The following is a 112,212-nucleotide window of genomic DNA, read 5'->3' as shown; positions in this document are numbered from 1 at the left end:
AAGGCGGCGCCCAGCAGGTCGCGCGCCCGGTTCCTGCGGCCCTCTCCGCGCCCGAGCAGGGCGAAGAGGAAGGCGCCGGCGGCGCCGACCGCCGCCGCCTCGGTCGGCGAGAACAGGCCGAAGTAGATGCCGCCAATGACCAGCGCGAACAGCAGCGCGACCTCCCAGATCCGGGCGACCGCGCGGCCGCGCCGGCGCCAGGACTGGCGCTCGCCGGCCGGTCCCAGCTCGGGATGGCGGCGGGTCTGCACGACCACGGCGGCCATGTAGAGCAGGGTCGAGACCAGGCCCGGGATCAGCGCGCCGACGAAGAGCGCGCCGATCGAGGTCTCGGTCAGCAGGCCGTAGAGCACCAGCAGGATCGAGGGCGGGATCAGCACGCCGAGCGTGCCGCCGGCGGCGATCGCGGCGCTGGCCAGGCGGTCGTCGTAGCCGTGACGGCGCATCTCGGGCAGCGCGACCTGGCCCATGGTCGCCGCAGTCGCCAGGCTGGAGCCGCAGATCGCGCCGAACAGGGCGCAGGCGCCGATCGTCGCCATGGCGAGGCCGCCGCGCCGGTGGCCGACGAAGGCGTTGACCGCGCCGTAGAGCGACTGGCTCAGGCCCGCGCGTGCCGCGAAGACGCCCATCGCGACGAACAGCGGCACGACCGACAGGCTGTAGGGGAAGACGCTCTCGAAGGGCGCCGAGCCGAGCGTGAAGGCGGCGCCCGGCCAGCCGTTGAGCAGCGCGAAGCCGGCGACCCCGGTCAGGCCCATGGCGACGGCGACCGGCACGCGCAGCAGGATCAGCAGGAGGGTGACGCCGAAGCCGGCGAGACCGAGCAGCGGCGGGCTCATCGCGGCGCTCCTTTCAGGGCAGCCGCGAGGTCGGCGAGCGCGACAAGCAGGGCCGCCAGGATCGAGAGCGCGGCGCCGGCCAGCAGCGGCGCCCAGTACCAGATGATCGGGATGCCGATTTCCTGGCTGACGTCGCCGAACGTCAGCTGCTGCTGCGCGGTGTCCCAGCCGTAGCGCAGCACCAGGGCCATCAGCGCGACCGAGAGCAGCTCGCCGAAGCCCTTGAGCGCGAGCCCGGCCCGGTGCGGCAGGCGGCCGCTCAGCAGGTCGACCGAGACGTGGGCATCGTCCAGGAAGGCCAGCGGCATGGCCAGCCAGGCGCCGGCCATGACGCAGAGCTGCACGATGTCGACCTCGCCGGCGATGCCGCTCTCGCCTAGCGACAGCGCGATGTCGAGCAGCGTCACCCCGACCGCGACGCCGAGCGCGGCGAGGCCGACGAGGGCGACGCCGCGGGCGACGAGGCGGGCGAGGGGCAGGGGGGAGGGGACCGCCTGCACCGTCCCTACTTCTTCTCGAACTCCGCCGTGTAGGCCTGGGCCTTGGCGTAGATCTCCCGCGCGTTCTCGACGCCCTGGTCCTCGAGCTGCTTGAGGTAGGCGTCGATCATCGGCTGCAGGGCCTCGCGCCAGCGCGCGCGCTCGGCGTCCGACAGCTTGGTGATGACGTTGCCGCGCTCCTCGGCGGCGGCCTTGCCCGGCGCGTCCCACTTGTCCCACCAGGGGCCGAACTTCGGGATCAGGTTGTCGCCGGACAGCTTGTCGACGCAGGCCCTGACGTCGTCGGGCAGCGAGTCGTAGCGCTTCTGGTTCATCACGAAGAAGAACGAGACGGTGTAGACCCGGGCGTCGAGGTGGTACTTCAGCACCTCGGCGAGACGGAACGACTTGACCGGGTCCCAGGGGAAGACCGTGCCGTCGATGACGCCCTTCTGCAGCGCCTCGTAGACCTGGCCCGGCGGCATGCCCTGGGGCACCGCGCCGAGCGCCTCCAGCATCATCGAGATGGCCGGCGAGGGCGTGCGGATGCGCAGGCCCTTGAGGTCGTCCATCGTCTTGACCTGCTTGTCGCGCGTGTGGATCAGGCCGCCGTTGTGGGCGTGCAGCGCCAGCACGTGCAGGCCCTTGTATTCGGGCTTCAGGTACTCGGGATAGAGCTTCCAGAGCGTGCGGGTCGCGGCGTCCGCGCTCTCAGTCAGGAAGGGCAGGTCGATCACCGAGGTGCGCGGGAAGCGGCCGCGCGGGATGCCGGTCAGGCCGTGGGCGATGTCGACGACGCCGGCCAGCACCTGCTCCTGCTGCTTGGCGACGTTGCCGAGCTGCGTGCCGCCCGGATAGATGTCGACGTGCACCTTGCCGTTGCTGCAGGCCTCCAGGTCGTGCGCCCAGGGCTCGATGAAGTCGGTGTGGATGCCGTGGACCGGCGGCAGGAAGTGGCTGAGCTTGAGGTTGATCTCGGCCGCCTGGGCCGCCGCCGCGGCGCCCAGCGTCAGCCCGGCGGCCGCCGCCAGGGCCAGGGTTCTGCGCAACATCGGGTGTCCTCCCTGCTTGGTTGGTTCGTTGTTCTTCGTCGTGCCCGTCGCTTCCTCGTCGCTCGCGCCTCTTCCCGTGTCATCGCCTCCTTGATTCGTCATCCCCGCGAAGGCGGGGATCCAGAAGACGACGAAGCCGGGGAACGGCCCGCCCGGTTTGCGCGGGCGGCGCTTTCCTCTGGATCCCCGCTTTCGCGGGGATGACGAATGAGGGGGAGTGGAAGAAATTTATATATAACAGCATTATGTGTTACATTCCTCACGTTTCCCCGAAAGTCACGGGATAGGACAGGAAGCCCCGGAACCGGGCCCGGCCGCCGCGGGTGAAGGGGCCGGCCGGGCGGAAGGAGGGGACGCGGGCGAGCAGGCGGCCGATGGCGATCCTGCCCTCCAGGCGCGCCAGGGTCATGCCGGCGCAGGCGTGGATGCCGCCGCCGAAGGCGAGGTGCCGGTTCGGCCGGCGCGCGACGTCCAGGCGGTCCGGCTCGGCGAACTGCGCCGGGTCGCGGTTGGCGGCGCCGATGCAGAGCGTCACCAGGGTGCCGGCGGGCACCGCCACGCCGCCGACCTCGGCGTCCGTCACCGCCCGGCGGTTGCCGAGCTGGTTCGAGCTCTCGAAGCGCAGGAACTCCTCGACGGCGCTCTCGATCAGCGACGGCTCGGCGCGCAGCCGGGCCAGTTCGCCGGGATGCCCGAGCAGGGCGGCGACGCCGTTGCCGATCAGGTTGGTCGTGGTCTCGTGGCCGGCGTTGAGCAGGAAGATGCAGTTCTGCACCAGCTCCTCGTCGCTCAATCTCTCGCCTTCCACCTCGCCGTCGACCAGCAGCCCCAGCACCTCGCCGCCCTCGGCGAGGCCGCCCCGGCGGTAGCGCGCGACGTGGCCGGCCAGGTAGTCGGAGAACTCCGTGACCGAGCGGTTGCCCCAGTCGAGCGCCGCCTGGCTCGGCAGCGGCTCCAGGGCGCCGAGGATCGCCAGCGACCAGTCGCGCAGGGGGCCGCGCTCGGCCTCCGGCACGCCCAGCATATCGCCGATGATCTGCACCGGCAGGCTGGCCGCGTAGTCGGTCACCACGTCCATGCCGCCGCGCGCCTCGGCCTTGTCGAGCAGGCCGTCGACCAGCGCGACGAAGCGCGCCTCCAGCAGCCTGAGGGCGCGCGGCGTGAAGGCCGGTGCCAGCAGCCGGCGCACCCGGCTGTGCTTCGGCGGGTCGTTGAACACCAGGCTGGTGGTGTGGTGGCGGTAGAGCGGGCTGTCGCCGTACTTCGGCCGGAACTCGACGGTCTTGTCCGAGGAGAAGCCCTCGTGGTCCCGGTAGACCCGGTTGAGGTCGTCCCAGCGGGTCAGGAACAGGCTGCCGTCCGGGCAGCGGTGCACCGGCGAGAGCCGGCGCAGCGCGTGGTAGGTCGGATAGGGATTCTCCAGGAAATCCGGCCCGACCTTCCTGAGGTCGAAGCCGCGGACCAGCGCCTCGTCCCGGCCGCCTGCCTCGCCGGCTCGCCCAGCCGCCACGGCCGACATCGCCTTCTCCCCGTCTCGCGTCGTTTCCTCGCCCCGCGCGCCTCTGCGGGCGCGTCATGGCTGTCCGGCGGCATCATCCCGGCCCCCGGCCTTGCGGTCAATCGCCGCGGCCGACTAATCTCCAGGGCCATGGAAAACCTCATCCACCAGGCCAAGGTCGACCTTGCCGCCTCGCTCCGCCTCGCCGCGCGCTTCGGCTTCAACGAGGGGGTCTGCAACCACTTCTCCTTCGCCGTGCCGGGGATGAGCGACCGCTACCTGCTGAACCCGCACGGGGTGCACTGGTCGCAGATGACGCCGGACGACATCCTGTTGATCGACGGCGAGGGGCGCACCGTCGAGGGCAGGAGCCAGGCCGAGCTGACCGCCTTCACGATCCACGGCGCGATCCACCGCGCCAACCCGCGCGCCCACGCCGTGCTGCACACCCATATGCCCTACGCGACGGCGCTCTGCTGCGTCGAGGAGACGGAGCTGGAGCCGATCAGCCAGAACGCGCTGCGCTTCTGGAACGACGTCGCCTACGACTGGGACTACAACGGCCTCGCCGAGGACGCCGCCGAGGGTGCGCGCATGGCCGCCTGCCTGGGCGACAAGAAGGTGCTGTTCCTCGGCAACCACGGCGTCATCGTGGTCGGCGAGTCGATCGCCAGGGCCTTCGACGACCTCTACTACCTGGAGCGCGCCTGCGAGCTGCAGGTGCTGGCGCTCTCGACCGGCAAGCCGCTGCGCCGGATCGGCGACAACGTCGCCGGCAAGGCCAAGGCCGACATCGACGGCGGTCCCACCGCCACCTACGCGGCCAAGCATTTCGACGGCCTGAAGGCCGTGCTCGACGCCGAGGCGCCCGGCTGGCGGGGGTAGGTCGCCAAGAATCTCCCTCTCCGCCCTTCAGGGGGGAGAGGGCCGGGGAGAGGTGGGGACCGACCCTGAAGCCTGTGCCGGCCTCTCCGTTCCGGCCGACCCCACCTCTCCCTGACCCTCTCCCCCCGAAGGGGGCGGAGAGGGGATTCGATAGGAGGCCTTTGGTGGAGCACCTGACCGTCCGCGCCAACGGCGCCGCCTTCCACGTCGCCAGGACCGGGCGGGGCGCGCCGCTGCTGCTGCTCCACGGCTGGCCGGAGTTCTGGCTGACCTGGGAGCCGGTGATGCAGCGGCTCGCGGAGCGCCACACGCTGATCGCGCCGGACCTGCGCGGCTTCGGCGACAGCGACAAGCCGGACGGGCCGTTCGGGCCGGCCGACCATGCCGCGGACCTGGCGGCGCTGCTCGAGGCCCTGGGGCTGGAGAAGGTCGGGGTCGTCGGCCACGACGTCGGCGGCGGTGTCATGCTGCCGCTGGCGCGCCAGGTCCCGGAGCGGCTCGCCGGCCTGTTCTTCTTCGGCTTCGTCCATCCCGGCATCGGTGGCCGCATGGCGGAGCCCGAGCGGCTCAACGAGATCTGGTACCAGTCCTTCAACCAGATGCCCTTCGCGCCGGCCCTGGTCGGCGCCAGCCGCGAGACCTGCCGGGCCTACATCGGCCACTTCCTGAGCCACTGGGCCCACCGCAAGGCGGCCTTCGAGCCGGTGCTCGAGGCCTGGGTCGACAACTTCCTCAAGCCCGGCAACCTCGCCGGTGGCTTCGCCCACTACCGGGCCAGCCACGCGCCGCGCATCGCCATGATGAAGGGCGAGGCGCCGGCGCTGCCGCCGATCGACCTGCCGACCTGCGTGCGCTGGGCCGAGCACGATCCGATCTTCCCCTACGCCTGGACCGACCGCCTGGGCGAGAGCTTCAGCGACCTCGACCTGGCGCCCTTCCCGGGCGTCGGGCACTTCGCCCACCGCGAGGACCCGGACCGGGCGGCGGCGGAGATCGGCGGCTTCTTCGCGCGGATCGGCTGGGCCTGAGGCGGTGGAGAGCCTGTTCTTCGACCTCGACGGGACGCTGACCGACCCGAAGCCCGGCATCGTCGGCTGCATCCGGCACGCGCTCGGCTGCCTGGCGCTGCCGGTGCCGGAGGCCGAGGATCTCACCTGGTGCATCGGGCCGCCGCTGCACGACAGCCTGGCCAGCCTCTGCGGCAGCCCGGAGCTGGGCGCGCGGGCGCTGGCGCACTTCCGCGAGCGCTTCGGCACGGTCGGGCTCTACGAGAACGCGGTCTATCCGGGCATCGCCGAGCTGCTGGCCGAGCTCGGGGCACAGGGGCGGCGCCTGTTCCTCGCGACCAGCAAGCCGCGGCCCTATGCCGAACGCATCCTGGCGCATTTCGAGCTGGACGGCTTCTTCGAGCGGGCCTTCGGCAGCGAGCTCGACGGGCGCCTCGCGAACAAGGCGGCGCTGCTGGCCCATGCCCTGGCCGAGACCGGCGCTGCCTCGGCCGGCGCGGTCATGATCGGCGACCGCTCCCACGACGTGGCGGGGGCCAAGGCCAACGGCCTGGCCTCGATCGGCGTGCTCTACGGCTACGGCTCGGAGGCCGAGCTGCGCGCCGCAGGGGCCGACGCGCTTGCGGCCACGGTACCGGCGCTGGCAGGGCTCCTGGCACCATCGGAAAAATCCGGCTGGATCTAGGGCGGCGGCGGCGGCGGCCTTAGCAAGGGTGCGATCGCACGTCGCAGCCAGGAGCCCGCCGATGGACCAGCCTCTCCAGTCGACCCTGCCGGTGATGGACCATCACTGGCTGCCCTTCACCAACAACCGGCTGTTCCGCCAGGAGCCGCAGGTCTTCGCCAAGGCCGAGGGCGTGCGCTACTGGACCCACGACGGCCGCGAGGTGCTGGACGGCTCGTCGGGGCTGTTCTGCTGCGCCGCCGGCCACGGCCGGCCGGAGATCGCCGACGCGGTGCACCGCCAGCTCATGACCCTGGACTACACGCCGCACTTCCAGCGCGCGGCGCCGATCTCCTTCGAGTTCGCGACGGCGCTGGCCGGGCTGCTGCCGGCGGGGCTCGACCGGGTGTTCTTCGGCGGCTCCGGCTCCGAGGCGGTCGACACGGCGCTCAAGCTCTGCCTCGCCTACCACCGGTCGCGCGGCGAGGGCCAGCGCAGCCGCTTCGTGTCGCGCCAGTGGGCCTACCACGGCGTCAACCTGGGCGGCACCTCGCTGGCCGGCATGGTCGCCAACCGCCGCGACTTCTCCGGCGTCACCTGCGCCGTCTCGCACATGCGCCACACCTGGAGCGAGGAGCAGCGCTACAGCCGCGGCCAGCCCGAGACCGGCCTGGACAAGGCCGAGGACCTGGAGGAGATCTGCAGGACCTACGGCGGCGACACCATCGCCGCGGTCTTCGTCGAGCCGGTCGCCGGCTCGATCGGCACCATCGTGCCGCCCAAGGGCTACCTGGAGCGGCTGCGCGCGATCTGCGACGCCCACGGCATCCTGCTGGTCTTCGACGAGGTGATCACCGGCTTCGGCCGGCTCGGCGCGCCCTTCGCCGGCCAGGAGTTCGGCGTCACCCCCGACGTCATGACCATGGCCAAGGCGCTGACCAACGGCACCATCCCGATGAGCGCCGTCGCCTGCAAGACCGGGATCCAGCAGACCATCATCGAGGCCGCCAGGGGCGACCGGCCGGAGTTCTTCCACGGCTACACCTACTCGGCCCACCCGGTCGCCTGCGCTGCCGGCCTGGCGGCGCTCTCGATCTATCGCGACGAGGGCCTGTTCGAGCGCGGCCAGGCGATGAGCGACCGCTTCCTCGACGGCGTCTTCGGCCTGCGCAACCTGGCCCAGGTCGCCGACCTGCGCGGCTACGGCATGATGGCCGGCATCCAGCTGCGTCCGGGCGCCGTGCCGGGCGAGAAGGGCAGCCGGGCGCAGCGTGCGCTGTTCGACGCCGGCCTGCACGTCAAGGCGACCGGCGATGCCCTGATCTTCGCCCCGGCCCTGGTCGTCGAGGAGGCCGACCTCGACCGCATGCTCGAGGTCCTGCAGAAGGTGTTGGGCCGGGCGGATCTCTAGCAGGCCGCCGACGCCAACCTGCGGCCGCCTCTAGGGGGCCGGCGGCGGGGCAGCGAGGGCGCCCAGCGCCCAGTCCCGGAAGGCCACGGCCGGATCCGACGGCCGTGACGAGAGCTGGCACTGGTAGACGAGGACCTGGTGCCGCGGCGGCGAGGCCAGCTCGACGAGGGCGCCTGTCGCCAGGGAGGCGGCAGCGAGCAGGCGCGGCGCGATGGTCGCGCCGATGCCGGCCTCGGCGAGCGTCAGTGCGGCGTGGAAACTGTCGGATACGAGCGGCTCACCGGCGGCGCCGCGCGGCGAGGCGCCTGCCTTGGCCCAGGCCTCGAACAGCGGGTCGAAGCCACTGACGGCCAGGGTGCGGACGCCGCCGGCGCCCCGGCCCAGCCGCTCGGCGACAGCGGGCGCCGCGACGGCGGTCATCTCGCCGCCGGGGATCGGGATGGCGCCGGTCGCTCCGCTCCTGTCCGGTCCGAGGAACAGCTCGACGTCGGGATCGATCCCGAGCGCGTCGGTGCGCCACAGCGCCGTGCGAACCTGCAGCGCGACCTCGGGGTGCGCCGCGCAGAAGGCGGGCAGCCTGGGCAGCAGGCAGCGGACGGCGAGGCTCGTGTTGCACAGGACGCGCAGCTCGCGCGCGTCACGCCGGACGAAACGCGCAAGGCTGCCGTCGATCCGCTCGAGGCCCTCCGCCACGGCACGATAAAGCTCCGCGCCGGCACCGGTCAGCGACACGCCGCGCGGCTCGCGCTGCAGCAGCTGAACGCCCAGTCGCGTCTCGAGCGCCTTCATCTGCTGGCTGACCGCCGCCTGGGTCAGTCCGACCTCCTGCGCCGCCAGGGTCAGGCTGCCGAGACGGGCGGCCGCCTCGAAGCTCCGCAACCAGGTCAGGGGGGTCGACATTCATAAATTTCCTTATGCTACGATCATATTTTTATTTGTTTGTTGGCCGGGGCGGCAAGGCTCAGCGTTCGCCTGTGCAGTTCCGGAGGATCCAGGTGACCCACGTCGACGCCCGCATCGAGCTTGCCGCCGCGCTGCGCTGGACGGCTCGGCTCGGCATGAGCGAAGGCATCGCCAACCACTACAGCCTGGCCGTCTCGGCGGACGGTCGGCAGTTCCTGATGAACCCCTACGGCCGCCATTGGTCGCGGATGCGCGCGAGCGACCTGCTGCTGCTCCGGTCGGATGCGGCGCCGGAGGGGCTCGGCGAGACGGTGGATCCCACGGCCTGGGCGATCCACGGTGCCCTGCACCGCGCCGTGCCCCAGGCGCGCTGCATCATGCACCTGCATTCCCGCTTCGCCACGGCGCTCGCCTGCCTGAAGGACCCGCGACTGCCGCCGGTCGACCAGAACTGCATGCGCTTCTTCAACCGGATGGCGGTCGACCTCGGGTTCGACGGCATGGGGCTCGGCGAAGAGGCGGAGCGTCTGGCCGGGGCGCTCGGCAACCGCTCGCTGCTGCTGATGGGGCAGCACGGCATCCTCGTCGTCGGCCCGACCGTCGCCCGCTGCCTCGACGACATCTACTACTTCGAGCGGGCGGCCGAGACCTACCTGACCGCGCTGGCGACCGGACAGCCGCTCAACGTCGCCTCGGACGCCGTCGCCGAGAAGACGGCACGGCAGTGGGAGGACTATCCCGGCTTCGCCGACAAGCACCTCGCCGCGGTCATCGCGGTGCTGCGCGAGGACGAGCCGGAGTTCGCCGGGTGACCGGCAAGCCGCGGAACCTCCTCGTGGTGATGTCGGACGAGCACCGGCGCGACGCGCTGGGCTGCATGGGCCATCCGCTCGTCCGGACGCCGGCGCTCGACCGGCTCGCGACCCGCGGCAGCCTCTTCACCAACGCCTATACGCCGTCGCCGATCTGCGTACCGGCGCGGGCGGCGCTGGCGACCGGCCGCCACATACACGACACCGGGCATTGGGACAGCGCCGCGCCCTATGCCGGCAGCCCGCGCAGCTGGATGCACGCCCTGCGAGACCGCGGCGTCGAGACCGTCTCCTTCGGCAAGCTCCACTTTCGCTCGTCCGGCGACGACAACGGCTTCTCGCGCGAGATCCTGCCGATGCACGTGGCCGGCGGGATCGGCTGGACTGTCGGGCTGCTGCGCGACGAACCGCCGCCCTTCGAGGCCGCCGCCGAGCTGGCCGCCGACGTCGGTCCCGGCGAGAGCAGCTACACGCGCTACGACCGGGCCGTCGCCGACGAGGCGGAACGCTGGCTGCGCGGCAGGATCCGCGGCCGCGAGCCCTGGGCGGCCTTCGTCTCCTTCGTGGCACCGCACTATCCCTTTCGGGCTCCCGGGCCGTTCCTGCGGCTCTACAGCCCAGAGGCCGTCGACCGCCCGGTCGCCGAGGGCGAGCGGCCGAGCCATCCCGAGCTCGCGCGCCTCGCGGCCTTCTGGGACTACGGCCGGCACTTCGATGCGCGGCGAGCCCGCGAGGCACGGGCCGCCTACTACGGGCTGGTCAGCTTCATGGACGACTGCGTGGGGCGCGTCCTGGCCGCGCTCGCGGCGAGCGGAGCGGACGAGGACACGCTCGTGCTCTATCTGTCCGACCACGGCGAGATGCTCGGCGACCATGGCTTCTGGACAAAGTCGGTGATGTACGAGGCCTCGGCCGGCGTGCCCCTGATCGCCGCCGGGCCGGGCGTGCCGAGCGGCCGCCGGGTCGCCACGGCTGCGAGCCTCCTCGATGTTGCGGCGACCGCCGCGCGGCTGTGCGGCGCCGACGACTTCGCGGCGGGGCTGCCCGGCGCGTCGCTGCTCGACCTGGCGCAGGCACCCGACGATCCCGAGCGGACGGCCTTCAGCGAGTACCACGACGGCGGCTCCTCGACCGGCGCCTTCCTGCTGCGCTGGGACCGCTGGAAGTACGTCCACTACGCCGGCCTGGCGCCGCAGCTCTTCGACCTCTCCGCCGATCCCGGCGAGCGCCTCGACCTCGCCGAAAGCACCCGCGGACGTCATCCGGCGCTGCGCGAGGGCGCGCGGCGGCTGCAGCGGATCTGCGATCCGGAGGCGGTCAGCGCGCGCGCCTTCGCCGACCAGCGGCGGCGCATCGGCGTCTTCGGCGGGCCGCTCGCCTGCCGGGCCAACGCCTTCAACCACACACCGGCGCCGGACGTCGCCGCCGCCGAGGTGCAAGCAACCGACCGACAGGGAGAAGCGACATGCTGAGAGCCAACCGACGCGGTTTCCTGCAGGGATCCGCCGCTCTCGCGCTCGGCGCCCTGGCCCCGTTCGGGGCCAGGGCCGAAGCGCGCCGCGGCGGCACGCTGCGCATCGGCACCAGCTTCGGCAGTACCTCGACGACGCTCGATCCGGTGAGCTTCACCGACGTCTACGCCTACACGCTCGGCTTCACGATGGGCAACTGCCTGGTCGAGCTGGACCACAACAAGAAGCCGGTCCCGGAGCTGGCCGAGAGCTGGGACAGCGCCGACGGCGCCAAGCGCTGGGTGTTCCGGATCCGCAAGGGCGTCGAGTTCCACAACGGCAAGACCTTGACCGCGGCGGACGTCGCCTGGTCGCTGAACCGGCACATCGCGCCGGGCTCCAAGTCCGCGGCCAGGGGCTTCCTGAAGGGCATCTCCGCGATCCGTGCCGACGGCGACACGCTGGTCGTCGAGCACGAGTCCGGCGATGCCGACATCCCGGTCGCGATGGCGCAGTTCCACCTGGTCATCGTCCCGGAAGGCTACGAGTTCGGCCGGGGCTTCGTCGGCACGGGCCCCTACGTGCTGGAGCGCTTCGACCCGGGTGTCGCCTTCTCGGCGACGCGAAACGCGAACTACTGGAAACCGGACCGTGCCTGGCTCGAGCGGGTCGAGATCCTCAATGTCCTCGACGCCACGGCACGAACGACGGCGCTGATGACCGGTGAGGTCCACGGCATCGACCGAGTCGAGCCGAAGGTCATCGACCTGCTGAAGGGCAGGGGCAGCTTCGAGATCCTGCAGAGCGTCGGGACGCGCTACCTGACCACGGTCATGGACGTGCGCAGCGCGCCGTTCGACGATCCCCATGTCCGGGCGGCGCTCAAGGCGGCGATCGACCGCGAGCGCATCCGCAAGACCGCGTTCCGGGGCTCCGGCCTCGTCGGCAACGACCATCCCGTGCCGCCCTCCGATCCCTTCTTCAACAGCGACCTGCCGCAGCGGAGCTACGACCCGGAAAAGGTGCGCTGGCACCTGCGGCAGGCCGGCCACGACAGGCTGCGCGTCGACCTGCACGCGGCCGACGCGGCCTATGCCGGCTCCGTCGACGCCGCCGTGCTGATGCAGGCGGCGGCGGAGGGCACGGGACTCGAGATCAACGTCGTGCGCGAGCCGAACGACGGCTACTGGTCGAGCGTCTGGATGAAGAAGCCCTACGTGATGTCGAACTGGGCCGTGCGGCCGACGCCGACCATGATGTTCTCGATCGCCTTCGCCTGCGGCGCGCCCTGGGCTGAGGCCTTCTGGTGCAACGAGCGCTTCACCAAGCTGCTCGCCGAAAGCCGCACCACGACGGACTTCGAGCGCCGCAAGGCGATGCTCTGGGAGCTGCAGGCGATCGTGCGCGACGACGGCGGCAACGGCATCTATCACTTCCCGGCGGAGACGGAGGCCTACGCGCCGGCGGTCAAGGGCCTCGAGCCCGATACCGTCGCGCCGCTGCAAGGCGCGAGGATCGCCGAGCGCGCGTGGATGGCGGACTGAGGCCGGCGCAGCGTGCCCCGCTGGAGGCCGGCCTGGAGCGCATGCTCGAGGTGCTGCAGCGGGTGCTGGGAAGGGCGAATCTCTGAGCCGTTCGCCACTCAATGGCTTCGTCCTGAGCCTGTCGAAGGGCGGAGCCATTCCGGCACGGTCCGGGCTCGTTTCGCCCGCGCTGCGCGCCGCACTTCGTGCCCTTCGACAGGCTCAGGGTGAAGCGAATTGGGAGATGGTGGTGAACTCCCGCTACCCCAGCACCTCGTCGAGCGCCTCGCGGAGCAGGGCCAGGCCCGGGGCGATCCTCTCCTCGGCGATCGCGGCGAAGCCCAGGCGGACGTAGTCGGAGGGCGGCGGGTCCTCGGCGAAGTGGATGTCGCCGGGCTCGATGAGCACGCCGCGCCGGGCCGCCGCGCGCTGCAGGTCCCAGGCGTCGGGCGCGCTGCCGTCCCTGCGCTTCGGCAGGCGCAGCCAGAGCGCCGAGCCGCCGGTCGTCTGGGCCAGGCGGCAGTCGGGCAGCAGGCGGTCGAGCTCGCGCAGCATCACCGACCACTTGCGCGACAGCCGGTCGCGGAGGCGCCGGATGTGCGCGTCGAAGTGGCCGCCGGCCAGGAACAGCGCCATGGCGCGCTGGTCGAGCGCCGAGGGGTGCCGGTACATCAGGCGGCGCAGCGCCCTCAGCTCGCGGACCAGCGCCGGCGGCGCCACGACGAAGCCGAGCCGCAGGCCCGGGAACAGCGACTTCGAGAGGCTGCCCAGGTAGGCGATGCGGCCCGAGGTGTCGAAGGACTTCACCGCGGCGTGCTGCGGGCCGACGAAGTTCAGCTCGTGCTCGTAGTCGTCCTCGATCAGCAGGGCGTCGCGGCCGCGCAGCCACTCGACGAGGCCGAGCCGGCGCTGCAGCGAAAGGGTGACGCTGGTCGGCGACTGGTGGCTGGCGGTCAGGTAGATCAGGTCGCAGCCCTCCAGGGCCTGGGAGAGCAGCAGGCCGTTGGCGTCGACCGGCAGGGGCCGCAGGGTCGCGCCGGTCGCCTCGGCGATGTTGCGCGCGTCGACGTAGCCCGGGTTCTCGACGCCGAACACCGTGCCGGGCCCGGACAGCAGCGTCGCCAGCAGGTAGAGCGCGTTCTGGGTGCCGACCGTGACCAGCAGCTGGTCGGGCTCGGCCCGCAGGCCCCGCTGGGGCAGGATGCGACTGACGATCTGGGCCAGCAGCAGCGGGTCGTCGGCGTCGATCAGGTCGCTGGCCCAGGCCGCGGCGTGCTGCGAGCTGCCGGCGAGGCGCACGCAGTCGCGCCAGCGGGCGATCGAGACGCGGTCCAGGCTGACCTGGCCGTAGATGAAGGGGTAGGGGTACTCGGCCCAGTTCGTCGGCTTGGCGATGTTGCGCTGCAGCGAAGGGCGCACGCGCAGCCGGGCGCTCCAGGGGTCGGCCTCGGCCGGCCCGCCGAACAGCGCGTCGGGACGGAAGCCGAGGCGCACGTTGAGCTGCTGGCGGACGTACTGCTCGTTGATGAAGTGGCCGCGCCGCGGCACCGGGGTCAGGTAGCCGTCGGCGGTCAGCCGCTCGTAGACCAGCGACACGGTATTGCGGGACATTCCGAGGATCCGCGCCAGTTCGCGCGTCGCCGGCAGCGGCTGGTGCGGCGGGTGGGCGCCGTCGAGCACGGCCTCGACCAGGCGCTCGTGGAGCTGCTCCTGCAGGGTGCGTCCGGCCACGAAGGGGCGGCCGAGGTATCGGTCCAGCACCGGGCCGGTCTCCCTGTCCCTGGCACCAAAGATTTCGCCCTCTGGATCTAAGCCAGTTTCGCGTGCGGCCCTAGGCTTTTTGCACTGCGTCATAAAGAGCGCTTCGGGAGAGCTTCATCATGTTCGAGAAGAAGGGGACCGTCGGGGCCGCCGTGAGCCCGGCGAATCGCAAGGATCGCGGCGTCACGCGCCGCCGGCTGCTGAAGGGCGCCGCCGCGGCGGGTGCCGTGCTGGCCGCACCGGCCATCGTGCGCCGCAGCGCGCTCGCCTCGTCGGGCGAGATCAACATCATCATGTGGTCGGACTACCTGCCGGAGTCCTTCGTCACGGCCTTCACCAAGAAGACCGGGATCAAGATGAACTTCACCGGCATCGGCTCCAACGAGGAGCTGCTGAACAAGCTGAAGGCGACCAAGGGCGCCGGCTTCGACATCTGCTCGCCGACCAACAACCGCTCGCTGCAGTGGCAGCCGCTCGACCTGCTGCAGCCCTACGACATGAAGCGGATCCCCATCGACAAGGTCAATCCCGCGATGGCCAAGATCGGCGAGACGGCCTGGAACTTCGGCGGCGTCTCCTGGATCCCGCACATCTGGGGCACCGAGGGCATGGCCTGGCGCACCGACCTCTTCACCCCGGCCGGCGAGTTCCCGAGCTACGGCGACGTCTGGGACGAGGCCAACGCCGGCAAGACCATGGGCCGCGGGCATTCGATGATGCTCGGCGCCGGCCTGTCGCTGGAGCGCAAGGGCGAGCTCGAGCCCGGCTCGATGTGGGCCGCCTATAGCGGCGAGGACAAGATGAAGGAGGTCTGGGGCAAGGTCACGGACTACTGCGTCAAGCGCAAGCCGAACATCAAGCTGCTGTGGAACGACGCCGACACCCAGAAGAACGGCCTGATGAACGAGGGCGTGATCGTCGGCCAGACCTGGGACGGCCCGCCGCTGGCCCTCAAGACCCAGGGCGAGCCGGTCATGTACCGCGCCCCGGTCGAGGGCGCGATGGCCTGGGTCGACGGCATGGCGCTGCCCAAGGGCGCGGCGAACATCGATCAGGTCTACGCCTTCATCGAGTGCTGCTACGATCCGGAGCTGGCCGGCACGGCGATCAAGACCCACGGCTACAACTCGCCGGTGCTCGGCGCCGACAAGTACGCCGGCGAGGTCTACGCCAAGAACTTCGCCGACGCCTATCCAGGCAACGCGCTGTCGAACCTCAACCCCTGGCCGGCCGAGCCGCAGTGCTACGCCGACCTGCGCACGGAGTTCGTCAACAAGTTCCTGAACGCCTAGAGCGCGATCCGATCAGGTCCCCGACCTGGTCTGTGAATCGCCCTCTAGGACGAGATGCCTGGAGGCTGATCCACCGATCACATCGATCGATGTGATCGGATCAGGCTCCAGGCGCTTCTTCCTCCTCCGGACTTGGGCCGGAGCCTCACCCGGCCGGCCGCGGCACAGCGGCCGGCCGGGGCTTTCTCCACCGGCACGGAAGAGCGCATGAGCAGGGACGTCACCCTTGAGCACGTGACGATCCGTTTCGGATCCCATACCGCGGTGGACGATGCCCACCTGACCATCCGCTCGGGCGAGTTCTTCTCGTTTCTCGGGCCCTCGGGCTGCGGCAAGACCACCCTGCTGCGCTGCGTCTCCGGCTTCCTGGAGCCGACCGAGGGCCGGGTGCTGATCGGCGGCGAGGACATGCGCGGCGTCGGCCCGAACCGGCGGCCGACCGCGCTGATCTTCCAGAACCTGGCGCTCTTCCCGCTGATGAGCGTCGCCGAGAACATCGCCTTCGCGCTGGAGGTGCGCGGCGTTGGGCGCCAGGCCCGGCGCAAGCGGGCCGTCGAGCTGCTGGAGCTGATCGCCCTGCCGCACGTCGGCGACAAGAAGGTCTACGAGCTCAGCGGCGGCCAGCGGCAGCGCGTCGCCATCGCCCGCGCGCTCGCCGCCGAGCCGCAGATCCTGCTGCTCGACGAGCCGCTCTCGGCGCTCGACCTCAAGCTGCGCCAGCACATGCGCAGCGAGCTGCGCGCGATCCAGCGGCGGGTCGGCCTGACCTTCATCTACATCACCCACGACCAGGGCGAGGCCCTGACCATGTCGGACCGGGTCGCGGTGATGAGCGAGGGCCGGATCGAGCAGGTCGACGAGCCGCTCGCCGTCTACGACCACCCGAAGACCAGCTTCGTCGCCTCCTTCGTCGGCGAGACCAACGTGCTGCCGGCGACCGTGACCGGGCGCGACGGCACCGACGTCACGCTCCAGACCGACGGCGGCCTGATCGTCCAGGGCTTCGCGGTCGGCCGGCGCCAGTACCGCGCCGGCGAGCGCTGCCAGGTCTTCGTGCGGCCCGAGCAGATCAAGGTGGCGCCGCCGGAGCCCGGCCCGAACCGCCTGGCCGCGCGCGTCCTCGCCGAGGAGTTCGAGGGCAACCTGCGTCACGTCTCCCTCGCCGTCGGGGGAAGCGTCGGCGGCAGCGGCGGCGCGCCGGCTGTCGGGGCGCTGGCTGTCGGGGGGCAGCCGCTGCGCATGTCCGTCGTCAACGACGGCAGCCTGCCGCCGCTGCAGCCCGACGCGGCGCTGACCGTGACCTTCGACCCGTCGGTCGCATCGGTGCTGCCCGAGGGGCCGCTGGCGCGGGCCTGAGCGGCATGAGCCCCAACGGCATCAGAGTGGCCTTCTCGCGCTTCTTCCATCGCTGGGGGCCGGGCGTCGGGATCTTCGTCACCGGCTCCGTCGCGCTGTGGATCGTGCTGCTGATCGTGCTGCCGCAGCTGGCGATGTTCGACGCCTCGTTCCGCTTCAACCTGCCGCCGGCCGAGATCGGCGGGCCGCGGGACCTGCACACCCTGTCGAACTACGCGGCGCTGCTGCTCGACGGGCGGGGCGGCATCAACTGGCTCGACCTGGGCGTGCTCGGCCGCACGATCCTGGCCGCGGTCTTCGTGACGATCCTCGACCTCCTGCTCTGCTATCCGATCGCCTTCGTGCTGGCCCACGGCACCAGCGGCGGCAGGGCGCGGCTGATGGTGCTCGGGCTGATCGTGCCCTTCTGGGTCAACGAGATCCTGCGTGCCTTCGCCTTCCGGATCATCTTCGGCTCCTCGGGCGTGCTCAACGCCGTCGGCCTGGGCCTCGGCCTCTGGGCGGCGCCGGTCGACTTCATCCGCCAGGACGTCGCGCTCTACGCCGGCCTGACCTACACCTACCTGCTGCTGATGATCTTCCCGATCTACAACGCCGTCGAGGCGCTGGACCGCAACCAGATCGAGGCGGCGCGCGACCTGGGCTCGCCCTGGTGGCGGGTGCACTGGCGCATCGTCATCCCCGTGGCCAAGCCGGGCATCGCCTCGGGCGCGACCATGGTCTTCATGCTGACCGCCGGCGCCCTGGCGGCGCCGCAGATCCTCGGCGGCCCCTCGAGCCTCTGGTTCACCCAGCTGATCTACCAGTGGTTCAACGAGGGCGGCAACTGGCCGCGCGGCTCGGCCTATGCCGTGGTCCTGCTGCTCGCCTGCATCCTGGTGACCCTGCTGGCGATGCGCGTCTTCAAGGTCCGCATCGGCGAGATCGGCCGATGAGCGCGCGCGGCAACGTCCTGGCGGCCCGCGGCTCGGTCTGGCGGCCGGTGGTCGCCCGCATCTCCTGGCAGCGCCTGCTGCTGCTGCTCTTCGTGGCGGCCTTCTTCGCCTATCTCTTCGGGCCGCTGATCATCATGACGGTGACGGCCTTCAACTCGGCCGACTACCCGCGGGTCACGCCCTGGGACTGCTTCACGACCCAGTGGTTCGGCCGCTTCGGCCGCGATTCCCTGCTGCTCGCCGGGCTCGCCAACTCCTTCTTCATCGGCCTCGGCGTGGTGCTGTTGTCGCTGCCGATCGGCCTCGCCGCGGCGATCGCGCTGAGCGAGGTCGGCGAGCGGGCGCGCTCGCTGCTCTACACCGTCTTCATCGTGCCGATCCTGCTGCCCGGCATCGTCATCGGCATCGCCACGCTGCTGTTCTGGGGCCGCATCGCCGGCAGCTTCGGGCTCGGCCACGACACGCTGCTCTACAACGGCATCTTCCTGACCATCCTCGGCCAGGTCTGCTTCATCTCCTCCTACTCGATGCTGATCTTCCTGGCGCGCATCCAGCGCTTCGACCCGACCCAGACCGAGGCCGCGCTCGACCTCGGCGCGACGCCGGGCCAGGCCTTCCGCAAGGTGCTGCTGCCCTTCCTGAAGCCGGCGATCGGCTCCGCCGCGGTGCTGGCCTTCCTGGCCTCGGTCGAGAACTACAACACGACGGTCTTCACCATCGTCTCGGAGAGCACCTTCACCACGGTGCTCGCCTCCAAGGTGCGCTTCGGCATCGACCCGACGATCTCGGCGATCGCCGTCATCATCATCACCACGACCCTGGTCGCCGCGATCATCCAGGAGGCGCGCCAGCGCCGGCTCGCCGCCAGGCGCCGCGAGGCCCTGGCGGGGGTGGCGGCCGGGGCGGGAGCGGCGGCGGTGATGGCCGGCCCGACCGGCCGGCTGCTGAGCCATCCGGCGAGCGTCGCGGTGCTGCTGCTGGCCGTCGTCGGCGGCCTAGTCTGGGCCGGCAGCCGCTACGATTCCAGCGCCTGCCAGGACGCCCTGCTGCAGCAGAAGCTGCAGCGCCAGCAGGAGCTGCTCGAGCAGCAGCGCCAGCGCATGCAGCAGCAGGCCCCGGCCCAGCCGGCGCCGGTCCCGTCGGGCGCCGCGCCGAAGCCGGCCTCGCCCTTCGGCGGTGTCTTCGCCCCGAACAACCTCGGGCTCTCGGCGCCGGGCGGGGCGGTGCCCGCGCCGGCCCCGCCGGGCGCCGCGCCGAAGCCGGCCTCGCCCTTCGGCAACGCCTTCGCCCCGGACAACCTCGGCCTCTCGGCGCCGGGCGGGGCCACGGCCCCGAAGATCGAGCCGGGCGCGCCCGCCGCGCCGGCCGATCCGGCACCGGCGACGCAGTAGGCGAGGGGGACCGCGCCGCTCGGCTCCGTTGACACCTGCTCCGCCGCCCGCCTATGTCGGGGGCACCGCGCAGGCCGCCCGACCGGGCGTCGCCGCGCCGCCACCCCGCGGGCCGGACGACGGAATGACCCCCCAAGGATGACTCCCGAAGGATGACCATCGACTGGATCGGCGTCGACTGGGGCACCAGCAACCTCAGGGCCTGGGCCTTCGACGGGACCGGCCGGCCGCTCGGCCCGGCGCGCGGCGGTCCCGGCATGGGCGGCCTGGCCGGACAGGGGGCCGAGGCCTTCGAGACGGCGCTGGTCGCGGCGCTCGGCGACTGGCTGGACGGCGTCGCCGAGGGGGTCCGGCTGCCGGTGCTGGTCTGCGGCATGGCGGGGGCCCGCCAGGGCTGGCAGGAGGCGCCCTACCTCGACCTGCCGCTGCCGCTCGACTGGCTCGGCGCCGGCGCCCTCGAGGTCGGCACCCGCGATCCGCGGATCGCCGTCGCCATCGTGCCGGGCCTGGCCCAGCGCGATCCCGCCGCGCCCGACGTGCTGCGCGGCGAGGAGACCCAGATCCTCGGCTTCCTGGCCGGCCGCGGCGCGGGTGCGGGCCAGGGCGCGGGAATGGGCGCGGGAATGGGCGACTGGGCGCTCTGCCTGCCCGGCACCCACTCGAAGTGGGTCAGCGTGTCGCGCGGCATCCTGCGGTCCTTCCGCACCTACATGACCGGGGAGCTGTTCGGCCTGCTGGCCGGCCAGTCGATCCTGCGCCACAGCGTCGGCGGGGCCGGGGCTACGGACCCGGAGGCCTTCGCGGTGGGGGTGCGCGAGGCCCTGGCGGCGCCCGCCGAGGTGCCGGCCCGGCTGTTCGGCCTGCGCGCCCGGCACCTGCTGTTCGGCGAGGCCGGCGCCGCCGCGCGCTCGCGCCTCTCCGGCCTGCTGATCGGCCAGGAGCTGGCCTCGGCGGCGACCTGGCCCGGCGGCCCGGCGCCGAGCGCCGGCGTCGCAGTGATCGGCGACGACAGCCTCGCCGCACTCTATGTCGAGGCGCTGGGGATCGCGGGCTGCACGCCCGAGACGGTGAGCGGCGGGACGGCGGTGATCGCCGGCCTGGCGGCGCTTCGCCGCGGCAGAACGGAAGAGGGACCGAAATGCGCGAACTGATGGCGATCCTGCGCGGGCTGACGCCCGAGGAGGCGCCGGCGGTCGGCGAGGCCCTGGTCGAGGCCGGGATCCAGCGGCTCGAGGTGCCGCTCAACTCGCCGCGGCCCTTCGAGTCGATCGCCCTGCTGGCCGAGCGCCTGGGCGGGCGCGCGGAGGTCGGCGCCGGCACGGTGCTGACCCCCGGCGAGGTGCGCAAGGTCAGGGCGGCACGCGGCCGCTTCGTGGTCTCGCCGAACACCGACCGGGTGATCATCGAGGCGACGCGCGACGCCGGCCTCGACTCCTATCCCGGCGCCTTCACGGCGACCGAGTGCCTGGTCGCGGCTGCGGCCGGGGCGACGGCGCTCAAGCTGTTCCCGGCCTTCCTGCTCGGCCCTGCCGGCGTCGCCGCCCTGAAAGCAGTCATGCCGCCCGCGCTGGCGCTCTATGCTGTCGGCGGCATCGACGCGCCCGACCTGTCGGCCTACCGTCGGGCCGGGTGCATCGGCTTCGGCCTCGGCTCGAACCTCTACAAGCTGGGCCGGGCGGCCGGCGAGGTCGGCGCGGCCGCGCGCCGGCTGGTCGAAGCCTACGACGCCCTGAACGAGAAGAAGCCCGAGGGAAGAGACCGATGACGGAAGCAAGCAAGAAGCGGCTGCGTTCCCAGGAGTGGTTCGACAATCCGGACAACCCGGGCATGACGGCGCTCTACCTGGAGCGCTACCTGAACTACGGCCTGACCCGCGAGGAGCTGCAGTCGGGCAAGCCGATCATCGGCATCGCCCAGACCGGCTCGGATCTCGCGCCCTGCAACCGCCACCACCTGGAGCTGGCCAAGCGGGTGCGCGACGGCATCGCCGCGGCCGGCGGCATCGCGATGGAGTTCCCGGTCCATCCGATCCAGGAGACCGGCAAGCGGCCGACCGCCGCGCTCGACCGCAACCTCGCCTACCTGGGCCTGGTCGAGGTGCTCTACGGCTATCCGATCGACGGCGTCGTGCTGACCACCGGCTGCGACAAGACCACGCCGGCCCAGCTGATGGGCGCGGCGACCGTCGACCTGCCGGCCATCGTGCTGTCCGGCGGCCCGATGCTCGACGGCCACCACAAGGGTGAGCTGGCCGGCTCGGGGACCGTCGTCTGGGATTCCCGCAAGCTGCTGGCGGCCGGCGAGATCGACTACGAGGAGTTCATCAAGCGGGTCGCCGCCTCGGCGCCCTCGGTCGGCCACTGCAACACCATGGGCACGGCGCTCTCGATGAACTCGCTGGCCGAGGGCCTGGGCATGTCGCTGCCCGGCTGCGCGGCGATCCCGGGGCCCTACCGCGAGCGCGCGCAGATGGCCTGGGCGACCGGCAAGCGCATCGTCGAGATGGTGCGCGAGGACCTCAGGCCCTCGCAGGTCATGACCAAGGCCGCCTTCGAGAACGCCATCGTGCTCTGCTCGGCGCTCGGCGCCTCGACCAACGCGCCGCCGCACCTGATCGCCATCGCCCGCCACATGGGCGTCGAGCTGACCATGGAGGACTGGCAGAGGGTCGGCTTCGACGTGCCGCTGATCGTCGACTGCCAGCCGACCGGCCGCTTCCTCGGCGAGCGCTTCCACCGGGCCGGCGGCGTGCCGGCGGTGATGGCCGAGCTGATCGAGGCCGGCCTGATCCGCGAGCAGGCGATGACCGTCAGCGGCCGCACGATCGGCGAGGAGATGCGCGGCCAGTTCACCTTCGACCGCGAGGTCATCCGCACGGTCAAGGAGCCGCTGAAGCAGAGCGCCGGCCTGCTGGTCATGGGCGGCAACCTCTTCGACGCCGCGGTCATGAAGACCTCGGCGATCGGCCCCGACTTCCGCCGCCGCTACCTGGAGAACCCGGAGCATCCCGGCATGTTCGAGGGCACGGCGATCGTCTTCGAGGGGCCCGAGGACTACCACCACCGGATCGACGACCCGGACCTGCCGATCGACGAGAACGCGATCCTGTTCATCCGCAACTGCGGGCCAGTCGGCTATCCGGGCTCGGCGGAGGTCGTGAACATGCAGCCGCCGGCGCGGCTCATCAAGCGGGGCATCACCGAGCTGCCGACGATCGGCGACGGCCGCCAGTCCGGGACCTCGGCCAGCCCCTCGATCCTCAACGCCGCGCCCGAGGCGGCGGTCGGCGGCGGCCTGGCGCTGCTCGCGACCGGCGACCGGGTGCGCGTCGACCTCAAGAACCGGCGCGTCGACATGCTGGTCGAGGAGGCGGAGATCGAGCGCCGGCGGGCGGCCTGGACGCCCTCCTACCCGGAGCACCAGACGCCCTGGCAGGAGATCTACCGCTCGATGGTCGGCCAGCTCGACGGCGGCGGCTGCCTGGAGCCGGCGACGCTCTACCTGCGCATCGCCGAGACCAAGGGCCTGCCGCGCGACAACCACTGAGCGGCGCGGCCGCCGTCCGGTCCGGCCGGGCCGCTCAGCCCGCCGCCGTCGCGGCGTAGGCCGAGGCGGCCTGGGCGAAGGCCATCGGCGGCTGCAGGGCCGCGGCGAGGTCCTGCGTCGACAGGCTGTCGCTGCCGCCGGAGAGCGCGCTCCACAGGTCCTGGGCCTGCTGGTCCGTCACCGCCTCGGGCTTGCCGGCCAGGAACTCCGCCTCGCTGACCACCCCGTCGCCGTTGGTGTCGAGCGGCGAGACCGACGTGCTGGTGTCGTCGCTGTCGTCGGACGGCGGCGGGCCGCCGGCGCCGCCCGGTCCCCCCGGGCCGCCGGCCGCCGGCCCGGACGGCGCAGCGGAGGCGAAGTCCGCCTCGTCGATGCTGTCGCTGCCGCCCGAGAGGTCGTTCCACAAGGCTTCGGCCTGGGTGTCGCTGACGTCGTCGGGCTTGCCGGCCAGGAACTCCTCCCTGGTCAGGCTGCCGTCGCCGTCGCTGTCGAGCGTCGCGAAGAGGTCGCTCGCGGCGCCGCCCTGCTGCGCACTCTCCTGGGCCTGCAGCATCGTGGTCTGCATGGCGCCGGACAGCTGCTGGAAGGCGGAGGCGAGGTCCGAGGCGGAAAGCTCGCCCGAGCCCTCGCTGTCCAGGGCGCTGTAGAGCGCCGAAGCCTGGTCCGAGCTGACGCCGTCCGGCCGGCCGGCGACGAACTCCTCCTGGCTGATCGTGCCGCTGGAATCGCTGTCCAGCCGGCTGAACTGCTGGGTCATCAGGGCCGAAGCCGCGGACCCGTAGCTGCCGATGCCGCCTAGCATCTCCTGTCTCCTCGGCAAGTTGATGCGAGCCCGCGAAAAGGGGCTTCAGGAGACATTCACGCGCCAGGCCGGAAAAGCTGGCGCGCGCCGGCGACGATTCGGAGAAGTCCGGGGGCCCGCGGTCGCGGCCGGGCGCTATCCGGCCGTCTCGTCGGAGCCCGTGCCGGCCGCCTCGGCCTTGCCGAGATAGATCCGGTCGAACTCGGCGGGCTTGACGCCGTCGAGCCTGGTCAGCGGCTCGGCGACCGCGGGCCCGGCGACATAGCTGAAGCCGGCGCAGGTCGCCGCCAGCACGAGGCTGCTGGTCTCGATGCCGGTGGCATAGCACTTCAGCCTGGCGGCCTCGCTGACCTTGGCGACGTAGTCGAACAGCCTGATCAGCTCCTTCTCCTCGGCGCCGAGCTGCCCGGCATCGAGCCCGACCGCCGCGACACCGGACAGGGCGATCAGCTCCAGGTCGTGGGCGAGGTGCGGAAAGGTCTGCTCGGTCAGGGTCAGCATCACCGAGATCGACCGGCCGAAGGGGCGCAGCTGCTCGACGAATCCGCGCAGCTGGCTCTGGAACGCCTGGCGTGGCAGGCCGAGCAGCTGCCACAGCACGAAGCTGCGGTCCTCGGCGCGGATGTTGCGACAGAGATCGAGGTAGCGCCGGCGGCTGCCGATCCGCGCGAGGGTGCCGTAGTGGATCGAGATCGCGACGATCGCCGGGCTGTGCGCCTTGATCGCGGCTTCGAGATCGCGCCGGCCGTGCAGCAGGACGAGCCGGTCCACGGCCTCCTCGATCTCCTCGTCGAAGACGGCATCCCGATCGCTCGCCAGCGCGCCCGAACTGGTCACCAGCTGTGCCTCGGGCGCGTAGACGGCGACCTTCCTGCTCGGCGCGTGCCAGTAGGGCCGGTAGAGGACCCGGAGATCCGCCTGCTCGAGCGCCGGCTCGCTCTCCGTCGGCAGTGTGGCGGCGGCCTGCTCGTGCGTCTCGAGCTCGGTCTCCGCCTGGTGCTTGATCTGGCGGAGCGTCTTCAGCGAGTGGTGAGCGACGCGGATCAGGCCGGGATTGAGCTTGATATCCGGCCGGTCCGGGCCGCCCGCCGCGGCGAGGTCGTCGAGCCGGCGCACCATCTTGCCCTCGAGCGCGCGCAGGTGGCCGAGGATCTCGTGCAGGCGGTTGGCGACGAGCTGCGGCTGCACCCGCTGCTCGCCGGAGGTCCGGAGCATCTTCAGCTGCTCGTCCAGGCCGGCCAGCAGCATGGCGACCGCCGCCTCGTCGAGCGCCGAATCCTGGCGGCTTTCGGGCCGGTGGTCGTCGGCCGGCAGCGGCTGGGCGTCGTCGAAGGAGGCGAGCAGCGACTCGGTGCTGTCGAGCAGCCGGGTGGCGAGGCGGCCGTCGGCCTCCGTGACCACCGACCGGACGGCGAGAGCCCGGAGCTCCTCGGCCTCCTTGCCGCCGAACAGCTTCGCCAGGGCCGCCTCCGCGAGCAGCGCGATCTTCAGCTTGGCCTCGGCTTCGCTGCAGTCGCCGAACACGATGACGTAGCCGTTCTCGCCGCTGTGCGAGAAGAAGTCGTGCCGGCCGAGCCGGCCCTGCAGCTCGGTCTCGATGGTCCTGCGCACCCGGTCGCGGGCGTTCGGCCAGCGGTCGCCTAGTCGCGCCTTGATCGGCTCCAGGTTGAGCAGATGCACGCGTCCCCCGGGGACCGGTCCGGTCTCGGCGTGGCGGGTGAGGAGCTGTTCCAGCCGGGGATCGAGCCTGGCGCCGCCGGCGGGTGCCGCAGCCTCCGCCGCGGCGCGCGGCGCGGCTGCCGGCGCGGCCGGGTGCGCGGCCGGGTGCGCGGTCGGCCGGGGCGCCTCCTCCGAGACTTCCAGGAACGAAAGCAACTGCCGCCATGCCCTTCTGACACCGGTCGGTCCGGGCGGCTGAACTGGCATCATGGCTCCTTCGCCGAACGGTGGCGGCCTTGCGTTTCCGGGTGGGTCGGCGGTCTGCCGGCGCGGCTGGGCCGCCCTCCGGGCGACCGGTGACGCGGCAGCGGCCTGCGGCCTTTCGCCCGCGTTCCGACCCGCTCGTCCCGGACTCCGAATCGGAACTCTCCGGTCGAAAGCGCACTGTCGTCGACGCCAGTTAAGGTGGAGTGAATCCTGCCCGTCTGCGGTGCGTCTTCCCGGTCTGGTGCCTCCTCACGTTGCAGGTCGAGCCGCTCTTCCCGGACCGCCCGGCAGCGGCCGTCTCGCGTCCGGCGCCCCGGCGTCGACGGTCGCCGCCAGGGGAATATTCGCGAGGGAATACTCCGCCAATCCCTTCGATGTTTCAGCCGTTTCGCGCGAATTCTTGGATCTTCCGGCCATTTCAGCGTTTCTTAACGGCGGCCGTGGCTATCTGGAGCCTCGACCGCGGCCGACCCGGACCCAGCGACCGTCCGGCTCCGCGAGCCGACCCGTCGAGGGGGGCGGTGGAGCAGCCAGGAGCGCCCAGGCAGTGCACGACCTGATCCAGCCCGACCGATCCGACACGGCGCGCATCGACCTCGCCGTTCTCGACGCGCTGCCGGCCGGCATCGCCGTCCTGTCGGCCGGCGGCGACATCGTCTGCGTGAACGAGGCCTGGCGCAGCCGCATCGGGGGAGCGGGCCGGGCCGGCCTCTACGAGGGTCCGGGCGCGAGCTACCTGTCGATCTGTGACGCCGCAGCGGCGGGCGGCGACCAGGTGCTGACGGCGATCGCCGCCGGCCTGCGCGCCGTGCTGGCCGGCGCGGCCCCGGAGTTTCGGCTCGAGTATCCCGATCACCTCGGCGAGGAGCAGCGCTGGTTCCTCTGCACGGCGCGGCCGCTGCGGCAGGGCGGCCTCGTCATCGAGCACCTGCCGATCTCCGACCTCAAGCAGATGGAGCAGCGGGTCCAGCGGGAGCGGCAGGTCGCCGCATCGGCCCACGAGGCGCTCTGCGAGGCCGTCGAGACGATGTCGGAAGGCTTCGCGCTCTACGACGCCGACGACCGGCTGCTGTTCTGCAACGAGCACTACGACGCGTTCTACCGGCCGGTGTCGCAGCTGGTCCGCTCCGGAACGGCCTTCCGAGACCTCACGCGGGCGGCTGCCGAAGCGGGCCTGTTTCCGGACGCGATCGGCCGCGAGGACCAGTGGGTCGACGACACGATCCGCTGCCTGACCGCGGCCAATGGCGAGATGGAGCTCCGCTTGGCCGGCAATCGCTGGATCCGCATGAGGACCCGCCGCACGGTCAAGGAATCCCTGGTCTGCATCGTCACCGACATCTCCGAGCTCAAGCGGCGGGAGGCGAGCCTGCAAGCCAGCGAGGCGCGCTTCCGGCATTTCGCCGAGGCCGGCTCCGAGCGCTTCTGGGAGATGGACGAGGAACTGCGCTTCTCCTACTACAGCGTGCCGAAAGGCGACGACTCCGGCGTGCTGGGCGACCGCCTGCTCGGTCGGACGCTGTGGGAGGTGGTCACGGCCGAAGGCACCGCCAACGAGTACTGGCGCCGGCACTGCGACGAGCTCGAGGCGCACCTTCCGTTCCGCGACTTTCGCTTTTCCAAGTCGATGCCGTCCGGCCAGATCAGCCACTACCGCACCGGCGGCGTGCCGGTCTTCGACGACGACGGACGGTTTGGCGGCTACCGGGGGGTCATGGCCGATGAGACCGAGGAGGTCGAGGCGCGGCTCCGGGCCGAGCGCGCGGAGGCCCTGCTGCGCGCCGCGGTCGAGAGCGTGCCCTACGGCTTCGTGATCCACGATCGGGACGATCGCCTGGTGCTCTGCAACTCCAAGTACCAGGAGCTCTACCGCCTGTCGGACGAGGCGATCCGAACCGGCGTCTCCTTCGAGACCGCGGTGCGCGAGGGTCTGGCCGAGGGGCGTTACCTCGAGGCGCTCGGCCGCGAGGAGGAGTGGCTGGCCGAGCGCCTCGAGAAGCATCGCCATCCGACCGGCGCCTGGGAGCAGCGCCAGGGCAGCGCCTGGATCCTGGTCGAGGAGACGCCGCTTCCCGACGGCGGCACGGTTGGCATGCGCACCGACATCACCGAGGTCAAGCGCAACGCCGAGCGCGCGATCCAGTCGGAGCGCCTGCAGGCCCTGGGTACGCTGGCCGGCGGCATCGCCCACGATTTCAACAACCTGCTGGCCGCCATGATCGGCTACACCGAACTGCTGGCCGACGAGCCCGACCTCGGCGAGGAGGCCCGGGACTGCGTGGAGCAGGTGCTCTCCGCCGGGCAGAAGGCGAAGGACCTGGTCAAGCAGATCCTGCGCTTCAGCCGCTTCACCGACGACGGCGCGGCCGAGCTCTGCTGCCTCGCGACGGTCGCCGGGGAGGTCGTCTCGATGCTGCGTCCGACGATCCACCCGGACATCCGTCTCGAGGTCGACGTCCGGAGCCGCTGCGCGGACGTCCTGGCGATTCCCGCCCATCTCAGCCAGATCGTGATGAACCTGACGGTCAACGCCGTCCAGGCGATCGGCCGGCGCAAGGGGCGGGTCGAGGTCCGGGTCGACGAGGTCGAGGTAGACGAGGTCTTCGCCGCCGCTCATCCGCCGCTCGCCGGCGGCCCCTGCGTCCGCCTGGTCGTGCGCGACGACGGTCCGGGCATGGACGAGGCCCTGCTCAAGCGCATCTTCGAGCCCTTCTTCACGACCAAGCAGGTCGGCGAGGGCACCGGCATGGGCTTGTCCGTGGTGCACGGCATCGTCGGCAAGTACGACGGCATGGTCACGGCCTACAGCGAGCCCGGCGTCGGCAGCGAGTTCCACGTCTACCTGCCGCGCGCCACCGACGCGGCGGGCGAGCGCCGGGCCGTCGCCTCGACGGCTGCCGCGACGGCGGGCGGCGCCGGCAATGCGCTGCTGGTCGACGACGATCCGGCGGTGCGCGGGGCGACCGCCGGGCTGCTGAGCCGGCTCGGCTACTGCATCGTCGAGTTCTCCGACGCCGCCAGCGCGCTGGAGGGCTTCCGCGAGCATCCCGACGACTTCGCCCTGGTCGTGACCGACCAGGTGATGCCCGGCATGAGCGGCCAGGAGCTGGCCATGGCGATCCGCGAGACCCGCCCGGCGCTGCCGTTGCTGCTGTGCACCGGCTACGGTCACGGTCTCGACGAGACCAGGCTCGCGGAACTGGGCCACACGGCTCTGCTCGTGAAGCCCTTTACGCTGCGGGAGCTCGGTGCGACGCTCGACGGCCTCGTCGGCGCGGCACGCTCTTGTTGAGGCAGGGACAGGTCATGGCGCGAATAGTGGTGATCGACGACAACGAGGCGATCTGCGACATCCTCTCGAAGGTGCTGAAGCGCGCCGGACACGACGTCGCCGTCGCGAACGACGGCCTCGTCGGCGAGCAGACGGTCAGGGCCGAGCCCACCGACCTGGTCGTCACCGACCTCATCATGCCGAACCGCGAGGGGCTGGAGATGATCCAGGCGCTGAAGGCGGAGAATCCGGCGCTGAAGATCATCGCCATGTCCGGCGGCGGCCGGGTGCGCAATCTCGATCTCCTGCAGCTCGCCAAGCGTTGCGGTGCCGACCGGGTCCTCGAGAAGCCCCTGGACCGAGCGGCCTTCATCGGCGCCGTCGAGGAGCTGCTCGCGGCCGGCTGACGATTCCGGGGGCGCGCGATCTCGGGGGCGCGGCGGCCGGCCCGTCAGTCCCGGCGCATCCGATCGCCGGCGCCGGTCCAGTCGCTGCGCCGCAGCCGGTAGAGCACGTGGCGCCGCAGCGCATGGCCGGCGGGCAGGGAGGGGTGCTCGAAGTCCTCCTCCGGCCGCCGGGTCATGCCGAGCCGCTCCATGACCGCCCGCGAGCGACCGTTGTCCAGCACGGTGAAGGAGACGATCTCCGCGAGGCCGAGCGGACCGAAGCCCTGGGCCAGGGCGGCCCGCGCCGCCTCGGTCGCGTAGCCTTTCCCCCACTGTTCGGCCGCGAGCCGCCAGCCGATCTCGACGCAGGGCGTGAAGTGGCTCTCGAAGCGCGGCACCGACAGGCCGACGAAGCCGACGAAGGCGGGGCCGCCGAGCACCTCCACGGCCCAGAGGCCGAAGCCGTGCTCGGCGAAGTGCCCCTCGATGCGCTCGGCGAGCGCATCGCTCGACCGGCGCTCCAGCGTGCCCGGGAAGAAGCGCATGACCTCGGGATCGGCGTTGAGCGCGGCGAAGGGCAGGCGGTCGGCCGGTCGCCAGGGACGCAGGCACAGCCGCGCGGTCGTCAGGATCGGCAACTGCTCGCTCAGGGTCATCAGGGGCCCCGCTCCGAAGGGTGTCGCGACTATGCCACCCCGTCCCGAGTCTCGCCGCGGATCCTCTTTATCGGGGGTTGTCCCGTCTGCCGGTCGAAAGTGCGCATCGATTGATTCGGATCAAGGCGCCGGTCCGTCGCGGCACCCAAGGTCGGGCAAAATGCGGCGGCTCTCAGCCGGGCGGGCCGCGGCAGGGTCGAGCGGGGAGCGGGATGATGGAAGCTGAGCTGCGCGCACTGGTCTCGCGGACCGTCGCGGAAGCCTGGCAGGAAGCCGAGCGCAGCCGCCTCTGCTTCGCCCACGGCGCGGTCCTGACCATCACCTGGCCCTACAGCACCGAGCGGCTCGACGAACGCGAGGGTCTGACCGGGCTGGTCGGCCAGCGGCTGGTCTCGCTCTCGGCCGGCAGCGGCCGGATCGCCCTCGAGTTCTCCGGCGGGGCCAAGCTGGCGGTGCGCATCGTCGAGGACGGCGCGGGCGGCGCCAGCGGTTTCATCCTGACGACGCGCCAGGGCGAGCTGGTCGAATGGCGCAGCTTCGGCGACGACGACGACGACGACGCGGCGGCCTGACGGCCGCGGGCGGCGGGGCGGGGAACCCGCGGCGCCTGTCCGGCGTCTCGGCCGGGCCCCGGTCGGGCCCCGGTCGGAAAGGGAGGCTGCCGTGGCGGCAGGGACGGGCGCGCTCCACATCGGCACCTCGGGCTGGTCCTATCCGGAATGGCGCGGCCGCTTCTATCCGGAGGGGACCAGGGCCGCCGACTTCCTGGCGCGCTACGTCGAGCGCTTCGACACGGTCGAGGTCGACAACACCTTCTACCGGCTGCCCGCGCCGGAGGCCGTGGCGCAGTGGCGGAACACGGCGCCGCCCGGCTTCCGCTTCGCCCTCAAGGCGCACCGCTACATCACGCACAACAAGAAGCTGAAGGATCCCGAAGCGACGCTCGGCAGCTTCCTGCCGCTGGTCGCGCCGCTCGGCGACCGGCTCGGGCCGATCCTGTTCCAGCTGCCGCCGCGCTGGCGGCGCGACGACGGCCGGCTGGCGGCCTTCCTCGCGGCCCTGCCGTGCCGCCATCGCTACGCCATCGAGTTCCGGGACGAGAGCTGGCTGGCGGCGCCGGTACGGGCGCTGCTCGAACGCCACGGCGTCGCCTGCTGCCAGTCCGACATCGCCGGCCGGCCGCGGGAGATGCTGACCGCGGACTTCACCTACCTGCGCCTGCACGGCCCCGATCCGGCGGCCCCCTACCGGGGGCGCTACGACGGCCGCCGGCTGGCCGGCTGGGCCCGGCGCATCGCGCGCTGGCGCCGGCGTGGCCTCGAGGTCTTCTGCTACTTCGACAACACCGCCGAGGCCGACGCGCCCGGCGACGCGCGACGCCTGCTGGCGATGGCGCAGCGGTGCTAGACTGCGCCGTGGATCGGGAACCAGGGATCGAAAAGGGGCAGGCGATGGCCGGGACCGATCGGAGCGACGGGCCGTCGTCGCATCTGGCGAGGGGGATCGCCGCGGGTGCCGGGCTGCTCGCCCTGGTCCTGACCGGAGCGATCGCCGGCTTCTTCTACGCCTACTCGGCATCGGTCCTGCAGGGCCTCGACGTCAGCGACCCGCGCGACGCGATCGCCGCGATGCAGGGCATCAACGCGACGATCCGCAACCCCGGCTTCGGGATCTCCTTCTTCGGCGCGCCGCTGGCGACCCTGATCGCCGCCGGGCTGTTCCTCCGCCTGCGCCGGCGCGCCGTGGCGCTCGCCTTCCTGATCGCCGCGCTGCTCTACGTGACCTGCGCCCTGCTGCCGACCCTGCTGATCCACGTGCCGATGAACGACGCCCTGGCCCAGGTCGCGATCCCCGCCGACCGGGAGCAGGCCCTGCGGGTCTGGGCCGGCTTCGCCGATCCCTGGGACAGCTGGAACCTCGTCCGCACCATCGCCTCGCTGGCCAGCCTCCTGCTCGTCGGCGTCGGCCTGCTCATCTACCGCGAGTTCCCCTCGCCGCGGCGGCGCTGATCCGCTCGCAGGCCAGGCGGTCGGCGGCGTCGCTCGGCGCCAGGCCCTCGGCCTCGGCGAGGCCGAACAGCTGCTCCAGGGTCCCGGCGATCGCGCGGACCTTGCGCTCGCTCGCCGCGGCGTCGTCGCCGGTCAGCTCGCCGCTGAGCCGGATCATGCCGCCGGCGTTGATCACGTAGTCGGGCGCGTAGAGGATGCCGCGGCGAGCCAGGATGCGGCCGTCCTCGGGGCTCGCCAGCTGGTTGTTGGCGGCGCCGGCGACGATCCGCACCCTGAGGCGCTCGGCCGTGGCGCCATCGACGACGGCGCCCAGCGCGCAGGGGGCCAGGACCTCGGCCTCCTGCTCCAGGATCGCCTCCGGTTCCACGGTCACGGCGCCCAGCGCGTCGCGGCAGCGCGCCACGCGCTCCGGATCGACGTCGCTCACGACCAGCGCGGCGCCGGCCTCGTGCAGCAGCCGGCAGAGCCGGAAGCCGACCGCGCCCAGGCCCTGCACGGCGACCCGCACGCCGGCCAGGGAGTTGCGGCCGAGCGCGCGGCGCACCGCCGCCTCGATGCCGACGAAGCAGCCGAGTGCGGTGCTCGGCGAGGGATCGCCGCCGCCGCCCGCGCTTTCCGGCCGGCCCATGACCCAGCGGGTCTCGGCACCGATCTCGGCCATGTCCTCGACCGTCGTGCCGACGTCCTCGCCGGTGATGTAGCGGCCGCCCAGGCGGTCGATGGCGCGGCCGACGGCGCGCAGCAGGGCCGGCGTCTTGGCCGCCGGCTCGGCCAGCACGACCATCTTGCCGCCGCCGAAGGGCACGCCGGCCAGGGCCGCCTTGCAGGTCATGCCGCGGGCCAGGCGCAGCACGTCGGTCACCGCCTCGGCCTCGCCGGCGTAGGCGCGCAGCCGGCAGCCGCCGAGCGCCGGGCCGAGCGTCGTGTCGTGGACCGCGATCACCGCCCTGAGGCCGCTGTCCCGGTCGCTCGCGAAGACGACCTGCTCGTGGCCGTCGAAGGCCGCGCTCTCGAAGATCATGGCGCCTCTCCCGCCGGTCAGCCCGGCACGCCGGGATGGCCGAGCAGGCCGATGCGGACCCGGCGGTTGTGGCGGCCCTTGTTGTCGATCTTGAGGATGCGCACCGGCAGCGAGCCGCCGGTCGAGGCGAGATGCGTGCCGCCGCAGGCCTGGCGGTCGAGGCCGGCGATCTCGACGATGCGGATCAGGCCGTCGGGCGTCGGCGGCGGTGCCACCGAGCGGCTGCGGATCAGGCCGTGCCGGGCCTGGGCGGTCTCGACGTCGACATAGTCGAAACCGACCGGCAGGTCCTGGCCGATGACCTCGTTGATCGGCGCCTCCAGGGCGCGCAGCCGCTCGCTGTCGGCCCCGGGGATGTCGAAGTCCATGCGCGCCGTACCGTCGGCGTACATCTGCACGCCGGTCACCAGGGCGCCGTCGAAGGCCTGGTAGACCAGGGCGTTGAGGATGTGGGTGTCGGTGTGGAGCTGGCGCATGGTGCTGCGGAAGCCGGCATCGACCACGGCCTCGAGCGTGCCGGCCAGCTCCAGCTCCTCGGCCAGCAGGTGCCAGCTGCGCCCCTCGGCCTGCTCGAAGCCGACCACCGCGACCTGGCCACCGGCGTGGCGCAGCACGCCGAGGTCGGCCGGCTGTCCGCCGCCGCCCGGATAGAAGGGCGTCTCGGCGAGCGCGACCCGGCCGGGCCGGGCGTCCTCGACCGTGGTCTCGAGGATCAGGGTCTCGGGATGGGCGTGGCAGAAGTAGTGGGCCATCGGCCGGCTCGCCTCCGTCGCTGCTGCTGAACCTGCAGTCTCGGACGCGGGCGGGGCAGGGGTATTGGCGAAAATTGTGAGGCCGCGCTTTCACGTCCCTCGACAGGCTCGGGACGAAGCAAACGACTTTGCCGGCTTCGAAGATGGACCGGGGCTCGCTGTCTGCTTCGTCCCGAGCCTGTCGAGGGACGTGCGCGCGCAGGCGTTGCCGCTAGCTTGCCATCACGGCGCGCCCCTCCTGTGCCGCCAGCGCGAACTGGCGCGGGGTCATGCCGTAGCAGCGCTTGAAGTGGCGGGTCATGGCGCTCTGGTCGTAGAAGCCGGTCGCCGCGGCGACCTCGGCGAGCGGCGTGTCGCCCCTGAGCAGGCGGCAGACGGCGTTGAGCCGGACCTGGGTCAGGAAGGCGTGCGGCGTCAGGCCGGTGGTCCGCTTGAACAGGCCGATCAGCTGGAAGACCGTCAGGTTGGCCTCGGCGGCGACCTCCTCCAGGCGCAGCGCCTCGCCGTGGCGCCCGTGCATCAGCGCCGTCGCCCGGGCCAGGCGCGTGCGGTCGGCCGGGGCCGGCGGGATGCGGCCGCCGCCGCTGCCGTGGCGCCCGAACAGCACGCCGAAGGAGCCGACCAGCAGCTCGCGCTCGCGGAAGGGGTCGCGGCCCTGCTCGAGCGCCCGGTGCAGCGCCAGGAAGGCCTCGATCAGGTCGGGGTCGGCCAGCTTGTTGGTCAGGAAGTAGGGCAGGGCCTCGACGCCGAGCGCGGTCTCCAGCGCCGCGATCGCGTCCCTGGTGAGATAGAGCGAGCGGTAGAGCCAGCGCTCGCTGCGGCCCATCCAGCCCTCGTGCGGCTCGGCCGGGTTGAAGACGAAGAGCTCGCTGCGGTGCGCTTCCTCCTCGACGCCGCGGCTGCGGATCACCGAGCCGCCGGCCTCGGTGACCGCGACGACGAAGGCCTCGTGGCTGTGCGGCGGGTAGGCGTGGGTCGTGAAGTCGGCGCGCAGCAGGCTGAGCCCGGTCATGTGCCGGTCCCACCAGTAGTCGCTGCGGTTCCGCGGGTCGCTGCGGGCCATTCCTTGCCTCCGCCGTCCCTCAAGGAAGCCCTCCGGCCGGGCGCTGTCAATCCGGCGCTTGCGCCCGTGCCGCCGTGGAACAGCTGTCGTGACTTGAAAGAAACTCATGTCAGGGCGAAGCTGGAGACCATGGTCGAGCCGAAGATCCCGCTGCCGCCCTTCGCCGCCTTGCGCGCCTTCCACGCCGCCGCGGCCAGGGGCCGCTTCCGCGACGCGGCCGAGGCGCTGGGGGTCACCGAGTCCGCGATCAGCCACCAGGTCCGGCGGCTCGAGGACTTCCTGCGGGTCGCGCTGTTCGACCGCTCCGGCTCCGGGGTGCGGCTGACCGCGGCGGGGCGGCGCTACCTCGACCAGATCGATCCGGCGATCCGCCAGATCCAGGCCGCGACGGAGGCGCTGCTGCAGCCCGGCGGTCGCACGGTGGTGCGCGTGACGGCGCCGCCCTCGCTGGCCGCCAGCTGGCTGATCCCGCAGCTCGGCGCCTTCGAGCGGGCGCATCCCGACATCGAGCTGCAGCTGGTCGCGACGACCCGCGTGCTCGACCTGCGGCGCGATCAGGTCGACCTCGCGATCCGCCACGGCAAGGGCGCCTGGCCGGGCATCGAGGCCGGCTTCCTGCTGGAGGAGACGGCGCTGCCGGTGGCGGCGCCCGGCTACCTCGAGCTGGCATCCGGCGAGGATCCGCAGGCGGCGCTGCGCCGCGTCCGCCTGATCGTCAACACGCTGAACCCCGACGAGTGGGAGGAGTGGGCGCGGGCCCGCGGCCTGGTGCCGCCGGACCTGTCGGGCGCGCTGGAGCTGGAGAGCGCCGAGCAGGTGCTGCAGGTCGCCGAGGGCGGCCACGGCCTGGCGCTCGGCCGCCGGCCGGTGGTCGACGACCGCCTGGCCCGCGGCTCGCTGGTCGCGCCCTTCGGGGCCGGCGACCCGACCGGTGCCGCGCACTACCTCTGCCGGGCCGCCGGCGCGGCGCCGACGACGGCGGCGCGCCGGGTCGAGCGCTGGCTCCACGGCCTGGCCGGCACGACTTGAATTCTGTTCAAGTCGACCTGAAGCGAACTCGTTGGCGCTCGCGCGCCGGCGGCGGCATCTCTGGAGGCGGAAAGACAATCCAGAGCTTCAGGAGGTCGCCATGCAAACCACGATCGCCAATCCGCTCCTCGCCTTCGTCGACGGGAGCCGCCGGAGCGCGCTGGTTCCCTCGGCAGCCGGCTACCGCGGCATCGACGCGGTCGGCGCCGACGTCCGGGCGCCGCTCACCTTCATCGTGCCGACCGAGACCAAGCCGCGGTTCTACAGCTCGGCCTGGACCGGCGGCGCGCCGCAGATGCTGTTCGACAGCGAACGCCACGTCGTGCCGGTCCACGACATGCGGCCGCTGGAGGGCGCGCTGTCGCTCGATCGCGAGGGTTTCGAGCTGCTGCGCCACCGCAGCGCCGTCGCCGACCTCTACGACGACGAGGCGATCGAGAGCCGCTACAAGCCCGAGATTGAAGACCTGCTGAAGGGCGCGACCGGCGCCGACCGGGTCGTCGTCTTCGACGTCACGCGGCGCTCGGACGACGGCACCGGGGCGCGCAACCGCGACGGCCTGCGCGGGCCGGCCAGCCGGGTCCATGTCGACTACACGGAGGCGAGCGGCCCCCAGCGGGTGCGCGACATCCTCGGCGAGGCCGAGGCGGCCCGCCTGGCGGAGAGCGGGGCGCGCATCGTCCAGGTCAACGTCTGGCGGCCGATCCGCGGGCCGGTCGAGCGCTCGCCCCTGGCCCTGGCCGACGCCGGCACGGTGCGGCCGCGCGAGCTGGTCGCGACCGACCAGATCTTCCCGGACCGGGTCGGCGAGATCTACCACCTGAGCTACGCGCCGACCCAGCGCTGGTACTTCGCGCCGCGCATGACCCCGGACGAGGTGCTGCTGATCAAGGGCTGGGACAGCCTGGACGACGGCCGTGCCCGCTTCACGCCGCACAGCGCCGTCGAGCTGCCCGACACGCCGGCGGCGGCCGCGCCCCGCGAGTCGATCGAGGTGCGCACCCTGATGATCTTCGAGGCCTGAGGCGGCTCGAGATCGGAGCCACCCGAGCCTGCACGCCCCTCGACAGGCTCGGGACGAAGCGAGCGTCAGAGCTGGCTCGCAGGTCGCTTCATCCCGAGCCTGTCGAGGGATGTGGCGCACAAAGGGCGACGCTGCCGCCCAAATTTTCGCCAATACCGCCGCCCCCTGCCGCCGGGATCCTGCCGAGAGCTGGAACCGGTGGGAGGGGGCGATGGTGTTGAGCGAGCGGCAGCGGATGATCCGGGACACAGTCGCCGAGTTCGCCCGGCGCGAGCTGGCGCCGGGCGCCGCCGCTCGGGACCGCGAGCGGCGCTTCCCGGCCGAGGCCTTCGCGAAGATGGCCGAGCTGGGCCTGATGGGCATGCTGGTGCCCGAGGACTGGGGCGGTGCCGGTGCCGACCTCGTCTCCTACGCGCTCTCGATCATGGAGATCGCTGCCGCCGACGGCGCGGTCTCGACCGCCTTCCAGGTCCACAACTCGCTCGCCTGCCTGCCGATCCTGGCCTGGGGCAGCCGCGGGCAGAAGGAGCGCTTCCTGCGGCCGCTGGCGTCCGGTACCTGGCTCGGCGCCTTCTGCCTGACCGAGCCGGCCGCCGGCTCCGACGCCGCGGCGATCCGCACCCGCGCGCGGCGCCGGGGCAACCGCTGGGTCCTCGACGGCAGCAAGCAGTTCATCACCTCGGGGCGCAGCGCCCAGCTCGCGCTGGTCTTCGCGGTCACCGACCCCGAGGCCGGCCGCAAGGGCATCTCGGCCTTCCTGGTGCCGACCGACACGCCCGGCTACAGGGTCGCGCGGGTCGAGGAGACGCTCGGCCAGCGCGCGACCGACCACTGCCACCTGGTCTTCGAGGACTGCGAGGTCGGGCCCGACCAGCTGCTCGGCGAGGAGGGGCAGGGCTATGCGATCGCGCTCTCGGGGCTGGAGGGCGGACGCATCGGCGTCGCCGCCCAGTCGGTCGGCATGGCGCGCGCCGCCTACGAGGCGGCGCTGGCCTACGCCAGGGAGCGCCGGACCTTCGGCAAGGCGATCATAGAGCACCAGGCCGTCGCCTTCCGGCTCGCCGACATGGCGACCGGCCTGGCCGCCGCGGAGCTGATGGTGCTGCGCGCCGCCGCCCTGCGCGACGCCGGGCGGCCCTGCCTCAAGGAGGCCTCGATGGCCAAGCTCTTCGCCAGCGAGACGGCGGAACGGATCTGCCGCGAGGCGATCCAGGTGCACGGCGGCTACGGCTACCTCGCCGACTTCCCGGTCGAGCGGATCTATCGCGACGTCCGGGTCTGCACGATCTACGAGGGCACCTCGGACATCCAGCGCCTGGTCATCGGCCGGCAGATCGCCGCCGAGACCGGCTTCCACGGCGTCACCTGAAGCGGAGGAGCGGCATGATCGTGCGCGTCTGGCGCGGCCTCGCCCGAGCGGGCAGGGCCGCGGACTACCGGCACCACCTCGAGGCCCGGGTCTTCCCGGAGCTGGCGACGATGGCCGGGCATCGCGGCGCCTTCCTGCTGCAGCGCGAGGCCGAGGGCGGCACCGAGGTGCTGGCGGTCACGCTGTGGGACAGCCTCGACTCGATCCGCGCCTTCGCCGGCGACGACATCGGGCGCAGCGTCGTCGAGCCGGAGGCGCGCGCCGTGCTCGCCGCCTTCGAGGAGACGGCCGCGCACTACGAGGTCGCGCTGGCGATGAACGCCGCGCTGCCGGGTGCGTAGGCGGCCATGGATCTCGGCATCGCCGGCCGCCGCGCCCTGGTCTGCGGCGCCTCGCAGGGCCTGGGCTATGCCTGCGCCGAGGCGCTGGCCGCCGAGGGCGTCGCCGTGACGCTGGTCTCGCGCAGCGAGGAACGGCTGGCCGCCGCCGCGGCGCGGCTGGCGGAAAGCACCGGACGGCGGCCGGCCTTCGTCGTCGCCGATCTGTCCGAGGCAGCCGGTCGCGCGGCCGCGCTGGCGGCCTTGCCCGACCCCGACATTCTGGTGACCAATGCCGGCGGGCCGCCGAGCCTCGACTTCCGCGCGCTTGGGCCGGCGCATTGGACGGCGGCCCTGGAGACCAACTTCCTGGCCGCGGCCGAACTGATCCGGGCGACGGTCGACGCGATGATCGGCCGGCGCTTCGGGCGGATCGTCAACGTGACCTCTCTGACGGTCCGCATGCCGGTCCAGAGGCTCGATCTCTCGACCGTGCCGCGCCTGGCCCTGACCGGCTACGTCGCGGGCGTCGCCCGCCAGGTCGCGCCCGAGGGTGTCACGATCAACAACCTGCTGCCCGGCACCATCGCGACCGAGCGCATCCGGGCGCTCGGCGCGACCGCCGAGGCGCTGATCGCCAGGGTGCCGATGGGCCGGGCCGGCACCCCCGAGGAGTTCGGCGCTGCCTGCGCCTTCCTGTGCAGCCGCCAGGCCGCCTACGTCACCGGCCAGAACCTGCTGGTCGACGGCGGCCTGTGCCCGGTCACGGTGTAGGAGCGACCGAGTTCCCTCTCCGCCCCGGAGGGGCAGAGAGGGGGGCTCCCGGGGAGCAGAGCGGGAGCCCGGGACCACCAGCCGCGCTTGATCGACCGCAATGCCGCCCCACCTGCGAAGCGGGACGCTGGTCCCGCTCATCGACGAGGGGATGCACAGTGTTCGGCAGGCAGGTCACGCTCTTCGAGATCTTCGGTTTCCGGGTCAAGGTCGACCTGTCCTGGGCCTTCCTGGCGCTGCTGATCGCCTGGTCGCTCGCCCAGGGGCTCTTTCCCAGCCTCTACCAGGGGCTGACCGTCGCGACCTACTGGTGGATGGCCGTGGTCGGCGTGGTCGGCGTGCTGGTCTCGCTGGTCTTCCACGAGCTGTCGCACTCGCTGGTCGCCCGGCGCTTCGGCCTGGAGATCCGCGGCATCACCCTCTTCCTGTTCGGCGGCGTCGCCGAGATGCAGGAGGAGCCGATGAGCGCCAAGGTCGAGTTCTGGATGGCGGTCGCCGGGCCGCTGGCCAGCCTGTTCCTGGCCGGCGTCTTCTACGGCCTGGCCGCGCTCGGCCAGAGCTACGGCGCGCCGCCGCCGGTCTGGGGCATCGCCAGCTACCTCGGCTTCCTCAACCTGCTGCTCGCCGGCTTCAACCTGATCCCGGCCTTCCCGATGGACGGCGGGCGGGTGCTGCGCGCGGCGCTCTGGTACCGCTGGGGCGACCTGAAGCGCGCGACCCGGGCCGCCAGCCGGGCCGGCTCGCTCTTCGGCCTGGCGCTGGTCGGCCTCGGCCTCTTCAACCTGCTGAGCGGCAACTTCGTTGGCGGCTTCTGGTGGTTCCTGATCGGCCTCTTCATCCGCCAGGCCGCCGCCTCGTCGCTGGTCCAGCTGCAGTCGCGCCAGATGCTGACCGGCGAGCCGGTGCGCCGCTTCATGACCGACGATCCGGTCGCGGTGCCGCACGACACGACGGTCCGCGCCTTCGTCGAGGACTACCTGTTCCACCACGGCCACGACTTCTATCCGGTCGTCGCTGGCGACCGCCTGCTCGGCTCGATCGAGACCCGGCAGATCAAGGCGGTGCCGCGCGCGCTCTGGGACGAGACGACGGTCGGCGAGATCGCTCGGCCGCTCGACGCGACGATCACGATCGAGGCCGGCGGCGACGCCGTGCAGGCGCTGGCCCGCATGCAGCGCGACGGGGTCAGCCGCCTGATCGTGGTCGAGCGCGGCCGGCTGGTCGGCCTGCTGACCCTCAAGGACCTGATGAAGCTGCTCGCCCTGCGCCTGGAGCTGGAGCAGGAGTAGGCGGCCGGCGCCGTCTCCGGGCGCCGGCCGGCCGTTCCGGTCAGGCGGCGCGGATGCGCGCCAGGAAGGCCTCGATGTCGCGGCGCAGGGACTCCGACTGCTGCGACAGCGAGCCGGCGGCGCCGAGCACCTGCTCGCCGGCGGCGCCGGTCTGCGAGGCCGCCTCGGTGACCTTCAGGATGCCGGCCGTCACCTCCTGGGTGGCGCCGGCGGCGATCTGGACGTTGCGCGAGATCTCGCCGGTCGCGGCGTTCTGCTCCTCGACCGCCGCCGAGACGCTGGTCGCGATCGCGTTGACCTGCTCGATGACCTTGCGGATCGACTTGATGGCCTCGACCGCCGCACCGGTCGCCGACTGCATGGCGCCGATCTGAGAGGAGATCTCCTCGGTCGCCTTGGCGGTCTGGGTCGCCAGCGTCTTGACCTCGCCGGCGACCACGGCGAAGCCCTTGCCGGCGTCGCCGGCGCGGGCCGCCTCGATGGTCGCGTTGAGCGCCAGCAGGTTGGTCTGCTCGGCGATCGAGTTGATCAGCTCGACGACCTCGCCGATGCGCTGGGCCGAGCCGGCCAGGTTCTCGACGATGCCGTTGGTCTCCTCGGCCTCCTGCGAGGCGACCTGGGCGATGCGTGCGCTCTCCTCGACCTGCTGGGCGATCTCGGAGGTCGAGGAGGACATCTCTTCGGCGGCCGAGGCGATGGTCTGGACGTTGCTCGCGGTGCGCTCGGCGGCAGACACGGACTCCTGGGACTGGCCGGCCGTGGTCTCGGCGATGCTCGCCATCGAGCGCGCGGTCTGCTCCAGCTGGGTCGCCGCCGAGGCGACGGTCGCCAGCACGTCCGAGACGCCGGCATCGAACTCGCCGATGATCCGGTCGACCGCCTGCTGGCGCTGCTCGCGCTGCTGCTGGGCCTCGGAATTGAGCGCCTCGACGCGGGCGCGCTCGGCGGCGTTCTGCTTGAACACGACGAGCGTGCCGGCGAGCTCGCCGATCTCGTCGCGCCGCTCGCGGTAGGGCACCTCGACCTCGAGGTCGCCCTCGGCGACCTGCAGCATGGCCCGGGTGATCCGGCCGATCGGCCTGACCACGCGGATGCGCACCAGCAGCAGGCCGCCGACGCCGAGCACCAGGGCGAGGCCGAGGAGGCCACCGGCCAGAAGCAGCCGGCGATTGCTGTCCTCGACCCGGGCCATGGCGTGCACGCGGGTCTCGCGAAGCGCGGTCGTTGCGATGCCGACGAGCGCGTCCAGCACCTTGGTCGAGCGCAGGGTCCAGTCGTTGCCGGTGACGTCGAGCGGCTTGCCGTCCTTCAGCGACGCCTCGATCTTCGCGCGCTCGCCGATCAGCTTGCCGTAGGCGGCGAAGCCCGCGTCGTAGGCTCGGCGGATCTCGGCGTTGACGCCGGGCCGCGCCATCAAGGAGTCGAGGATGCGCTGGCTGGCGTCGGCGCGGCCGCGCAGGCTGGTCATCTTCAGCGCCGCTTCCGGCGTGATCGAGCCCCGGGCGATGGCGTCGGAGAAGGCGACCCGCTCGAGCCCGAAGGCGTCGCGCACCAGATAGGCGGCGTTCTTGATGGCGATCTGCTCGGCGATGATCGGATCGGCCATGCGCATGCGGTCGTCGAGAGCGGCCGAGATCGCCTCGAGCTGCTTGACGACGGCCGTGGCGGCGTCCTGCCATTCCTGGGCGATGTTCGCCGGCCGCTCCGGGAGCGTGCTCTTGAGCGACGTGTCGACGATCGGGCGCAGGCGCTCGAGGTTCTGGCGATCCTTGTCGAGCTGCTCGGGATCGACGGCGCTCGAGCAGGCGATCCGCCTGCAGGCGGCGATCACCGCTTCCAGGGCCGGCCGCGAGATCGAGCGGCGGTTCTCGACCGAGGCGATGAAGCTGGCGGCGGCAGGGCCCTCGGCCTTCAGGGCGCTGGTCGTCGGGCCGCGTTCCAGGCGCGTGTTCTGCAGCGCCGTGAAGACGGTCTCGGCCGCCGACGCGGTGCTCGCCGCGATCTCCGCGGCCTGCCTCTTGTCCGCGGCGTCGAGCATGGTGGCGCCGAGGCGCACGACCAGAATGACGAGCATGATCGCGAAGAGGCTGGTCAGCAGGACGGAAATGCGCATGTCGCGGAGGAGCTTGGGCATGTGGGTTCCCGGATTGCAGGAGGCGCACGGTCGGCGCGGCGCCCGACGCCCGGAAGACGTCGGCATGCCAAACTAGGAAAGTGCGCATTAATCTTCGGTTACGATCGCCGGGCTTTTCCGGGACGGGCGCGGCCCGTCAGTGGCCGCCGGCCGCGGCCCGTCGCGGGCGGTGCAGCGTGAAGGCGAGGAAGGCCAGGGAGACGAAGAGCAGGGTCAGCAGGAAGAAGACGTCGGCGAAGGACATGACGTGGGCTTGGCGGCGCGCGATCGCCGCCAGCTCGGCGACCGCGGCCCGGCTGCCGTCCAGGCCGTGGGCGGCGAAGGCGGCCTGCAGGGTCTGCAGGCGATCGGCGACGGCGGCGCGTCCCCAGGCGACCGAGCTGTGCAGGCGCGCGAGATGCAGGTCGGTGCGGTCGTTCAGCACGGTGTTGATGATCGCCAGGCCGATCGCGCCGCCCAGGTTGCGCATCAGGTTGTAGAGGCCCGAGGCGTTCTTCAGCTTGGCCGGCGGCAGCGTGCCGAGGGCCAGGTTGTTGATCGTCACGATGCAGAGCATCAGCGAGGCGCCGCGCAGGATCTGCGGCACCAGGAGCTGGTCGAAGTCCCACTGCACGGTGACGTCGGTCATGATCCAGGTGCCGAGCGCGAAGCCGAGGAAGCCGGTCATGACCATCAGGCGCGGATCGACCTTGGAGGCGAGGCGCCCGGCGATCGGCGCGGTCGCGAACATGGCGAGGCCGGAGACGAAGAGCGTCTCGCCGATCTGCAGCGAATCGTGGCCGCGGATCTGGGCCAGGTAGAGCGGATAGACGTAGGTCAGGCCGTAGAGGCCGACGCCCAGCACCGCCGAGAACAGCGAGCCGAGGGCGAAGTTGCGGTCGCCGAAGGCCTTGAGGTCGACGATCGGCTCGTGACGGCGCAGCACGTGGACGAAGAAGACCAGGGCGGCGGCGGCCGAGACCAGGGCCAGGGCCAGGATCAGGCTGCTGTCGAACCAGTCGTCGCGTGCGCCCTCCTCGAGCACGTACTCGAGGGAGCCGAGGAAGACCGCCATGGCGCCGAGGCCGAGCCAGTCGAAGCGGCGGAGCAGGCCGGGCTCCGGCTCGTCGAAGTCGATCAGGCTCCAGGTCGTGATCGCGACCAGGATGCCCGGCGGCACGTTGAGCAGGAACAGCCAGTGCCAGGACAGGGCATGGCTGACGTAGCCGCCGACCGTCGGCCCGATGGTCGGCGCCAGGGTCGCGATCAGGCCGATCAGCGGCGAGACGACCGGCCGGCGCGAGGCCGGGAAGACGGTGAAGGCGGCGGCGAAGACCGAGGGGATCATGCCGCCGCCGATGAAGCCCTGGATCGCCCGGTAGACGATCATCTCGTCGATCGTCGTCGCGGTCGCGCAGAGCGCGCTGGCCAGGGTGAAGCCGGCCGCCGAGACGGCGAAGAGCACGCGGGTCGAGAGCAGGCGGCCGAGGAAGCCGGACAGCGGGATCATCACGACCTCGGCGATGAGATAGGAGGTCTGGACCCAGGAGATCTCGTCGCTGCTGGCCGAGAGCCCGGCCTGGATCTCGGCCAGCGAGGCCGAGACGATCTGGATGTCGAGGATCGCCATGAACATGCCGAAGCCCATCGCCAGGAAGGCGATGAACCGCCGCGGCGGGACGTGAAACTCGGCGGTGGCGCTGCTCATGGCCGGACGTCCGTCAGTCCGCGCCGGCCGTCCGGGTCGTGGCTTCCGCAGGTGCCGTCCGCTTGTCGACCTCGACGACGACCGACAGGCCGGGCCGCAGCACGCCTCTGGCGGCGACCGCGGCCGGCACCTCGATGCGCACCGGCAGGCGCTGGGTGATCTTGGTGAAGTTGCCGGTCGCGTTCTCCGGCGGCAGCAGGGAGAAGACCGAGCCCGAGGCCGGCGACAGCGAGGCGACCCTGCCCTCGATCTCGACGCCGGGCAGGGCGTCGACGGTGATCGTCGCGCGCTCGCCGGCCGTGATGCCGGCGAGGTCGGTCTCCTTGAAGTTGGCCTCGATGAAGACCTTGTCGAGCGGCGCCACGGCGCCCAGCTGGCGGCCCGGCGTGACGTAGTCGCCGGCCTGGACCTGGCGGTTGCCGAAGAGGCCGTCGAAGGGCGCGCGGATCGTCGCGAAGGACAGGTCGCGCGCCGCGATCCGGCGCTGGACCTGGAGTTCGCCCAGCGTCTGCTGGGCCTCCTCCAGCTGGGCCTGCAGCACCGCGACGTCGGCCCCGGCCGCGGCGACCGCGGCATCGCTGCCCTTGAGGTCGGCAGCCGCGGCGTCGCGCGCGGCGGTCGCGGTGTCGAGCTCCGCCGGCGAGCTGACCTTGCGGGCGACCAGGGTCGCCTTGCGCCTGTAGTCGGCCTCGGCCTCCGTCAGGTGCGCGCGGGTCGCGCCGCGCGCCGCCTCCGCCTTGGCGACCTGCTGGTGCGCGGCGTCGATCTGGGCGGCGATGCGGGTCAGGGTCGCCTGCTGGGTCTCGACCTTGGCCTCGGCCGCCTCGAGCGCCAGGCGCAGGTCGCCGTCGTCGAGCTGGACGACCGGCTGGCCGGCCTTGACCGGCTGGTTCTCCTCGACCAGCACCGCCGCCACGTAGCCGGAGACCTTGGGCGAGAGGATCGCGAGATCGGCCTGCACGTAGGCGTCGTCGGTCGAGACCAGGAAACGGCCTTGCGTCCACCAGCGCCAGCCCTGCCAGGCGCCGAGCCCGCCGGCGATCATCACGACGGCGAGCAGCAGCAGGCGGCCGCGGCCGCGCTTCCTCGGCGGCGTGGCGCCGCCGGAGCCACCCGGGCCGCCGGTGGCAGGGGCAGGGGCGGGGGCGGGGGCAGCCGGCCGGGCGGGCGCCGGATTCGGCTGGGACCGCTCCTCGCGGATCTCCGGGGCATCGCCCCCGGGCCGCAGGGCGCTCGGCCGCAGCTCCACGGACGGCTCGCTTGGTTCCAGGCGCTGTGCTTTCATCGCCATTGAAATCACTCGCTTTCGGGCAGGGCGAACGGCAGCGTACTGAACCGTTCGGTTTCGCGATGATATGGCGCACTGCGGCATCGGATCAAGATTGAACCGAACGGTTTGGTTCTCTATCTGAGGAAAAGCTGTTGTTGCGCCGCGCGCCTTGTGGAAGGACCGCCAGCGGCACCGGGGACGGAGCATGGAAAGCGTGACGAAGGACGGGCCGGCGCGGTCGGTCGAGGAAGCGAAGAGCGGGGAGGCCTCGGCGCGCCGCGGGCGCTTGGCGGCTGGCGAGGACCCCGCCAAGCGGGCACAGATTCTCGCGGGCGCGGAGCGGGTCTTCAACTCGGTCGGCTTCGACGCCGCCAGCATGAACGACATCACCCGCGAGGCCGGCGTCTCGAAGGCGACGGTCTACGTCTACTTCTCCAGCAAGGAGGAGCTGTTCGCGGAGCTGGCCGAAGCGCAGCGCTGCCAGCATCGGGACGAGCTGCTCGCCGCCTTCGAGAACCATCCCGACGTCGAGAGCGCGCTGCTGCATCTCGGCAAGGTGATGCTGCGCAAGGTGACCTCCGACTGGGCGATCAGCGCCCAGCGCATCGTCATCGGCGTCACCAACCGCATGCCGGAGATCGGCCGGCGCTTCTACGAAGGCGGGCCGAAGATCGCGCAGCAGCGTCTGGCGGAGTTCCTGCGGCGCAAGAGCGAGAGCGGCGAGCTGGATGTCCCCGATCCGGAGGTCGCGGCACGCCAGCTCCTCGATCTCTGCGTCTCCGGCCTGATGCGCCGCCGCCTCTACGCGGTCGAGAGCGAGCCGCCGAGCGACGAGCAGATCGCCCGCTACGTCGGCGCCGGCGTCGAGGTGTTCATGAAGGCCTACGGGCCGAAGCGCTAGCGAGGCGCCGGTGTCCGGGCAGGCGGGCAGGGCCTCGCGGCTCGACCGGGCGATCCGCTGGGGCACGGCGCTGCTGCTCGGCGGCGCGCTCTGCTTCGCCGGCTGGCTGCTGGCCGAGAGGCTGAGCCAGCCCCACACCCTGACCGGCGCCGGGCTGATCGAGGAGCGGCGCGACCTCGGCGGGCCTTTCCGCCTGACCGACCAGCAGGGCCGCGAGCGCACGCAGGCCGACTTCGCCGGGCGCGTCGTGCTGCTCTATTTCGGCTACAGCTTCTGTCCGGACCTCTGTCCGCTGGCGCTGCAGACCATGGCCGAGGCGCGCGATCGCCTGGCCGAGCCGGGCCGCGTGCAGCCGCTCTTCGTGACCCTCGATCCCGGGCGCGACACGCCGGAGCGGCTGGCCGGCTACATGGCGGCCTTCGGTCCCGACTTCGTCGGCCTGACCGGCGCCAGGCGCGAGATCGACCGCCTGACCCGACGCTTCGGCGTGGTCTATCGCCTGCGCACCGAGGTCGACCCGGCCTTCTACCCGGTCGACCACTCCTCGCGGCTCTACGTCATGGACGGGAACTGGAACGCCGTCGCGGTGCTGGCCGACAAGGCGACGGTCGAGCAGGTCGCCGACGCGCTGCGCCGGGCCCTGGCCGAGGCCGCCCGCGGCTAGGCTGCCTTCAGAGCGCCCACTGGCAGGCTGCGGCCAGGCCGGCCATCGCCTCGTAGAGCGCCGCGAAGCCGGCCTCGTAGAAGGCGCGCGCCGCCGGCGAGACGAAGGCCAGGAGGCCGAGCAGCAGGCAGAGCAGGAGGAAGCCGGCTGAGACGGCGAGCACCGGGTCGCGCGACCGGCCGCAGGCGGCCGGCTCGGCGGAATCGACGGCGGGGTCGCGCTTCATGCCGGCGAGTATCGCGCCGGCTCCGCTGGCGGGCAACGGGACGCCGCGCGGAGCGGATCGTCCGCGCGGCGTCCGGAAAGGGCTGTCAGAACTCGAGGGCGAAGCCGCCGACGACGGCCCAGGTCTTGGCCTTGTCACCGGTATCGGCGTCGAGATCCTGGTAGGAGACCGATCCGATCGCCGTGACGCCCGGGCCGAGGGCGTAGCTGACCGCGCCCTCGTAGGCCTTGTAGGTGCTGTCGCCGGCCACGGTGGTGTCGGCCTCGGCGCGGCCGTTGAAGTAGGTGACCGAGACGCCCCAGGGGCCGGTCTCGTAGGAGGCGCCGAGGTCGAAGGAGCGGCCGGTGTCGGCGCCCTGGTCGTCGGTGTGGGCGTAGGAGCCGCCGATCGTGAAGCCGGCATAGCCGAGGTTCAGGCCGAAGGCGTAGAGGCTGGGGTCGCTGCCGGCGGCAGACTGGTCGTTGGCCCAGTCGTAGCGGCCCGAGATCGCGACGTCGACCTCGCCGATCGTGTCGACGTAGTTGGCGCCGAGCGAGAAGCCGTCGCGGTAGGAGACGGTGGTCTCGTCGACCTGCGCGTTCGAGTCCTTGTTCGGGTCCGGCAGGTAGGAGGCACCGAGCTGGAAGCCGGAGAAGCGCGGCGTGAAGTAGCTGATCTTCTGCGACTTGTCGGCGGCGTCGAGCTCGAGATAGGTCGAGCCGAGCGGGGCGTCGAAGAAGTTGGCGCCGGCGAAGCCGCCGGCCTGCGGCAGGAAGCCGGTCAGGATCGAGGTCGAGTTGACGCCCAGGCCGACGTCCGGCGCGGCATAGCTCATCAGGTAGCCGGCCGAGTTCTCGCCGCCGATGTTGAAGCGGCCGAACGAGCCCTCGACGAACATGAAGGAGTCGTCGATCTGGTTGTCGGCGTTGCTGTTGCCCTCGAGAGTGATGCTGACGCCGAACTTGAGGCCGTTGTCGAGGGTCGTCGAGCCGACGAAGTAGATCTCGGAGTTCGACTTGACGTCGAAGCCGTTGAAGGCGTCGCCACCCGAGCCGACGTTGGTGTCGCTGTTCGCGTAGCCCAGGAACTGCTGCATGATGCCTTCCAGGCTCAGGTGGATCTGGGCCTGGGCCGGTGCAGCCATCGCTGCGGCGGCCGTGGCGGCGGCGACCAGCGCCGTGCCGTTGAGAAGTCCCCTTCGCATCAAATCTTTCCCCTTCATCCTTCTGGCGGGCGTTCGCCCGCATGCCTCTGTCCGACGGCGCGAGGCCCGAGGGGCCAGGAGCGGCGGGAATCCGGTCGATGGCGGTGCCCCGACGGATCCCGGACCCGGCCATGCCGCTGCGTCAGCCGCGGATCATATGCAAATGCGAGTCTTTCGCAATCTGTAATTTGCGAAGGACTCGCATTCGCATGCATACGGAGGGTCGCGTCAGAACCAGCGCCGGACGCGGGCCTTGTAGTCGCGGTAGGGCTGGCCGAAGAGCGCCTCGAGGTAGCGCTCCTCGCGGCCGATCACGCCGTAGCGCACGACCAGCAGAAGCGGCGCGAGCAGGACCAGGGCGGCGGCGCTGCCGGCGACCAGCGCGGCGGCGAGGTAGACCAGGGTCAGCCCCAGGTACATGGGATTGCGGGTCCAGCGGTAGGGGCCGCCGGTGACCAGGGCGCTCGAGGGCTTCCAGGGCTCGACCTGGGTGCCGGCGCGACGGAAGCCGAGAAGCGCCGGCGCGGCCAGCGCCAGGCCGACGAGCCCGCAGGCGGCCGCCAGGGCGAGCCGCAGCCCGGATCCGAGCCCGAGCCCGGGCAGGCCGAGCAGGCGGTCGAGCCCGAGGCCGAGCAGCAGCGCAGCGAGATAGATCAGGGGCGGCGGGGCGACGACGCCCGCCGAGCGGGCGGGATCCTGGCCAGCCATCGGTGGCTCCGCTTCGGTGGACGGCAAGCATACCCCTTGGCGTGCGGCCCGGCGCGCGATTTGCGCTAGCGCAAGGACGGGGCGCGGCGTTCGGGGCCCAATGGCGGCCTCCGCTTCGATGGGGCTGCCGCCGGACGGCGGCACGAGGGGCCCCGCAACGAGGGATCGCGCAATGACCGCCTTTCTGTCCCGACTCGATTCCCGCGCCAGCAATCTCGGCCGGATGATGGACCGCTGCGGCGTCGACCGGGTCGAACTGGCCCGCGACCGGCTCGGCCAGACCATGCTGTCGGTGGCCCGTGCCTGCATCGCCTGTCCGCACGGCGAGCGCTGCCGGCTCTGGCTCGAGGCCGCGGCGGAGGACGTCGTCAACCGGCCGCCGGCCTTCTGCCCGAACGCCGGGCGCTTCCGGCTCCGTCAGCTGCACTGACCACCGGCCGAGGCGGCGGCTTCACGGTCCGCCGGCCTCGGCACGTCGGGCATGAGACCGCGGAGAGTCCGCCGGGCGCGTCGTGCGGCCTCCGGGGCCGGGCGAAGCATTTCCGGCGCGTGATGTCGCTGCCGCCGGCGCCGACGGTCAGGCCGCCTGGGCCTGCAGATTGCGCAGCTCCTCGCCCAGAAAGCGGGCCAGGCGTGCCATGCCGCCTTCGAAGGCCGGGTCATCCATGCCCGCCCGCGTCTCGGCCTCGGCGTTGTAGTTGGTGTTGGTGTTGATGTCGTAGACGAAGGGCTGGCCCTGGCGGTCGACGATGAACTCGACGCCGGCGACCTCGATGCCGTGGGCGGCGAGGAAGCGCTCCAGACGCCCGGACAGGGCAGGGTGGAAGCCGTCGGCGATGCGGAACTTCGGCGCCTCGCCCGGCTCGGTCCCGGAAGGGCCGGCCGGGCAGAGGGCGCCTTCGGCCAGCTGCTGCGCCGGCAGCGCGCAGGCGCCGGCCGGGCAGAGCTCGAAGCCCTCGCTGGTGTCGACGCGGACCGCGTAGTGGAAGCGCCCGCCGACGAACTCCAGGCGGGTGATGAAGGGCTCGGGCGCGGCGACGTACTGCTGGATCAGCCAGATGCCGTCCAGCGGCGCCGCGGCCGGATCGTCGAGCGCCTGCTCGACGGCCGAGGGCGAATGCACGAGGCGCACGCCCAGACCCTTGCCGCCGCGGTTCGGCTTCAGGATCAGCGGCCAGGCGCCGAACTCGCGCGCGGCGGCCAGCACCTGTTCGCGGCCGACGGCGGCGACCGTGCGCGGCGTCGCGATGCCCGCGGCCTGCAGCGCCGCGTACTGGCCGAGCTTGTCGACCTCCAGCGCGATCGCCCGGCTGCCGTTGACGGTGCGCCGGCCGTGCAGCTCCAGCCACTGCAGCGTCGCGCGCGTCGCCTCGGGGCCGAAGCGATGACCGCGGGTGTGCGACGAGGCGCTCATGCGGTTGTAGAAGATGCCTTCGGGCGGCAGGCGGTCGAGCACGACGCGGCCCTGGTCGAGGAACCACTCCTCGTAGGGCAGGCCTTGCGCCTCGAAAGCCGCGCGCAGCGGCAGCACCCACGCCTCGTTCTTGTGCAGAACGTAGATCCGGCTCATGCTTGGCCCCTTCCTGCGGTTCGGAAGGGGAAGGTGAGGCGCCTGCGCCTCCGGCTCAAGCCGCGACGACCCGACCTCAGGTCACAGGTTTCGTGACCGGGGCGGTCGCGCCTCAGGCCAGGAAGCGGCCCAGGCGCACGGCCGTCTGGCCGCGATGCAGGCGGCGCGAGGGCATGATCAGCACGCAGTCGTCGTAGGGCGTGACCACCGGGCGGTCGCCGTCGTGTCCCAGCAGCGAGCCCTTGCGCGGGATCGTCTCGAGGCCGCGGAAGTCCTCGACGAAGCGGAAGTCGTCGCTCTCGATGGTGACGGCGTCGGTGACCTCGATGAAACGCTGCGGCGCCGCCGCGGTGCCGAGGCGGCCGGCGACGTCGGCCGCATCCAGCGTGCCGCAGGCGAGCAGGAAGCGCAGCGCCGTCGCCACCGCCAGCGGCGCCGCGGCGGCTTCCCAGTGCTGTCCGCACTCGACCAGCAGGGCGTTCTTCGGGCTGTCCGGGTCGCCGAAGCCGCCGTAGTCGCGCAGCCGGCGCCCCGCGGCATGGCCCTGGTCGCTGACCACCAGTTCGGGGATGCCGACCCGGGCGGCCAGGTCCCGGCCCTTGGCGAGCGGCCCGGCCAGCATCAGGGGCGGCGTGCGGTGCTGCATCGAGTGGATGTCGAGCAGCCGGTCGACGGTGTCGAGGAAGGGCCTGAGCGTCCGGGCCCGGGCCAGCTCGACGCTCTGGCGCGGCCCGTCGAGCGTGCTCTCCGACCAGACCCGGTTGAAGTCCTCGTCGACGAAGCGCGAGGCGGTCGGGTCCGCAGGGTCGAAGCGCTGGAATGCCGCGACGTTCATGAAGCCCAGGCTGAGCCGGCCGCGGCGTGGGCGCAGGCCTTCGCGCAGGAAGCCGTCGAGGGCGATGGCACCGCACAGCTCGTTGCCGTGCACAACCGCGGTCAGCAGGACGTGGCTGCCGGGCAGGCCGGAGTCGAAGCTCCACAGCCAGTCGATGCCCGTGTTCGCGGCGCGATGAACGCCAATATCCGGAGGCGTGAGTTCGATCGGGTAGCTGTCGGTGCTGGCGCTCGGCATGGTCGGGCCCGGCTTGCCATGGGATCCTCTGCTCTAAGGCAGGCAAGGGTGCGGGTCAACGCCGCGGGGAGCGGAGAAGCGAAACTCTGTCACTACTTGCCTGCCTGCAGTCGAAAGCCTGGAGTCGACGGACCGGAACGCCCCCGGATATTGCGCTTTTCCTGGACAGACCCGGGCTTTGCCCCGATCATGACGGCAGCCATTCGGGGGGCTGGCGATGAGACTGCGCCTGCGGTGGGTGCTGACGGCGGCCTTCGTCGTCGTCGCGTTGCTGCCCGTCGGCCTCCTGGCCTTCTGGGTCCAGCAGACCGCCTACAACCGCGAGGTTGCAGAGGTCCGCGAGCGCCACCTGCTGCTGGCCCGCAACCTGACCGCGGCCCTGGAGCGTTTTGCGCGGGACGTGGCGGCCGGCTTCCAGCTCTACTGCCAGACCCGCGACGCCACCGTCGACAGTGCGGCGCCGATCGTCGCCCTGCACCGCAGCCTCGGCTTCCGCTACTTCCTGACGGTCGACCGCGACGGCATCGTCCGGCACAGCGTCGCCGTCAAGGGCGCGGCGCCGGCCCGGCTCGGCCCCGCGCTGACCAGGGTCTTGTGGGACCGCGTACCCGAGACCGGCATCGACTTCTCGCCGGTGGTCCACGATCCCTCGGGCGTGCCGACGATCTTCCTGCGTGCCGGCAGCGGCGACGGCCTGCTCGACGTCGGCGCCCTGTCGACCGACTACATCGTGCATCTCGCCGGGGTCGTCGCCTTCGGCAAGGGCGGACATGCTGCGATCGTCGACCGAGAGGGCCATGTCATCGGCCATCCCTTCGAGAGCTGGCGGCGCGAGATCAAGGACCTCTCGAAGGTCAAGCCGGTGCAGCGGATGATGGCCGGCGAGACCGGCGTGACCCAGTTCTTCTCGCCGGCGATCAAGGCCGACATGATCACCGGCTACACCGTGGTGAAGGGCCCGGGCTGGGGGGTGATGGTGCCGCAGCCGCTTTCCGAGCTGCGCGAGCGCGCCTCCCAGGTGACCTGGCTGGCCGCGGTGGTCGCCGTCGCCGGCTTGCTGCTCGCGGCGCTGCTCGGCTTCGTCACGGCGCGCCTGCTGACCCGGCCCATCGAGAGCGCCGCCCTGGCCGCCGACGCGATCCAGGCCGGCAACTTCGAGACCCGCATCGAGCCCAGAGAGCACTTCGTCACGGTCGAGCTCAGGCGCCTGATCGAATGCTTCAACGCCATGGCCGACCGCCTGGACGGCGACCGCCGGCGGATCCAGCTGGCGCTCGAGCGCGCGCGCCTCGCGGACCGGGCCAAGAGCGAGTTCCTGGCCAACATGAGCCACGAGCTGCGCACGCCGCTCAACGCCATCATCGGCTTCGCCGACACCATGCGCAGCGAGCTGTTCGGGCCGCTCGGCGACCGCCGCTACGCCTCCTACGCCGACGACATCGGGCGGTCCGGCACTCACCTGCTGTCGATCATCAACGACATCCTCGACCTCGCGAAGATCGAGCAGGGCAAGATGGAGATCCGCCGCGGCCCGGTGGCGCTGCCGGCGGTCGCCGCCGAGGCGCTGCAGATGGTCCGCGAGCGCGCCGACGATGGCCAGGTCGCGCTGGAGCTGGCGCTGCCCGAGGACCTGCCGGCGGCCTACGGCAACGCGGACAAGATCAAGCAGATCCTGCTCAACCTGCTGTCGAACGCGGTGAAGTTCACGCCGCCCGGCGGCCGGGTCGTGCTCTCGGCCGCCCTGCAGGCCCGTCCCGACGCGGGCGGCGAGGCCGGGGCCGGCCGGCAGCGGATCGCGCTCACGGTCGCGGACAGCGGCATCGGCATGTCGGAGGCCGACATCGCGGTCGCCCTGGCGCCTTTCGGCCAGGTCGACAGCCGGCTCAGCCGGCGCTTCGAGGGCACCGGCCTGGGCCTGCCGCTGGTCCGCCAGCTGGTCGAGCTGCACGGCGGCCGGCTGGAGATCGACAGCCGGCCGGGCGAGGGCACGCGCGTCACCGTGCTGCTGCCCGTCGCGCCGCCGCCGCGCGGCGCGGTCGCCGCCGTCGAGGAGGACGCGGCGCGCTAACCGCTCCTTAACCCGCGTACGCTCAGGCTGGCAGGATGCTGGCCCCGTCCACGCACCGTCCGCCAAGCCCCGGTTTCGCGTCGCTGGTCCGGCGCTTCCTGCGCGCCCGCGAGGGCGTCGCGGCGATCGAGTTCGCCTTCGTCGGCATGCTGATCGTGGTTGCCGCGATCGGCCTGATCGAGCTGGCCATGATCCTGTTCGTCGACTCGCTGATGGAGGGCGGCCTGCGCGAGGCGGCGCGCTATGGCGTGACCGGCTTCGAAAGCAGCGGCACGACCCGCGAGGCCGAGGTGCTGGCGATCGTCGGCCAGCACACCCACGGCCTGGTCGACATGGACAAGGTCCAGCTGCAGACCCTGGTCTATCCCGGCTTCGCCGACGTCGGCCAGCCCGAGCCCTTCACCGACGAGAACGGCAACGGCCAATACGACAGCAGTCCGGCCGAGCCTTTCGTGGACGTCAACGGCAACGGCCAGTGGGACGCCGACATGGGCGCCGCCGGCCTGGGCGGGCCGGGCGACATCGTGCTCTACACCCTGCGCTACGACTGGCCGCTGATGACCGGCCTGCTCGACGACCTGATCGGGCAGAACGGCAAGATGCCGCTGTCGGCCTCGATCATCGTGCGCAACGAGCCCTTCGGCACCAGCGGAGGCGGCGGATGACCGGCGTGGCGTCAGCCGGCCGGCCGGACCGGGCCGACAGCTTCTGGCGCGACCGCCGCGGCAACGTGCTGATCGAGGCGGCCTTCGGCCTGGTCCTGCTGGTCGGCCTGCTCACGAGCGGCGTCGAGATCGCGCGCTATGTGCTGCTGCAGCAGAAGCTGGACCGCGTCGCCATGACGATCGGCGACCTGGTCAGCCGCTCCGATCAGCCGAGCGATGCCGAGATTGCCGACATCTTCGCCGCCGTGCCGAACCTGGTCGAGCCCTTCGACTTCGCCACCGACGGCCGGGTCGTCGTCTCGGCCGTGCGCCGCGAGGACGGCGGCACCGCCCAGGTCGTCTGGCAGCGGCTCAACAGTGCGGGCATCGACGCCAGCAGCGAGATCGGCACCGTCGGCGCGGCCGCCACGCTGCCCGACGGCCTGACGCCGGAGACCAACGACAGCCTCTACATCGCCGAGGTCTTCTACGACTTCCAGCCGCTGTTCGGGCTCGATCTCGTGAGCGCGCACCGGCTCTACCACCGCAGCGTCTACCGGGCGCGCAAGTAGGTCGGCGGGCGGCCTCTGGACCAGATCCTCAGAGCAGAGTGAGACGCCCTCTGCTCTAGTCGCGCCGCTTCCGGCCGGTGACCATGGCGCGCGGCAGGTTCTCGCGGTGGGCCAGGCTGGCCAGGGCGACGCCGCCGAGGTGCAGCAGCACGAGGGCCAGGGTCAGGTTGGTGGCGAGCTCGTGCAGGTCCTTCCAGATGCCGTGGCCGCGGCCGCCGTCCTCGTCGCCCTCCTCGTCGTCGCCGCGCGCCGGGGCGACGGCCTGCTCGGGGCTGCGCACCGTCTGGGCGACCAGGAAGGTCAGGGGGCCCTTGCCTTCGTCCTGCGCCAGGGTCGCCATGCCGGTGACGGTCGTGGCGGCCAGGGCCAGCAGCAGGGCCAGGGTCATGGCGCCGCCGGCCGGGCTGTGGCCGAGATAGCGCTTCGAGCGCAGGCGCAGCAGGTCGAACAGATAGGCCACGATCCGCGAGGGCGCGTAGACGAAGTCGCTGAAGCGGGCGTAGCGCGTTCCGACGAAACCCCAGAGGATGCGCAGCACGACCACGGCCGCGACCAGGTAGCCGGCCCAGCTGTGCAGCCAGAGCGGCTCGCCTTCGCTGAGGTAGGCGACGAGGAAGCCCAGGGCGATCAACCAGTGCGCGCTGCGCACGAAGGGATCCCAGACCTTGACCAAAGCCGACATGGATAGCTCCCGCGCGAAGTGGCGTGACGCCCCTGCTTAGCGCGACTTCGCTGACGGCACCCTGACAGGGATCAATCGCTCTTGTCGGTGGCTGGCGCCCGCCGGGCCGCCGGTTACTGGGCGATGCGCAGGTTGGCGAGCTGGGTCGCGATCGTCCGGAAGGCGGTGGAGAGGTCCGAACCGTCGTAGGAATCGAAGTAGTTGCCCGGGCTCGTCGCGCAGGAGCGGAAGACCTGGCGGATCGCGTCGCCCGAGCTGTTGTTCGCAACCTGGAAGGTGACCGTGTAGATGATGATGCCCTGCTGCTTCATGGCATTGCAGGTCTCCACCATCCGGTCGTTGAGCCGCTGGCGCGCGGTGTCGCGGTTGGTCGTGCCGAGGCGCCCCGCCGAGAGCCGCTGGTAGCCGGTGTAGTCGGTGTCGCCCGAGGGCGCCATGCCGTTGTAGAGGTTGTTGTCGCCGTCGGTCAGGATGACCACGGCCTTGTCCATCAGCGGCGCGTCGTAGTCGAGCGGCAGGGTCGGATCGGTGTTCCAGAGGCCGCGCCAGCGCGGCGAGAGCACCCGCCAGCCCCAGACGACGCCGAGGTTGGTCGTGGTGCCGCCACGGTGCCAGGCGCCCATCGCGTCGATCGCGGCGTCTGCGACGCTGCGGTCGCCGGTCAGCGGCGTGATCGCCGGTCCGCAGCCGAGGTTCGGGCCGAGGCCGTTGTTGCTGGTGATGTTGGTCGCCTCGGTCTCGTCGATGTCGTTGGGCAGGTAGGAGTTGTAGCTGCTGTTGGTCTGGCCGTACGGGCCGAACCAGCGCGGCCAGAAGTAGGGCTGGAAGGCCTCGACCGAGGGTGGATCGTCGGTGCGGTCGCGACCGGCGGCACCCCAGCGCGCCTCGACGCAGCCCTTCCAGCCGTCGGCGACCAGGCAGCTGTGGCTGTGCGAGTCCCAGACACCGATCGAGGCACAGGCGGTCTGGTTGATGCCGTCGGCCGAGCCCAGCTCGCGGGTGTCGCCGATCGTGCAGGCCGAATAGCCGTTGTTCCAGGCGACGTTGATGCCAGTGCCGTCGCAGTTGCCGTGCGAGACCTGGCTGCTCGAGTACTCGTAGGCCAGGGCGTCGAGCGATCCCGACGCCAGCCAGCTGGCGTTTCCTCGGCCGATGTTGACCGCGGCGGTATAGGGCACCAGCCCGACCCAGAGGTTCGGCACGGTATTGCGGTTGCCGTAGAGGATGCCGAGCAGCTCATGGGCCGCCGACTTCATCGAGCCGATGCGGTCGTTGCTGGTCATCGAGCCGGTGTTGTCCATGACCAGGGCCAGCTCGAGCCCGCGGTCGGCGCGCTGGACCACGGAGCGGGCGCTGACCGTGATGTCGTCGACGCCGATGACCTTGAGAAAGGTGGCCTGCACGGTGGCATCGGCCGAGACGGTCAGGGTGCCGGCGTCGCCGTCACCGACGATCGCCAGCGGCGAGACGCTGGCGCCCATGAAGCCGTCGGGGAAGTTCGAGTGGAAGAACATGGTGACGTCGCTGTCGCGGTTCGCGTCGTAGAAGACCCGCCCGCCGGCCAGGGCCGCGGCGTCGATCGACTGGCTGAGCCGCGCCTTGACCAAGTAGGCGCGACCGGCGTCGACGGCGAGGCCCGTGAAGGCGATCAGCGGCACGAGGAGGCCGGCAAGGAGTATCGCCACGCCGCCGCGCTCGGCCTTCCGGAAGGCGTGGAGCCCGGACGACAGCCCGGCGAGGCGCTCCGCGATGCGGTCTCTGGTGCTCATCTCGACGCTCGCTTGCCGCAGGAGCGCGATCCTAGGCGCCGAAGCCCTTAAGGCCCGATGAACGATCCCTCGGCTGTCAAGTCAGTTCCCGCGCATTTTAGGTAAAATTCCGCATGGAAAATGCAACGAAATTCGAACCAATTTCCTTCTGGTCTAGATCTATAAATAGAATTGTTCACTGGAACATCGGATACATTTCATCTTCTTGTTATGGCGAATATCATCCCGGACGACATTCAATAAAAATCTGACAACTCCCGAAACAAGTCTCTGATCTTAACGCATCGTTCATTTTTGTTAGTTGATATGGCGAGACAGCCTGCTGCCAACCAACGGAGGTTCCGATGTTCCGCACGCTGAAGCAGTTCGTTACCGACGAGTCCGGCGCGACCATGATCGAGTACGGCCTGATTGCCGCGCTCGTCTCCATCGGCGCCATCGCGCTCCTGAGCCAGATCGGCACTGACCTGTTCAACATCTTCACCAAAGTCCAGACCCAGACCGGCATCGCCGGCGCGACGCCGACTCCGTGATCGGCTGACCCGTTTGGCGCGGGCAGGGGGAGGGGCCAGCGGCTCCGCCCCCGCCCGCCCGCGGTTCCTTCCTCCTGCTCTTCCGAGACCTGCCCATGCTGCCCGCCATCCAGCTCCCCGCGCTCGCTGCCGCCGCCGGCCTGTTCTGCTGGGCCGGCGCCAGCGATCTCAGGCGCTACCGCATTCCCAACGCGGCCAGCCTGGCGCTGGTCGCCGCCTTCGGGCTGTTCACGCTCGGCGCCTGGGGGGCGGGCTTGTCCTGGAGCGGGCACCTGACGGTCGGTGCGCTCGCGCTCGCGATCGGCATCGCCGCCTTCTCCTGCAATCTCACCGGCGGCGGCGACGGCAAGCTGTTCGCCGCCCTGGCGCTCTGGGCGGGACCGGAGCGCATCCTGGCGGCGGTCCTGCTGATGGGCCTGGTCGGCGGCGTCCTGGCCCTGGCGCAGCTGCTGACGCTGCAGCAGGCCCGGGCCCGGGCGGCCGGTGGCGGCCTGCTGTCCGTCGGCCTGCCGAGCCGCGCCGACCTGCGACGTGCGCCGGTCCCCTACGGCGTCGCGATCTCGATTGCCGGACTCTACGCGCTCTGGGGGCTCGCCGCCCCCCTGCTCTGACCGGAGGCTACGGCCATGTCCGCGCGCAAGCTGCTCTTCGTCCTGGTCGCGGTGGTCGTCGGCGGCGGCACGTTGCTGGTCGCCAAGGGCCTGCTGAAGGCCCCGGAACCGGCCCAGGTCGCGGCCCCCGTCGCGGCACCGGCCGGGCCGAAGACGCCCGAGCTGCGCGTCCTGGTCGCCGCGCGCAACCTGCCCGCCGGAACCCTGATCAAGGCCGAGGACCTGCAGTGGAAGGCCTGGGACAAGGCCGACCCGAAGCTGCCCAGCCTGCTGCGCGAAGGCGAGACGCAGCCGCTCGACTACCGCGGCGCCGTGGTCCGGCGCGGCATCGACGCCGGCGATCCGATCGTCGTCGGCCGCCTGGTCAAGCCCGGCGAGCAGGGCTTCCTGGCCGCCGTGCTCGACCCCGGCAAGCGCGCCGTCTCGGTGCCGATCGACCCCGTGACCGGTCTCGCCGGCCTGGTCTTCCCGGGCGACCGGGTCGACCTGATCCTGACCCATACGGTGGTCCGCAAGCAGGACCCCAACCTCGCCGAGCGCCGGGTCAGCGAGACGGTGCTGACCGACCTGCGCGTGCTCGCCATCGACCAGACGGTCGACGACCAGACGACGGCGCCCAAGGTCGGCAAGATCGCGACCCTGGAGGTCACGCCGAAGGAGGCCGAGCAGGTCGTGCTGCTGGCCGAGCTGGGCCAGCTGTCGCTGTCGCTGCGCAGCCTGCTGGCCGACGGCCCGACCGCCGCGCCGGCCGCGGCCTCGCCCGCGGCGGACCGCCTGGCCCTGTTCGACGAGTCCGCGCCGCGGCTGCACGGCCGCACCGAGACCGCCCTGGTCGGTCCGGCCGCCTTCGCCCAGGCGCCGTCGCTGCCGGTCCATCCGGCCGAGCGGACGGCCGCCGGCGATCCCGAAGACCGCCGCGCCTACAGCTGGGACAGCGACGTCTCGGCCGTGCTGCCGCGACCGACCGATCCCCAGGACAGCCACCGCTCGGTCCAGGTGTTCCGCGGCCAGGAGGCCGCCGAGAAGGTCTTCGACACCTCGAAGAAGTGACGTCGTTGCGATTTGACGGGGCCAGGATGGCCCCGAGCGAGGAACCCATGCGCGCCCTGCTGCTCCGTCTCTGTCTTTCGATCGGCCTGGCCCTGCTGCCGCTGGCACCGGCGCTCGCCATCACCACCGGCAAGCTGCTCGAGGTCGAAATCGACAAGGGCGACGTCGTCCACCTGGCCCGGCCGGCGGCCTCGGTCTTCATCGCCAACCCTGCGGTCGCCGACGTCCAGGTGCTGTCGCCGACGCTGGTCTACGTGTTCGGCCGCGGCCTGGGCGAGACCCAGCTGTTCGCGGTCGACAGCCACGACAAGGTGCTGGCCAACCAGCGCGTCGTGGTCAGCCACAACCTCTCCGGACTGCGCCGGGCGATCGCCGAGGCGATGCCGGGCAGCGACATCAAGGCCGCTTCGGTCGAGGGCGGGCTGATGCTGTCCGGCAAGGTCGATTCGGCCGCCGAGGCCGAGCAGGCCGCGCGCCTGGCCGCCCGCTTCGTGCCGCCCAAGACGGGCGAGGTGATCAACGAGCTGGCGGTGACCGGTGCGACCCAGGTCAACCTCAGGGTCCGCGTCGCCGAGGTGTCGCGCAGCCTGTCGAAGCAGTTCGGCATCAACTGGGAAAGCGCCGCGCAGTTCGGCAACGTCACGGCGGCGCTGGGCGTCGGCCGCGACTTCCTCGACTCGAGCGGCGTGATCCAGCGCGGCCCCAACAGCCTGGGCGCCCTGGCGCTCGGCTACTCGAGCAACCAGCTCGACCTCAACACGCTGATCGACGCCCTGGCCTCTGAGGGCCTGGTCTCGGTGCTCGCCGAGCCGAACCTGACGGCGATGTCCGGCGAGACCGCGAGCTTCCTGGCCGGCGGCGAGTTCCCGATCCCGATCACCAACAGCAACGGCGACGTCTCGGTCGAGTACCGGCAGTTCGGCGTGTCGCTGAACTTCACCCCGACCCTGGTCGGCAACGGCCGGGTCAACCTGCGCGTCCGCCCGGAGGTCAGCCAGCTCTCGACGGCCGGCGCGGTCAGGGTCAACAACCTGGAGATCCCGGCGATCGCCACCCGGCGCGCCGAGACGACCGTCGAGCTGGGCAGCGGCCAGTCCTTCGCGATCGCCGGCCTGCTGCGCAACGACGTCAACTCCAGCGTCTCCAAGTACCCCTTCCTGGGCGACCTGCCGGTGCTCGGCGCGCTGTTCCGTTCCTCGACCTTCCAGGCCGACGAGAGCGAGCTGGTGATCATCGTGACGCCCTATCTCGTGCGGCCGAGCGACGCCCGCCGGCTGGCGGCGCCGACCGACGGCTACACCCGTCCGAGCGATGTCGACCTGATCCTGAAGGGCAAGGTCCAGGGCCAGCCCTCGGCGGCGGCCAAGAACGACGTCGGTCCGGTCAAGGGCCCGGTCGGCGCCGTCGGCTACCTGCTCGACTGACGGCTCGCTGAGGAAACCACGATCATGAAGCCTCTCGCCCTCGGCCTCCTCGTCCTGCCCCTGCTCGCCGCCTGCGCCAGCGACATCCGGCCGCCCTCCGAGGCCAGGCGCCCGGTCGCCCAGCCGCTGGTCAGCCTGCACGCCGTCGCCTTCGCGCCGGACAGCGCCGCGCTCAGCCCGGCCGAGGAGCAGGACCTCGCCCGCTTCGTCGCCGCCGTCGACCCCCAGCCCGGCGACCCGCTGCTGGTCGAGCTGCCGGCGGGCAGCCGGGCCGGCGGCCTGGCCGCGCGCCGGGCCTCTGCGGTCGGCGCCAGCCTGGCCGCCCTCGGCCTGCCGAGCCGCAGCGTGGCGCTGCCCGAGGCCGGCGGCGACCGTGTCCGGGTCGCCGTCGAGACCGTCGCCGTGCATGCGCCCGAAGGCTGTCCCGACTGGCAGCAGCTCGGCACGCTGGAAAGCTTCGACAACGGCGTCTCGGGCAACTTCGGCTGCGCCACCGCGCGCAACTTCGCGGCCATGCTGGACCGCCCGCGCGACGCCCTGGAGGGACGTGCCACCGGCCCGGCGCCGGCGGCGCGCATGACCGTCGGCGTCGCCCTCTACGACGCCGGCGCGCCGATTCCCCTGCTGAGCGACGGGTCGGCGTCCGGCAGCTCGGGCGGCAGCGCGAGCGGCGGCTCCGGCAGCTCGGGCTCCGGCTCGAGCGGGTCGAACTGACGCCATGGCCTTGGCTCTGATCCGCAACGAGGGCGACGAGCAGGCGGCGGCCGCCGCCGGCCCGGTCGAACTGCTCGCCTTCCTGGCCGACGACGAGAGCCGGCGCGTCGTCGGCGACTGGGCCGCGGTCCGCGGCTGGGCACCCGAGCACCTGAGGCCCGGAGGTCCGGCCGAGGCCGTGGAGGCGCTGAGCGGCGGCCTGGCGCCGCGCCTGCTCGTCGTCGACCTCGACGGCGAGGCGACGCCGGAGGAGGCCTGCCGGTCGCTCAGCCTGCAGGCGCCGGCCACGACGCTGATCGCGGTCGGCAGCAGCAACGACGCCCAGCTCTACCGCAGCCTGCTGCGCCACGGCGTTTCCGACTACCTGGTCAAGCCGCTGACGCCGGCGCTGCTCGAGGAGGCCTCGCGGCCGCGCTCCCTCGGCGGCGTGGTGCCGGCCGAGCCGGGGCCGGCGAAGCGCGGCCGGATCAGCCTCTTCGTCGGCCTGCGCGGCGGCGTCGGCGCCTCGACCCTGGCGGTCAACAGCGCCTGGATGCTGGCCGAGGAGCGCAAGGCGCGCACCGCCCTGGTCGACCTCGACCTGCACTTCGGCATCGGCGCCCTGGCGCTCGACCTGGAGCCGGGCAGGGGCCTGCGCGAGGCGCTCGAGAACCCGGCGCGCATGGACGTGTTCCTGCTGCTCAGCGCCGGCGTCAACGCCAGCGAGACGCTCTGCGTGCTCGGCGCCGAGGAGCCGCTCGAGGCGCCCAGCTGGTTCGACGACGACGCCCTGGTGGCGCTGCTCGACGAGCTGGCCGGCTCGTTCGAGCAGATCGTCGTCGAGCTGCCGCGTCACCTGATGATCAGCCATCGCCAGACGCTGCTGCGCGCCGACGACCTGGTGCTGGTCAGCGACCTCTCCCTGGCCGGCGTGCGGGACAGCGGCCGGGCCCTGCAGCTGCTCCAGGCGGTCGGCCGCGAGACGCCGCCGCTGCTGGTCGCGGGGCGGGTCGGCAAGGGCCGGCCGGCACAGGTCGACAAGGCCAGCTTCGAGCGCTCCGTCGGGGTCAAGCTGACCGCGGTCGTGCCCGAGGACGCCAAGACCCTGACCGCCTGCGCCAACGGCGGCAAGCCGCTGCTCAAGGTGGCCCCGAAGGCCGGGGTCACGGCCGCGGTGCGCGGCCTCGCCGACGTCCTGTCGCCACCGCCGGTCGTCGCCAAGGGCGGCCTGTTCCGGCGGCTGCGTGGCCGCGGCAAGGGGACCTCGGCATGAGCTGGCTGTCGGGACGCGGCACCGGGGTCAAGCGGCGCCTGAAGCGCGAGCCGGACGCGGCCATCGCCGGGGCCGCCGTTTCCGAGCCCGTGGAGACGACCGATCTCGATGCCCTGGTCGAGCGTCTGCGCCCCGACTTCCCGGCGCAGCGGCTCGCCGGCCTGGCGCGTGCCCAGCTGGTCCAGGAGATCAAGGCGGCGATGCCGGCTGCGGCCGGCGAGGACTGGAGCCGCTACAACCTGCTGGAGCAGCGCGAGCTGGTCGCGCGCCTGGCGGCCGCGCTGCTCGCCGAGGCGCCGCAGCGCCCCGCCCCTGCGCCCGGCAGTGCGCCGCGCGACGAGAGGCCGGCAGCCCCCAGGGCCGCGCTCGCCGAGCCGGTGGAGGCCGACGAGCCGATCGAGCTGCAGCCCTGTCCGCCGCTCTGCCCGCCCTGCAGTCCCAGGGGTGGTTCCGGCGGCCCGGCCGCCGGCCAGCGCGGCAGCAGCCGAGGCACCATCGAGAACGCCAAGCGCAAGATCCTGCCGCTGCTGCTCGAGCGCATCGACAGCTCGGCGGCGGCGGCGCTGGAGCGCAGCGAGCTGTCGGCCGAGCTGGGCCCGCTGCTCGACGAGCTGATCGGCGAGGAGAAGCTGCAGATCAACCGGGTCGAGCGGATCGCGCTGCTGGAGCAGCTGCTCGACGAGATGCTCGGCCTGGGCCCGCTGGAGCCGCTGCTCGCCGACGAGGCGGTCAACGACATCATGGTCAACGGCGCAGACCAGGTCTACGTCGAGCGTGCCGGCAAGCTGGAGCTCAGCGACGCCCGCTTCCGCGACGACCAGCACGTCATGCAGATCGCCGCGCGCATCGTCTCGGCGGTCGGCCGGCGCGTCGACGAGTCGACGCCGCTGGTCGACGCCCGCCTTGCCGACGGCAGCCGCGTCAACATCATCATCCCGCCGCTGGCGCTCGACGGCCCCTCGATCTCGATCCGCAAGTTCTCCAAGAAGAAGATCACCCTCGACGTCATGACCCGGCAGTCCAACATCTCGCCGGCCATGGCGACGGTGCTGCGCATCGCCGCGCGCTGCCGGCTCAACATCCTGATCTCCGGCGGCACCGGCTCGGGCAAGACGACGCTGCTCAACGCCATGAGCCAGATGATCGATCCGACCGAGCGCATCGTCACCATCGAGGACGCCGCCGAGCTGCAGCTGCAGCAGCCGCACGTCGTGCGCCTGGAGACGCGGCCCGCCAACCTCGAGGGGCGCGGCGAGATCACCATGCGCCACCTGGTCAAGAACGCCCTGCGCATGCGTCCCGACCGGATCATCCTGGGCGAGATCCGCGGCGCCGAGGCGGTCGACATGCTGCAGGCCATGAACACCGGCCACGACGGCTCGCTCTCGACGATCCACGCCAACCGGCCGCGCGAGGCGATCGTGCGCCTGGAGAACATGGTCGGCCTCGCCGGCATCCAGCTCTCGCCCCAGGCGGTGCGCACCCAGATCGCCTCGGCCGTCGACCTGATCGTCCAGGTCAGCCGCATGCGCGACGGCGTGCGTCGCATCACCCACGTCTCGGAGGTCGTCGGCATGGAGGGCGAGGTCGTCACCATGCAGGACCTGTTCCTCTACGAGTTCCAGGGCGAGGCGCCCGGCGGCAAGCTGATCGGCGAGTTCAAGTCGCAGGGCCTGCGGCCCCACTTCGCCACGCGCGCGGCCTACTACGGCCTCGACAAGGCGCTGCTGGAGGCGATCTGAGCATGGCGGCCGCCGGGACCCTCGACCTCCAGCAGCTGCTGCCGATCGTGCTGGCCGGCGGCCTCGGTCTCTGCGTGCTGATGGTCGCCCTGGCGCTGGGCGGCGAGGGCGGGGTGCCGGGGCGCACCATGAAGCGGCGCCTGGCCCGGGTCGGCCGCGGCCCGCTGCAGCCGGGCCCGGCCCGGCGCGGCGGCGGCGTGCGCCGCCTGGAGCCGGAAGGCGCCTTTCCGAGTCTCGACCGCCTGATGCGCACCCTGCTGCCGCGGCCGCAGAAGCTGCGCCAGCGCCTGGCGCGCACCGGCCGGCGCATCTCGCTCGGCCACTATCTGGCAGGCTGCCTGGCAGTTTTCGCCCTCGACGCCGGGATCGCGATCGAGCTCTTCCGGCTACCGCCGCTGCTTGCCCTGCCGGAGGCGCTGGCCTTCGGCCTGTGGCTGCCGCACCTCGTCGTCGGCTCGCTCGGCCGGCGCCGCACGGCGCGGTTCCTGGCACTCTTTCCCGACGCCATCGACCTGATCGTGCGCGGCCTGCGGTCGGGCCTGCCGGTCTCGGAATCGATCCGGGCCGTGGCCCATGAGCTCGCCGAGCCGGTCGGCGGCGAGTTCCGCCAAGTCGCCGACGGCCTGAGGGTCGGCGCGACCCTCGAGGACTCGCTCTGGGCGACGGCCCGGCGGCTGGAGATCCCGGAGTTCAACTTCCTGGTCATCGCCATGGCGATCCAGCGCGAGACCGGCGGCAACCTCGCCGAGACCCTGGCCAATCTCAGCCAGCTGCTGCGTCACCGCCGGCAGTTCAAGCTGAAGGTCAAGGCGATCAGCTCGGAGGCCAGGGCCAGCGCCTGGATCATCGGGTCGCTGCCCTTCGTCATGTTCGGCATCCTGATGCTGGTCAACCGCAGCTACGTGCTGCAGCTGTTCAACGATCCGCGCGGCATGATCATGACCGGCATCGGCCTCACCGGCGTCCTGGTCGGCGTGCTGGTGATGGCCCGCATGGTGAGGCTGGACGCATGAGCGCCGACGCGGTCCGCGCCCAGATCGAGGCCCTCCTGCCGGCCGTGCTGAACTCGCCGCTGATGCTGGCCGCGGCTCTGCTGGCCTGCCTGGTCACGGTCGGCTCGATCTGGGTCGCCTTCGTCGAGCGCGATCCGCTGCCCGGCCGTCTCAAGGCGATCGAAGCGCGGCGCAGCCAGCTGCGCAGCCAGGCCCTGGCCGCCAGGCGCCGGGCCGGCCGGACCGAGGAGCCCGGCCTGATGCGCAAGGTCGTCGGCCACCTCAAGCTGCTGCGCAGCCAGGCTGCCACGGCGGCCCAGGGCAAGCTGCTGCGCGCCGGCTGGCGCTCGCGCGACGCCCTGGTCCGCTTCCTCTTCGCCAAGGCGATCTCGCCGATCGCCGCCGGCGGCATCGCGGCGCTGCTGTTCTACGGCCTCGACCTGTTCCACCTGTCGGCGCTCGGCAAGCTGGCCGGCAGCACCGGCTTCACGCTGTTCGGCGCCTATCTCCCGGACCTCTATGTCCACAACGCCTTCCAGAAGCGCAGCCAGGCGCTGCGCCTCGCGCTGCCCGACGGCTTCGACCTGCTGGTGATCTGCGCCGAGGCCGGGCTCAGCCTCGACGCCGCGCTCGAGCGGGTGTCGCGCGAGATCGCCGAGGCCGCGCCGGAGCTGGCCGACGAGCTGGGCCTGACCGCGGTCGAGCTGTCCTTCCTGCCGGAGCGCACCAAGGCCCTCGAGAATCTCGCCGAGCGCGTGCCGCTCGCGGGCATGCGCGCGCTGATCAACACCCTGGTGCAGACCGAGCGCTACGGCACGCCGCTGTCGCAGTCGCTGCGCGTCCTCTCGGCCGAGCTCCGCACCGAGCGGATGATGAAGGCCGAGGAGAAGGCGGCCCGGCTGCCGGTGACCCTGACCCTGCCGATGGTCCTCTTCATCATGCCGTCGCTGTTCATCGTGCTGATCGGCCCTGCGATCCTGCGCACGATCGACGCGCTGAGCAGGCTGTGAGGAGGACGGCGATGGCGACGCGCGGGCTATTCCGCCGGCCTGGCCGCCGCGCCCTTGGCGCCGAGCTGGCGCTGCTGGCGGTACCAGGCGAGGTTGCGCGCGACCGCGGCCTCGTCCCAGTCGAAGCGCAGGGTGCGCGCGGCGTCGCTCTCGCGGCCGGCGAGGCCGTAGGCGAGCGCCAGGTTCTGCCGCGTCTTCTTGTCGCTGCCGGGCAGGGCCGCGGCGCGCTCCAGCGGCGCCACGGCGGCCGCGTAGTCGCCGCTCTGGATCAGCGAGTAGCCGAGGTTGTTGAGCAGCCGGCCGTCGTCGGGCGCGGCCGCGAGGCCGCGGCGGAACAGCGCCTGGGCCTGGGCATGGTCGCCGGCCATGTCGGCCGCGACGCCGGCGCCGGCCAGCGCCCCGGCATCGTCCGGATGGCTCGCCAGGAAGGCCTGGTAGACCTGCGCGGCGGCGAGCGGCTGCTGCTGGCTGATCAACGCCTTGCCGAGCCCGAGCACGGCCGGGCGGTAGCCGGCCTGGGCGCCGAGCGCGGCGCGGTAGGCCTGGGCCGCCTGCGCGGGCTCGCCGAGGTCGAGCAGCGTGTCGCCGAGCGCGCTCGCCGGCTCCGGCCGGTCGGGATGGTCGACCGCGGCGCGCCGGTAGAGCGTCGCCGCCATCCTGAGATCGCCGAGCTGGCGGGTCTTGCCCGCGACCTCCATGACCTTGTCCAGGGCCCCGTCGCCGGTGGCCGCCGTGGTGCTCCCGGCCGTGCCGCTGTCGCTCCGGCGCGGCGTGCCCTCGGGCACCGCCTTCGCCGCGGTGGTGCGCGGCGCCGGCTGCGGCAGGTCGGGCAGCTTCAGCTGGTCGAGCTGGCAGGCCGCGAGCAGCGGCCCGGCGAGGCCGAGCAGGCCGCTCAGGAGCAGCGGGCGCAGGAGCGTTCGGCGGGGCAGGGGCATCGCGATTCGGGGGTCCGGCTCTCGGTTTCGCGGGGGCAATCGGCAGCGGTCCGAGCCTAGAGCGTCGACGGTTAAGACAACCTAAAGGGTTAATGTCATGGAATCCGCACTCCACGCACACAGTCAGTTGGGAACGGGAAGCGGTATGGCAGGGGCTCCGGTGACGGCCCGAGCGAGGGACAACGGCATACTTGGGGCGCTCGAGGGCACGCTCAGCGGGCCGCAGCTCTATCGCGAGCTGACGCGCCTGATCGAGCGGATCCATCGGCGTCTGCTCGACGTCGTGCGCATCGAGCTGGCGCGGCTCGGCATCGACGACATCAGCCCGGTGCAGGTCGTCATGCTGCTCAACATCCAGGGCGAGGAGGTCTCGGTCCGCGACCTGATCGAGCGCGGCTACTACCTCTCGTCCAACGCCTCCTACAATCTGAAGCAGCTCCTGGAGGCCGGCTACATCGACCGCTCGGCCTCGCAGCGCGACAAGCGCGCGGCGCGCATCAAGCTGTCGCCGCGCGGCGAGGAGCTGTGCCGCGAGCTGCGCGCGGTCGAGGAGGCCCACGCCGGCCGTCTGATCGCCAGCGCCGAGGAGCTGGCCGAGTTCGAGACCGCCTACCGTACCCTCAGGCGCCTGGAGCGGACCTGGACCGACGTCATCCGCTACGGCGACCCGGAAGCCTTTTAGCAGCCTGGCATGGGGGGCATGACCATGGCCGCACAGCATCTCAGCGCACGCGACGTCGAGCGGCTGCTCGCCGACCGCTCGCCCGACGTGCGCATCGACACCCTGGAGAAGGTCTTCGAGGAGCTGGAGTCCGGCGGGCTCTCGCCGCGCGAGGCCGAGATCGCCCAGGGCATCCTGGAACGCTTCGCCCTCGACGTCGAGGAGCGGGTGCGCGAGGCGCTGGCGCGCCAGATCGCCCAGTCGCCGCTCTTGACCCGCGAGCTCGCCGAGACCCTGGCCAACGACCTCGCCGAGATCGCCCTGCCGGTGCTGCGCCACGCCGAGGTGCTCGACGACCGCTTCCTGGTCCGGGTCATCGAGCAGAAGGACGCCGCCAAGCAGATCGCCATCTCGCAGCGCCGCCGCATCAGCGAGGTCGTCGCCGAGGCGCTGGTCGACAGCGCCAACGTCAAGGCGATCGTCACGCTGCTGCGCAACGAGGGCGCCGAGATCGCCGAGGCGACGCTGAACAAGGCGCTGACCCGCTACGGCGACCTGCCGCCGGTCAGCGAGGCGATTGCCGAGCGGCCGCTGCTGCCGATGCCGGTCGTCGAGCGTCTGCTGCACCTGGTCTCCGAGGAGCTGCGCGAGGGCCTGGCCGAGCGCCACCGCATCTCGCCGGTCGTGCTGCGCCAGCTGGTCGGCCGGGCCCGCGAGGCCGCGACCCTGCCGCTGCTCAAGCCGGTCGCCGGCCGCGCCCACGACCTCTCGCTCTTCGTGGGCCACCTGCTGACCAGCAACCGCCTGACCGCCAGCCTGATGTTCCGCGGCCTCTGCGCCGGCGAGCTGGCCTTCTTCCTGGAGGCCGTGGCCGCGCGCTGCCGGATCGGCTCCGAGGCGGCGCGCCAGCTGGTGCTGGAGGGCGGCGCGCTCGGCCTGCGCCGGATCTTCGAGCAGGCCCGCCTGCCGATCGCCCTGCTGCCGCCCTTCCAGTCGGCGCTGGCGGTGATCCGCGCCTGCCGCTTCGACGACGAAGAGCTCGACCCGGGCGAGGCCGAGGACGCCCGGCGCGAGCTGCAGATCGCCGTGCTGGCCCGGGTCTTCGAGGACTGCAGCGACACCGAGGAGCCGCAGGTCGACGAGCTCTTGATGCAGCTCTTCGACCAGACCCCGGCCGCCGCGATGGACGAGGCCATGGACCGCGCCGGGATGCCCTTCGCGCCGGTGTGAGGCGTCCGGCAGGCCGCCGGCTCAGGCCTCCAGCTCGATCATCTCGCTCCAGGCCGCGCAGAGCTCTTCCTTGGCCGGTTCCAGGAAGCGCTTGACGATGAGCGCGGCCGCCGGGGCGGCCACGGCAGCCGGCGCGATCGCCAGCAGCAGCGAGGCGACCGCGGCGATCGCCGCCGCCTCGCCGAGATTCAGGGCGTCGAGCAGCCTCTTGCGCTCGACGTCGTCGCCGGCCTGGCAGACCAGGCGGTGGAGCTCCTTGTTCCAGCGGCTCAGGATGCGCGCACCCAGGGCCTTGAGGTCGGCGATGCCCATTTGGGTCGAATCGTAGGCCGGGTTCAGCGTCGGATCGGCCGCGAGCGACGGGTCCTTCTCGATCTCCTTCTCCTGCTTGCCGAGCACGACGAGCAGCGCGTCCTCGTCGAAGGCGGCGAAGTCCTGGGCGGCGGCGATGGTCCTCTCTTCGATGCCCATGGGCGATGGCTCCTCTGTTGGCGGGATGGACGAGACCGGGACCGCTAGACCTGGCCGATCGTTCGGGCGTCCGCCGGCGCCTTGGCCCGCGGCAGCGCGAAGCCGGCATCGGCACGGCCGTAGAGGGTGTAGGCGAAGCCGAGCGGGTTGCGCGCCTCGTGAAAGGATCGGCGTGCCTGCCAGACGGCCTCGCCGATCTCGGCGCCCTCGAGCAGCCGGCGCAGCACCGCCTCGCCGAACGGCGCGGCGAAGACCGCGGTCATCGGGCACTCGGTGCCGACGACCGCCGCCGCGTTGCGGTCGAGGAAGAGCCGCGTCAGCCCGCTGCTCATCGCCGGCAGCAGGTCGGCCGACTGGCACATGTTGAGGAACACGATGGGGCGGCGGCCGGCGAAGAACTCGCCGCGACTGAGCTGGCTCTCGGTCAGCTCGGCCTTACCGAAGAACAGCTTCGCCTCGTCGCCCATCTCGGCGGTGCGCCTCAGCCAGGTGTCCCAGGCCGCGCGTTCCGGCGAGCCCTCGGCCAGCGCCCCGACCTTCTCGCGCAGCGCCGCCAGTGCGTCGCGGGCCATCGCCGGCCGGCGGCCGGGTGCGTAGCCGTGGCAGAAGAAGTAGTAGAGGTGGGCGGCGCGCGGCTGCTCCAGGGCCTCGAACAGGTCTTCGCGGTCGCCGATCGCGGCCAGGAGGGCGACGTGCTCGGCATGCTCGGCGCCGATTGCCCTGAGATGCTCGGCGTGCTCGCCGGATTGTTCGAAGTCGGGGTCGATGACCGTCGCCACGGCCACGGGCTCGTCGTCCAGGCGGTTGCTGCGCGGGCCGGCGCGCAGCTGCTCGATCTGATAGCGCAGGCCCCAGAAAGCCTCGGGATCAGGCGTCTCGTCGCGGGCCAGCGGCGGGCGCAGCACCGACCAGGGAAATACGAAGCCCTCGGCACCCGCCGCGTAGCTGACCTGGACGATGCTGCCACGCTCGCCCAGTCCGGTCAGCAGCTCGCCAAGAGCTTCGGAGGACCCGGCCATGGCCCCGCGCCGGTTGCCGAACAGCAGGCGCCAGCCGTCGTGGCCGAGCCCGGCCATCTTGTCGAGGATCTTGCCGTAGCTGGCCAAGGTGAGCTGTCGTTGCGTCGCCAGGACGCCGACCACCAGCCCGGTCCAGAAGTCCCGGACCCGGCGAAGCAGCTCCTCGAGCTCGCCGCTCGGGATCGTGCGCCCGAGCGCGACCGGCGGCAGCGGCCGCTCGCCGTCGCGGCGCAGCACCTCGAAGCTGTAGCCGCCGGGCACTGCGAAGACGTGGATCGCAAAGGCATGGGGCCAGCGCCGCGGGCCGGTCGTCGGGTCGGAGGGACGCGCCTCCGGCCAGGCCAGCGTTCGTAGCGCGCCTGTCGGCGCCTCGCCGACCGTGATGTCGCGGATCTCGACCAGCTCGAGCAGCTCCAGCTCGGCCGAGTAGAGCCGGACCTCGATCGAGGCGCGGGCGTCGTCGCGCCCCGCCGGCTTGTGCGGCGTGAAGCGGAACAGGGCAGTGCCGCTGTCGGCGTCGTAGGGCCACTCGAAATCGAGCAGCCCGTCCTCGAACTCCAGGATCTCCGGATCGAGCGACCGTACCCGGGCGTAGATCGTCAGGCTTTCCTCGTGCTTGCGCGGATTGCGGACGCGAGGAGCCTCCGCGCCCGCCGCGATGCCGGTGCGCTCGCGCCGGATCGCGACCTCGAGGGTGCAGCCTTCCTCGGGCGGCAGCGGCTCCAGGTCGTCGACGCGGTCCGCGGGTGCCGGCGCGTCGCCCTGGTAGAGGTGGCCGCGATAGATCGTCAGGTCGATGAAGCGGTCGGTTTCCGCCGGGACTTCGGCTTCCGGCCCGCCGGACCGTGCCTCCTCCGGCGCCGCCCCGTCGGGGCTGGCCTGCTGCAACTGCCGCGCCTGCCGCGCCACGGCCTCCCGCATCCGGGCCTGCTCCCTGCGCCTATAGATCTCCGTGGCCTCCCGCATCCAGGCCTCCTCCGGCGGCGGGGCCTCGGCCGCGGTCCGGGAGGCGCGCGAAGCGGGTGGCGGCGCAGAGCTCGATAGCTCGCGCGAGGCGTCGCTCGGAGCGGACCCCCTCTGCATTGTCCTGAGCAGCCAGCTGCTGCGCCCGGCGAGGAAGGAGTCCTGCACCTCGACGTGCGAGGCGAGGCGCGCCAGCAGCGACGGCACGACCAGCGCCCCGCCGCCGAGGATGAGGACGGCGCCCAGCGCCAGCAGCTGCCAGTCCTGCCAGCCCTGGAGCGGGCCGAGCTGAGCGCGCAGCGCCGGGAGGAACAGGCTGGCGATGGCAGCGGCGCCGAGGACGACGTCCAGGAGCCCGGAGAGCTCGATCAGCAGACGCCTGAGCCCGAAGACCCGCCTTGGATTGGCGAGGAGCCGCAGGAGCCTGGCAATCCATCCGTTCATCGCCGATCGGGTCCCGGTGAGCGCGCAGACGCGGGTTATTCTATTTTCACGCGAAGGTGCTGTCCATCCAGTGCGCCGGCCGGTTGCCTCGGAGCTGCCCGGTCGACCGCGGCTCGTGCCGGCGGCGGTCGCAATCCGGCCGGCGCGAGCTGCAGATCGCCGTGCTGGCCCGGGTCTTCGAGGACTGCAGCGACACCGAGGCGCCGCAGGTCGACGAGCGCTTGAGGCGGCTCCTCGACCAGACCCCGGCCGCCGCGACGGACGAGGCCATGGATCGCGCCGGGATGCCCTTCGCGCCGGTGTGAGGCGTCCGGCGGGCCGCTCGCCGTCCGGGATCCGAAGCGCCGCCTCCTGCCGGGCCTCGCCGGTCGAGGACTTCCACGCCGAGTTCCCGGCGCCCAGCGACTTCGCCGGCAACCGGGCCCTGCTGCTGGGCTCAGTTCGCCAGGCGCTCGACGACCAGGTCGAGCAGGGCGCGCAGACGGGCGAGGCGGCGCAGGTCCCGGTGGTAGCCGACGAAGGTGTCCCGCCCTGGCGGCGCCTCGCCGAGGTCGAGCGCGACGAGGCCGGGCAGCGCGTCGCCGAGCGGACGCGGCAGCACCGCCAGGCCGGCGCCCAGCGCGCAGAGCCGGGCCTGGACCTCCCGGGCATTGCTGCGGAAGGCGACCGCCGCGTTCGGCAGCAGGCGCTTCAGCCACAGGGCGTCGGGCATCGCGACGAAGCCCTGGTCCATGGTGACGACGCGGGCGCCCATGCCGTCGCCCGGCTGGGGCGGCTCGCTTCCGGTTGGTCCGTAGAGCGCGTAGGGCACGTGCAGCAGCCGGCGCGAGATCACCTCCGGCTCGTCGAACGGCCGGATGCGGAACACCAGGTCGGCCTCGCGGCGCGGCAGGCTGTAGAGCCGGGCGTCGGTCAGCAGCTCGACCTCGACGCCCGGATGGCGCCGGCCGAACTCGGCCAGCACCGGGGTCAGCAGCCAGCTGCCGAACCAGTCCGAGCAGGACAGGCGCAGCAGGCCCTCCAGCCGGCTCTCGCGGCCGGCGAGCCGGCGCTCGGCGGCCAGCACCTCCTCCTCGATGCGCTCGGCGTGGGGCAGCAGGGCGCTGCCCTCGTCGGTCGGCACGAAGCCCTCGGCGGTGCGCTGGAACAGGGTCTGGCCGAGCGCCGCCTCGAGCGCCCGCAGCCGGCGGCCCATGGTCGGCTGGCTCTGGCCCAGGCGGCGGGCCGCGGCGCCCAGCGTGCCCTCGCGGGCGATCGCCAGGAAGATGCGCAGGTCGCTCCACTCCATGGCCGGCTCCCGGTTCTGCAGTCCCATTCAATAATGAATGGGGCTCGTGCATCAACGTCGATTTCCATGCGGATGCGAAAGGCAAACATTCGGCTCCAGGAAATCCACGAAAGGAGCACCCCATGTCCTCGACCGTTCTCATGCCGGCCGCCGTCCTCGAAGCCCACGGCAAGCCCCTCCGCCTGGCCAGCCTGTCGCGCCCCGAGCCGGGACCGGGCCAGGTGCTGGTCCGTATCGCCGCGAGCGGCGTCAACCCGCTCGACCTGAAGATCCAGGAGGGCGTCGCCGCCCACGCCCGCCAGGCGCCGCCGGCGGTGCTCGGGCTCGACCTGGCCGGCGTCGTCGAGGCGGTCGGCCCCGGCGTCACGCGCTGGCGCAGCGGCGACGAGGTCTACGGCATGACCGGCGGCGTCGGCGGCCGGCAGGGCTCGCTGGCCGGCTTCGCCTCGGTCGACGAGGCCCTGCTCGCCCACAAGCCCGCCAACCTGACGATGCGCGAGGCGGCGGCGCTGCCGCTGGTCTTCGTCACCGCCTGGGAGGGCCTGGTCGACCGCGCCGGGGTCTCGGCCGGGCAGCGGGTGCTGGTCCACGGCGGCGGCGGCGGTGTCGGGCGGATGGCGATCCAGATCGCCCGGGCCTTCGGCGCCGAGGTCTTCGCCACCGACTCGGAGCCGAAGCGCGGCGAGGTCGAGCGGCTCGGCGCGAGCTTCATCGACTACCGCAGCGAGACGGTCGAGGACTACGTCGGCCGGCTGACCGGCGGTGCCGGCTTCGACCTGGTCTACGACACCGCCGGCGGTGCCACGCTCGACGCCTCGTTCCAGGCCGTGCGGCGCTTCGGCCATGTCGTCAGCGCGCTCGGCTGGGGCAGCCATGCGCTCGGGCCGCTGTCCTTCAAGGCGGCGACCTACTCCGGTGTCTTCACCCTGCTGCCGCTGCTGACCGGCGAGGGGGCGGCGCACCACGGCGAGATCCTGGAGGAGGCGAGGCGGCTGGTCGAAGCCGGCAAGGTCGCGCCGCAGCTCGACCCGCGCCGCTTCGCCCTGGAGAGCGTCGAGGAGGCCTACCGGGCCCTGCGCGAGCGCAGCGCCCGCGGCAAGGTGGTCGTCGAGATCGCGGGCGGCATCGACGGCGAATAGCCGCGCGACGCGGGCCCGCCGGCGGGCTAGGATCCGGGCGGCCGCTCCCTGCGGGGCGGCCGTCCCCTTTCGAGCAATCCGCCGTGTCCCACCCGATGCCTCAGCTGCCGACGCCCGTTTCGCCGCCGTTCGCTCCGGGGCCAACGGATCGTCGCCGGAAGCGGGGACGCGCCGGGAAGGGAGCGGCCAGGAGATGATCCTGCTCTCGGGCTTCGGCCCCTTTCCGGGTGTCCCCAGCAATCCGGCGGAAGCGCTGGTGCGGCGCTTCACCGACCGCGCGTCGGGCCTCTCCACCCTGACGCTGCCGACCGAGTTCGCCGGCGCTGCCGCGGGCCTCGCGGAGGCCATCGAGGCCGGGCGGCCCGATGCCGTCGTGATGCTCGGCGTCGCGGGCGCCGGGCCGATCCGGCTCGAGCGCCTCGCGCGCAACGCCAGTCGGGCCGGGCGGCCGGACGCGGCGGGACGGACTCAGGGGCCGGGGGCGATCGACGCGGCGGCGCCGGCGGCCTATCCCTCGACCCTGCCGCTGGGCGCGCTGCACCGGGCCCTGGAGGCAGCCGGCGTGCCGGTCGGCTGGTCCGACGATGCCGGCGGCTACGTCTGCAACGACCTCTTCTTCCGCACCCGGCACTTCGTCGAGGCGCGCGGGCTCGGCATCCCCTGCGGCTTCGTCCACGTGCCGCCGGCGGCCGAGGCGGACGGGGATGGGCGTCTCACCCTGGCGACCATGGAGCGCGCGGTCGAGACGATCCTCGGCGTGCTCGCGCGGCGGCTCGCCGAGCGGGGCGGGGGGGCCGAGGGCTGGCGGGTCGAGGTCGGGCCGAGCGACTTCGCCGACTGGCCCGCGCTGCTCGATCTGGTCGCGGCCAGCTTCGCCCCGATGGCCGGGCGGATCGATCCGCCGTCGTCGGCCGATGCCCTGACCGCCGAGGCGCTCGCCGGGAAGGCGCGCGCCGAGCGCCTGCTGCTGGTGCGCGACGACGCCGAGACCGGGGGCGGCCGGCCGATCGCCTGTGCCTTCCTGCGGCTCGATCCCGATGCGGCCTACGTCGGCAAGATCGCGGTCGCGCCGGCCCTGCAGGGCCGCGGCCTGGCGCGCGCCCTGCTGGCCGAGGCCGAGCGCGTCGCGGCGGCCGCCGGCCGGCCGGCGCTGACCCTGCAGACCCGGGTCGAGCTGACCGACAACCACCGGATCTTCGCGGCGCTCGGCTTCTCCAGGGTCGCCGAGACCGCGCATCCCGGCTACGACCGCACGACCTCGCTGACCTTCCGCAAGGAGCTGGCCGGCGCGAGCTAGTGTGATGGTTCCGAATTTCGGCCCGTTGCATGGGCCGAATTTCGGAAGCTGAATCACACCAGGATCAATAGGTTAGTCTGCCCATTCACGCGAAATTCGATCCATCGACTGTCGCGATCGGGACCCTAGCCGAACAGGCCCGCCAGCACCCGGTAGGCGTCGGCGATGTCGCCCCGGATCGCCGCCTCGACCGCAGGGCCGTCGCCGGCCTCGAGGCCGGCCAGCATGGCCGCGTGGTGCTGGTTGGCGGTGCGGTAGTTGCCGGATTCCTGGAGCAGGTGGAAGTAGGGGCTGATCTGCAGCCACAGGCTCTCGATGATCGGCAGCAGCACGGTCGAGCCGGCGCTGCGGTAGATCGTGAAGTGGTAGGCCCGGTTGGCGCGCAGGTAGGCCTTGACGTCGCCCGTGCGGTTGGCCTGCTCCAGCGCCGCCAGCTGCGCCCGGAGCTCGGCCAGGGTCGCGGCGTCGATGCGCCCGGCGGCCCAGCGTCCGGCCAGCGGCTCGATCTCGATCCGCACCCGGTAGAGATCGTCCAGGCGCTCGGCGCTGAGCTTCGGGATGCCGATCGTGCGGCCGGAGACGACGGTCAGGGCCTCGGCGGCGGTCAGCCGCTTGAGCGCCTCGCGCACCGGCATCGCGCTGACCCCGAAGGCGTCGGCCAGGGACTGGATGGTCACCTGCTGGCCGGGCGCGATGCCGCCGTCGAGGATCAGCTCGCAGATCTCCCGATAGACCTCGTCCTGCAGCGTCTTGCGCGCCAGCGGCGCGACCTGCAGCGCTCCTTTTCCTTCCGTCGCGATCGTCATGACCCGAGCTTTCCTCCACCAGGGACTGCAAGTGCCCCGATTCAGTCCTTTCCGCAACGGGTGCCTTGAATGATATTTGATTTCTGATCTATGATCAAAACGGATCAACGGCGCGGCTGCCGCGGGTCCCGACGAAAACCGCTCGCTGAAGGGCGGGCGAAACGATGAGGGAGGAGGGATTTCATGACTCGCATCTCGAGGATGCTGCGGGGCGCGGCGCTCGCGGCCGGCACGCTGGCCCTGGGGGCCGCGCTGCTCGCCGGCAGCGGCCCGGCGACGCCCGCCCGGGCCGCCGGCAAGCACAAGATCTTCCTGTCGATGAGCTTCATCGGCAACGACTGGCAGGCCGAGGCCGCCAACATGGTCAAGGCGATGGCCCTGCATAAGAGCCTCGCCGACAAGGTCGACCTGCAGGTCCAGGTCGCCGGCCCGAACGCCCAGCGCCAGATCCAGCAGATCAACGCCATGGTGCAGGCCGGCGCCGAGGCGATCGTCGTCTTCCCAATCTCGCCGACGGCGCTCAACCAGGTCGTCAAGAACGCCTGCGACAAGGGCGTGCTGGTCTTCGCCTACGATGCCGAGATCACCGAGCCCTGCGCCTACAACGTCCACATCGACCAGACCGAGGCCGGGCGGGTGACCGCCGAGTGGCTGGCCAAGAAGCTGAACGGCAAGGGCAACATCGTCGTGGTCACCGGCGTGCCCGGGACCTCGGTCGACAACCTGCGCACCGCCGCCGCCAAGGAGGTCTTCGCCAAGTACCCGGACATCCACGTCGTCGGCGAGGCGGTCGGCATGTGGAGCCAGGCCGTGGCGCGCACCGAGCTGTCCAAGATCCTGGCGACCCGGACCTGGGACGACATCGACGGCCTGTGGATGCAGGTCGGCTGCTACACCGCCAACGCCATGCAGCTCGAAGCCGGCAAGAAGCCCGAGCAGCTGCTGCCCTGCGCCGGCGAGGGCGCCAACGGCGGCCGCATCCAGATGCTGCCGGTCGGCACCGAGGTCGAGGGTGCCTCCTCGCCCTACGCGCCGCTCGGCGCGCCGCGCATCTCCTATGCCTCGCCGCCCTACTCGGGCGCGCTCGCGCTCAAGCTGGCGGTCCAGAAGCTGGAGGGCAAGGACGTGCCGAAGAAGGTGATCCTGCCGCTGCCGATCGTGACCAACGACACGGTCAAGCTGTGCGACCAGGGCACCTGGGAAGAGATGAAGAACGGCTGCAACGCCTTCAAGCCGTCGATCGTGCCGAACCCCGGCTGGTTTGCCTCGATCTTCTCCGAGCAGACCCCGGAGATCGGCCTCAACGCCGCTCTGGTGGGCCAACCCGAGCTCTGAGCCGAACCTCCCGCGGGCGGGCCGGTTGCGGTCCCGCCGGATCCGGTCCGCCCCGCCTTTTTTCGCCCAGGCCGTTTCCTTCGCTCAGACTGGCGGCGCCGCCCGGCGCCGTCCCCGGGAGCCCATGCCATGATCCAGGCCGCTGCTCCGGCCGTTTCCCTGGTCGGGGTGCGCAAATCCTTCGGCGCGACCGTCGCGGTCGACGACGTCTCCTTCGAGATCGCGCCGGGCAGCGTCCATGCCCTGCTCGGCGAGAACGGCGCCGGCAAGTCGACCATCGTCAAGCTGCTGTCGGGACTGCTCGAGCCCGACCACGGCCGCTTCGAGGTGTTCGGCGGGACGGTCGCCCTGGCCTCGCCGCGCCACGCCCACCGGGCCGGCATCCAGACCGCCTTCCAGGAGATGACCCTGGTCCGCGACCTGACCGTGCTCGACAACATGCTGATGCCCTACGCGCCGGTCGGCCCGAGCGGCATGATCCGGCGCCGGCGCGCCGCCGAGGCGCTGCGCGCGCACTTCGACCGGCTCGGCTTCGAGGTCGATCTCGGGGCCGAGGTCGGCGAGCTCGACCTGGCGGTCCAGCAGAAGCTGGAGATCGCCCGCGCGCTGTTCCGCGAGCCCAGGATCCTGCTGCTCGACGAGCCGACCTCGACCCTGACCGGCCGCGACGTCGACTGGCTCGGCGAGATCATCGCCGAGGAGAAGCGGCGCGGCGTCACCATCGTCTTCATCTCGCACCGCATGCGCGAGGTGCGCGCCTTCTGCGACCGCCTGACCATCCTGCGCAACGGCCAGCACATCACCTCCGGCGCGGTCGGCGAGATCAGCGACCGGGAGGTCATCGAGCTGATCGTCGGCCGCAGCCTCGACCAGACCTATCCGGACCGCACCCGGGCGCCCGGCGCGATCGGCGAGCCGGTGCTGGGCTGCAGGGACCTCTCGGCCGGCGCCAAGCTGCGCCACGCCAGCTTCACCCTGCACCGTGGCGAGATCCTCGGCGTCGCCGGCCTGCAGGGCATGGGCCAGCTCGAGCTTTTCCACGCCTGCTTCGGCCTGGCCGAGACGCACCGCGGGCGCATCGAGGTCGACGGCAGGCCGGTCGTCATGACCTCGCCGCGCGACGCGCTGAGGCCCGAGATCGGCATCGGCCTGGTGCCGCAGGACCGCAAGAGCGAGGGCCTGTTCCTGAAGCTCGACGGCCGGCGCAACGCCTCGCTGCCGGTGATCGGCCGGCTGACCCGGCCGCTGCTCTCGGGCGGCCTGATCGACGGCGCGCGCGAGCTCGAGGAGGTCGGCGCGACCTTCGACCGGGTCGAGATCGACCGGCGCGCGCTCTGGACCCGGGTCTCGGCCTTCTCCGGCGGCAACCAGCAGAAGATCGTGCTGGCCAAGTGGCTGTTCGCCGAGAGCCGGATCCTGCTGCTGTTCGATCCGACGCGCGGCATCGACGTCGGCACCAAGCACGAGATCTACCTGCTGATGCGCGCCTTCGCCGACCAGGGCGGCTCGATCCTGTTCCATTCGACCGAGGTGCCGGAGCTGGTCAACCTCTCGGACCGGGTCGTGGTGCTCTACGGCGGCCGCACGGTCGAGACCCTGGCCGGCGACGCGCTGGAGGAGACGACCATCATGCGCGCCGCGCTCGGCGGCTCGGACGTGGTCGAGGAGGCGGCGTCGTGAGCGCGCTGTCCGGGAACGGCGCGCGCATGACGGCGCTGGCGCGGCTCGGCCGCAGCCTCAACCGCAGCCGCGGCCTGGTCATCGCCATGCTGGCTTTCGCGGCCCTGTTCCTGGTCGTCGACCTGATCAGCCAGGGGCCGCTGAGCTACTTCGACGTCTCCTTCCTGTCGAGCGGCGGCGCGACTCTGGCGATCGCCGCCGTCGGCGAGACGCTGGTCATCCTGTCGGGCGGCTTCGACCTCTCGGCGGCCGCGGTCATCTCGCTGGTCAACGTCGTGCTGGCCAGCAACATGGACATGACCGACATGAACGCCTCGGTGCCGCTCTGGACCGCGGCCGGCATCGGCGTCGGCGCCCTGGCCGGGGCCTTCAACGGCTTCTTCATCGCCTTCCTGCGCCTGCAGCCGATCGTGGTCACGCTCTCCAGCATGTTCATCCTGCAGGGCGTCACGCTGCTGGTCATGGACAAGCCCGGCGGCTTCGTCTCGCCGTCGCTCGGCAGCGCCTACCTGGGCGACGCCATCCCGGGCGTGCTGCCGATGCCGCTGGTGCTGCTCGGGGTGCTCGGGCTGCTCTGGCTGTGGCTGAAGAAGAGCCGCTTCGGCACGGCGCTCTACGCGGTCGGCAGCGATCCCGAGTCCGCGGCCTCGACGGGCCTGCGCGTCGACTGGGTGCGCTTCGCGGTCTACGTGCTGGCCGGCGGCCTCTACGGCCTCGCCGGCGTGTTCATCAGCGCCCAGACCGGCTCCGGCGACCCGCTGGTCGGCAACCCGATGCTGCTGTCGATCTTCGCCGCCGTGGTGGTCGGCGGCACCCGCCTGGGCGGCGGCCGGGGCGGCCCGCTCGGCTCGATGTTCGGCGCCTACATCCTGATGATCGTCGTCAACATCCTGCTGGTGCTCAACGTCTCGGCCTACTACTCGACGATCGCCGAGGGCACGATCCTGGTGCTCGCCGTGCTCGGCGCCTCGGTCAGCCGCGACTCGGTGCTGGCCCGCCAGCTGCGCGCCGCCGGCCGCCGGCTCGGCGCCGCCCGGCGCGGCCAGCTGCCCGGGCAGCTCGGCGGCGGCGACCGGCGGCTCAAGCTGGCGCTGCCGGCCCGGCGCCGAGCCACGACGGCGGTCGGCTTCGGCCAGCGCCACGCCGAGACGCTGCGCTTTGCGCTGCCGGCCTACCTCTGCTTCCTCGGCGTCGTCCTGGTCACCGAGATCTGGCTCGGCCATGCGGTCGGCAACTGGACCTACTGGAACTCGCTGCTGGTGCTGTCCTGCTTCCTGGCGATCCTGGCGCTGGGCCAGGGCACGGTGATCCTGACCGGCGGCCTCGACCTCTCGGTGCCCTGGACCATCGGCCTCTGCGGCATCCTGCTGGCCGGCCTGGTCAAGGGCTCGGACGTGGCGCTGCTCTACGCGCTGCCGGCGGTGCTGCTGGTCGCCGTGCTGGTCGGCCTGGTCAACGGCCTCGGCATCGTCGTGCTCGGCCTCTCGCCGATCGTCATGACCCTGGCGATGAACGGCATCCTGCAGGGCCTGGCGCTGATCTACTCGGGCGGCACGCCCGACGGCTTCTCCTCGCCGCTCCTGCGCTGGTTCATGACCGCCAAGCTGGTCGGCATCACGCCGGTCGTGTTCTTCGTCGCCGCCTTCGTCGTCTTCGCCGTGCTGCTGCTCGGCCGCACCGCCTTCGGCCGGCGGGTCTACGGCATCGGCAACGGCCAGAGGGTGGCGCGCCTCTCGGGCGTGAACGTCGACTGGACCCTGGTCGGCGTCTACGTGCTCTCGGCGCTCTGCTCCTGCCTGGTCGGCGTGCTGCTGACCGGCTTCTCGGGCCAGGCCAGCCTGGGCATGGGCGACGACTACCTGCTGCCCTCGATCGCGGTGGTCGTGGTCGGCGGCGCGCTGATCACCGGCGGCCGCGGCCACTACCTCGGCATGCTTGGCGGCGTGCTGCTGCTGACCGCGCTGCAGACGCTCCTGGCCGGCACCACGCTGCCCTACGCCACCCGCGCCATCCTGTTCGGTCTCGTCGTGCTCGGCGCCGTCATCGCGCTGCGCGAGCGGCGTGCCGGCTGATCGGCCCTTCATCGGAGAAGCTGCCCATGACAGACGAAAGAAGCACCAGACCGGGCCTGCAGGGCCAGCGCGTGCTGATCACCGCCGGCGCCGCCGGCATCGGCCTGGCGATCGCCGAGCGGCTGATCGCCGAGGGCGCGCGGGTCCTGGTCTGCGACGTCGCCGAGCCGGCCCTGGCCGACTTCTCGACGCGCTTCCCCCAGGCCCTGGCGCGGCCGGCCGACGTCACCGACGAGGCGGCGGTCGCGGCCCTGGTCGCGGTCGCCGAGAGCGAGCTCGGCGGCCTCGACGCGCTGATCAACAACGCCGGCATCGCCGGGCCGACCGGGGGCGTCGAGGAGATCTCCCCGGCCGACTGGCGGCGCTGCCTGGAGGTCAGCCTGACCGGCAGCTTCCTCTGCGCCCACCATGCCGTGCCGCTGATCAAGGCCGCCGGCGGCGGCGCCATCGTCAACATGTCCTCGGCGGCCGGCCGCTACGGCTACGCCTTCCGCAGCCCCTATTCCTCGGCGAAGTTCGGCCTCATCGGCTTCACCCAGAGCCTGGCCAAGGAGCTCGGGCCGGCCAACATCCGGGTCAACGCGATCCTGCCGGGCATCATCGAGGGGCCGCGCATGGCCGGCGTGATCCGCGCCCGCGCCGAGCAGGTCGGGGTGTCGTTCGAGGCGATGGAGCGGCAATATCTGGACCGCATCTCGCTGCGCCGCATGACCAGCCCGCACGACGTCGCCGGCATGGTCGCCTTCCTGCTGTCGCCCGACGGCTGGAACATCTCCGGGCAGTCGCTCGGCGTGGACGGCAACGTCGAGACCCTGTGACGCCATGACGGAGGGTTCCAGAACAATGACCAAGATCGCGCTCGTCGGCAGCGGCCTGATCGGCCGGGCCTGGGCCATCTCCTTCGCCCGCGCGGGCTTCCGCGTCGCGCTCTGGGACCGCGAGCCGGCGGCGCCCGAGGCGGCGCTCGGCTTCGTCTCGGAGATCCTGAAGGACCTGGCCGCCCACGACCTGCTGAACGGCGCCACGCCCGCCGAGGTGCTGGCGCGCATCGCGCCGGAAACCGACCTCGGGGCCGCCCTGGCCGATGCGGCGCACGTCCAGGAGAGCACGCCGGAGGATCTCTCGGTCAAGCGGCGGGTCTTCGCCGAGCTCGACGAGGCCGCGCCCGCGGCGGCGGTCATCGCCAGCTCCAGCTCGGCGCTGCTGCCCTCGCGCTTCACCGAGGCGCTGAAGGGCAGGGCGCGCTGCCTGGTCGTGCACCCGATCAATCCGCCCTACCTGATCCCGGCCGCCGAGGTCGTGCCGGCGCCCTGGACCTCGGCCGAAGCGGTCGAGCGCACGCGGGCGCTGCTGGTCGAGGCCGGGCACGCGCCGATCGTCATGCAGCGCGAGCTCGACGGCTTCGTCATGAACCGCCTGCAGGGCGCCCTGCTGGAGGAGGCCTTCCGGCTGGTCGACGAGGGCTACGCGAGCGTCGAGGACGTCGACATCGGCATCCGCGACGGTCTCGCCCTGCGCTGGTCCTTCATCGGCCCCTTCGAGACCATCGACCTCAACGCGCCTGGCGGCGTCGCCGACTACGTCGCGCGCTACCAGGGCATCTACAGCAACATCTTCGAGCAGACGCGCCACCGCGCCGACTGGGCCGGGCCGGTGCTGGAGCGGGTGCTGGCGCAGCGGCGCGGGCGGCTGCCGGAGCGGGAGCTGGCGGCGCGCCAGCTGTGGCGGGACCGCCGGCTGATCGCCCTGGCGGCCCACAAGAAGCAATCGGATCGGGAGTTCGGCAAATGAGCGAGAGCGGCATGAACAAGAGGGCTTCTGTCGGCGCCGGCGCCGAGGCGGTGATCATCACCTGCGCGGTCACCGGCGCGATCCACACGCCGACCATGTCGCCGCACCTGCCGATCACGCCGGACCAGATCGCGGCCGACGCCCTGGCCGCCGCCGAGGCGGGCGCGGCGATCCTGCACCTGCACGCGCGCAACCCCGAGACCGGCCAGCCGGACCAGACGCCGGAGGCCTTCGCGCGCTTCCTGCCACGCATCAAGCAGAACACCGACGCGGTGGTGAACATCACCACTGGCGGCAGCCCCTACATGCGCGTCGAGGAGCGGGTGAGGCCGGCCGACACCTTCAAGCCCGAGGTCGCCTCGCTCAACATGGGCTCGATGAACTTCGGCCTCTACCACCTCGTCGACCGCTACAAGGAGTTCAAGTTCGAGTGGGAGCGGCAGCACCTCGAGGCTACCCGCGATCTGGTTTTCCGTAATACCTTCAAGGACATCGAGTTCATTCTTCAGACCTGCTACGACAACGGCACGCGCTTCGAGTTCGAGTGCTACGACATCTCGCATCTCTACAACCTGGCGCACTTCGCCGACCGCGGCCTGGTCAAGCCGCCGTTCTTCGTGCAGTCGGTCTTCGGCCTGCTCGGCGGCATCGGCACCCACCCCGAGGACGTCATCCACATGAAGCGGACCGCCGACCGGCTGTTCGGCAGGGACTTCCGCTGGTCGGTGCTGGGCGCCGGCGCCAGCCAGCTGCGCATCGCGGCGCAGGCCGCCGCCATGGGCGGCAACATCCGCGTCGGCCTGGAGGACTCGCTCTGGGCCGGCAAGGGCCGCCTCGCGACCTCCAACGCCGACCAGGTCAGGCTCGCCCGCCAGCTCGTCGAGGGCCTGGGCAAGCGGCTCGCGACACCGGCCGAGGCGCGCGAAATCCTGTCGCTCAAGGGCGGCGACGCGGTGGCTTTCTAGGGCGCTGGGGAAGGTACTGGATCGGCGTCACCCCTCACCCTCCCGCGGCCTGACGGCCGCGGGCCCCTCCCTCTCCCCCAAGGGGCGAGGGATCAGGAAGGGCCCCGTCCATTCCCTCGCCCCTTGGGGGAGAGGGAGGGGCCCACGCGAAGCGTGGGAGGTGAGGGGTGGGCGACGCACCGGAACAGGAGGAGGGAGCCATGCTGCGCATCGAGACCTTCGTCGCCGAGCGCGACAGCCTGGGCGAGGGGCCGCTGTGGGATCCGGCGGAGGAGCGCTTCTACTGGATCGACTCCTACGGCCCGGCGCTGCATCGCTGCGACCTGAAGGGCGGCGACCGCCGGACCTGGTCCCTGCCCGAGCCGATCGGCTCCTTCGCGCTGCGCGAGAAGGGCGGCGCGGTGCTGGCGCTGCGCAGCGGCTTCCACTTCCTCGACCTCGACAGCGGCGCGGTCACGCGGATCGTCGAGACCCAGCCCGGTGAGCTGCGCCCCCGGCTCAACGACGGCAAGGTCGACCGCCAGGGCCGCTTCCTGGCCGGCTCCATGGACTTCCAGGAGGCCGACCCGATCGGCAAGCTGTTCCGTCTCGATCCGGACCTCTCCTGCCACGTCCTCGACGAGGGCATCATCTGCTCGAACGGCCCCTGCTTCAGCCCGGACGGGCGGACGCTCTACTTCGCCGACAGCTCGGCCGCCGCGATCTACGCCTACGACTACGACACGGCCTCGGGCGCCGTGCGCTCGCGCCGGCTCTTCGCCAGCTTCGAGGCGCGCCAGGGCTTCCCCGACGGCGCCACGGTCGATTCCGAGGGCTTCCTCTGGTCGGTCGAGGTCTACGCCGGCCGGCTGGTCCGCTTCGACCCCGAGGGGGTGGTCGACCGCGTGGTCGGCCTGCCGGTCTTCTCGACGACCAGCATCACCTTCGGCGGTCCGAACCTCGACATCGCCTTCGTGACCTCGATGGCGCGGCCCCACGACGGGGTGCGCCACAAGGAGCGGGAGGCGGGGATGGTCTTCGCGGTCCACGGGCTGGGCGTCACCGGCCTGCCGGAGCCGCGCTTCGCCGGCTGACCGGCCGGGACGGAACAGCAGCAAGGGAGGAGAAGCGATGCGCATCGAAGTCCTGGTCGACGTCAAGACGACCCTCGGCGAGGGCCCGCTCTGGGACGTCGAGAGCCAGCGGCTCTACTGGATCGACAGCTTCGACGGCCGGGTCTTCCGCGCGACCGCCGAGGGCCACGAGCTGCGCGCCTGGGACGTGCCGGGCAAGATCGGCTCGATGGCGATCCGCAAGGACGGCCGGGGCGCGATCCTGTCGCTGGAGAACGGCTTCCACACCCTGGACTTCGCCAGCGGCGAGGTCGCGCTGATCGTCGACCCCGAGCCCGGCAAGCCGGCCAACCGCCTCAACGACGGCAAGGTCGACAAGCAGGGCCGCTTCGTCGCCGGCTCGATGGACACCATGGAGGAGGGGCCGAACGGCGCGCTCTACCGGCTCGACCCCGACTTCTCGCTGCACAGCCTGGACAGCGGCATCATCGTCTCCAACGGCCCCTGCTGGAGCCCGGACGGCGACACCTTCTATTTCGCCGACAGCTGGTCGGGCGAGATCTGGGCCTACGACTACGACCAGGCGACCGGCGGGGTCAGCAACCGGCGCACCTTCGCCAAGGTCGACACCAGCGGCGGTGGCGCCGCCGACGGCGCCACGGTCGACGCCGAGGGCTGCGTCTGGAGCGCCCTGGTCTATGCCGGCAAGCTGGTCCGCTACCGGCCCGACGGCACGGTCGAGCGGATCATCGAGATGCCGGTCAGGAAGGTCACCAGCGCGATGTTCGGCGGCCCGAAGCTCGACGTGCTCTACGTCACCTCGATGGCCAAGCCGCCGCTACCGCGCTTCCCCGGCGACGGCGTGCTGCGCGGCAGCCTCTTCGCGATCTACGACCTGGGCATCCAGGGCGTCCCGGAGCCGCGCTTCGGGGGGTGAGGGGAAGTCGCGAGCACGGTGAGGGGCGGGAGCCGGCGCGACGGCGCGGACTCGTGCACGATCGCGCACTCTCTACAGCCCGTGACCGATCGCTTAAGATGCCCCTCGGCAAGGCTGGCCGACGCTGAGCTGTTGTGACCGATCGGCGGGACTTCCCAAGCTCCGATCAGGGGGGCGCCGACTTGAGGCAGGTCTTTGCAAAGCGCTTCTGGGGCTTCGACCCGCAACGCTGGCCTATTATTTCATTCGGTCTAGCGGCGAGCCGCGACTCCCTGATCCGCAGTTCGCGTGCGGGTGACGTCATCGCCTTCGTCGGAACCCAGCAGGAGCCGACGGCGCTCGGAGATCGCGGTCGCTTTCTCGGCCTTGCCGAGATCGGACGCTTGCCGATCGACAGTCTTGACGTTCTCGACACCACCACGTTGCAGCCGGAAAGCTTTGCCAGCGACGGTAAGTTCAAGTGGCCGAAGGCTCTGCCGATGCTTCGTGCGTGGAAGTTTCCTGATCGTCCGAAGGTCACTGAGGTCATCAAAGCGCAGCTATCCTACGGAGCAACTGTCCGCGCCGTGTTGCTGGACGCTGACGACCGAGCCGCCGTTCTCGAGCTGCCGCGCGAGGAAGTTGACGTACCCGATCTGGAGCTTATCCGACGTCATCGCGCCTTGGCCGACGCATTGTCGTCCTCAGGACCCACGAAGGGGCCGGCACCCTCGTCATGGTCCGGAGAGGTCTCGCGGAACATGAGCGGTGCCGCTGTGACCTATGCGTTGCGATTCGGTAGACGCAATATCTGGAAGATCGGCCATGCCCAAGATGTCGCCGCTCGCCTTGCGGAGGTGAACAAGCATGTCCCGCACGAAACCCTCGGCGAAAGCTGGACGGCGGTGCTGACCCAGAGATGGAAGACCCAGATGGCGGCTTACGACATGGAACAGCGAGTGCTCGCACTCCTCAACGACAAGCGGACGCAGGGAGAACGGGTCGTTTGCACGGCAAGCGAACTACAAGCCGCGTGGGTGGACGCCATGATCCCGGGGCAACTGCCGGCTCGGTGACTGCCGCGCTGGTGTTCTCGGGCGCTGCCAGCCGACTTAGCCCATATTACCGCCCGATCAGCTTGAGGAACTTGCCGGCCAGGGCGTCGGCGCCGTTGGCCAGGATGCCGGTGTCGCCGCCGACCGCGACGAAGGTGTAGCCCCAGTCGAGGTAGCGCTCGGCGGCGGCGTTGTCGGCGGTCAGGATGCCGGCCGGCTTGCCGGCGGCCTTGCAGCGCTCGACGGCGTGCCTGATCGCGGCCTGGACCTCGGGGTGGTTCGGGTCGGCGAGGTGGCCGAGGCCGGTCGAGAGGTCGGTCGGGCCGATGAACACGCCGTCGACGCCCGCGACCGCGGCGATCGCGTCGATGTTTTCCAGGGCCTTGCGGCTCTCGACCTGGACCAGCACGCAGATCTGCTCGTTGGCGAGGGGGTGGTAGCCCTTGATGCGGCCGAAGCGGTTGGCGCGCATGCCCGAGGCGACGCCGCGCAGGCCCTGCGGCGGGTACTGGCAGTAGGAGACGGCGCGCGCCGCCTGCTCGGCGTCGTCGATCATCGGGATCAGCACGGTCTGGGCCCCGGTGTCGAGGATCCGCTTCAGGTAGACCATGTCGTTCCACGGCGGCCGGACGACCGGCTCGGCGGTGCCGCCGGTCATGGCCATCTGCTGGACCAGCACGTCCTGGATCTCGTTCTGGCCGTGCTCCATGTCGAGCACGATCCAGTCGAAGCCGGCCTCCTTCAGGATGTCGGCGACCAGCGGGTGCATCAGCTGGGACCAGAGGCCGATCTGCGGCCGGCCCTCCCGGATCGCCTGCTTGAAGGGGTTGGTCCGCAGCTCCGCCATCGTCTCGTCTCCTGCCGTCGATGCTCGTCTTTTCGCGGTCATCCATGCCGCGCCCGGGCGCCGGGGGCAAGGGTCCAGGGGCGCAGGGCAGCCCCCCGCGGCAGGGGGCGCCGGGGAACAAGGGGCAAGTCCCTGCCGTTGGCCCGACGACGCCGCCGACCGGTCGGCTGCCCCGTCCCCCGCCACGACCGAGGTTTGCCTCGATGATTCCCGACTGGCTGCACCTGCTCTCGATCGCCGCGCTCGGCCTCGGCCTGCTCTGCGCCGCCGCCGTACTGGTCGACGTGCTGCGCCATCCCCAGCACATGTGGATCATGGGGGTGGTCTGGCCGGTCGTCGCGCTGTTCGGTACGGCGATCGCGCTGTGGGGCTACGTCGCCTACGGGCGCCTTTCGACGCACCGGAAGATGCGGCGGGCCCTGCAGCGCGACGAGACTCCGCCCAACAAGGCCGGGACGCCCTTCTGGATCATGGTCGCCAAGGGCACCAGCCACTGCGGCGCCGGCTGCACGCTGGGCGACATCTGCGCCGAGTGGCTGGCCTTCGCGCTGCCGGCCGTCGCGGTCTGGCTCGGCTGGCAGTCGCTCTTCCAGGAGAAGATGTTCGCCGTCTGGATCCTCGACTTCCTCTTCGCCTACGGCTTCGGCGTCGCCTTCCAGTACTTCACCATCGCGCCGATGCGCGGGCTCGGCCTGTGGGCCGGGCTGGCGCAGGCGGTCAAGGCCGACACCCTGTCGCTGACCGCCTGGCAGGTCGGCATGTACGGCTTCATGGCGGTCGCCAACTTCTGGATCTTTCGCGACCTGCTCGGCGCGACGCTGGAGGTCGCCAGCCCGGAGTTCTGGTTCATGATGCAGATCGCCATGCTGTTCGGCTTCGCGACCGCCTATCCGGTCAACTGGTGGCTGCTGCGGGCCGGCATCAAGGAGGAGATGTGAGGCGCGCGGAGGCGGGCGCGCCGCTCAGGGCTCCTCGCCGAGGTCGTCGAGCGGCAGCTCGGTCTGGAGGTTGCGCAGCACGCGCTCGACCTGGGCGAGCGGCAGGTTGAGGTGCTGCGCGATGTCCTGCGCCTCGGTCAGCCCGTAGGTGTCCATGGCCTCGTAGACCTCGCCGCGCGCCGTGACATCGCTGATCTTCCGCGGATCCTCGGGAGCGCCCATCGTCGTTCCTTTCCATGACGCACCCTTGCGAATGCGCGTGTCGCTCGATGCGTTCCGGACGCCTCCGAGAGGCCGCCAGACTATCGCGCGGGCGCGGCTCAGACGAGATAGTGCGTGACCAGGAACAGCGCGCAGCCGACGGCGGCGCCGACCAGGGTGCCGTTGACCCGGATGTACTGCAGGTCGCGGCCGACCGCGAGCTCGATCCGCTCGACCACGGTGCGGCTCTCCCAGCTCCTGACGACCTCGGCGATGAAGCCGCCGATCTCGTGCCGGAAGGGCGGCACGAGGCCGCGCACGATCTCGGCGAGGCGGCGGTCGAAGCGCTCCTGCATGTGCGGGTCGCGGGCGAGCGCCCGGGCCAGGGCCTGCAGGCTCTCGACGAGGCCCCGGCGCAGCGTCGAGTCCGGGTTCTCCAGCCCGGCGATCAGGCGCTCGCGCAGCTCGCCGCCGAGGCCGGCCAGGTAGCGCCGCATCTCCGGATTGGCGAGCAGCCGGTCGCGCCACTCGGCGACCTTCGCGCGGGCCTCCGGCGCGCTGTGCAGCTCCTCGATCCACTGCGCGACCGCCTGGTCGAAGCGCCGCCGCGCCTCGTGGTCCTGGGCGCCGAGCTCTGCCAGGATCTCGTCGGCGCCCTCGATCAGGGCGGCCGCGACCTTGCGGTCGACCGTCCGGGGCACGTACCAGCGGCTGCGGTCGGCGATGGTGCGGAAGACCCGCTCCCGGTTGTCGGCCAGGAAGCGCCGCGCCGTGCCGACCGCCTGGTCGAAGAGCTCCTGGTGCCGGTCGCCCTCGCGCAGCAGGGCGAGCAGGCGGCCGAGCAGCGGCGCCAGGTCCTGGCCCCTGAGCTCCCGCTCCAGCGCGCCGGCGACGAAGCGGCGGATCTCGCGGTCCTGGATCGAGCGCAGGGCGACCGGCGCCGCGGCGGCGATCCGCTCGACGATCAGCTCGGCGTGCTCGCGCTCGGCCAGCCAGTCGGCGACGCGGGCCGCCGGGCGGGCGTGCAGCAGCTTGCCGGCAATCAGCTCCGGCTGCAGGAAGTTGTGCTCGACGAAGCGGCCGAGGCCTTCGCCGATGCGCGCCTGGTTGTTCGGGATGACGGCGGTGTGCGGGATCGGCAGGCCGAGCGGCCGGCGGAACAGCGCGGTGACCGCGAACCAGTCGGCGAGGCCGCCGACCAGCGCCGCCTCGCAGCCGGCCCTGGCCAGCTCGACCCAGAAGCCCGGCTGCGGCACCCGCAGCGCGGCGACGAAGCCGGCGCCGACGGCGACCAGCAGGAAGGTCGCCCAGAAGCGGTGCCGCCGCAGCGCCCGGCGCTTTGCCGCATCGTTGGCCGGCCCGGTCGGAAGGGCCGGGTCGCGGGGCGAGCTCGGGGCGCTGGAGGACAGGGGCATCGGCGGCGGATCCGGATCGTGGCGGCGGGCAGGGCGGGATCGACAGGCCAAGAAGTCGGGATCGATCGGCGCCGGCGCAACGTCGGACTGCGCGGCGCCGCCGGGGTCGAAGGCCGTGCCCGCCTGTGCTATCAGCGGCGCACGTCGGCCCGGCGCCACCTCCGGCGGGCCTTTTGCGCCGCGCGGCCCGGTCGGCCGGAACCGGGAGGGAGACCCCGACAGGTGCTGATCTCCGAGCTGCCCTCGGCGCTGGAGCGCTTCGACGATCTGGAGCGCCGGCTCGCCGGGCGCCGGCCGGCCGTCTTCCTCGACTACGACGGCACGCTGACGCCGATCGCCGCGCGGCCGGAGCAGGCCGTGCTGGCGGCCCCGGTCCGCGCCGTGCTCGAGCGGCTGGCCGCGCTCTGCCCGGTCGCGCTGGTCAGCGGCCGCGACCTCGCGACCCTGCGCCGGCTGGTCGGCGTCGAGGGCCTGACCTTTGCCGGCGAGCACGGCTTCGACATCCTGCATCCCGACGGCAGCACGGCCCAGCCGCCGGAGGTCGCCGCCCTGGTGCCGCACGTCGAGGCGGCCGGCGCGGCCCTGGAGCAGGGCATCGGCGGCATCGAGGGCGTGCTGCTGGAGCGCAAGCGCTTCTCGATCGCGATCCACTACCGCCACGTCGCGCCCGAGGCCGTCCAGGCGGTGCGCGACGCCGTCGCCGCCCAGCTCGCCCGGCACCCGCAGCTCAAGGGCCTGTCCGGCAAGAAGGTGCTGGAGCTGCAGCCGGCGCTCGACTGGAACAAGGGCCGGGCCATCGTCGCGCTGACGGAGGAGGAGGGCATCGGTGCGGAGAGCCTGCCGATCTTCCTCGGCGACGACACGACCGACGAGACCGCCTTCGAGGCGCTGGCCGGTCGCGGCGTCTGCATCGTCCTGGAGGGCGAGGAGGACCGCGAGACCGCGGCGGGCCTGCGCCTCGGCGATCCGACGGAGGCCAGGCGCTACCTGGAGCGGCTGATCGGATTGCTCGCGCAGGGCAGGTGAGGGGCCCGCCGCCCGCCGCCCGCCCGCGACGGCTCGCCGGGACGGCCGCGCTGCGCTAGATTGGTGACGTGGCTGACTGTCTGAAAGGACCGAGGCCGTGAGATCCGCCGTCTTCGCCCTGCTGCTCGGGGTTCTGCTGACCGCCGTCTCGGCCGTCCCGGCGACGCGCGCCGGCTCGGCGTCGATCGATCGCGACCCGCTGCGCCGGCTGATTCCCTCGCCGGAGCTCTACATGCCGGTGCCCGGCGGCCAGCTCGGCATCGGCAGCCGCGTGCACAAGGGCGAGACGATCGAGCAGATCAAGGCCCAGGCCGACGGCGGCATCGTCGTCGGCTACTGCCTGCGCGCCGCCTGCAGCCACATCACCCACCTCGTGGTGATGCAGGTCTGCGGCAACGCGGTCGGCGGCCCGGGCGGTGCCGACCGCCTGGTGCTCGGCGTCGTGCGGCTGCCCTACGGCCGGACGGACGGCTACATCAAGACCCTGCAGGGCCGCGACTACGCCGAGAACTTCGCGACCTACGGGCCGGCCGAGCAGATCCTGCCGGCTGCCGGGGACAACACGGGCAGCGGCCTGCTGGCTCTCCAGACCGTCGGCATGGGGCCGGTCCAGCCCCTCGTCTTCGAGGGCATGCGGGTCGCCAGCCCGCAGAGCCGCGACACCCTGGCCCTGCAGATGGTCGCGCCGCGCGGCGGCGCCAAGTACGGGTTGCAGAACGCCCGGATCGAGATCCGCCACCTCTGCCAGAAGCACCTCAGCTGAGACTGCGTCGGGAACCGCGGGCCGGCCCGGCCGGTTTCCCCGACTCGCGCTCGGTCGGCCCGCCGGCCCAGCGGGCGGCCCGGCGGGCGGCTGCGGCCGGCGGCGGGGACGGGGCGATTCCACCGGCAAGGGAGCGGGCATGAGCGACGGCTGGACCATCGGCACCCTGCTCGACGCCCTCGAGCGCCGCGGCGGCCAGCCGGCCCTGCAGTGGCTGGAGGGCGAGAGGATCGAGACGCTGGACGCAGCCGAGCTGGCCCGCCAGGCCCGCCGCCTCGCCCACGGCCTGGTCGGCGCCGGCCTGCAGCCCGGCCAGAGCGTCGGCATCGTCGGCCAGAACTCGGCCGCCTGGGTGATCGTGCGCCTGGCCACCGGGGCCGCCGCCGGCCTCGCCTCGGCGGTCGACGAGCTGGCCGGTCCCGAGGAGCTGGAGCAGCAGACGCGCGATGCCGGCTGCCGCTTCCTCTTCGCCGGCAGGCACCACCTGACCGACGCGAAGCCCCTGGCCGAGAGGCTCGGCGTCGCGCTCTACGCCCTGGAGGACAACGACGAGGGCGTGCCGCTCTGGCGCGCGCTGCTGTCCGACGGCGAGGAGCCGCTGCCGGCGGTGGCGGCCTCGAGCGAGGCGATGCTGGTGCACACCTCCGGCACGACCGGCGCGCCCAAGGTCTTCGCCCTGACCTACGCGAACCTCTGGGCCAACATCGAGGCGCTCGCCGCCAGCGGCCTCGCCTGGGAGGGCGACCGCTTCCTGTTGCCGCTGCCGCTGCACCACGTCTATCCGCAGACCGTCGGCCTGCTGACGCCGCTGCATCTCGGCGCCTCGGTGATCTTTCCCGAGGGCGTCACCGGGCCGCTGCTGCGCACCGCCCTGAGCGAGGCCGGGCCGACCCTGCTGATCGGCGTCCCGCGCCTCTATGCGGCCCTGGTCGCCGCGGTCGACGGCCAGGTCGCGGCGCGCGGCCGCCTGGCCGCGGGGCTCATCCGCCGCCTGTTCGACCTCGCCTGGTGGGTCCGGCGCCGGACCGGCTTCAACCTCGGCCGGCGCCTCTTCGGCTTCATGCGGGCGAGGATCGCGCCGGGCCTGCGCCTGCTGGTCTCGGGCGGCGCCAAGCTGGACTGGCAGACCGAGAAGAAGCTGGCGGTGATCGGCTGGGACGTGCGCAGCGGCTATGGCCTCGCCGAGACCGCCTCGGTCTTCACCGGCAACGTCCCCGGCGCGACGCGCCTGGGCAGCGAGGGCAAGCCCTTCGGCGTCGGCGAGATGCGCATCCGGCCGCTCGAGGAGACGGAGGACCGCCAGGACACGGCCGGGGGGGACACGGCCGAGGGGGACACGGCCGGGGCGGACGCGGGCGGCGAGATCCAGCTGAAGGGCCCGAGCGTCTTCGCCGGCTACCGGAACAACGACGAGGCCAACGCCAAGGCCTTCACCGAGGACGGCTGGCTGCGGACCGGCGACCTCGGCCACATCGACCGGGACGGCTACCTCTTCGTGACCGGCCGCGCCAAGGAGCTGATCGTGCTCGGCGGCGGCAAGAACGTCTTCCCGGAGGAGATCGAGAAGCACTTCGGCAGGTCGGACTATGTCCAGGAGGTCGCGGTGCTGGAGAAGGACGGCACCCTGGTCGCCCTGGTGCTGCCCGACCAGGCGGCGATCAATGCGGCCGGCCTGACCCGGCCGGAGGAGGCGGTGCGGGTCAGCCTGACCGAGCTCGGCCACGCCCTGCCGGCCTACCAGCGCCTCTCCGGCCTCGCGCTGGTGCGCGAGCCGCTGCCGCGCACGCGGCTCGGCAAGTTCCGGCGCTTCCTGCTGCCGAAGCTCTACGCGGACGCCAAGGCCGGCCGGCAGCCCGAGCCGAAGGAGCCGAGCGCCGCGGACCGCGCGCTGCTGGCCGACCCCAAGGCGTCGGTCGCGGCCGAGATCCTGAAGGCGCGGGCGCCCGGCGATCGCCTGGACCCGGACGCCGACCTGGCGATGGACCTCAACATCGACTCGCTCGGCTGGGTCTCGGTCTCGCTGGAGCTCGAGAGCCGGCTCGGCCTCACGCTGTCGGACGAGACGGTCGCGCGGCTCGCGACGGTGCGTGACCTGCTGGAGGCCGTGCGCGAGGCCGAGCCGGGCGAGGGCAGGGCGGCGGCGCCCGACCTCGACGACTGGCTCGGCCGGCGCTCCTGGCCGCTGCGCGCCGCCGCCGAGCTCGGCTACCGCCTGAACGCGCTGGTCGCGGCCCTGCTGTTCCGCTTCGAGACGCGGGGCCGCGAGAAGCTGCCGGCCGACGCGCCCTTCCTGGTCGTCGCCAACCACGCCAGCGACCTGGACCCCGGCGTCGTCGCCGCCGCGCTGACGCCGCGCCTGCGCCGCCGCCTGACCTGGAGTGGCGAGCGCGGCCGGCTGTTCGGCGGTCCGGCCAGCCGCCTCTTCTGCCGGATCTTCCGGGTCTTCCCGGTCGACGAGCGCGACGCGCGCAACGTCCTGGAGGCGGGCAAGGCGGTGCTGGAGCGCGGCGAGGGCCTGGTCTGGTTCCCGGAGAGCTGGCGCACGCCCGACGGCCACCTGCAGCGCTTCCTGCCCGGTGTCGGCGAGGTGGTGCAGGGGCGCGACCTGCCGATCGTGCCGCTCTACCTCGACGGCACCTTCGACGCCTGGCCGCGCCACCGCGCCTGGCCGCGCCTGCGCAGGATCCGCGCGTTCATCGGCGCGCCGGCGACCGCGGCCGAACTGGCCAGTGAGGGGAGCGCCGAGAGCGAGGCCGAGCGCATCGCCGAGGCCCTGCGGCAGCGGGTCGCCGCGCTGATCCCTGACGATCCGCCGCTGCGCAGCTCCGAGTCCTCCCTCTCCGCCCCGGGGGGCGGAGAGGGCCGGGGAGAGGTGGGGGAGTCGCCCCCGGGAAAAGGCGACGGCGGCTCTTCGAGGCGGTGACGCCTCACCTCTCCCTGACCCTCTCCGCCCCCCGGGGCGGAGAGGGGACTGGAAATGCCGCCCGCCGCCGCCTTAAGCTCCCGCCGACCTAGCCAGGGAGCCCGCCATGACCGATCTCGCAGAAGCCCGTCCCGCCCGCTGGAGCGCCGAGGAGTGGCAGCGCCGCGTCGAGCTGGCGGCCTGCTACCGCCTGGTCGCGCGCTACGGCATGACCGATCTGGTCTACACCCACATCTCGGCGCGCGTGCCCGGCACCCGCGACCAGTTCCTGATCAACGGCTACGGCCTGCTGTTCGAGGAGATCACCGCCTCGAGCCTGGTCAAGATCGACCTCGACGGCAGGCCGGTCGAGGACAGCGACTGGGAGGTCAACCCGGCCGGCTTCACGATCCACAGCGCGATCCACCAGCAGCGCCACGACGCTGAGTGCGTCGTCCACACCCACACCGTCGCCGGCATGGCCGTGGCTGCGCAGCAGGAGGGCCTGCTGCCGATCAACCAGATGTCGATGCAGTTCCACGGCCGTCTCGCCTACCACGACTACGAGGGCATCGCGCTCGACCTGGACGAGCGCGGACGCCTGCAGCGTGACCTCGGCGACAAGCCGTGCATGATCCTGAGGAACCATGGCCTGCTGACCGTCGGCGTCACGGTCGGCGAGGCCTTCAGCCTGATGTACTACCTCAACAAGGCCTGCGAGCTGCAGGTCGCGGCGCTCGCCGGCGGCCGGCCGCTGGTGATTCCCTCGGACAACGTCTGCGCTCACGCCGCCGGCCAGTTCGACGTCGGCACGCCGACCGCCGGTCAGCTCGAGTGGACGGCCCTGCTGCGCCGCCTCGACCGCGAGGAGCCGGACTACAAGACCTGAGGGCGCGGCCTCCCGCAGGGGAGCGGGCTGCCGCCCTCGATCCGGTCACGCTTCCGCGCGAGCCGATGACCGCACGCGAATGCGTCCTGAGATCATGGGGCTCACGCGAAGCTGACGCCGATGGCGCCCAGTGGCCCGTAGTCGGCCTGAATGACATCGCCGCTGGCGATGTCGACAGGCCGCGTGAAGGAACCACCGAGCACGACCTCTCCCTTCTTCAAGCCGTCGCCGAGGGGCGCGAGCTTGTTGACCAGCCAGGCGATGCCGGCTGCGGGGTGCCCCATCACCGCAGCCGAGACGCCCGATTCCTCGATGATGCCGTTCTTCGACAGCGTGGCGCCGATCCAGCGCACATCGACCTCGAATGGCTCGACGATCCTGCCGCCGAGGACGATCGCGCCGAAGGCCGCGTTGTCGGCGATCGTATCGACAATCTGGCGCGGCACCTCGGTGCGATAGTCGATGATCTCGAGGGCGGGCGTGACGTACTCGGTCGCACGCATGACGTCGTGCACGCGACAACCGGCCCCGGAGAGGTTCTCGCCCATGACAAAGGCGAGTTCCGTCTCGAGACGCGGCTTGATGAAGGTGCCCGCCGGGATTCGGGCTCCGTCGTTGAACAGCGCGTCGTCGAGGATCAAGCCGTAGTCGGGCTCCGTCATCCTGGAGGCCATCTGCATTGCGCGGCTGGTGAGCCCGATCTTCCGGCCGGCGACTTTGGCGCCTTTCGCAATCCGCCCCGCGGCCCAGCGCCGCTGCACGTCATAGGCATCCTCGATGGTCATGCCGGGATAGGTCTTCGAAAGCTGGGGAACGACGACACGTGTCTCCCCGGCTTTCAGGAGACTGTCGGCAGCGGCCTGCCGCTCTGCATCGGTCAACATCGCGGCCTCACTTGATGGGGGGGATCGGGAGCTTGGCTTCGCCCGGTTCCATGGTGAAGGTATGGTCGAGCGTGTACCATTCGCCCACGTCGCCGTCCTCCGGATGCGGTTCGTTGCGGGCGACAAGGTGACCGATGAGCGCCTTCGTCACGCCGAACTGCACGTCCGACGTCAGGTAATCGGTCTCGTCGACGTAGACTTGGCTTGTAAGAGTCTTGAATCCTTCCTTGAAAATGAGCGCGTGGACATGCGCTGGCCGGTAGGGATGGCGGTTCTGCGCGGCCAGTAGCTTGCCGACAGTCGTGTTCGTCGGAATCGGATAGCCTATGGGCTTCACCGATTTGAACCGGAGGGTGCCGTCGGCCTTGGTCAGGAACTTGCCCCGAAGATTGAAGTCGGCCTGGCTCTCGTCCTGATTTTCATACAGCCCGACCGGGGATGCGTGCCACACGTCGACTTCCGCGCCCTCTATCGGATTGCCGTCACTATCCTGAACCCGAAACGTGCAGTAGAGCCGCGGGCCCGGCGTCTCGGAGCGCAGAATGGAGCCGCCGTCTTCCGTTTCGGGGTGATTCAGCCGCCAAAAGGGGCCGAGCAGCGACTGCGAGGTTTCGGTCGCGCCGTTGTCACCGTTGTTGAGCAGGCAAACGAGCGAGGAAACGCCCAGAGATCCCGCCATCAGCACGAACTCATTGTGCTTGTCGTTGGACTGCTGACCCATGGTGTTGAGGATGCGCGTCGCCTGCTGGAACTCCAGCTCGGTCAAGCGCACCTCCCGGACGAATCCGTGCAGATGCCTGATGAGGCTGCCCATGATCTCGCGCAAGCGCGGGTCTTTCGTCTGCTCCATCACCTTCAGCACAGCCGGCGTGACGACTTCATGGCTGTCGATGAGCACTCTTCACTCCTTTCCGGATCGGATCCGCGGTGATCGCACCTGAGGTATGCGTCAGCGCCGCGGGATTGATGACGACGCCTCAGCTGCGTCGTCGCGCCTCGTGGATCCAGTCGACGACATCGCGCAGCGTTTCACGGCCGTGGATGTCGGGCTGCCGCTGGCCGGGAAGCTCCGGGTCGGGGCCGTTGACGACATAGGCAGCCTCGCTCATTGCAGGTTTGCCAGCAGGCTCATGGTCGCGCGGAATATGGCCGCTGCGCGGACCTCCGGTGGCCGGGGGTCATCGCCCATGGGCAGTTCGACCGAGACGGCCGTCCGGTCGGGCAGCGCGGCAAGAAGGCCGGTGAGGTCCAAGCCTCCCTCTCCGGGGATCAGTCGTCCGCCACGCGCTTCGGCGATGGATCCGGCGACGTCTGCCGGCGGCGTCGCCGGGGCATCGCACAGCTGCGCGCTGACGACCATGCCGGGCCCCATCGCGCGAACCTCGGCGGGCGTGCCGCCGCAGCGGTACAGGTGGAGCGCATCGACGAGAAAGCCCGCGTTTCGTGCGCCTGACGCCTTGATGACGTCGACGCACTTTCCAGGAGTATCGATGCCGCGCCAGGCCATGCACTCGATGTCGACCCCCAGGCCGGAGGCGGCGGCCAGCTCGCAGAGTCGCGCAAAGCGGTCGATCAGCGCGGCGCGGTCCCAGTCGTCGGCGCAGAGGTTCAGGCGTTCGGCGCCTACTGCGGCCGCTGCCTCGATCACTGGTTGCAGTGCATCAGGGTCGAAGGCTTGGTCCAGAACGATCGTCTCGATGTCGTAGACCGAGATGTCTTCGTCTTCCAAGCCCCTGCGAAGCTCCCGCAGTTCTGCGGCATTCCGGGGGCAGTAGTGCAGCTGACCGGGCGCAAAGGGATTGAACCGCAGGCCGACGAAGGAGTAGCCGGTCCGCCGCGCCAGGCGGACCAGCTCGACCGGCCGCAAATCGAGAAAGGTGAAATGGCCCAGGCCGAGTGCTCTCATCCTTCCTGTCTCAGCACGGCGGTAAGGTCGGCATTCTCGTTGCAGCGCCGGGCCAGAGGCGCTCGAACAGCCGGTCTCGTCCCACGGTTCTTCCTCGTCGCTGGCATTGCAGGACCGTGCTCACCGCCAAGTCTGGCGTTGGGCCACTGAACGGCAGCTAGAGCCTACTATGGTTCACGGCGCAACCCTACATTCTGTCCGCCCCGGCACGTCCGAACGCCTGTCAGGGTCGTGTCAGGGCACGGTGTCGGTGGCGCTGCCTCACATCCGGTGAGACTGGGCGACCGCGGCCACGCTGCCAACCGGGCGGCCGCTTCGTCGCGCTGGCCGCGTCGGCAGTGAGCGGTCCCGGTCGTCATCTCGAGTTCCGGCGTCTCGGTCGCAGAGGCCTTCAGCCTGATCTACTACCTCAACAAGGCCTGCGAGCTGCAGGTCGCGGCGCTGGCCGGGGGCGGCCGTTTATCATCCCCTCGGACAACGTCTGCGCCCACGCCGCCGGCCAGTTCGACGTCGCCGCCGCTGCCGCGGGTCGAACGCCTGACTCGCAGGACCCCTGGGTTGGCGGTACCCTGCCGTGGAGGCGGGAAGGGCGAGCGACGATCCCGGCCTCGTCCTGGAGACGCGGCGATGACGGACGTCAAGCGATGGCTGGACGGGGTCGGGCTGGGCAAGCACGCCAGCGTCTTCGCCGCGAACGACATCGGCTTCGACGTCCTGCCGGAGCTCGCCGAGGACGACCTCAAGGAACTCGGCCTGTCGCTCGGCGACCGCAAGCGCCTGCTGGCGGCGATTCGGCGGCTCGGCGACGCGCCCTCGGAGGCCTCGCCGCCCCGGGAGCCGGCCCCCGATCCGCCGCCGGCCGCGGCGCCGGGGACGCGCCGGCAGGTGACCATCCTGTTTGCCGACCTCTCGGGCTTCACCGAGCTGTCCGGCCGCCTCGACGCTGAGGAGGTGCATGCCCTGCTGCAGCGCTACTTCGCGGCGGTCGACGAGACGTTGCACGCCTTCGGCGGCGCGATCGACAAGCATATCGGCGACGCCGTCATGGCCGTGTTCGGCGCACCGCTCGCGCACTCCGACGACCCCGAGCGCGCGGTCCGGGCGGCCCTGGAGATCCACCGCCGCCTCGCTCTCTTCGAACCGCCGCTGACCGGCCACATCGGCATCGCCAGCGGCCAGGTCGTCGCCAATCGCACCGGCAGCGACAGCTTCGCGGAATACACCGTCACCGGCGCCTCGGTGAACCTCGCCGCCCGCCTGCAGGACCGCGCCGGTGCCGGCGAGACGCTGATCTCGGAGGCGGTCTGGAGCAGCGTGCGCACGATCTCCGAGGCCGATCCGGTCGGCCGGGTGGCGATCAAGGGCATCGCCGAGCCGGTCGAGGTCTGGCGCCTGGCCGGGCTGCGCGACCGGCCGGAGGGCGTGGCCGGCCGTCCCATGGTCGGGCGCCGGCGCGAGCTTCGCCAGCTCGCCGCGATCCTGGCCGAGTGCCTCGCCGAGAAGGCCGGCCAGCTGGTGCGGGTGCGTGGCGAGCCGGGGATCGGCAAGACCCGCCTGATCGACGCCTTCCAGGGCGAGGCGCAGGCGGCCGGCGTCGCCTGTCACAGCGGGCTGGTGCTCGACTTCGGTGCCGGCAAGGGCCGCGACGCGGTCCCGGCCCTGGTGCGCAGCCTGCTCGACATCCCGCTCGGCAGCGGCAAGGCGGTGCGCCGGGCCGCCGCGGAGCGGGGCGTCGAGACGGGCCTGGTCGAGGCGGCGGACCTGGTCCACCTGAACGGCCTGCTCGACCTGCCCCAGCCGCCGGCGCTGAAGGCGCTCTACGACGCCATGGACAATCGCACGCGCCAGGAGGGGCGCGCGCAGACGCTGGCCTCCCTGGTCGTCGCAGCCGGGCGGCGGTCGCCGGTCCTGCTGAGGATCGAGGACATCCACTGGGCAGACGCGGAACTGCTCGGGCAGCTCGGCGCGATCGCCGCGCGCATTCCGGACGGGACGATCGCGATGGTCATGACGACGCGCATCGAGGGCGATCCGATCGACGTCGCCTGGCGCGCGCTGGTCCGCGACTGTCCGTTCACGACGATCGATCTCGGGCCGCTGCGCCCCGAGGACGCGATGGCGCTGGCCGGGCAGTACGCCGCGGCATCCGCAGAGACGGCGCGCGCCTGCATCGAGCGGGCGGCCGGCAATCCGCTGTTCCTCGACCAGCTGCTGCAGAACGCCTTCGAGAGCGGCGCCGCCGGCGTGCCCGGCTCGGTCCAGAGCATCGTCCAGAGTCGCATGGACAAGCTCGCGCCGGTCGATCGCGACGCCCTGCAGGCCGCGGCGGTGTTCGGCCAGCGCTTCACGGCCGCGGCCGTCGCCCACGCGCTCGGCCTGGAGGCCTACGACTGCGCGGTCCTGCTCGCCCAGAACCTGGTCCGCCCGGAGGGCGACCAGCTCCTGTTCGTCCACGCGCTGGTCCGCGACGGCGTCTACGAGACCCTGCTCCGCGATCGCCGCCAGGCGCTGCACCGGCGCGCCGCGGACTGGTACGCGGCGAGCGACGCCGTCCTCCGTGCCCGTCACCTGGAGGCCGCCGGCGATCCCGGTGCCGCCGCAGCCTATCTGGCGGCCGCCGAGGAGCAGCTTGCGGCCTACCGCTACGATCGCGCCCTCGGCCTGGTCGAGGCCGCCCGCGCGCTCGGCGGTCCGACGGAGGTCCGCTTCGCCCTGCTCTGCCTGGAAGGCGAGCTGCGTCGGATGCTGGCCGAGTCCGAGCGCTCGCTCGCCTGCTTCGGCGAAGCCCTCGACCTCGCCGCCACGCCGGAGCAGGAGTGCGACGCCCGGATCGGGCTCGCCGCCGGCATGCGCATTCTCGACCGCTTCGACGCGGCCTTCGCCGAGCTCGACCGGGCGACGACACTCGCCGGGGCTCTCGAACGGCCCGACCGGGCGGCGCAGGTCGCCTACCTGCGCGGCAACCTGCTGTTTCCGCTCGGCCGGACCGAGGAATGCCGCGCCGCTCACGAGGAGGCGCTGGCGCTCGGCCGCGCCGCGGGCAGCGCCCGGCTCGAGGTCCAGGCGCTCGGCGGGCTGGGCGACGCCAACTATGTCAGCGGCCGGATCCGCAGCGCGCACCGGCACTTCGAGGATTGCGTCGCGCAGGCCCGCGCGCACGACTTCGGGGCGATCCTGGTCGCCAATGCGCCGATGCTCGCCTGGACGGCGATCCTGGTCGGCGATTTCGCGAGCGGGTCGGCTTCGGCCGAGGCGGCGCTGCAGGCGGCCGAGCAGGCCGGCAACGACCGGGCCGCGATCATCGTCTACAACGCGCTCGCTTTCCTGGAGACCGCGCGAGGACGCCTCGATGCCGCGGCGAGGCACGCCGAGGAGATCGTCCGACTCAGCGAGCGGCTCGGCTCGGCGCGTTTCGGCTCCTACGGCCTGAACCACCTCGCGGACCTTTGCATGGCGCAGGGCGCGCGCACCGCGGCGCGCGCGCACAGTGCCCGGGCCAAGGCCCTGGCCGAAGGCCCGGCTTTCGGCTTCTGCGGCCCCTGGATCCTGGCGACCTCGGCCCGTCTCGCCGAAAGCGCAGAGGCAGCAAGGGCCGATCTCGAGCGCGGGGAGGCGGCACTCGGCGCCGGTGCCGTCGCGCACAACCACTTCTTCTTCCGCCACGAGGCGCTGCAGTACTGCCTCGACAACGGCGATCTCGAGGGCGTCGAGCGTCACGCCCGGGCCTTCGAGGCCTATCTCGGCGGGGAGACGACGGACTGGACCGACTATGTCGTCGGCCGGGCCCGGGCCCTTGCGGCTGTTGCCGGCGGCCGACGGGACGAGGCGCTGCGCGCGGACCTGGAGCGCTGCCTGGGCTTCGCGGAATCCCGGCAGCTCGGTCCTTCGGCGGAGGCGATCCGCGCGGCCTTGCAGCTGCTCGCCTGACCGCTCCGGGCGACGCGATCGGAGCGGTCAGGCGGCGCCGCACGCCTCCGGCACGATCCAGCCCCGCTCGATGAAGGCCTCGCGGGTCGGCGCGTGGCCGAGCAGGCCGGCGGCCCGGGCCAGCACCAGGCAGTGCTGGGCGTGGGGCATCTCGGCCTTGCCGAGGCGCTTGCCGCGGGCCATCGCACGCGCGGTGTCGCGGTTGATGCGGTCGGCCTCCTCGGGTGTGAAGCCGCATTGCGAGAGCATCCGGATGTTGGACCGCCCGATCGTCTCGAAGTCGCAGAGGAAGGCGTCGAGGAACAGCGGCGCGGCGCGGCCCAGCGCGATGCGCCGCTCCTCGTCGAGCCCGGCCCAGAGGTGGCCCATCAGGTGGCGGAAGAAGCCCTGGTGACGGCCCTCGTCGATCAGGTGCTCGCGCACGGCGACGTGGAAGGCGTTGTCCGGCTCGGTCTCCTTCGACAGGCCGAACAGGCTTTCCGTGACGAAGTGCTCGGCGAAGCAGAGCGCCATCGTCTCGACCTCGCGGCGCAGCTCCGCGGGCGAGCCCTCGCGGGTGACGCGCACGCCCTTGACGAGGGCGGGCTCGCTGCCGGGCAGGGCAGGCGGCTCGAACCCGGTGACGCGCTCGACGTCGGCGATGAACTCGCGGGCGACGAAGGCGTGGTAGGTCTCGTCGGTCGCGATCGTCAGCGCGACCTGCCGGGTCGAATCGGGAATCGCACAGCCGGGCCCCTCGTTGGCCAGCTTGCCGCAGAGGTCGGCGACGACCTCGACCTCGAGCGCGGCGATGTCGCTCTGCCACTGGTAGGCCGTGCGGATCAGCAGCTCGCGGGCCGTCCCGGCGCCGCGCGACCTGACCAGGCGGTGCGCGGCGAGCGGCTGCAGCCGGGCCGGGAAGAGCTCCCGGGCCGTCTCCGCCTCGGAGACCCGGTAGCGGGCCAGGCCACGCACCGTGGCCCGCTCGTCCCACTGCTCGAGATAGCGCCGGCAGAAGCGGTCCAGGTCCATGCTCGCCTCGCATCAGGTCCGTTTCGTCTCACGCCGAGACTAGCCCGGATCCCATGGCGGGGCGACGGCTCCCTCGCCCCCGACCAGGTCCCACGTGGCCGCCGCGGCCTCCGAGTGTGACCGGGAATGACGGTTTTGCAACTTGACCGCCTGCGATGCGGAAGGGGATGTTTCGCTCTCCGTCTGCGCGGTGGGGCGTGACCCGAGCGCTGTCGTTCCACAGCTTCCCGGAGGAGCTTCCGAATGGACGAGATCAAGTCTGTCGATCGCGAGGACGAGCCGCGCTTCCTGATGGACGTCGAAGACCTCGATGCACGCGGCGCCGTGACCGCCCAGTTCTGCTACATCTGCCACTGCAGCACCTGGATCGACGAAAACGAGGCGGAGTGACGCGGGTTTCGGCGGCTTTGCCGCCGGGCGCGCAAGGCGCGGTCCGCCGGCGGCGGACGCGCCGCCCGGGCCGGTGCCCCTGTCTCAGGCCGGTGGCCGGGCCTCGATCCAGCCGCGTTCGACGAAGGCGTCGCGGGTCGGGCCATGCTCGAGCATGCCCGAGCCGGCGGCCAGGTCGAGGCAGTTCTGTGCGTGGGGAAGCTGCGGCTTGGTCAGCCTCGAGCGGCGCGCCAGGGCTTCGAAGGTCTCCCTGATGATTCGGTCCGCCTCCTCGGCCGCGAAGCCGCTCTGCTCCAGGAGCTCGAGGTTGGTCTGCCGCACCGCGGCCGCGTCGCAGAGGAAGGCGTCGAGGAAGAGCGGGACGATGCGCCCGAGCGCCCGCCGGCGCTCCTCGTCGAGCTCGGACCAGAGCTGCCGCAGGAGCAGGCGGAAAAAGCCCTGGTGCCGCCCTTCGTCGATCAGATGCTCGCGCATCGCGACCTGGAAGGCGCTGCCCGCATCGGCTTCCCTGGTCAGGCCGTAGAGGCTCTCGGTGACGAAGTGCTCGGCGAAGCAGAGCACCATGGTCTCGACCTCCCGCGTCAGCGTGTCGGGCGCGGCGCCGCGCGCCGCGACGAGACCCTTGAGCAGCAGGGTCTCGTCCTCCGGCGCGACCGGCACGATCCCGGTGAAGCGCTCGACGTCGGCGATGAACTCGCGGGCCGCGTAGGCGTGATAGCCCTCGTCGGTCGCGATCGTCAGCGCGACCTGACGGGCCGTCTCGGGAATCGGGCAGCCCGGTCCCGCGCTGGCCAGCCGGCCGCAGAGCCCGGCCACGACCTCGACCTCGAAAGAGGCGATGCCGCCCTGCCAGTTGCAGGCCGTGCGGACCAGCAGCTCGCGCAGCGTCGACTCGCCGCGCGCCCGGACGGCGGGATGTCCGGCAAGGGGCTGCAGGCTGGACGGGAAGAGCACGCCCTCCGCCTCGGCCTCGGTCACCCGGCGGCGCGCATGGCCGCGCACCGTGGCACGGCCGTCCCACTGCTCGATATAGCGCCGGCAGAAGCCGTCCAGGTCCGTCGTCGTCAGGTCGTCGCCCCTTTCATCGCCAGACTAGCCTGGATCGCGCGCCCTGGCGAAAGGCGTTCGCGCTCAGTCCGGCGGGCCGCTCAGCGCGAACTGGCCGAGGGCCAGCTCCTCGAAGGGGTCGAGCCCGGTCAGGGCGGCGAAGAAGGCCTGGTCGACGAAGCCGTTGGCGCAGGGCGAGAGCCCGAGGTCGGTCGCGCCGAGGTAGAGCGCCTCGAAGACCAAGCCGACGTGCAGCAGCGAGAGGCGGAGCGCGCCGCCGCGGTACTTCTGCGACAGGCGCGCGAGGCGGCTCGACAGAATCACCAGGCAATCGGGCCGGGCGTTCTCGAGGAACAGTCTCTCCGCGGCGTCCTGCATCATCGCCTCGAAGGTCGCGTCCGGTGCCGCGACGGGGGCCAGGGCGTGGGCGAGGCCGTCGTAGAAATGGAGCCCGCGCTCCAGCCCCGAGCAGCGGTTTACAGCCAGATAGAACTCGAGCTCGCCGAGCGCCCCGCCGGCCGGCACGTTGCGCAGCACCATGTCGCCCTCCATCGCCTGCTCGCGATCGCTGCGGCGCCGCGCGACGCTCCACAGCAGCGCGCCGAGGTCGGGCAGCGCGGGAGGCCGCGAGCCCGGGCGGCGCAGGGAGCGACGCCGCTCCATCAGCTCGGCGAAGGGGGAACTCGGCCGCTCCACAGGCTGCGGCAGCGCGATCCGCGTCGCTTCGGGCGCGCGCGGCCGCGGGCCCGCGGGCGGCACGTCGCGCGCGCCGGTCGTCGCGAACTCGAAGCGGCCGCCGGTCCCGAAGCCGGTCTGGCGCTGGAACAGCCACTCGGCCGGCGTCCAGGCCTCGGCGAAGGCGGAGACCGCACCGTCCGGGTGCAGGAAGCCGCAGCAGGCCAGGAACTCGGTCAGGCCATCCGGCAGCCCCCCCGGCAGGCCTTCCGGCGGGGGCGAGGCGGCGGGCGCCCTGCGCGCCAGGGCGGCGAGCGCCGGCAGCAGGGGCAGGCCCGCTCCCGGCACGACGATCTGCGCCTCGACCAGCGGATCGACCAGGCGCGGCGCCTCGCGGGCGAGCAACAGCAGGGCCTTCTCAGACAGCCGCCAGGTCGCGTCGACCGGCTCGGCCGGCGAGGCCGGGGCGAAGCTGCCGCGCAGCGGCTCGGCAAGCAGCAGGCGACGCCCGGGCGCGCCGTACCACCAGAGCAGCAGGCGCCCGCGGCGCAGGCGGTCGAGCAGCGCCTCGGCCTCGGCCCCCTGGTCGGGGGCGGCCGCGGCCGCCTCCGACCAGGCGGCCCGGGACAGCCCCTCGCCGAACAGCCTGCGCAGCAGTGCGCCGGTTTCCGGCAGGCGCCAGGCCAGGCTCGTCTCGAGGCCGCCGGTGAGCAGCAGCCGGGCGCTCGCTTCCGACCATTCGACGGCCGCCAGGTCGGGGTGGGGCCCGACGCAGAGGCTGTCGCCCGTCGCCTGGCCGGCGCTGCCGGCTGCCGGGGATCGACGCGTCGCTGGATCGGACATCGGCGGGCGGCTCCGCGGCAGGAGGGCGGGTTCGACGGTGCCGACACTGTCGGGAGCCCATGGCCGGAAAGCAAGCCGTCCGGCCGTTCGCGACGCCGCCGACGGACACCGCAAATCCCTGTTTCTGACAGGCAACTCAATGTTTTCCCGCTTGACAGGGGCGGCACCCGACCGGACGCTCGAGGTAGCGACGTACTATCATCCGCGCCTGCGGGCAGCGATGCCGTTTCGCCGGTGCATCCCATCGATGGAGGAACCGACTGTGGCTGACAAGGCGACTTGCGGACCGTTCGACGGTATCGAGGACCTGGACGAGCGGGATCTCACCGACGGAGCCCGCGTCTGCACCGGCTGCGTGCCTTGCGCCATCTGCAAGACGCCGGAAATCGAGGCTCTGGACGAACGGGACGACGATGGTCCGCGAGTCTGCTACAACAGGACCGGCGGCAGCCCGGAGCCCGAGATCGAGGCGCTGGACGCGGAAGACCTCGCTGCCGGCTTGCGCGCCTGCCCTGTGATGCCAGCCTGCTGGGGCTTCTGCAAGGCGCCGGAGGTCGAGGCGCCGGACGCGCGCGGCGACTGACCGGACGTCACCGCAATCGACAGGCCCCGTTGCCGGCTGTCCCGGCGGCGGGGCCCTTTTTCGCCGGGCCGTCAGCGGACAGATGGCCCGCGCGGCCGGACCGCCACCGTTGTCCGCGGGGCGGCAACCTCCTCGGATCAATCGGCCGCTGCCGCCGTGCCGCCCTCGCGTATGCTCGGCCGGCGGAGTCTCCTCGGGGGCCGGCGACCGGCAAGCAAGGCGGGAGGCTTTCGCGGCGCGGTCGAAAGACTCTGCAAATCCCTGATTCTGACGAGTAATTTAATGTTTCCCTGCTTGACAGAAGCGGCATTCGGTCCGCACGCTCGCAGCAACGACGGAGTATGATTCGGCGCCTGCACGCACCGATGTCGGTTTTGCTCGCTGCTTCCCATTGACGGAGGAACGGACCGTGGCTGACAAGGCGACCTACGGAGAGTTCGACGGCATCGAGGCGCTGGACGCCCGCGGCGCGGACGCGGCACGGATCTGCGCTTCCGCTTGCGTGACCTTCTGTACGAGCGGCAACGCGGTGGACGCTTCCGAGATCGAGGCGCTCGACGGCCGCGACGCCAGCCCGGCTCGCGCCTGCGTGGCCTTCTGTGTGAACGGCAACGCGGTCGACGCTTCCGAGGTCGAGGCGCTCGACCTGCGCAGCTAGGGTGGCGGAGCCGACGCCGGGGCCTGCAGCGGCTCGGGCGTCTGCGGCGCCCGATCTGCCGCCTCGCCGAAGAGTCTTGCGCGACGGCTGATCGGACGCCGCCGGACGCCGGGGATTGCGGCGGGCCTCCGAGCGTGGGAGAGCGAGCCTCTGATGCGCCCCCTTGAGATCGGCGTGATCGGCGCCGGCATGATCGGCCGCAAGCACATCGAGCGGATCCTGGCGCACCCGGACTTCGAGCTGGCCGGCATCGCCGACCCGGAGCGCGACGTCGTCGCCGCGCGCTACCCGGGCGAGCGGGTCGTCGCCGATCACCGGGCCCTGCTGGCCGAAGCGCGCCCCGACGCGGTGATCATCGCCTCGCCGAACCGGGCCCATGCCGAGACCGGCATCGACTGCGCGCGCAGCGGGGTGCACATCCTGGTCGAGAAGCCGGTCGCCGACACCGTCGAGGCCGCCGCCCGGCTGGTCGAGGAGTCACGCCGCGCCGGCATCAAGACGCTGGTCGGCCACCATCGCCGCCACCACCGGCAGGTCCAGGTGCTGCGTGGCCTGCTCGGCGCCGGCGAGATCGGCCGGCTGGTCGGCGTCTCGGTGGTCTGGGCGGTCTACAAGCCCGAGGCCTACTTCGAGGCCGGGCCCTGGCGCCGGGAGCCGGGCGGGGGCCCGATCCTGATCAACCTGATCCACGAGATCGACCTGCTGCGCTACCTGGTCGGCGAGATCGCCGCGGTCGGGGCCATGGCCTCGAACAGCCAGCGCGGCTTCGCGGTCGAGGACACGGCGGCGGCGCTGCTGGAGTTCGCCGAAGGCGCGCTCGCGACGGTCGTCGCCAGCGACAGCGCCGTCTCTCCCTGGAGCGTCGAGCAGGGCACCGGCGAGGTCCCCGACTTTCCCTTCAGCGGCGAGAGCAGCTACCGCTTCTTCGGCAGCCTCGGCGCGCTGGAGTTCCCGGACCTGGTGCGCTGGAGCCAGCCGGGCGGGCCGCCGAGCTGGAACCGCGCGGTGCTCGCGCAGCGGCTGCCGGCTCCGACGCTCGACCCCTACGTCGCGCAGCTCGACCATTTCCGCGACGTGATCCGCGGCGAGGCCGACTCCCTGCAGAGCGTCGAGGACGGCACCCGCACCCTGATCGCCACGCTGGCGGTCAGCGAGGCGGCCGGGACGGGCGCACGGATCGACCTGCGCCCCCGTTACGAGGCCCTGGCGGCGGGGTCGGCCGGATTCGCCGGTTGATCGCGCAGGCGGTCGCCCGATCCCGATGCACGGGACCTATGCTGCGCCGCGATATTGCCTTGCGCCCGATTCGGTGAGACGCTGAGGCGCCCTGGAGGACCGGGCCGGCACCAGCGACGAAACCGCATCCTCCACGGGCGGGGCAGAGGACATCCTCGATTGCGCGACGACCCTGGCGGGGCGGCCGGCTTTCCGGCCCGTCATTCAGTGTGCGGGCAGCGGCACCCGGCGCACCTGGCGGCGCTCGACCTGCGCCGAGAGCACGTAGCCGACCGTGCGCACCGTCTTGATCAGCGCCGGCTTCGAGGGGTTCTCCTCGATCTTCTTGCGCAGGCGGCCGATCAGCACGTCGATCGAGCGATCGTAGGGCGACCATTCGCGCGAGCGCGTCTTGTCGAGCAGCTGGTCGCGCGACAGCGGCCGGTTCGGCGCCTCGGCGAGGGCCAGCAGCAGGTCGAACTCGCCGGCGGTCAGCTCGATGTCCCGGCCGTTGCGGTTGGTCAAGGTGCGCCGGGTCACGTCGATGTCGTAGCCCGCGAAGCTGTAGACGGTCGAGGTGCCGCCGGGGTCGACAACGCGTGCGGCGCCGTCGGCGCGGCGCAGCACGCTGCGCACGCGGGCGATCAGCTCGTTCGGATCGAAGGGCTTGCAGACGTAGTCGTCGGCGCCCGACTCGAGGCCGTGGACACGGTCGTCCGGCCCGTCGACGCCGGTCAGCATGATGACCGGCAGGTCGCTGGTCTCACGGAGCTGGCGCAGGGCTTCGAAGCCGTCGCCGTCAGGCAGCAGCACGTCGAGCAGGATCAGGTCGACGCTGCCCTCGGTCAGCGCCTTCCTCATGTCGCTGGCCCTGGGCACGGCATCCACCTGGTATCCAGCCCTTCCAAGAAGCGTGGATACCATTGCCCGAACCTGCGCATCGTCCTCGACGACCAGAATGCGCGAAGAGTTCCCCAAGCATCGCTCCCGGAACGACTATGGAACGGTTTCTATAGTAACGGGGTACGCTCTACAAGGCGCCGCTGCAACACGCAACGGTTCCTTGTTCGGCCGGCCGTTCCGCGCCGTCGGGGAGCCTGTTTCAAGGCGCTTTTCGGGACGCGATTCCGGGTGCCGCGGGAACCATGGAGCATCGAACGCATTTTTGCCATCGGGTGCCCGCAGGGTGGCCGCTGTCGGCTCCAACTATTTGTGAGTGCGGCAGCTTGCGCGACGCCGCGGGCATTCCAAGCTACTTCCCATCTGGCTCACGAGGTAACGGGAATGAAGGAGCAGGCAGGGGTCGAGCCCGGTCGCGGCGCGCTTGCGTCGGATCCGGGGGGCGCTCCCTTCGAGGTTGCAGGCTTGGTGGTTCCTCCCCAGCAGCGGATGGCCATGCCGATTCAGCGGCTGGAGGCCGTGCCGCTGCTGCGGCTGTTCGGCGAGCCGGCGCGTCTGGCGCCGGCCCGGATCGCCGCGACGCCGGTGCCGCCGGCAGCTAACGACGACCGCTGAGCCCAAGACCCTCGATGGGCAAGCAGCAGCGCCTCGAAGCGGTTCTCAACCGCGCGCTCGTGTTCATCGCGGCGCTGGCGACGGCCGCGATTGCCGCCTCGGCCTTCGCCAGTGTGCTCGCCGTCGACGGCTGGCAGCCGCTCGACGTGGCTCTGCTCGGCATCTTCGCCCTGCTGACCGCCTGGATCGCGGTGCCGGCCTGGGCCTCGCTGGCCGGCGGGCTGGCCCGGCTCGGCGGCTGGCGTCCGGCCGGCTTCCGACGCGCCGAGGCCGAGGCCGAGCTGCGCCGCCGCACCGCCGTCGTGATGCCGGTCTACAACGAGGACACCGGCCGGGTCTTCGGCAACCTGCAGGCGATGATCGAGGACCTGGAGCGCCTGGGCGTCGCCAGGCGCTTCGACTTCTTCGTGCTGTCCGACACCACCGACGCCTCGGTCTGGCTGGCCGAGGAGCGCGCCTGGGCCGACCTGCGCCGGCGCCTCGGCAA

Annotated in this window: 103 protein-coding genes (2 of these 103 only partly in view); 65 read left to right on the top strand and 38 right to left on the bottom strand. The window is 72.0% G+C overall.

Going from position 1 to position 112,212, the window contains the following annotated elements; all coding sequences use genetic code 11:
* From B9O00_RS09145 to B9O00_RS09130, 4 genes are all read right to left on the bottom strand, one after another.
* Positions 1-839, bottom strand: the 5' portion of a protein-coding gene (locus B9O00_RS09145) for a TRAP transporter large permease (RefSeq protein WP_085122167.1). Its footprint begins 478 nt before the window's first position; the window shows 839 of its 1,317 coding nt (coding positions 1-839); its start codon is at positions 837-839; its stop codon lies beyond the left edge, outside the window.
* A complete protein-coding gene (locus tag B9O00_RS09140) occupies positions 836-1,339 on the bottom strand; it encodes a TRAP transporter small permease (protein WP_085122166.1) in 504 nt (167 codons plus the stop codon). The genes B9O00_RS09145 and B9O00_RS09140 overlap by 4 nt, the downstream gene beginning before the upstream one ends.
* A gap of 5 nt (positions 1,340-1,344) precedes the next feature.
* On the bottom strand, positions 1,345-2,370 hold the full coding sequence (locus tag B9O00_RS09135; protein ID WP_085122165.1) for a TRAP transporter substrate-binding protein: 1,026 nt from the start codon (positions 2,368-2,370) through the stop codon (positions 1,345-1,347).
* A gap of 259 nt (positions 2,371-2,629) precedes the next feature.
* Positions 2,630-3,880 carry a cytochrome P450 gene (locus B9O00_RS09130; protein ID WP_200808447.1) on the bottom strand — a complete coding sequence of 417 codons (1,251 nt, stop codon included), beginning with the start codon at positions 3,878-3,880 and terminating at the stop codon, positions 2,630-2,632.
* Between the two features lie 138 nt (positions 3,881-4,018).
* On the opposite strand from B9O00_RS09130, the gene B9O00_RS09125 reads away from it, so the two are divergent.
* The 4 genes from B9O00_RS09125 to aptA all read left to right on the top strand — a co-directional run bounded on the left by B9O00_RS09125 (position 4,019) and on the right by aptA (position 7,835).
* Entirely contained in the window at positions 4,019-4,753 is a 735-nt protein-coding gene (locus B9O00_RS09125; protein WP_085122163.1) for an aldolase, read from the top strand.
* Between the two features lie 164 nt (positions 4,754-4,917).
* A complete protein-coding gene (locus B9O00_RS09120; RefSeq protein ID WP_085122162.1) occupies positions 4,918-5,781 on the top strand; it encodes an alpha/beta fold hydrolase in 864 nt (287 codons plus the stop codon).
* Between the two features lie 4 nt (positions 5,782-5,785).
* Positions 5,786-6,445, top strand: a complete 660-nt coding sequence (locus tag B9O00_RS09115; RefSeq protein WP_085122161.1) for an HAD hydrolase-like protein — start codon at positions 5,786-5,788, stop codon at positions 6,443-6,445.
* Positions 6,446-6,506: 61 nt separating this feature from the next.
* Positions 6,507-7,835, top strand: coding sequence for an omega-aminotransferase AptA (gene aptA / locus B9O00_RS09110; protein ID WP_085122160.1), 1,329 nt, complete (start codon positions 6,507-6,509; stop codon positions 7,833-7,835).
* 30 nt (positions 7,836-7,865) lie between these two features.
* Here aptA and B9O00_RS09105 read toward each other — a convergent pair whose 3' ends face one another.
* Positions 7,866-8,735 carry a LysR family transcriptional regulator gene (locus B9O00_RS09105; protein WP_085122159.1) on the bottom strand — a complete coding sequence of 290 codons (870 nt, stop codon included), beginning with the start codon at positions 8,733-8,735 and terminating at the stop codon, positions 7,866-7,868.
* Between the two features lie 95 nt (positions 8,736-8,830).
* Here B9O00_RS09105 and B9O00_RS09100 point away from each other — a divergent pair, with 95 nt between their 5' ends.
* Genes B9O00_RS09100 through B9O00_RS09090 form a run of 3 tightly spaced genes read left to right on the top strand, consistent with a single transcriptional unit; the run spans position 8,831 to position 12,545 of the window.
* Complete coding sequence (locus tag B9O00_RS09100) at positions 8,831-9,550, top strand: class II aldolase and adducin N-terminal domain-containing protein (RefSeq protein ID WP_235017078.1); 720 nt, start codon at positions 8,831-8,833, stop codon at positions 9,548-9,550.
* The gene (locus tag B9O00_RS09095) at positions 9,547-11,022 is read left to right on the top strand and encodes a sulfatase family protein (protein ID WP_085122157.1); all 1,476 of its coding nucleotides are present in this window, start codon (positions 9,547-9,549) and stop codon (positions 11,020-11,022) included. The genes B9O00_RS09100 and B9O00_RS09095 overlap by 4 nt, the downstream gene beginning before the upstream one ends.
* Entirely contained in the window at positions 11,016-12,545 is a 1,530-nt protein-coding gene (locus tag B9O00_RS09090) for an ABC transporter substrate-binding protein (protein ID WP_085122156.1), read from the top strand. The genes B9O00_RS09095 and B9O00_RS09090 overlap by 7 nt, the downstream gene beginning before the upstream one ends.
* A 240-nt stretch (positions 12,546-12,785) precedes the next feature.
* Here the strand turns inward: B9O00_RS09090 and B9O00_RS09085 are convergent, their stop codons facing one another.
* Positions 12,786-14,285 carry an aminotransferase-like domain-containing protein gene (locus tag B9O00_RS09085; RefSeq protein WP_085122155.1) on the bottom strand — a complete coding sequence of 500 codons (1,500 nt, stop codon included), beginning with the start codon at positions 14,283-14,285 and terminating at the stop codon, positions 12,786-12,788.
* A 119-nt stretch (positions 14,286-14,404) separates the two neighbouring features.
* Between B9O00_RS09085 and B9O00_RS09080 the strand changes: the two genes are divergently transcribed.
* The 7 genes from B9O00_RS09080 to B9O00_RS09050 all read left to right on the top strand — a co-directional run bounded on the left by B9O00_RS09080 (position 14,405) and on the right by B9O00_RS09050 (position 22,805).
* The gene (locus tag B9O00_RS09080; RefSeq protein ID WP_085122154.1) at positions 14,405-15,577 is read left to right on the top strand and encodes an extracellular solute-binding protein; all 1,173 of its coding nucleotides are present in this window, start codon (positions 14,405-14,407) and stop codon (positions 15,575-15,577) included.
* A gap of 207 nt (positions 15,578-15,784) precedes the next feature.
* Complete coding sequence (locus B9O00_RS09075) at positions 15,785-16,933, top strand: ABC transporter ATP-binding protein (RefSeq protein WP_085122153.1); 1,149 nt, start codon at positions 15,785-15,787, stop codon at positions 16,931-16,933.
* Between the two features lie 5 nt (positions 16,934-16,938).
* Positions 16,939-17,868 carry an ABC transporter permease gene (locus B9O00_RS09070; protein ID WP_085122152.1) on the top strand — a complete coding sequence of 310 codons (930 nt, stop codon included), beginning with the start codon at positions 16,939-16,941 and terminating at the stop codon, positions 17,866-17,868.
* Complete coding sequence (locus B9O00_RS34005) at positions 17,865-19,259, top strand: ABC transporter permease (protein ID WP_085122151.1); 1,395 nt, start codon at positions 17,865-17,867, stop codon at positions 19,257-19,259. The genes B9O00_RS09070 and B9O00_RS34005 overlap by 4 nt, the downstream gene beginning before the upstream one ends.
* Positions 19,260-19,411: 152 nt before the next feature.
* Positions 19,412-20,410 carry a 2-dehydro-3-deoxygalactonokinase gene (locus tag B9O00_RS09060; RefSeq protein ID WP_085122150.1) on the top strand — a complete coding sequence of 333 codons (999 nt, stop codon included), beginning with the start codon at positions 19,412-19,414 and terminating at the stop codon, positions 20,408-20,410.
* Positions 20,398-21,024 (top strand): 2-dehydro-3-deoxy-6-phosphogalactonate aldolase, encoded by a 627-nt coding sequence (locus B9O00_RS09055; RefSeq protein WP_085122149.1) that lies wholly within the window; start codon positions 20,398-20,400, stop codon positions 21,022-21,024. The genes B9O00_RS09060 and B9O00_RS09055 overlap by 13 nt, the downstream gene beginning before the upstream one ends.
* Positions 21,021-22,805 carry an IlvD/Edd family dehydratase gene (locus B9O00_RS09050; protein ID WP_085122148.1) on the top strand — a complete coding sequence of 595 codons (1,785 nt, stop codon included), beginning with the start codon at positions 21,021-21,023 and terminating at the stop codon, positions 22,803-22,805. Before B9O00_RS09055 ends, B9O00_RS09050 begins: the two co-directional genes overlap by 4 nt.
* A 34-nt stretch (positions 22,806-22,839) precedes the next feature.
* Here the strand turns inward: B9O00_RS09050 and B9O00_RS09045 are convergent, their stop codons facing one another.
* Positions 22,840-23,607, bottom strand: a complete 768-nt coding sequence (locus tag B9O00_RS09045; protein WP_085122147.1) for an EF-hand domain-containing protein — start codon at positions 23,605-23,607, stop codon at positions 22,840-22,842.
* 135 nt (positions 23,608-23,742) lie between these two features.
* Positions 23,743-25,482, bottom strand: a complete 1,740-nt coding sequence (locus tag B9O00_RS09040) for a hypothetical protein (RefSeq protein WP_085122146.1) — start codon at positions 25,480-25,482, stop codon at positions 23,743-23,745.
* A gap of 598 nt (positions 25,483-26,080) precedes the next feature.
* Here B9O00_RS09040 and B9O00_RS09035 point away from each other — a divergent pair.
* The gene (locus tag B9O00_RS09035) at positions 26,081-28,825 is read left to right on the top strand and encodes a PAS-domain containing protein (protein WP_159460153.1); all 2,745 of its coding nucleotides are present in this window, start codon (positions 26,081-26,083) and stop codon (positions 28,823-28,825) included.
* Between the two features lie 14 nt (positions 28,826-28,839).
* Positions 28,840-29,211 carry a response regulator gene (locus tag B9O00_RS09030; protein ID WP_085122144.1) on the top strand — a complete coding sequence of 124 codons (372 nt, stop codon included), beginning with the start codon at positions 28,840-28,842 and terminating at the stop codon, positions 29,209-29,211.
* Positions 29,212-29,255: 44 nt separating this feature from the next.
* Here B9O00_RS09030 and B9O00_RS09025 read toward each other — a convergent pair whose 3' ends face one another.
* Positions 29,256-29,846 (bottom strand): GNAT family N-acetyltransferase, encoded by a 591-nt coding sequence (locus tag B9O00_RS09025; RefSeq protein ID WP_085122143.1) that lies wholly within the window; start codon positions 29,844-29,846, stop codon positions 29,256-29,258.
* Between the two features lie 215 nt (positions 29,847-30,061).
* Here B9O00_RS09025 and B9O00_RS09020 point away from each other — a divergent pair, with 215 nt between their 5' ends.
* The 3 genes from B9O00_RS09020 to B9O00_RS09010 all read left to right on the top strand — a co-directional run bounded on the left by B9O00_RS09020 (position 30,062) and on the right by B9O00_RS09010 (position 31,855).
* Entirely contained in the window at positions 30,062-30,418 is a 357-nt protein-coding gene (locus B9O00_RS09020) for a hypothetical protein (RefSeq protein ID WP_085122142.1), read from the top strand.
* A gap of 91 nt (positions 30,419-30,509) precedes the next feature.
* Positions 30,510-31,253: a DUF72 domain-containing protein gene (locus B9O00_RS09015; protein ID WP_085122141.1), complete on the top strand. Its 744-nt coding sequence runs from the start codon at positions 30,510-30,512 to the stop codon at positions 31,251-31,253.
* Positions 31,254-31,297: 44 nt separating this feature from the next.
* Positions 31,298-31,855, top strand: coding sequence for an anthrone oxygenase family protein (locus B9O00_RS09010; protein ID WP_085122140.1), 558 nt, complete (start codon positions 31,298-31,300; stop codon positions 31,853-31,855).
* Here B9O00_RS09010 and B9O00_RS09005 read toward each other — a convergent pair.
* The 3 genes from B9O00_RS09005 to B9O00_RS08995 all read right to left on the bottom strand — a co-directional run bounded on the left by B9O00_RS09005 (position 31,818) and on the right by B9O00_RS08995 (position 34,691).
* Positions 31,818-32,876 (bottom strand): Glu/Leu/Phe/Val family dehydrogenase, encoded by a 1,059-nt coding sequence (locus B9O00_RS09005; protein WP_085122139.1) that lies wholly within the window; start codon positions 32,874-32,876, stop codon positions 31,818-31,820. The genes B9O00_RS09010 and B9O00_RS09005 overlap by 38 nt on opposite strands.
* A gap of 17 nt (positions 32,877-32,893) precedes the next feature.
* Positions 32,894-33,628, bottom strand: coding sequence for an alanyl-tRNA editing protein (locus B9O00_RS09000; RefSeq protein WP_085122138.1), 735 nt, complete (start codon positions 33,626-33,628; stop codon positions 32,894-32,896).
* A gap of 211 nt (positions 33,629-33,839) precedes the next feature.
* Positions 33,840-34,691, bottom strand: a complete 852-nt coding sequence (locus tag B9O00_RS08995) for a helix-turn-helix transcriptional regulator (RefSeq protein ID WP_085122137.1) — start codon at positions 34,689-34,691, stop codon at positions 33,840-33,842.
* A 93-nt stretch (positions 34,692-34,784) separates the two neighbouring features.
* On the opposite strand from B9O00_RS08995, the gene B9O00_RS08990 reads away from it, so the two are divergent.
* The 6 genes from B9O00_RS08990 to B9O00_RS08965 all read left to right on the top strand — a co-directional run bounded on the left by B9O00_RS08990 (position 34,785) and on the right by B9O00_RS08965 (position 40,493).
* Entirely contained in the window at positions 34,785-35,720 is a 936-nt protein-coding gene (locus tag B9O00_RS08990; RefSeq protein WP_143596185.1) for a LysR substrate-binding domain-containing protein, read from the top strand.
* A gap of 100 nt (positions 35,721-35,820) precedes the next feature.
* Positions 35,821-36,744, top strand: a complete 924-nt coding sequence (locus B9O00_RS08985) for a CmcJ/NvfI family oxidoreductase (protein WP_200808445.1) — start codon at positions 35,821-35,823, stop codon at positions 36,742-36,744.
* Positions 36,745-36,955: 211 nt separating this feature from the next.
* Entirely contained in the window at positions 36,956-38,113 is a 1,158-nt protein-coding gene (locus B9O00_RS08980) for an acyl-CoA dehydrogenase family protein (RefSeq protein ID WP_179243927.1), read from the top strand.
* 14 nt (positions 38,114-38,127) lie between these two features.
* Entirely contained in the window at positions 38,128-38,454 is a 327-nt protein-coding gene (locus tag B9O00_RS08975; protein ID WP_085122135.1) for an antibiotic biosynthesis monooxygenase, read from the top strand.
* 6 nt (positions 38,455-38,460) lie between these two features.
* Positions 38,461-39,204 (top strand): SDR family oxidoreductase, encoded by a 744-nt coding sequence (locus tag B9O00_RS08970; RefSeq protein ID WP_085122134.1) that lies wholly within the window; start codon positions 38,461-38,463, stop codon positions 39,202-39,204.
* A gap of 158 nt (positions 39,205-39,362) precedes the next feature.
* Positions 39,363-40,493, top strand: coding sequence for a site-2 protease family protein (locus B9O00_RS08965; protein ID WP_085122133.1), 1,131 nt, complete (start codon positions 39,363-39,365; stop codon positions 40,491-40,493).
* A 40-nt stretch (positions 40,494-40,533) separates the two neighbouring features.
* Here the strand turns inward: B9O00_RS08965 and B9O00_RS08960 are convergent, their stop codons facing one another.
* From B9O00_RS08960 to B9O00_RS08950, 3 genes are all read right to left on the bottom strand, one after another.
* On the bottom strand, positions 40,534-42,627 hold the full coding sequence (locus tag B9O00_RS08960; RefSeq protein WP_085122132.1) for a methyl-accepting chemotaxis protein: 2,094 nt from the start codon (positions 42,625-42,627) through the stop codon (positions 40,534-40,536).
* Between the two features lie 136 nt (positions 42,628-42,763).
* Complete coding sequence (locus B9O00_RS08955; RefSeq protein WP_085122131.1) at positions 42,764-44,314, bottom strand: DHA2 family efflux MFS transporter permease subunit; 1,551 nt, start codon at positions 44,312-44,314, stop codon at positions 42,764-42,766.
* 13 nt (positions 44,315-44,327) lie between these two features.
* Positions 44,328-45,605 (bottom strand): HlyD family secretion protein, encoded by a 1,278-nt coding sequence (locus B9O00_RS08950; protein ID WP_200808444.1) that lies wholly within the window; start codon positions 45,603-45,605, stop codon positions 44,328-44,330.
* Positions 45,606-45,789: 184 nt separating this feature from the next.
* On the opposite strand from B9O00_RS08950, the gene B9O00_RS08945 reads away from it, so the two are divergent.
* Both B9O00_RS08945 and B9O00_RS08940 read left to right on the top strand, forming a co-directional pair.
* Positions 45,790-46,485 carry a TetR/AcrR family transcriptional regulator gene (locus B9O00_RS08945; protein WP_085122130.1) on the top strand — a complete coding sequence of 232 codons (696 nt, stop codon included), beginning with the start codon at positions 45,790-45,792 and terminating at the stop codon, positions 46,483-46,485.
* A 10-nt stretch (positions 46,486-46,495) separates the two neighbouring features.
* Positions 46,496-47,149 (top strand): SCO family protein, encoded by a 654-nt coding sequence (locus B9O00_RS08940; RefSeq protein WP_085122129.1) that lies wholly within the window; start codon positions 46,496-46,498, stop codon positions 47,147-47,149.
* A gap of 7 nt (positions 47,150-47,156) precedes the next feature.
* Here B9O00_RS08940 and B9O00_RS08935 read toward each other — a convergent pair whose 3' ends face one another.
* The 3 genes from B9O00_RS08935 to B9O00_RS08925 all read right to left on the bottom strand — a co-directional run bounded on the left by B9O00_RS08935 (position 47,157) and on the right by B9O00_RS08925 (position 49,266).
* The gene (locus tag B9O00_RS08935; protein WP_085122128.1) at positions 47,157-47,375 is read right to left on the bottom strand and encodes a hypothetical protein; all 219 of its coding nucleotides are present in this window, start codon (positions 47,373-47,375) and stop codon (positions 47,157-47,159) included.
* An 85-nt stretch (positions 47,376-47,460) separates the two neighbouring features.
* Entirely contained in the window at positions 47,461-48,558 is a 1,098-nt protein-coding gene (locus B9O00_RS08930; protein ID WP_159460152.1) for a porin, read from the bottom strand.
* A gap of 228 nt (positions 48,559-48,786) precedes the next feature.
* Positions 48,787-49,266, bottom strand: coding sequence for a methyltransferase family protein (locus tag B9O00_RS08925; protein WP_085122126.1), 480 nt, complete (start codon positions 49,264-49,266; stop codon positions 48,787-48,789).
* Positions 49,267-49,438: 172 nt separating this feature from the next.
* Here B9O00_RS08925 and B9O00_RS08920 point away from each other — a divergent pair, with 172 nt between their 5' ends.
* Positions 49,439-49,696, top strand: a complete 258-nt coding sequence (locus B9O00_RS08920; RefSeq protein ID WP_085122125.1) for a DUF6455 family protein — start codon at positions 49,439-49,441, stop codon at positions 49,694-49,696.
* 147 nt (positions 49,697-49,843) lie between these two features.
* Here the strand turns inward: B9O00_RS08920 and B9O00_RS08915 are convergent, their stop codons facing one another.
* Positions 49,844-50,836, bottom strand: a complete 993-nt coding sequence (locus B9O00_RS08915; RefSeq protein ID WP_085122124.1) for an ATP-grasp domain-containing protein — start codon at positions 50,834-50,836, stop codon at positions 49,844-49,846.
* A gap of 112 nt (positions 50,837-50,948) precedes the next feature.
* A complete protein-coding gene (locus B9O00_RS08910; RefSeq protein ID WP_085122123.1) occupies positions 50,949-51,908 on the bottom strand; it encodes a M14 family metallopeptidase in 960 nt (319 codons plus the stop codon).
* A gap of 217 nt (positions 51,909-52,125) precedes the next feature.
* Here B9O00_RS08910 and B9O00_RS33455 point away from each other — a divergent pair, with 217 nt between their 5' ends.
* The 3 genes from B9O00_RS33455 to B9O00_RS08895 are packed head-to-tail and all read left to right on the top strand — an operon-like array spanning position 52,126 to position 55,192.
* Positions 52,126-53,976 carry a HAMP domain-containing sensor histidine kinase gene (locus tag B9O00_RS33455; RefSeq protein ID WP_089229640.1) on the top strand — a complete coding sequence of 617 codons (1,851 nt, stop codon included), beginning with the start codon at positions 52,126-52,128 and terminating at the stop codon, positions 53,974-53,976.
* A 35-nt stretch (positions 53,977-54,011) separates the two neighbouring features.
* Positions 54,012-54,641, top strand: coding sequence for a TadE/TadG family type IV pilus assembly protein (locus tag B9O00_RS08900; RefSeq protein WP_085122122.1), 630 nt, complete (start codon positions 54,012-54,014; stop codon positions 54,639-54,641).
* Positions 54,638-55,192 carry a TadE/TadG family type IV pilus assembly protein gene (locus tag B9O00_RS08895; RefSeq protein ID WP_085122121.1) on the top strand — a complete coding sequence of 185 codons (555 nt, stop codon included), beginning with the start codon at positions 54,638-54,640 and terminating at the stop codon, positions 55,190-55,192. The genes B9O00_RS08900 and B9O00_RS08895 overlap by 4 nt, the downstream gene beginning before the upstream one ends.
* A gap of 55 nt (positions 55,193-55,247) precedes the next feature.
* Here the strand turns inward: B9O00_RS08895 and B9O00_RS08890 are convergent, their stop codons facing one another.
* Both B9O00_RS08890 and B9O00_RS08885 read right to left on the bottom strand, forming a co-directional pair.
* Positions 55,248-55,874 carry a cytochrome b/b6 domain-containing protein gene (locus B9O00_RS08890; RefSeq protein WP_085122120.1) on the bottom strand — a complete coding sequence of 209 codons (627 nt, stop codon included), beginning with the start codon at positions 55,872-55,874 and terminating at the stop codon, positions 55,248-55,250.
* Positions 55,875-55,987: 113 nt separating this feature from the next.
* Complete coding sequence (locus B9O00_RS08885) at positions 55,988-57,643, bottom strand: Tad domain-containing protein (RefSeq protein WP_085122119.1); 1,656 nt, start codon at positions 57,641-57,643, stop codon at positions 55,988-55,990.
* Between the two features lie 344 nt (positions 57,644-57,987).
* On the opposite strand from B9O00_RS08885, the gene B9O00_RS08880 reads away from it, so the two are divergent.
* From B9O00_RS08880 to B9O00_RS08840, 9 genes are all read left to right on the top strand, one after another.
* Positions 57,988-58,176 carry a Flp family type IVb pilin gene (locus tag B9O00_RS08880; protein ID WP_085122118.1) on the top strand — a complete coding sequence of 63 codons (189 nt, stop codon included), beginning with the start codon at positions 57,988-57,990 and terminating at the stop codon, positions 58,174-58,176.
* Between the two features lie 95 nt (positions 58,177-58,271).
* Positions 58,272-58,787, top strand: coding sequence for an A24 family peptidase (locus tag B9O00_RS08875; protein ID WP_085122117.1), 516 nt, complete (start codon positions 58,272-58,274; stop codon positions 58,785-58,787).
* Between the two features lie 15 nt (positions 58,788-58,802).
* Positions 58,803-59,837 carry a Flp pilus assembly protein CpaB gene (cpaB, locus tag B9O00_RS08870; protein WP_085122116.1) on the top strand — a complete coding sequence of 345 codons (1,035 nt, stop codon included), beginning with the start codon at positions 58,803-58,805 and terminating at the stop codon, positions 59,835-59,837.
* Between the two features lie 47 nt (positions 59,838-59,884).
* Positions 59,885-61,261, top strand: a complete 1,377-nt coding sequence (locus B9O00_RS08865; RefSeq protein ID WP_159460151.1) for a type II and III secretion system protein family protein — start codon at positions 59,885-59,887, stop codon at positions 61,259-61,261.
* A gap of 24 nt (positions 61,262-61,285) precedes the next feature.
* Positions 61,286-61,975 (top strand): CpaD family pilus assembly lipoprotein, encoded by a 690-nt coding sequence (locus tag B9O00_RS08860; RefSeq protein ID WP_085122114.1) that lies wholly within the window; start codon positions 61,286-61,288, stop codon positions 61,973-61,975.
* Between the two features lie 4 nt (positions 61,976-61,979).
* Positions 61,980-63,227, top strand: coding sequence for a CpaE/TadZ family protein (locus B9O00_RS08855; protein WP_089229641.1), 1,248 nt, complete (start codon positions 61,980-61,982; stop codon positions 63,225-63,227).
* Positions 63,224-64,969: a TadA family conjugal transfer-associated ATPase gene (locus B9O00_RS08850; RefSeq protein WP_235017077.1), complete on the top strand. Its 1,746-nt coding sequence runs from the start codon at positions 63,224-63,226 to the stop codon at positions 64,967-64,969. The genes B9O00_RS08855 and B9O00_RS08850 overlap by 4 nt, the downstream gene beginning before the upstream one ends.
* A 2-nt stretch (positions 64,970-64,971) precedes the next feature.
* Positions 64,972-65,982: a type II secretion system F family protein gene (locus B9O00_RS08845; RefSeq protein WP_085122112.1), complete on the top strand. Its 1,011-nt coding sequence runs from the start codon at positions 64,972-64,974 to the stop codon at positions 65,980-65,982.
* Positions 65,979-66,971 carry a type II secretion system F family protein gene (locus tag B9O00_RS08840; RefSeq protein WP_085122111.1) on the top strand — a complete coding sequence of 331 codons (993 nt, stop codon included), beginning with the start codon at positions 65,979-65,981 and terminating at the stop codon, positions 66,969-66,971. The genes B9O00_RS08845 and B9O00_RS08840 overlap by 4 nt, the downstream gene beginning before the upstream one ends.
* Before the next feature lie 26 nt (positions 66,972-66,997).
* Here B9O00_RS08840 and B9O00_RS08835 read toward each other — a convergent pair whose 3' ends face one another.
* Positions 66,998-67,906 carry a tetratricopeptide repeat protein gene (locus B9O00_RS08835; RefSeq protein WP_085122110.1) on the bottom strand — a complete coding sequence of 303 codons (909 nt, stop codon included), beginning with the start codon at positions 67,904-67,906 and terminating at the stop codon, positions 66,998-67,000.
* A gap of 160 nt (positions 67,907-68,066) precedes the next feature.
* Here B9O00_RS08835 and B9O00_RS08830 point away from each other — a divergent pair, with 160 nt between their 5' ends.
* A complete protein-coding gene (locus B9O00_RS08830) occupies positions 68,067-68,588 on the top strand; it encodes a MarR family winged helix-turn-helix transcriptional regulator (protein ID WP_235017076.1) in 522 nt (173 codons plus the stop codon).
* An 18-nt stretch (positions 68,589-68,606) separates the two neighbouring features.
* Entirely contained in the window at positions 68,607-69,797 is a 1,191-nt protein-coding gene (locus tag B9O00_RS08825; RefSeq protein WP_159460150.1) for a DUF2336 domain-containing protein, read from the top strand.
* A gap of 21 nt (positions 69,798-69,818) precedes the next feature.
* Here B9O00_RS08825 and B9O00_RS08820 read toward each other — a convergent pair whose 3' ends face one another.
* Positions 69,819-70,268: a hypothetical protein gene (locus B9O00_RS08820; protein WP_085122107.1), complete on the bottom strand. Its 450-nt coding sequence runs from the start codon at positions 70,266-70,268 to the stop codon at positions 69,819-69,821.
* A 44-nt stretch (positions 70,269-70,312) separates the two neighbouring features.
* A complete protein-coding gene (locus tag B9O00_RS34000) occupies positions 70,313-72,694 on the bottom strand; it encodes a CHAT domain-containing protein (RefSeq protein ID WP_089229642.1) in 2,382 nt (793 codons plus the stop codon).
* Between the two features lie 83 nt (positions 72,695-72,777).
* Here B9O00_RS34000 and B9O00_RS08805 point away from each other — a divergent pair, with 83 nt between their 5' ends.
* Positions 72,778-72,999: a hypothetical protein gene (locus tag B9O00_RS08805; protein WP_143596184.1), complete on the top strand. Its 222-nt coding sequence runs from the start codon at positions 72,778-72,780 to the stop codon at positions 72,997-72,999.
* 131 nt (positions 73,000-73,130) lie between these two features.
* Here B9O00_RS08805 and B9O00_RS08800 read toward each other — a convergent pair whose 3' ends face one another.
* Positions 73,131-73,982: a LysR family transcriptional regulator gene (locus B9O00_RS08800; protein WP_085122103.1), complete on the bottom strand. Its 852-nt coding sequence runs from the start codon at positions 73,980-73,982 to the stop codon at positions 73,131-73,133.
* 122 nt (positions 73,983-74,104) lie between these two features.
* Here B9O00_RS08800 and B9O00_RS08795 point away from each other — a divergent pair, with 122 nt between their 5' ends.
* Both B9O00_RS08795 and B9O00_RS34140 read left to right on the top strand, forming a co-directional pair.
* Positions 74,105-75,121, top strand: a complete 1,017-nt coding sequence (locus B9O00_RS08795; protein WP_085122102.1) for a zinc-dependent alcohol dehydrogenase family protein — start codon at positions 74,105-74,107, stop codon at positions 75,119-75,121.
* 193 nt (positions 75,122-75,314) lie between these two features.
* Positions 75,315-76,418 carry a GNAT family N-acetyltransferase gene (locus tag B9O00_RS34140; protein ID WP_085122101.1) on the top strand — a complete coding sequence of 368 codons (1,104 nt, stop codon included), beginning with the start codon at positions 75,315-75,317 and terminating at the stop codon, positions 76,416-76,418.
* A 125-nt stretch (positions 76,419-76,543) separates the two neighbouring features.
* On the opposite strand, the gene B9O00_RS08785 is transcribed toward B9O00_RS34140, so the two are convergent.
* Complete coding sequence (locus B9O00_RS08785; protein ID WP_085122100.1) at positions 76,544-77,224, bottom strand: GntR family transcriptional regulator; 681 nt, start codon at positions 77,222-77,224, stop codon at positions 76,544-76,546.
* Positions 77,225-77,407: 183 nt separating this feature from the next.
* Here B9O00_RS08785 and B9O00_RS08780 point away from each other — a divergent pair, with 183 nt between their 5' ends.
* The 9 genes from B9O00_RS08780 to B9O00_RS08740 all read left to right on the top strand — a co-directional run bounded on the left by B9O00_RS08780 (position 77,408) and on the right by B9O00_RS08740 (position 88,111).
* Complete coding sequence (locus B9O00_RS08780; protein WP_085122099.1) at positions 77,408-78,559, top strand: sugar ABC transporter substrate-binding protein; 1,152 nt, start codon at positions 77,408-77,410, stop codon at positions 78,557-78,559.
* Positions 78,560-78,688: 129 nt separating this feature from the next.
* The gene (locus B9O00_RS08775) at positions 78,689-80,239 is read left to right on the top strand and encodes a sugar ABC transporter ATP-binding protein (protein WP_085122098.1); all 1,551 of its coding nucleotides are present in this window, start codon (positions 78,689-78,691) and stop codon (positions 80,237-80,239) included.
* Entirely contained in the window at positions 80,236-82,311 is a 2,076-nt protein-coding gene (locus B9O00_RS08770; RefSeq protein ID WP_200808443.1) for an ABC transporter permease, read from the top strand. Before B9O00_RS08775 ends, B9O00_RS08770 begins: the two co-directional genes overlap by 4 nt.
* 26 nt (positions 82,312-82,337) lie before the next feature.
* A complete protein-coding gene (locus B9O00_RS08765) occupies positions 82,338-83,129 on the top strand; it encodes an SDR family oxidoreductase (protein WP_085122097.1) in 792 nt (263 codons plus the stop codon).
* A 25-nt stretch (positions 83,130-83,154) separates the two neighbouring features.
* The gene (locus B9O00_RS08760; RefSeq protein ID WP_085122096.1) at positions 83,155-84,102 is read left to right on the top strand and encodes a 3-hydroxyacyl-CoA dehydrogenase; all 948 of its coding nucleotides are present in this window, start codon (positions 83,155-83,157) and stop codon (positions 84,100-84,102) included.
* On the top strand, positions 84,099-85,067 hold the full coding sequence (gene kce / locus B9O00_RS08755) for a 3,5-dioxohexanoate:acetyl-CoA acetone transferase (RefSeq protein ID WP_085122095.1): 969 nt from the start codon (positions 84,099-84,101) through the stop codon (positions 85,065-85,067). Before B9O00_RS08760 ends, kce begins: the two co-directional genes overlap by 4 nt.
* A 200-nt stretch (positions 85,068-85,267) precedes the next feature.
* Entirely contained in the window at positions 85,268-86,140 is an 873-nt protein-coding gene (locus B9O00_RS08750) for an SMP-30/gluconolactonase/LRE family protein (protein ID WP_200808442.1), read from the top strand.
* A gap of 37 nt (positions 86,141-86,177) precedes the next feature.
* Positions 86,178-87,056 carry an SMP-30/gluconolactonase/LRE family protein gene (locus B9O00_RS08745; protein ID WP_085122094.1) on the top strand — a complete coding sequence of 293 codons (879 nt, stop codon included), beginning with the start codon at positions 86,178-86,180 and terminating at the stop codon, positions 87,054-87,056.
* A gap of 182 nt (positions 87,057-87,238) precedes the next feature.
* Positions 87,239-88,111 carry a hypothetical protein gene (locus tag B9O00_RS08740; protein ID WP_143596183.1) on the top strand — a complete coding sequence of 291 codons (873 nt, stop codon included), beginning with the start codon at positions 87,239-87,241 and terminating at the stop codon, positions 88,109-88,111.
* Positions 88,112-88,157: 46 nt separating this feature from the next.
* Here the strand turns inward: B9O00_RS08740 and B9O00_RS08735 are convergent, their stop codons facing one another.
* Positions 88,158-88,937, bottom strand: a complete 780-nt coding sequence (locus B9O00_RS08735) for an HpcH/HpaI aldolase family protein (RefSeq protein WP_085122092.1) — start codon at positions 88,935-88,937, stop codon at positions 88,158-88,160.
* A gap of 203 nt (positions 88,938-89,140) precedes the next feature.
* Between B9O00_RS08735 and B9O00_RS08730 the strand changes: the two genes are divergently transcribed.
* Positions 89,141-89,875, top strand: a complete 735-nt coding sequence (locus B9O00_RS08730; protein WP_085122091.1) for a DUF4396 domain-containing protein — start codon at positions 89,141-89,143, stop codon at positions 89,873-89,875.
* Between the two features lie 24 nt (positions 89,876-89,899).
* Here B9O00_RS08730 and B9O00_RS08725 read toward each other — a convergent pair whose 3' ends face one another.
* A complete protein-coding gene (locus tag B9O00_RS08725) occupies positions 89,900-90,097 on the bottom strand; it encodes a hypothetical protein (protein WP_085122090.1) in 198 nt (65 codons plus the stop codon).
* 98 nt (positions 90,098-90,195) lie between these two features.
* Positions 90,196-91,491, bottom strand: a complete 1,296-nt coding sequence (locus tag B9O00_RS08720; protein WP_085122089.1) for a DUF445 domain-containing protein — start codon at positions 91,489-91,491, stop codon at positions 90,196-90,198.
* A gap of 222 nt (positions 91,492-91,713) precedes the next feature.
* Here B9O00_RS08720 and otsB point away from each other — a divergent pair, with 222 nt between their 5' ends.
* The 4 genes from otsB to B9O00_RS08700 all read left to right on the top strand — a co-directional run bounded on the left by otsB (position 91,714) and on the right by B9O00_RS08700 (position 97,071).
* Positions 91,714-92,517: a trehalose-phosphatase gene (gene otsB, locus B9O00_RS08715; protein ID WP_089229644.1), complete on the top strand. Its 804-nt coding sequence runs from the start codon at positions 91,714-91,716 to the stop codon at positions 92,515-92,517.
* Between the two features lie 97 nt (positions 92,518-92,614).
* Positions 92,615-93,280: a hypothetical protein gene (locus B9O00_RS08710; RefSeq protein WP_085122088.1), complete on the top strand. Its 666-nt coding sequence runs from the start codon at positions 92,615-92,617 to the stop codon at positions 93,278-93,280.
* Between the two features lie 139 nt (positions 93,281-93,419).
* Entirely contained in the window at positions 93,420-96,203 is a 2,784-nt protein-coding gene (locus tag B9O00_RS08705) for an AMP-binding protein (protein WP_085122087.1), read from the top strand.
* Positions 96,204-96,309: 106 nt separating this feature from the next.
* Positions 96,310-97,071, top strand: a complete 762-nt coding sequence (locus B9O00_RS08700) for a class II aldolase/adducin family protein (RefSeq protein WP_085122086.1) — start codon at positions 96,310-96,312, stop codon at positions 97,069-97,071.
* A gap of 101 nt (positions 97,072-97,172) precedes the next feature.
* Here the strand turns inward: B9O00_RS08700 and hpaH are convergent, their stop codons facing one another.
* From hpaH to B9O00_RS08685, 4 genes are all read right to left on the bottom strand, one after another.
* The gene (gene hpaH, locus B9O00_RS08695; protein ID WP_085122085.1) at positions 97,173-97,955 is read right to left on the bottom strand and encodes a 2-oxo-hept-4-ene-1,7-dioate hydratase; all 783 of its coding nucleotides are present in this window, start codon (positions 97,953-97,955) and stop codon (positions 97,173-97,175) included.
* Between the two features lie 7 nt (positions 97,956-97,962).
* On the bottom strand, positions 97,963-98,853 hold the full coding sequence (locus tag B9O00_RS08690) for a dioxygenase family protein (protein ID WP_085122084.1): 891 nt from the start codon (positions 98,851-98,853) through the stop codon (positions 97,963-97,965).
* Positions 98,854-98,932: 79 nt separating this feature from the next.
* Entirely contained in the window at positions 98,933-99,064 is a 132-nt protein-coding gene (locus tag B9O00_RS33995) for a type II 3-dehydroquinate dehydratase (RefSeq protein ID WP_268810751.1), read from the bottom strand.
* On the bottom strand, positions 99,061-99,861 hold the full coding sequence (locus B9O00_RS08685; RefSeq protein WP_085122083.1) for a sugar phosphate isomerase/epimerase family protein: 801 nt from the start codon (positions 99,859-99,861) through the stop codon (positions 99,061-99,063). The genes B9O00_RS33995 and B9O00_RS08685 overlap by 4 nt, the downstream gene beginning before the upstream one ends.
* A gap of 627 nt (positions 99,862-100,488) precedes the next feature.
* Between B9O00_RS08685 and B9O00_RS08680 the strand changes: the two genes are divergently transcribed.
* On the top strand, positions 100,489-103,788 hold the full coding sequence (locus B9O00_RS08680; protein ID WP_085122082.1) for an adenylate/guanylate cyclase domain-containing protein: 3,300 nt from the start codon (positions 100,489-100,491) through the stop codon (positions 103,786-103,788).
* A gap of 27 nt (positions 103,789-103,815) precedes the next feature.
* Here B9O00_RS08680 and B9O00_RS08675 read toward each other — a convergent pair whose 3' ends face one another.
* Positions 103,816-104,799, bottom strand: coding sequence for a diiron oxygenase (locus B9O00_RS08675; RefSeq protein WP_085122081.1), 984 nt, complete (start codon positions 104,797-104,799; stop codon positions 103,816-103,818).
* Positions 104,800-105,042: 243 nt separating this feature from the next.
* Between B9O00_RS08675 and B9O00_RS33020 the strand changes: the two genes are divergently transcribed.
* Positions 105,043-105,189 carry a hypothetical protein gene (locus B9O00_RS33020; protein WP_159460149.1) on the top strand — a complete coding sequence of 49 codons (147 nt, stop codon included), beginning with the start codon at positions 105,043-105,045 and terminating at the stop codon, positions 105,187-105,189.
* Positions 105,190-105,273: 84 nt separating this feature from the next.
* On the opposite strand, the gene B9O00_RS08670 is transcribed toward B9O00_RS33020, so the two are convergent.
* Both B9O00_RS08670 and B9O00_RS08665 read right to left on the bottom strand, forming a co-directional pair.
* Positions 105,274-106,191: a diiron oxygenase gene (locus tag B9O00_RS08670; RefSeq protein WP_159460148.1), complete on the bottom strand. Its 918-nt coding sequence runs from the start codon at positions 106,189-106,191 to the stop codon at positions 105,274-105,276.
* Positions 106,192-106,320: 129 nt separating this feature from the next.
* Entirely contained in the window at positions 106,321-107,754 is a 1,434-nt protein-coding gene (locus B9O00_RS08665) for a SagB family peptide dehydrogenase (RefSeq protein WP_089229645.1), read from the bottom strand.
* Between the two features lie 262 nt (positions 107,755-108,016).
* Here B9O00_RS08665 and B9O00_RS08655 point away from each other — a divergent pair, with 262 nt between their 5' ends.
* From B9O00_RS08655 to B9O00_RS08645, 3 genes are all read left to right on the top strand, one after another.
* Entirely contained in the window at positions 108,017-108,337 is a 321-nt protein-coding gene (locus B9O00_RS08655) for a hypothetical protein (protein WP_085122077.1), read from the top strand.
* A 409-nt stretch (positions 108,338-108,746) separates the two neighbouring features.
* Entirely contained in the window at positions 108,747-108,995 is a 249-nt protein-coding gene (locus B9O00_RS08650; RefSeq protein ID WP_085122076.1) for a hypothetical protein, read from the top strand.
* Between the two features lie 153 nt (positions 108,996-109,148).
* The gene (locus B9O00_RS08645; RefSeq protein ID WP_085122075.1) at positions 109,149-110,231 is read left to right on the top strand and encodes a Gfo/Idh/MocA family protein; all 1,083 of its coding nucleotides are present in this window, start codon (positions 109,149-109,151) and stop codon (positions 110,229-110,231) included.
* A gap of 204 nt (positions 110,232-110,435) precedes the next feature.
* Here B9O00_RS08645 and B9O00_RS08640 read toward each other — a convergent pair whose 3' ends face one another.
* Entirely contained in the window at positions 110,436-111,188 is a 753-nt protein-coding gene (locus B9O00_RS08640; protein ID WP_085122074.1) for a response regulator, read from the bottom strand.
* A gap of 551 nt (positions 111,189-111,739) precedes the next feature.
* On the opposite strand from B9O00_RS08640, the gene mdoH reads away from it, so the two are divergent.
* Positions 111,740-112,212: the start of a glucans biosynthesis glucosyltransferase MdoH gene (gene mdoH / locus B9O00_RS08635; protein WP_085122073.1), read on the top strand. The gene runs 1,585 nt beyond the window's last position; only the first 473 of its 2,058 coding nucleotides appear in the window; its start codon is at positions 111,740-111,742; its stop codon lies beyond the right edge, outside the window.

The organism is Tistlia consotensis USBA 355, assembly GCF_900177295.1.
GTDB classification, from domain to species: domain Bacteria; phylum Pseudomonadota; class Alphaproteobacteria; order Kiloniellales; family DSM-21159; genus Tistlia; species Tistlia consotensis.
The sequence above is the reverse complement of the archived record's forward strand: the minus strand, read 5'-3'. Positions and strand labels throughout refer to the sequence as shown.

Bases quoted from the DNA above. Each gene is read 5' to 3' on its own strand.
- B9O00_RS08735 (WP_085122092.1), bottom strand. From the start codon at position 88,937: ATGGCGGAGCTGCGGACCAACCCCTTCAAGCAGGCGATCCGGGAGGGC.
- B9O00_RS09010 (WP_085122140.1), top strand. From the start codon at position 31,298: ATGGCCGGGACCGATCGGAGCGACGGGCCGTCGTCGCATCTGGCGAGG.
- B9O00_RS08985 (WP_200808445.1), top strand. From the start codon at position 35,821: ATGCAAACCACGATCGCCAATCCGCTCCTCGCCTTCGTCGACGGGAGC.
- B9O00_RS08820 (WP_085122107.1), bottom strand. From the start codon at position 70,268: ATGGGCATCGAAGAGAGGACCATCGCCGCCGCCCAGGACTTCGCCGCC.
- B9O00_RS08970 (WP_085122134.1), top strand. From the start codon at position 38,461: ATGGATCTCGGCATCGCCGGCCGCCGCGCCCTGGTCTGCGGCGCCTCG.
- B9O00_RS08675 (WP_085122081.1), bottom strand. From the start codon at position 104,799: ATGGACCTGGACCGCTTCTGCCGGCGCTATCTCGAGCAGTGGGACGAG.
- B9O00_RS08910 (WP_085122123.1), bottom strand. From the start codon at position 51,908: ATGCCGAGCGCCAGCACCGACAGCTACCCGATCGAACTCACGCCTCCG.
- B9O00_RS08730 (WP_085122091.1), top strand. From the start codon at position 89,141: ATGATTCCCGACTGGCTGCACCTGCTCTCGATCGCCGCGCTCGGCCTC.
- B9O00_RS08925 (WP_085122126.1), bottom strand. From the start codon at position 49,266: ATGGCTGGCCAGGATCCCGCCCGCTCGGCGGGCGTCGTCGCCCCGCCG.
- B9O00_RS08760 (WP_085122096.1), top strand. From the start codon at position 83,155: ATGACCAAGATCGCGCTCGTCGGCAGCGGCCTGATCGGCCGGGCCTGG.
- B9O00_RS08725 (WP_085122090.1), bottom strand. From the start codon at position 90,097: ATGGGCGCTCCCGAGGATCCGCGGAAGATCAGCGATGTCACGGCGCGC.
- B9O00_RS08720 (WP_085122089.1), bottom strand. From the start codon at position 91,491: ATGCCCCTGTCCTCCAGCGCCCCGAGCTCGCCCCGCGACCCGGCCCTT.
- B9O00_RS08785 (WP_085122100.1), bottom strand. From the start codon at position 77,224: ATGACGATCGCGACGGAAGGAAAAGGAGCGCTGCAGGTCGCGCCGCTG.
- B9O00_RS08745 (WP_085122094.1), top strand. From the start codon at position 86,178: ATGCGCATCGAAGTCCTGGTCGACGTCAAGACGACCCTCGGCGAGGGC.
- aptA (WP_085122160.1), top strand. From the start codon at position 6,507: ATGGACCAGCCTCTCCAGTCGACCCTGCCGGTGATGGACCATCACTGG.
- B9O00_RS08705 (WP_085122087.1), top strand. From the start codon at position 93,420: ATGAGCGACGGCTGGACCATCGGCACCCTGCTCGACGCCCTCGAGCGC.
- B9O00_RS33020 (WP_159460149.1), top strand. From the start codon at position 105,043: ATGGACGAGATCAAGTCTGTCGATCGCGAGGACGAGCCGCGCTTCCTG.
- B9O00_RS09060 (WP_085122150.1), top strand. From the start codon at position 19,412: ATGACCATCGACTGGATCGGCGTCGACTGGGGCACCAGCAACCTCAGG.
- cpaB (WP_085122116.1), top strand. From the start codon at position 58,803: ATGTCCGCGCGCAAGCTGCTCTTCGTCCTGGTCGCGGTGGTCGTCGGC.
- B9O00_RS08835 (WP_085122110.1), bottom strand. From the start codon at position 67,906: ATGCCCCTGCCCCGCCGAACGCTCCTGCGCCCGCTGCTCCTGAGCGGC.
- B9O00_RS08955 (WP_085122131.1), bottom strand. From the start codon at position 44,314: ATGAGCAGCGCCACCGCCGAGTTTCACGTCCCGCCGCGGCGGTTCATC.
- B9O00_RS08890 (WP_085122120.1), bottom strand. From the start codon at position 55,874: ATGTCGGCTTTGGTCAAGGTCTGGGATCCCTTCGTGCGCAGCGCGCAC.
- B9O00_RS08700 (WP_085122086.1), top strand. From the start codon at position 96,310: ATGACCGATCTCGCAGAAGCCCGTCCCGCCCGCTGGAGCGCCGAGGAG.
- B9O00_RS08855 (WP_089229641.1), top strand. From the start codon at position 61,980: ATGGCCTTGGCTCTGATCCGCAACGAGGGCGACGAGCAGGCGGCGGCC.
- B9O00_RS08680 (WP_085122082.1), top strand. From the start codon at position 100,489: ATGACGGACGTCAAGCGATGGCTGGACGGGGTCGGGCTGGGCAAGCAC.
- B9O00_RS08975 (WP_085122135.1), top strand. From the start codon at position 38,128: ATGATCGTGCGCGTCTGGCGCGGCCTCGCCCGAGCGGGCAGGGCCGCG.
- B9O00_RS08900 (WP_085122122.1), top strand. From the start codon at position 54,012: ATGCTGGCCCCGTCCACGCACCGTCCGCCAAGCCCCGGTTTCGCGTCG.
- B9O00_RS08885 (WP_085122119.1), bottom strand. From the start codon at position 57,643: ATGAGCACCAGAGACCGCATCGCGGAGCGCCTCGCCGGGCTGTCGTCC.
- B9O00_RS08795 (WP_085122102.1), top strand. From the start codon at position 74,105: ATGTCCTCGACCGTTCTCATGCCGGCCGCCGTCCTCGAAGCCCACGGC.
- B9O00_RS34000 (WP_089229642.1), bottom strand. From the start codon at position 72,694: ATGAACGGATGGATTGCCAGGCTCCTGCGGCTCCTCGCCAATCCAAGG.
- B9O00_RS08765 (WP_085122097.1), top strand. From the start codon at position 82,338: ATGACAGACGAAAGAAGCACCAGACCGGGCCTGCAGGGCCAGCGCGTG.
- B9O00_RS34140 (WP_085122101.1), top strand. From the start codon at position 75,315: ATGATCCTGCTCTCGGGCTTCGGCCCCTTTCCGGGTGTCCCCAGCAAT.
- B9O00_RS08880 (WP_085122118.1), top strand. From the start codon at position 57,988: ATGTTCCGCACGCTGAAGCAGTTCGTTACCGACGAGTCCGGCGCGACC.
- hpaH (WP_085122085.1), bottom strand. From the start codon at position 97,955: ATGTTGACCGATGCAGAGCGGCAGGCCGCTGCCGACAGTCTCCTGAAA.
- B9O00_RS09030 (WP_085122144.1), top strand. From the start codon at position 28,840: ATGGCGCGAATAGTGGTGATCGACGACAACGAGGCGATCTGCGACATC.
- B9O00_RS08895 (WP_085122121.1), top strand. From the start codon at position 54,638: ATGACCGGCGTGGCGTCAGCCGGCCGGCCGGACCGGGCCGACAGCTTC.
- B9O00_RS33455 (WP_089229640.1), top strand. From the start codon at position 52,126: ATGAGACTGCGCCTGCGGTGGGTGCTGACGGCGGCCTTCGTCGTCGTC.
- B9O00_RS08775 (WP_085122098.1), top strand. From the start codon at position 78,689: ATGATCCAGGCCGCTGCTCCGGCCGTTTCCCTGGTCGGGGTGCGCAAA.
- B9O00_RS08860 (WP_085122114.1), top strand. From the start codon at position 61,286: ATGAAGCCTCTCGCCCTCGGCCTCCTCGTCCTGCCCCTGCTCGCCGCC.
- B9O00_RS09000 (WP_085122138.1), bottom strand. From the start codon at position 33,628: ATGGCCCACTACTTCTGCCACGCCCATCCCGAGACCCTGATCCTCGAG.
- B9O00_RS08980 (WP_179243927.1), top strand. From the start codon at position 36,956: ATGGTGTTGAGCGAGCGGCAGCGGATGATCCGGGACACAGTCGCCGAG.
- B9O00_RS08850 (WP_235017077.1), top strand. From the start codon at position 63,224: ATGAGCTGGCTGTCGGGACGCGGCACCGGGGTCAAGCGGCGCCTGAAG.
- B9O00_RS08930 (WP_159460152.1), bottom strand. From the start codon at position 48,558: ATGCGAAGGGGACTTCTCAACGGCACGGCGCTGGTCGCCGCCGCCACG.
- B9O00_RS08750 (WP_200808442.1), top strand. From the start codon at position 85,268: ATGCTGCGCATCGAGACCTTCGTCGCCGAGCGCGACAGCCTGGGCGAG.
- B9O00_RS09045 (WP_085122147.1), bottom strand. From the start codon at position 23,607: ATGCTAGGCGGCATCGGCAGCTACGGGTCCGCGGCTTCGGCCCTGATG.
- B9O00_RS09070 (WP_085122152.1), top strand. From the start codon at position 16,939: ATGAGCCCCAACGGCATCAGAGTGGCCTTCTCGCGCTTCTTCCATCGC.
- B9O00_RS08920 (WP_085122125.1), top strand. From the start codon at position 49,439: ATGACCGCCTTTCTGTCCCGACTCGATTCCCGCGCCAGCAATCTCGGC.
- B9O00_RS08685 (WP_085122083.1), bottom strand. From the start codon at position 99,861: ATGAGAGCACTCGGCCTGGGCCATTTCACCTTTCTCGATTTGCGGCCG.
- B9O00_RS09105 (WP_085122159.1), bottom strand. From the start codon at position 8,735: ATGTCGACCCCCCTGACCTGGTTGCGGAGCTTCGAGGCGGCCGCCCGT.
- B9O00_RS09055 (WP_085122149.1), top strand. From the start codon at position 20,398: ATGCGCGAACTGATGGCGATCCTGCGCGGGCTGACGCCCGAGGAGGCG.
- B9O00_RS08960 (WP_085122132.1), bottom strand. From the start codon at position 42,627: ATGCCCAAGCTCCTCCGCGACATGCGCATTTCCGTCCTGCTGACCAGC.
- B9O00_RS08995 (WP_085122137.1), bottom strand. From the start codon at position 34,691: ATGGCCCGCAGCGACCCGCGGAACCGCAGCGACTACTGGTGGGACCGG.
- B9O00_RS08865 (WP_159460151.1), top strand. From the start codon at position 59,885: ATGCGCGCCCTGCTGCTCCGTCTCTGTCTTTCGATCGGCCTGGCCCTG.
- B9O00_RS08840 (WP_085122111.1), top strand. From the start codon at position 65,979: ATGAGCGCCGACGCGGTCCGCGCCCAGATCGAGGCCCTCCTGCCGGCC.
- B9O00_RS09135 (WP_085122165.1), bottom strand. From the start codon at position 2,370: ATGTTGCGCAGAACCCTGGCCCTGGCGGCGGCCGCCGGGCTGACGCTG.
- B9O00_RS08945 (WP_085122130.1), top strand. From the start codon at position 45,790: ATGGAAAGCGTGACGAAGGACGGGCCGGCGCGGTCGGTCGAGGAAGCG.
- B9O00_RS08915 (WP_085122124.1), bottom strand. From the start codon at position 50,836: ATGAGCCGGATCTACGTTCTGCACAAGAACGAGGCGTGGGTGCTGCCG.
- B9O00_RS09020 (WP_085122142.1), top strand. From the start codon at position 30,062: ATGGAAGCTGAGCTGCGCGCACTGGTCTCGCGGACCGTCGCGGAAGCC.
- B9O00_RS08780 (WP_085122099.1), top strand. From the start codon at position 77,408: ATGACTCGCATCTCGAGGATGCTGCGGGGCGCGGCGCTCGCGGCCGGC.
- B9O00_RS09025 (WP_085122143.1), bottom strand. From the start codon at position 29,846: ATGACCCTGAGCGAGCAGTTGCCGATCCTGACGACCGCGCGGCTGTGC.
- B9O00_RS08935 (WP_085122128.1), bottom strand. From the start codon at position 47,375: ATGAAGCGCGACCCCGCCGTCGATTCCGCCGAGCCGGCCGCCTGCGGC.
- B9O00_RS09090 (WP_085122156.1), top strand. From the start codon at position 11,016: ATGCTGAGAGCCAACCGACGCGGTTTCCTGCAGGGATCCGCCGCTCTC.
- B9O00_RS09125 (WP_085122163.1), top strand. From the start codon at position 4,019: ATGGAAAACCTCATCCACCAGGCCAAGGTCGACCTTGCCGCCTCGCTC.
- B9O00_RS09005 (WP_085122139.1), bottom strand. From the start codon at position 32,876: ATGATCTTCGAGAGCGCGGCCTTCGACGGCCACGAGCAGGTCGTCTTC.
- B9O00_RS08645 (WP_085122075.1), top strand. From the start codon at position 109,149: ATGCGCCCCCTTGAGATCGGCGTGATCGGCGCCGGCATGATCGGCCGC.
- B9O00_RS33995 (WP_268810751.1), bottom strand. From the start codon at position 99,064: ATGAGCGAGGCTGCCTATGTCGTCAACGGCCCCGACCCGGAGCTTCCC.
- B9O00_RS08875 (WP_085122117.1), top strand. From the start codon at position 58,272: ATGCTGCCCGCCATCCAGCTCCCCGCGCTCGCTGCCGCCGCCGGCCTG.
- B9O00_RS08800 (WP_085122103.1), bottom strand. From the start codon at position 73,982: ATGGAGTGGAGCGACCTGCGCATCTTCCTGGCGATCGCCCGCGAGGGC.
- B9O00_RS34005 (WP_085122151.1), top strand. From the start codon at position 17,865: ATGAGCGCGCGCGGCAACGTCCTGGCGGCCCGCGGCTCGGTCTGGCGG.
- B9O00_RS09050 (WP_085122148.1), top strand. From the start codon at position 21,021: ATGACGGAAGCAAGCAAGAAGCGGCTGCGTTCCCAGGAGTGGTTCGAC.
- B9O00_RS08950 (WP_200808444.1), bottom strand. From the start codon at position 45,605: ATGGCGATGAAAGCACAGCGCCTGGAACCAAGCGAGCCGTCCGTGGAG.
- B9O00_RS08665 (WP_089229645.1), bottom strand. From the start codon at position 107,754: ATGTCCGATCCAGCGACGCGTCGATCCCCGGCAGCCGGCAGCGCCGGC.
- B9O00_RS09075 (WP_085122153.1), top strand. From the start codon at position 15,785: ATGAGCAGGGACGTCACCCTTGAGCACGTGACGATCCGTTTCGGATCC.
- B9O00_RS08825 (WP_159460150.1), top strand. From the start codon at position 68,607: ATGACCATGGCCGCACAGCATCTCAGCGCACGCGACGTCGAGCGGCTG.
- kce (WP_085122095.1), top strand. From the start codon at position 84,099: ATGAGCGAGAGCGGCATGAACAAGAGGGCTTCTGTCGGCGCCGGCGCC.
- B9O00_RS08845 (WP_085122112.1), top strand. From the start codon at position 64,972: ATGGCGGCCGCCGGGACCCTCGACCTCCAGCAGCTGCTGCCGATCGTG.
- B9O00_RS09080 (WP_085122154.1), top strand. From the start codon at position 14,405: ATGTTCGAGAAGAAGGGGACCGTCGGGGCCGCCGTGAGCCCGGCGAAT.